Source organism: Epilithonimonas hungarica (assembly GCF_900102265.1).
Lineage (GTDB): Bacteria > Bacteroidota > Bacteroidia > Flavobacteriales > Weeksellaceae > Epilithonimonas > Epilithonimonas hungarica.
In genome coordinates this window covers 461,371-576,713 of sequence record NZ_FNBH01000002.1, presented here as the reverse complement: position 1 = coordinate 576,713, position 115,343 = coordinate 461,371, and the positions used below count along the sequence as shown (strand labels likewise).

The following is a 115,343-nucleotide window of genomic DNA, read 5'->3' as shown; positions in this document are numbered from 1 at the left end:
GTTTCTCCAGAATGGAAATCAGTAGTTAAAAAATGGAATCTTTTTGACAGCCTGAAAAACAGGTTAGCGATTGATTTTGAAACTTATGAAAAATTGCACCGTAAACAATTGGATTTTTCTGTAAATCTGGATTATAAAGGATTCGGATTGACGAGAGTTGAAAAAGAAAGCCCGGTTCTGAAAGGCGCAAGGTATTATTCTTATCAAAAATAAAATTGATTAAGCAATAGGTACATAATTCTTTATTTAAAAGGAATAAAATAGAAAATGCAGACTATTGACTATTTATACTTTACATAGAACTTAGTTAATATTAAATCTTATGTGTCTATGTGGTTTAAAATAAAATCGAAGACGAGCAAATAAATCATTTGCTCGTCTTCTTTTTGAAAATATCTATAACTAACTATTTAACTCAAATTAATTTTTTGTTCTGAAAGATTTTAGGCGTTACACCTTCCATTTGTTTGAAAACCCGGATGAAATAATTCGTATCCGAAAATCCTGTACTGAAAGCAGTCTCACTTACCGAACTATTATGAATCAACATTTCTTTCGCTCTCTTGATTCTTTCCTGAATGATAAATTCATTTGGTGAAATCCCCAATTCTTCCTTGAACATCTTGAAGAAATTCGATTTGCTGACATAAGCCATTTTTGCAATCGCATCAATCGATAATTTCTGATGAAGATTTTTCTTGATATAATCTGCAACAAAACCAATTCTTGATTTATTTTTCAAAGTGTTTTTCTCTACCAGATTTCTTGCTTGTGTCTGCATCAGCCTTATCAAGAGTTCCTTTAAAGCAAAATCAGCAATCACGTCTTTATAAGAATTATCATCCATCGCAATTCTCATAATATTATTGGTTGCAGAAGCCAAAGCCTTACTATTTAGCAGATAAAATTCTTCCAAAGAAATATTCCATTGTGAAGAATCGTCCACTTTTTTCGTATTGAAATTCAAATGGTCAAGCGATTCCTGCACAAATTCAGGATTCAAGGTCAAAGAAATGCACTGCGAAGCGTCTTTATCGGCATCAGGAAAATCAATGACCATTGTTTCGCCGGGCGCAACCAAAACACTTTCTCCAGGGAGATATTCGAAGTAATTGCTTTTATCCTGGAGCTTCATCCATTTTTTTCCTCTCAACATTCCCGTAAACGCCAGATGTTCAAAGTGCAATTTCACGTCATATGCACTCTGATGCGTCTCATAGATACTGAATTCACAATTATTTAAACTGAACTTGGTCTGATTTTCCACCAATGTGTTCAGTTTATTTTCCTGTGTCAGATTAGGTTTGTTAAGCTGAAAATGATTTAGATTCATTGCTCAAGATTTTTATAACATCTTGTTTCTCAAATATAACAAATTTAAAATTATGGCCAAACATAATTTTTTCTTAATGAAATGATAAAGAATCTTAAAAGTAGGATTTTACTATTTTTTTGGAGAATTGTGCTATTCTGTTTGTTTAATGTCTGGTTAACTTAGCCTTAATCAAATGTTAACTGATTATTAATAAAAGCAAATATTATTATGAGCACAACACTAGCACAACAAAACTCGACCACTTTAGCTTGGCCGGAATTCAAAGCTAAATATGATAATTACATCGGTGGAAAATTTGTACCATCCGCTGGCGGACAATATTTCGATGTGGTTTCTCCGATTAACGGAAAAGTATTCACACAGGCTGCACATTCTAACAAAGAAGATTTGGAAAATGCTGTGAATGCGGCATCAGAAGCTTTCAAAACATGGAAAGATACTTCTCCAACAGAACGCAGTATTATCCTGAACAAAATTGCAGACAGGATTGAGGAAAATCTGGAATACATCGCAACTGTAGAAACAATTGACAACGGAAAAGCGGTAAGAGAAACTTTAGCTGCGGATATTCCTTTGGCGATTGACCATTTCAGATATTTCGCTTCTGTGATTAGGGCTGAGGAAGGTTCTCACAACGAGTTGGATAAAGACACCGTTTCATTAATAGTTCATGAACCGCTTGGCGTCATTGCGCAAATCATCCCCTGGAATTTCCCAATCCTGATGGCTGTTTGGAAACTGGCTCCGGCTTTGGCGGCAGGTAACTGCGTCGTTCTGAAACCGGCAGAAAGTACACCAATTTCAATTATGGTTTTGATGGAACTGATTGGAGACTTGCTTCCAGCAGGGGTTGTAAACATCGTAAATGGTTTCGGAGCAGAATTAGGAAGAGCTTTGGTAACCAATCCAAAAGTCAACAAAGCGGCTTTCACGGGTTCTACAGCTACAGGCCGTTTGGTGATGCAATATGCGACGGAAAATATCATTCCTGTGACATTGGAATTAGGAGGTAAATCGCCTAACATTTTCTTTAATTCAGTGATGGATGCAGACGATGAATTCTTGGACAAAGCAATCGAAGGAGCGGTTCTTTTTGCATTGAATCAAGGAGAGATCTGTACTTGTCCTTCAAGATTATTAGTTCAGGAAGACATTGCGGATGCTTTTATTGCTAAAGTAATCGAAAGAACCGAGGCAATTAAAGTCGGAAATCCATTGGACAAAACAGTGATGATGGGAGCACAGGCTTCTAAGATCCAAAAAGATAAGATCGAAGGTTACCTGAAGCTCGGTAAAGAAGAAGGGGCAGAAGTATTGACAGGTGGAGAAGCTAACCACATCGAAGGATTGGAAGACGGTTACTACATCAAACCAACTATTTTCAAAGGAAATAACAGAATGAGAATCTTCCAAGAAGAGATTTTCGGACCTGTGGTGGCGTTCACGACTTTCAAAGACGAAGCGGAAGCTCTGGAAATTGCGAATGATACGATTTATGGTCTAGGAGCTGGCGTTTGGACGAGAGATGCACATCAGTTGTATCAGATTCCGCGCCACGTGCAGGCTGGTAGAGTTTGGGTAAATCAATACCATGCATATCCTGCTGGAGCACCTTTCGGAGGTTACAAGCAATCCGGAGTTGGGAGAGAAAATCACAAAATGATGCTCGACCATTATCGTCAGACAAAAAATATGCTGATATCCTATAACAAAAATAAACTAGGATTCTTCTAACTGATTTAAATTTATTTTTCTCGCAGATTTTACAGATTTAGCAAATTAATAGATTATATAATCAGCTTGATTTGTTTAATCTGCGAGAAACTATAAAAATAGTTGTGTTTTTAATGGCGTGCCCGTTGCCTTGGCTTGGTCCGAGGCTACGGTCGGGCTTTTCAGGGCTACACTTCGTTTCGGTACTCCGCTTCGCTCCGCACTCTCGCCTGCGGCGAGACCCTTACAATCCCACACGCAGATGGCACATTAGGCAGACATTGGAACATCAAATAACAATAAAAACAAATAATATTAACCATATAAAAAGTAAATTATGATTCCAAAAACAATGAAAGCGGCAGTTGTACAAGGTTATGGCGAGCCATTGAAAATTATGGAAGTTCCGGTAAAAACTCCCGGACGTTATGAAGTATTAGTAAAAGTAATTGCCTGTGGCGTCTGTCACACCGACTTGCACGCTGTGGATGGAGATTGGCCGGCGAAACCCAAAATGCCTCTGATTCCGGGACACGAAGGTGTAGGAATAGTTGTGGCTTGTGGACCGGAAGCGATGGTGAAGGAAGGCGATGCAGTTGGAGTTCCTTGGTTGTATTCGGCTTGTGGATGCTGCGATTATTGTATCACGGGATGGGAAACCTTGTGTGAAGCTCAGAAAAACGGAGGTTACAGCGTAGATGGCGGATTTGCAGAATATGTGATCGCGGATTCCAGATATGTTGGACATTTGAAAGATAATGTCAACTTCTTAGAAATAGCTCCGATTCTTTGCGCTGGCGTAACCGTTTATAAAGGACTGAAAGAAACCGAAACAAAACCAGGCGAATGGGTTGCCATTTCTGGAATCGGTGGATTGGGTCACGTTGCCGTTCAGTATGCAAAAGCAATGGGGATGCACGTTGCAGCGATAGATGTCTCAGATGATAAATTGAAATTGGCTAAAAAACTAGGTGCAGATTTGGTTGTGAATGCAAAAGAAACCGACCCGGGACAATATCTTCACAAAGAAGTTGGAGGAATGCACGGTGCATTGATTACCGCTGTTTCTCCAATTGCTTTCAAACAAGGAATTGATGTTCTTAGAAGAAAAGGGACTATTGCACTCAATGGTCTACCGCCAGGTTCTTTCCCATTACCGATTTTCGAAACAGTTCTTAAGAGAATTACCGTGAGAGGTTCTATTGTTGGAACCAGAAAAGATTTACAAGAAGCGCTTGATTTTGCCAATGAAGGTTTGGTAAAAGCAACGGTAACTTCTGCAAAACTGGAAGATATCAATGAAGTATTTGACAAGATGAAGGCTGGACAAATCGATGGACGTATCGTTCTGGATATAGCTGGACAAAATTAATTTATTGTTATTTTGAGTTTTTAAACCCGGCAGATTTCGTTTGTCGGGTTTTTGTTAACTTTAATGAAATTAAGTGTTTAAAGACTTCGACTCCGTTCAGTCTGACAATATTGATAAAAATTTAGTATTAGCGATGTCATCCTGAGCGAAGTCGAAGGATTTTGTTATAAGTTTAATTTTAAAAGAAAAATATGGAAACCAAAGATAAAATAGCAAGACTTTCCGTAACCGAAAAAGCATTGGAAGTGATTTGGGAACTGGAAAAGAAAAACGGCGAACTGATGTTCTACCAGGCTGGTGGCTGTTGCGAAGGGACACAGCCACAATGTTTCGAGAAAGGTGGTTATTTCCCAAGGATGAACGACGCCATGATTGGAACCATCAATGGTCACGAATTCTGGATAGACCGCGACTTGTTCGAGTATTGGAAATATTCCCATTTTACGCTGGACGTCCTGGATGGCTGGGGGCCTGGTGGATTTTCTTTGGAAACGTCTTTGGGAAAAACCTTCAAAGTTCATTATAGATTGTTCACACCGGAAGAGCTGGAAAATCTGGAACCAGTCAAGAGAAGTGAGTAAACAGCGAATTGCTAACTAGCCCCGATGGAAACGGCATCCTTTTTTGTTTTCTTGATTCTCGCTTCAATCAAATGGCAAACGTTGTGAAAACAAAAAAGATATAGTGGACAGCGGGATTAAGCTCCTAAAAAAATTAAACAACTTCGGTTTTCACAAACTTGGAGACCATCATACTTGCGAGAATGTTGCCGACGGAATTAAGAACAGTTGCCAAAGGGTCAACCAAAGTCCCGATAATGATAACAGCAGGAACAACATCGGGCGGGATTTTGTAAACCGAAATCATCAGCATCTCCCCAATGTAACCGCCATTTGGGATTCCGCCAGCGACGGCACTTACGAAAACGGTGATTCCCAAAGCCATTATAAGATTCATTGGTTCGAAGAAGTTCCAGCCGAGCAATTGAAATGCGACATAGATCTTGATAATCGATGAAATAGACGAGCCGTTCTTATGGATCGTAGTTCCAATCGGGATTACGACATTGGTGATAGAAGCAGGGACGCCCATTCTTTTTGCAGATTCGATGGCGACTGGCATTGTCGCCAAACTACTGCATGTACTGATTGCGGTTGCAGTAGGTAAAAGACTTTCTTTCCAAAAAGCTTTCACACCTTTTCCTGATTTCCAGATGAAGGCATAAAGACTAAAAAATACGATAAAATAAATAGTTCCGGCAATATAATACAACCCCAAAGGTTTCGCATAAAATCCAAAAAGCTGAGGCCCGATTGTTCCGACTTGGTAAGCGAAATAAGCACCTAATCCAATTGGAGCGACTTTCATTATCAATAATAAAAGCTGTTTCATCACTTCGTTTCCTGATAGGATGAAATTTTGGAATTCTTTGCCTTTTTTTTCCGATTTTCTAATGGATATTCCGACCAAAAATGAAAAGACCAAAAGTGCAAGCATATTTTGTCTCGAAAACAAATGGTAGAACTCGCTGACAGTGAAAAATCCAACGATCTGGTCGTTGATATTCGCCGTATTCTGAAGGTTTTCTGATATGGTTTCGGTGATGTTTTTCGGTGTTTCGGTTGGGAAAAGGTAAACCATTATGATACAAAATGTTGCAGAAATCAAAATGAAACTCAGGAAAGTCAAGGCCATTATTCCGATGATCTTACCCAGTTGATTTTGCTGTTCGATGCCGGAAATGGCTGAAACAATGGCAAAAAACACCAAAGGAATAACTGTTACAAACAGCAGATTAAGGAAAATATCGCCAATCGGTTTCAGATAGGTCACAAAATCCGGGACGAAAATTCCGACAAGGCTTCCGATGAAAATTCCGATGAGAAGCAGGATAATGTTGCTGTAGTTGTTCCAGAAAGATGATTTCATTCCCAAGTTTTAATCAAAGATAAAATAAAACCACGTAGTCACATAGAGATAGATCAATTTTTAGAAGGTAAAATAGCAATCAGAGTCTCTATTCAATCTGAAAAAACTATGTGTCTATGTGGTTGAAAATATAAAATATTTCCGAGATTTGTCTTTATGAAAACAGCAGTTCTGATCACTATCGGTGACGAGATCCTTTCGGGAAATACCGTTGATACCAATTCCAATTTTATCGCAACACAACTCAAAGAAATCGGGATAAAAGTGCTTTCTATTTTTACAATTCCGGACGAGGAACAAGCGATTGTTTCAACTTTAGGGAAAGCTTTTGAAATGGCTGATGTTGTTTTTACAACAGGTGGATTGGGGCCAACGAAAGATGATATTACCAAAAAGGCTTATGCAAAATTCTTCGAAGATGAAATGATCTTCTCAGACGCAATCTATGAACACCTCAGAGCTTATCTGGAAAAAAGAAACCGACTTTGGATTTTGGAGCATAACAAAGACCAGGCGATGGTTTTGTCGAAGGCAAAGATTTTCCTCAACTATTTTGGAACAGCGCCTTGTATGATTCTGGAGAAAAATGGAACATATTGTTTTAGTTTGCCAGGCGTTCCTTACGAAGTAAAACCTTTAGTAAAAGACCAGATCATACCTTTTCTGAAAGAAAAATTATCACTTGACCATATCGTAACCAGAATAGTTTCAGTCGTTGATATTCCGGAAAGTATTTTGTCAGAAACCATTGAAGAATGGGAATTGGCTTTGCCGGAACATATCAGTTTGTCTTATTTACCTGTTGGAACGAGGGTAAAATTAAGATTGACTGCTTCTGGAAGTTCACAGGAATTACTGAATGCAGAACTGGAGAACGAAATCATAAAATTATTTCCTCTGATCGGAGAAAATATCATCGCTACGCAGGAAGATAAGATAGAGAAGATCCTTAGCGAGTTACTGACTGATAAAAAACTGACAATTTCGGTTGCAGAAAGTTGTACCGGGGGAGAATTAGCACATCTGATTACTTCGGTTGCAGGAAGTTCCAATTATTTCTTGGGAGGTGTTGTGACTTACGCGACACAGAAGAAAATCGAGCTTTTGAATGTCAATCCAAAAACAATTGAAGAATTCACAGTTGTGAGTGAAGAAGTCGCTTCTGAAATGGCGATTGGTTGTCAAAAATTATTTAAAACAGATATTTCGGTTTCTACAACAGGCGTGGCTGGTCCGGGAAAAGGGGAGGATGGAAAAGATGTGGGAACGGTTTTTTATTCGATTAGAATCGAAAATGAAGAAGTGGCCTCAAAACTATTTCTGCCACATCTGGAAAGACTAGATTTTATGCATTTTGTTTCTCAGAAAGTAATCCAAGACATCGTTTCATTATTGATTAAAAAATAAAAAAGACAGCTCTTAAGCTGTCTTTCTAACTTCTAGTATCTAAAGTATAATTTCTATTTCAAGATTTCTCTCAGGAACATCAAGGTATGATTCCATGCGCGTTTTGCCATTACTTCGTTATAATCCGGTGCTTCAGGATTGGTAAAAGTATGCGTTGTGTTGGCATAAGTTATGATTTGCCAATCGGCCTTGCTATCGTTCATTTCTTTTATGAAAGCATCATAATGTAGCTGCGGAACACTTCTGTCGTTTGCCGGATGCTCTACCAAAACCTTAGTTGTAATTGGGTCATTCGGTCTCTCAGGATCTTTATATAGACCGCCGTGGATGGAAATAACACCTACAACAGGTAAGTTTCCTCTTGCAGCTTCCAAAGCTCCTGTACCACCAAAACAATAGCCGATTACCGCAATTTTATCAACGTTGGCGCCAGCTTTTTTTAATTCCTCCAAAGCCAGAGAAATTCTTTTCTGATAAAGAGCGAAATCTTTTTTGTAAGTATTTGCAAGTCTGGCAGCATTTTCGTTGCCTGCCGGGAGATTGCCTTCACCATAAATATCAGCTATAAAAGCAATATAACCTTGTTTCTGCAATTCGAGAGCGGCATTCTTAGCTTCGTTGTCGATGCCTTTCCAGGCAGGAAGAATCAAAACGCCGGGAAGTTTTTTTCCTGCATTGGACGTTACCATCCCAAGAAGTTTTTGCTCGCCGTCCTTATAAGAAACTGTTTTCAGTTTTTGAGCAGATGCGATCTGGATTCCTAAAAATAATGTTAATAAAGCAATTGAAATTTTCATAAAGAATGTTTCTATTTATTAGTATTAGATTTTACTGTTTTGAATATATTCATCAAAAATACAAAAATACTGAAAACAACGAGCTGTAAACCGACATAATGCCATCCACCAAGTTCCCAACATTTCAAGCCTATAAAAGTTCCGATTGCACCGCCGGCAAAATAAGAGGTCATATAAATCGTGTTGATTCTGCTGTTTGCTTTTTGGTCTAACCTGTAAATCAAAGCAACATTTGTCACTTGAATGGATTGAACGCCAACGTCAATGAAGATCACTGCTAAAATAATGGATAACAGATAATCCGGGAACAGGAAAATAATAACCGAGCCGGCTAACAAAATAATACTTGCGATTAGCTGCGTTTTGCTCGACTCTCCTTTGTCAGAAGCTTTTCCAATCATTGGTGCAACCAAAGCACCGGCAATTCCCAACATTCCAAAAAGCCCGATGGTGTCAGAACTATAATTGTAAGGTTTTTCAACTAAAAGAAATGTCAAGGTTGTCCAGAATGAGCAAAAGATGGAGAAAGCAATTCCGCCCATCAATGCTAATAATCTCAGTTGAGGGAATCGTTTTAACTGATAAAATGAGGATGAAATTAATTTAAAATAAGATTCTTTGAAAGTCGGCTTGACGCTCGGTAATTTGAAATAAACAAATGCCAATGAAAAAATCGTAAATCCGGCTGAGATGTAATATACCATTTTCCAATTGCTCCATTCGGAAATATAACCGCTGAAAACTCTTGCCATCAAAATCCCGACAAGAATTCCTGTAAAGATGATTCCAACATTCTTACCTTTCTCATTCCCTGATAATTCCGCTGCCATTGGTAAAATAACCTGCGCTGCAACCGCAGTCAAACCCAACAGTAAGCTAAATAAGAAAATGAAATAATAATTGGAAACCATTCCTATTCCTGCCAAAATACAGAATAAAATGGCTAGTAAAACCAATATCAATTTTTTGCGGTTGACCTTATCGCCCAAAGGAACCAGGGTCAATAATCCCGCACCATAACCGACTTGCCCCAAACCGACCATGATTCCCATTTTACTTTCGGAAACTTTAAATGTTTCCGCGATCTGATGCAGAATGGGCTGTGCATAGTAGATATTTGAAACACAAATTCCTGCTACAACGGCCATTCCCAGAACCTGAGTTTTGCTCAATTTCGATTGTTCTTCTATCATTGGTTATTTTGAAGCTTGATTAAGGATTTCCAGATCTTCCGAATCCAATTCTAATTTCGGCGCATCGAAAATCGTCTGCAATTGTCTTTCGCTGGTTGCACTTACGATTGGTGCAGTGATCAAAGGATTGGCTAACAGCCAAGCTAAAGCAACCGTTGCAGGCTGAGATTGATGTTTCTCGGAAACTTTGTCAAGTGTACTCAAAACTGCTTTTCCTTTATCATTAAAATATTTCTTGATTCCACCACCTCTTGTTGTTGTTCAAAATCGGCTTCTGTTCTGTATTTTCCGGTTAAAAATCCTGCAGCCAAAGACCAATAGGGAAATGCACTTAATCCAAATTTTTCAACCAATGGCGCATATTCTGTTTCGAATTTTTCTCTTTCCACCAAATTGTAATGAGGCTGTAAAGCAACATATTTTGGAAAGTTATTTTTCTCAGCGACTTCAAAAGATTCAATCAATCTTTCCGGCGAAACATTAGATGCTGCAATATATCTTACTTTTCCCGCTCTTACGATTTCGTCATAAGCTGATAAAGTTTCCTCCACAGGCGTTTTGTTATCATCAAAATGGGTATAATACAAATCGATATGGTCTGTTCCAAGACGTTTCAGAGATTCATCCACAGATTTAAGAATGTGTTTTTTACTGATGTCAAAACCGTGTTCTTTCGTTTCCGAGCCTACTTTTGTAGCCAGAACAATGTCTTGTCGGTTCTTTTTCTCTTTCATCCATTTTCCGATGATTTCTTCAGACTGTCCGCCTTTTCCGTTTACCCACCAAGAATAGGTGTCGGCTGTATCAATAAAATTGAATCCTCCTTCTGCGAATTTGTTCAAGATATTGAATGATTCTTTCTCGTCCAAAGTCCATCCAAAAACATTTCCTCCAAAATTGATTGGAGCGATTTCTAAGTCTGTATTTTTAATATTTACTTTTTTCATTTTGATAATTTATTGTTTTAAAAATTCTTTGACAGGTTTTATGAATTGATCAAAAACCTCGATATGCGGAAGATGCCCTACATTTTCTATTTCTACCAATTTTGAACCTTTTATTTTTTGCAGAGTAGCTTTTCCTAATAAGTCATATCGTCCCATTGTTTCAGCTATTTTTGGATCTTTTACATTGGTTTTTCCAATTGCTGTTCTGTCTCTTGTTCCAATAATTAATAACGTTGGAACATTCAGGTTTTGGAATTCATAAACCACGGGTTGCGTGAAAATCATATCCGAAGTCTTGGCATTTACCAAAGCGACTTTAGGATAGTCTGGCGCTTTTGTCCATCCTGTCAAAAGATAGACCCATTCGTCATATTCAGGCTTCCATTTATTGTCGTAGTAGAATCCATTTTGATATTTTTTTGTGGATTCGTAGTTGGCTTTCAGTTCGGTTTCATAATTTTTATCGATGGAAATGTAAGGCGCAACCAGTTTCCAATCTTCCAGTCCGATTGGATTTTCAAGAATTAATTTTTCAACCGTTTCAGGATACATTAATGTGAATCTTGTCGCAACCATTCCGCCCATCGAATGTCCCAGAAGATAAATTTTATCTAATTTTAATTCATCTAAAATTGCTTTGGTATTTTGAGCCAATTGCTGAAAACTGAATTGATATTCTGTCGGTTTTGATGACTTTCCAAACCCGATTTGGTCAGGAACAATAACTCTGAATCCTTCTTTTTTCAAAGCTTCAATCGTCGTTTTCCAATAAGCTCCATTGAAGTTTTTCCCGTGAAGCAGAACAACTGTTTTTCCGTTTGGCTTTTCTGGTTTTACGTCCATATAAGCCATTTTCAAGTCCTGATTCTGACTTTTGAAATTCAGAAAGTGAACTTCGTAGGGATATTGATAATTCGTCAGCATAATATCCAGAATCGGACGTCCTTCCTGAGCGGATAAATTAATTGATAAGAATAAAAGGGCTAAATATTTTAAAAATTTCATAAGATTTTAAATTTAATGATTGGATTCCGGTTTGTACTTCTGCCAAAACCAAACCAATCCACCCAAATAGGCAGAATGTAGCAACTGCGCTTCAATTGCGCTCCAGTTTTCAATAGATGAGCTTCCTAATATTAAAATGCTCATCAAAACCAATCCTGTAAACAAAGTATATTTGGTTTGAAATCCGATTAATAGTGACAGCCCAATCAGCAATTCTACAATTGGCAAAATGTAACTGAAAGGTACAATCATGAAGCTTGGAATTGCAGATTTTTCCATTGATGTTACCATCCAATTACTGAATATTTCCAGTTTCGGAAGTCTTACGAATCCGTGACCGAATAAGGAAATGGCGATTGGTAATCTAAGAAAGAAGAAAATCGTTTTGAAGTCTTTCATAATTTATATTTCTAAGTTTATTTTAATTCAAATTCATTAAATCAATTGCGTCGGGCTTTAGCCCGATGTCAAAAATTATCATTATCAGGCTTTAGCCAAAATTTTAATTAACTTTCGGCTAAAACCAACTCCGCTTTTCTTTTTAAAATGAGTTGAAGCCTATTCCTATCGATATTAGTTACTGAACTAACTTACTTCAAATGACTGTAAAAATCCGGCGCTGGATTCAGACTTTTATTTTTCCATTGATGCCAGTATGGATAAGTTGGCGGAACTTCACTTGCTTTGTCCAGTTTTTCAACTTGTTCACGAGTCAAATTCCAGCCGACAGCTTCCAGATTTTGCCTTAATTGTTCCTCATTTCTCGCACCAATAATAATGCTGGAAACTGTTGGACGTTGCAAGAGCCAATTAAGCGCAACTTGAGCCACGGTTTTTCCAACTTCTCCTGCGACTTCTTCCAAAGCATTGACGGTATTGTAAAAAATTTCTTCCTGAACAACAGCTTCCGGCACAGGACTTCCGCCTTGGGCGATTCTTCCGTCCTGGGGAATCGGTTTGTTTCTTCCGTGTTTTCCGCTCAATCTTCCCGAAGCCAATGGCGACCAAACGATTGCGCCGACATTTTGGTCTAATCCGAGTGGCATCAATTCCCATTCGTAATCGCGGTTTGCTAAGGAATAATAGACCTGATGGGCGACATATTTGTTCCATCCATATTTTTCCGAAATTCCAATAGACTTCATCAGATGCCAACCTGAAAAGTTGGAGGCCGCGATATATCTTACTTTTCCGCTCGTTACCAATTCATCCAAAACTTTCAATGTTTCTTCAATAGGCGTATTTCCATCAAAGCCGTGCATATGATAAACATCGATGTAATCTGTTCCCAAACGTTTCAGACTGCCTTCAATTTGTTTTAAAATATGATGTCGGGAGGAACCTTGATTATTCGGTCCTTCGCCAAAAGTAAAAGTTGATTTTGTTGATAAAATCAATTGGTCACGGGAAATTCCTTCAATCGCTTTTCCTAAAACTTCTTCTGATTTTCCATCAGAATAGATGTCCGCCGTATCAAATAAATTAACGCCTGCATCCAAACAAATATTGATGAGGTTTTTGGCTTCGTCAACCTGCGTATTTCCCCAGGCTTTGAAGAAATCGCCTTCGCCACCGAAAGTTGCCGTTCCAAAACTGAGGACAGGAACTCTCAATCCTGATTTTCCTAAAAATCTATATTCCATTTTTCTTTTTTTAATTAAATTTCATTCATTGTTTAAAAAGCATTTACCAAATCATCAATTGTTTTAATTTCTTCTCTTGAGAGATCGATTTCGATTGCTTTTGCATTCTGGACCGCTTGTTCTGCATTTCTGGCTCCGGCTAAAGCAATCGTAATTCCTGGTCTTTCAATTGTCCAACGCAAAACCAATTGTCCTAAAGTTGCATTGTGTTTCTCGGCAATCGGTTTGATTTTATCTAAAAGCTGATTTGTTTTTTCAATAAATTCAGGCTGGAAATGCTTGTGACTTGCACGATGGTCACCTTCCTGAAATTGATATCCGTTATGAATTTTCCCAGTCAGCAAACCTCTTTCCAAAGGACTGTAGGCCAAAATCGATTTGTTATTTTTGATGCAATAAGGAACGGTTTCTTTCTCAATTCCACGATTCACCATACTGAACGGAATCTGATTGGAAACCAAATTCAAGGTTTTTTCCGCTTCCGCCAGTTGTTGGGCATCATAATTGCAAACACCGGCAAAACGAACTTTTCCTTGTTCAATCAATTTTGAAACTGCTTCGAAGGTTTCATCGATTGGCGTTGTAGAATCCGGCCAATGGATTTGGTAAAGATCGATGTAATCTGTTCCCAGACGTTTCAAACTTTGTTCACATTCGTACATGATGCTGTCTTTCCCGGCATATTTGTAAACGTCGATATCTTGCCCATCATTATTTTTGCTGTGCATCGCAAAATCGCCTTTGGCCAAATCCCAACGCATCCCGAATTTGGTCAAAATCTGAACTTTATCACGAGAAATTTCCTTAATCGCTTCGCCGACAATTTCTTCACTTGTTCCTTGTCCGTAGATTGGAGCAGTATCGATGGAGGTCACGCCGACATCATAAGATGCTTTTATTGCTTCGATGGCTTCGTTTCTGTCTGTGCTTCCCCACATCCAACCGCCTGCAGCCCAAGCTCCGAAAGTGATTGCCGAAACTTCTAAATCGCTGTTTCCTAATTTTCTATATTCCATTTTGTTGATTGATTTTATAATTGAATTTGAGTTGAACTTATCAAGTTTTACAAATTTCGTTTTTTGAGTTGTAAAATCGGATGTAATATTTTGATATATTATTGTAAATTTGTGATATGAAGAGAAAGCAGTTTAATCCTTTGGAAATCGATTCTTTTGATGTAGAAGAATATCCTTTGCCACGTCACAGCCACACTTATTATGAGTTGGTCTATATCTTCAAAGGTTGTGGTAGCCATCATCTCAATCATTTGGTAATGCCTTATAAAGCTGGAGATTTGTTTCTGATCTCTCCTGATGATGAACATTATTTCGATATTAAGAAGCAGACTAAATTTGCTTTTATCAAATTCAATGACAGTTTTTTTGAAAGTAATAAACATCTTGCACCGGACACTTTGATGACCGCTTCCCCAATTGATATTATGCGGAATCCGATGCTGAAAGAGATGAAACTTTGCTTCGATGAACCCTGCAAAACGATTCTCAGGAAAACCGTGGAGAATATTATCGATTATGATAAGATCTGCGATGTGACGACTTCGCCGATTATGTTTTTCCAAGTTTTGTCATTATTTGGATTGATTCGTGAAGCTTCTGCTAAACTGAATGTCAGAATCGATAACGGTGTCCCGAGTCAGGAAGATTTGATTTCGTACATTCATCAGAATATCTATCGTCCGGAAATGATTAGAATCAAGACGATTGCATCACATTTTAATATTTCGCCGACATATTTCAGTGCTTATTTCAAACGGAATTTCGAAATGTCTTACCGTAACTACATCAACAATTACCGATTGGCACTCATAGAAAAACGGATAGAATCCGGACAGAATACGATAAAGCAGATTGCTTATGAGTTCGGGTTTACAGATGAAAGCCACCTTTCACATTACTTCAAAAATAAGAAAAGTAAAACGCTGGGTTCTTACAAAGTAAGAAGCAAGAATTTAACTCAAAGTCTGGATGCAGAACTCACGAATGTTCCATAATTCGTCCAAAGAATAAGGAATTCCAGGATATTCTGAAAGCCAGTTTTTCAAATAGTTTTTATGAAATTCTATTTTGAATTGGTTGATTTGATGAGGCTGGATTTCTGTTTCTTCCAGAAGGTCATTGATAAAATCATTTTCAGAGGAATTCTTTTTTGTGAAATCAAGAATCTAATTTTTGAATTTCAGATAATTATGCGCTTCCGGAATATAATCGAGATTGTAAGTTTCTAAAACTGATTTTATTTTAGGCGTATTATTTCCATCCATCTTGAAAATTCCGAGAATCAGTTTAAAATCAGGTTGATTATTTTCTTCTGCCAATGTTTTCAGAAGAGCGTGTTTTGTGCTGCAAGTTCCACATTCATCAATGAAAACTGTAGCGAGATTGTCTTTGTTGAGGTTTCTTCGGTAAGGTAAGTTTTTGATAAATTCTGAAGCCGAGTGAAAGTCAGAACAATTGTTTTTTAGAAATAGTTGCGAGATTTCTTGGTCGGAATTAATTTTAAAATTGATTGAATCCATAAACTATAGAAATAGGTTATTCAATTGCGTCGGGCTTCAGCCCGATGTTTAGTAATTTTTGAAAAAAGGCTTTAGCCAAATGTTATGTGAGTTTTGGCTAAAGCCTAATTGATATTTTATATTGAGAATGGGCTAAAGCCCAATCCTATTTATTTTTTTTAGACTTCATCGCCCTAATTTTTTTGACAGAATCATCTTTCAACAATTTTTGATATTCCTCCGACTCAGCAGGAATCAATTGAACTTTCGAATCCTGATTATGAAAAATCCCGAATCCATTTTTCTTGGCTAAAGGCGAAGTCCGCAGACAAGCCTGTCCTTTTGAGAAAAAGTTTTGTTTCTCTTCTTCCAATTCTGAAGGCGAAATATTATTGCGTTCCGCAAAAATATCGAATAGCAATTCGTCGGAAGTATATTTCAGAGGATGTTTGGAAAGTTTCTCGTATTGATAATTGGCAATCGTCTTTTTATCTTTTTTCACAACCGGAATCACCGATGCAGAAACCGGAGAATCTTCTGCGATTTCTATTAAAGTGTTGGTGTAATTGGTGGTGTGGGTTTTCATATTTAAAAATTCAACCACAAAAGGCACAAAAGCAAATCATAGTTACTAATTCAAAAAAATTTAAAAAGGATAGACTGTCCATCACTTCATAAGACTTTAAACAACTGAAAGGATCGTGATTCTTTTATGCCTTTTGTGGTTAATGCAAGTTATGCAGTTACTTTATTTTCAATATTCCCTTTCGCCTTCACCAACCACAACCCCACAAACGTCAAAAACCCGTTCAAAATAATCAGCTCTACACCAATTCTGTAATCCGTGTTATTCGTTACCAGATAATTAATGATGTAAGTTACAATCGGCGCCAAAATCGTCACGGCCAAAATCGAATATTTCTTTGTGATTTGATATTTGGTCAAGATTCCGAAAGCAAATAATCCCAACAATGGGCCATAAGTATAACCCGCAACTTCCATTATCAGATAAACAATCGATTTGTCATTGATCGCTTTGAAAACCATTATCAATGCAAAGAAAATCACGGTGAAAGTCAAATGAACTTTCATTCTCAAGCGTTTCTTTTGTTTCTCGGTTTTTTGCTGGTCTTCGTTCAGATTCAGCAAATCCACGCAGTAAGAACTCGTCACCGCCGTTAAAGCACCATCAGCAGAAGGGAACAGAGCGGAAATCAAACCGATGATAAAAATCACAGAAATTGCCATCGGAAAATAATTGAGGGATAACGCCGGGAAAAGGTCGTCGCCCATAATATTGGTCACATTACCCGCCGCATCTTTGAAGCCGAAAGTATTAGTAATGACTTCTTTTCCGTCAACCATATTTGTGACTTGGGAATAATCTGCACCATTTTGTATCGCAAAAAGATAAAGTAATCCACCCAAAAATAAGAACGCCAAATTCACAAAAAGCAAAGTTCCGGCAAACGTCAGCATATTCTTTTTCGAGTTTTTCAGGTTGTCCACCGAGATGTTTTTCTGCATCATTTCTTGGTCAAGACCAGTCATCGCAATCGTGATGAACATCCCGCCCAGAATGGTTTTCAGAAAAAAAGTCTTGGAATTGATGTCAGTATTGATGAAATGTGTGTACTGTTTCTGCTCCAAAATCGAGTAAGCTTCGCCGAAAGACAAATTCAGATTTGATAAAATATAAACGATGCACGCAATCAAACTCAAAATCATAAACGACGTCTGCAACGTATCCGTAATCACAATCGTTTTCACGCCACCTTCAAAAGTGTAAAGCAAAATCATCAAAAGCAACACGAAAGCCGTTACCCAAAAAGGAACACCAAGATTCTCAAGCAGAAAAATCTGAAGAATATTCACGACTAAGTACAACCTCGCCGTCGCCCCAATCGCTCTCGAAATAATGAAAAATAAAGACCCAATTTTATGCGCCTCCACATTGAATCTTCGACCCAGATAAGTATAAATCGAAGTCAGATTCATCCGGTAATAAAGCGGAAGCAGAACCCCGGCCACAATAAAATAACCGATGAAAAACCCAATCACCATCATATAATATTCGAAACCGCCAAACGCATAATCGCCCGCCGTCATCTTCCCAACTGTCCCCGGAACCGAGATAAACGTCACACCCGAAAGCGACGTCCCGATCATCCCAAACGCCACCAGCCACCATTTGCTTTTCTTGTTTCCAATGAAAAAAGACTGGTTGTCCGAGTTACGGCTTGTAAAATAAGAGATGACCAAAAGCCCTATAAAATAGGCAAAAACGAATAATAATAAAACAGTTCCCGGATTCATTGTTCAAATTTGAGTTGAACAAAAATAGTTTTTTTATTGGTTTGTGAGGAAATTAATTATTGATTTAGTTCTAGCTGTAAACGGAAAGATTTTGTTGAAGAAATAAGGTTTTTTAAAGAAGACGAAGAATCGACAGGTTGATTTAAAAAGCGATTTATAAATCATGAACTTCATCAAAACTTCAATTTGTTGATACTTTGGCAACTTGCTCTTCGAAAAATCTTTGCGATTAAATAACTTGTTTTTAGATCTAATAGAATTGCGAAATCAGAATTAGAAAAATTATCTGTTCGGAATCATCTTCTTCACAACGATATAAAGAAGAACGGCCGATATTGCCAGAATAGCAAAAGAACCATACCACAAACTATCGAACCCAAATTGACTCACTACATAAGTTCCCAGAAACGGTGTGATGATAAACGAAAAAGAAAATGCAATTCCGTTCACACCCATATAAGCGCCCTTGTTACCACGTTCCGAACGAAGTGCTGTCACTGTTGACATAAATGGAAGAGCCCAGATTTCTGCGATACAAAGCACCGTCATCGAAATGATCAACCAAAGAATGTTGCTTCCAAGTACCAACATCAAATAGGATAATCCGGCTAATACCGCTCCCAGAAATAAAATTTGAGGAATCTTCAACGTTCTTTCAGCAATACTTACCAAAGGCATTTCCAACAATACAATGATAAATCCGCTATAACCTAAAATAAATCCAATCGTACTTTGACTTAGCTTTCCAACTTCTTTATAAAACAACGGGATCGTATTGAAAAACTGGAAAAAACAAATCGCGAAAACAGTACACAAGAAACTGTACAATAAAAACGGATAGTCTTTGTAAGGTGATTTTCCTGTTTTTTTGATTACTTCAAACGTTTCTGATTTCTTTTTCTCCCGGAAGATCTTATTTCTTTTCCGGAAAAATATCACGTAGATAACTCCGGCAAGGACTGCGCCGATGAAATTAACGATAAACAGAAAATCGTAAGAAATCCCTGATAAGATTCCACCCAAAGCCGGACCAATTGAAAAACCGAGATTGATTGCCATTCTGTTGAGGGAAAAAGCCTTCGTTAGGTTTTCGGGTCTTGCATATTTGGTGATTGCCACAGAATTCGCAGGACGAAAGGTATCGCTTATTGTACTTTGAAGAAATATCAGAACAGCCATCATTTCCACGCTTGGAAAAAACGGAATGATTAAAAATATCGGTGCGCTGAGAAACAAACTCCAGGTCTGAATATAATATTCCCCGAATTTATCTGTCAAATAACCACCCAACCAGGAACCGAGCACAGAACCGATGCCATAAAAACTTAAAACTATTCCTGCATTTTCTAGAGAAAATTTTAAATGGTCTGTCATATAAACTCCCAAAAACGGCAAAACCATCGAACCGGAACGGTTGATGAGCATTACAATGGACAGCATCCAGGCTTCTCTGGAAAGTCCTTTGAAAGTGTTGATATAAGAGTTGAAAAGTTTCACAGGAATAATTAAAGTGCAAAAATATTGTTTTGTCTTCTACATTCAGAATGATTTTGAAAATAAATGAAAAAGGGCTTATCAAATCGATAAGCCCTTTTAAAATTTAATAGTTAGTTTTTAGGAATTGTTTTCTTTATTTCAGCTAATGTTGCTGTGTTTGGCAATCCTTGTACTTGTTTTTTTGTGCTGGTCTGCTTTTTATTGGTAATAGCTCTTCCGGGGATACTTGCCTTAATTTCATAAATGTCCGAAGTCCCAGGAATCGTTTTACCAGAAGGAGCTGAGGCTCTATTCTGAGTTTTTGATTTTTGAAGTCCTTGTTCCGAGGCTAGACCAGTTCTCTCAACTTTCTTTTCAGAAGCTTTGTCTTTATAAGCTTTGGCATTGGCTTCCATCACTTCTTTAGGGATTTCTTGTTTTTCCTCTGTGGTTTTTTTTTCTTGAGCCATTGCAAAAGATGTTCCTGCAATCATTAATATGGTGATATATAAATTTTTCATTTTAATATGGATTATAGATTATTTGATACTTACTAAAACATTGATTTTGCCGATGTCATTTCCATCATAGGATTGCAAGGCTTTTCCCAGAACTTGTCCTACTTTTAGCTTGTTGATATCGGCTTTCATCGCTACACCAGGTATAGAAGAGGTTACTAATAAATCTCCTCTTTTGATTGTGCCGCCTTCTTGGCAAACTTTTGTAGGAATTACTCCGATTACTCCCATTGGAACTTTGTCAGAAATATCAGTATCAATATTTTCTTCAGTTAAAAGAACGCCGGGTTTTGTTGCATAAACACCAGCAACTAAGTTTGAGTATGGTTTCGATGATTTTTCAACTGTCCTGTCAGAATCAGTTGAAATTACCAAAATATCTCCTGTTTCGTATTGCGAAATATGACCTTCTACATCAAATGCTTCAGCAATGTCAGCACCACTATTTTGAGTTCCTCCGTTGAAAAATCCTCTTCCCGCTTTGTTGATTCTAACCACGTTGGCACCTGCACTCTGGAATGTGGCGAGGTTTCCAGACGCGCCAGTATGATTGATTAGGAGGGTATTTCCAGTCCCGTTAGATGAAATCTGTACAGTAGCTTGTCCGTTGGAGGCATTAAAATTGGCAAATCTTCCCGCTCGTCCTGTCCCGAAATTGGGTGTCCAACCATATATTGCGCTACCATTTCCATCTACGGTTGCCTCTACACCATCACCATTTCCTCCTGCATTTGCGGTAATTCCATTACCTGCTCCTTCTGTGAGTGCTAGAAGTGCTGGTCCGTTACCAGAAGGGTTGCTTGCATAAAATAGACCAGCATACCCACCTGTCCCGGAGGATCTACCATAGACTCCGGCTGTGCCAAAATTGGCAAAGATAGAATTGACTTCACCCATAACTGCAGGAGATGTACCTTGTGTGTTATCCACCAAAAAATTACCGGCAGCTCCATTTCCAATAGTCTTTACATTGACCACACTATTATCATTGTCTTCATTGAAATTTTCAAATCTGGCGGCTCGACCTGTTCCAAATGAAGGAACCCAGCCATATACTGCAGTTCCTGCACCATCTACATTGGCTTCCATAGCATTGCCGTCTTTACCTGCGTTGGCAGTAATGGCATTACCATTACCATCTGTTAATGCAATTAAAGCAGCGCCATTTCCTGCCGGATTGGAAGCATAAAATAAACCAGCTCTACCACCAGTTCCAGATGATACTCCGAAAACACCTGCAGCTCCAAAATTTCCAAAAATAGTATTGACTTCTGCTCTTACTGCTGCACCTACACTGTTTGTATTGTCTAAAAGAAAAGAAGACGCATTGCCCAAAGTATTATCAGGGATATTACCATTGGAATTACTTTCAACTTCTAAGATATTGGCTTCTGTATTAACTTTATTAAAGTTCTCAAATCTTCCGGCTCTACCTGTACTGTTATTAATTCCAACTTGTCCATAAACTCCAATACCTGTATTAGATGTATTAGTAGCAACAAATCCACGAACACCATAACCTCCACCGTCATTACGTCCTACAACTGCACCTGCAATATCACTAGTTGTCAGTCCCACAACGGCTTCACCTGCACCATTATTACGACCAATTACTCCGGCTGCTGTTTGTGCTGCCGTAGCAGCGTCAATTCCGGATCCTCCGGTACTGGAAGCATCGACTCCGTTTCCGTTTCCAGTTGTACTAATACTGATAACATCTCCGCTACCAACTGTAGATGCATTCAAAACATTATTGTTATTGGCATTATTAAATATGGAAATACTTGCAGGAATTCCGTTTGTGCTGGTTGCCGTAAGACCTGTGCCAGAATTGCTATTGGCATAGACTCCTGTTCCACTGGCTGATGAATTTCCATAAACTCCAAGACCATTTGGTGTCACACCATATACGCCCCAACCAGATCCGGCCTGAGATCCCCAAACACCAATTCCTAGACCGCCCGTACCATTATTGATACCTTTTACTGCTGAAGAAAAACCGCCTGGAGCTGTGTTTGTAACTTCTCCTCTTATAGCAGAGATACTGGATGTCGTAGTAGAGTTTTGTCCTACAATAGAGCTTCCGTCTCCGTTATTGGCTAAAGTAAAAAGATCAGAAGCATTGGTTAAGGTATTAGTATATGGTAACGTAAAACTACTGCCACCTCCACCAGCAGATTTTGCATACAAGGCATAGGGAACGCTTAATAATTGGCTTGTGCCAGTTATGGTATAGTTCGTCCCGCCCGCTGGATCGGTCTCTGTTTTAAGATAGTAAGAATTCCCGCCCCAGTTGATCGTGTTGAATGTACCACTGAGAACCGTTCCTGATCCAATTTCCAGACTTACCAGTCCATTAACGTTGGTAGTTCCTGTGATTCTTTCCGAATAGACCGCAGCTCCTGCTGCAGAACCTTGCAGTACACTTACTCTTACGGCAATATTCTGATTGGTCAAAAGTTGCCCGGAAGTGTTTCTAATAATTGCCTGATAGCTCATTTTTTCTGGAGCCTGAGCAGAAACCAGATAAGTTCCTAAGGCAAGTGCTGCAATTAATACAATTTTTTTCATAAGATTATTTTTTAATGATTTTAAATGATTTGATGATCTGGTTTTTCTGGAAGACCTGGATGATGTAAACAGAAGATGGTAAGAGAGAAAGGTCTAACTCGGATCTTTGTTGGCTGAGGTTTCCTTTCTTGATTAATTTTCCTTGAGAATCAAATAAGACATAATTGGAATCTTGATAATTCTTATCACTGAAATCGACAAATAGCAAGTCTTTCACTGGATTGGGATACAAAAGGATATTTCGTTCTTTAGAATCTAAATCTTCTACAGCAAGGGTCAAGATCTCATAGGAATGCTGTACACCTTCCATTACCTGAGCATTGGTTCCCTTCTGCTTGTAATCTATTTGTCCAACAGTGTAAGAAGCACTTCCGCCGCTTCCGCTGGCTGTTGTTCCTGTCGAGGCGATTGCTTTCTGGGCTTTCAATAATCCAAAAGGAGAAATGGATACAATTAAAAGCTGAATTAATAATTTACTTTCCATACAGTTAATTTTTTCTTTGACCAAAGGTAGAATTAGGACAAGCCGATAAAAAGATGAAATAGATGAACGACAATTTTAATAGACCAATGACATTTGTAGAAAAATTATCGTAGCTTTAAAGTAGTTTTTTATAAAATCCTATTAATGAGTAAAATATGGATTTTTTTGATGTTGAATTTGACCTTGTTTCTATTTTCGCAGAAACAACCTGATCTTTTGCAATATAAGACGACAGAAGACAAGATCAAGGCTTGGGATTCTTATTGCAATTTATTGACTGAAACCGAGAATTACCCCTTATTAATCCAAGAAGCTGATATTGGAATTGGTCTTGCAAAAAAAAATGCTAAATACTTATCAAAATTCTATTTCTATAAAGGTTATGGCTACGAGTATACCAATAACCAATATGAAAAAGCAACGGTTTATTTTGAAAAATCATTAGAGCTGGCGAAAGGTAAATATCTGGAGCAGGAGGTTTTAGCTTTGATGAGGCTCAATTATATGTATTATTCTATAAAGGAATATAAGAAAGGGGAAGAACTCATTGATTATGTCAAAAAAATTGTTGATACCATCAAACCCAAAAATCTTAAAGCAACATTATTAGGAAGTATTGGCGAGTATTATCTGGATAGATCTGAATTTGAAAATTTCATTAATTATAAGCTGAAGGCTATCGATTATTTATTGCTGGATAAAGAAAAAAAAGAGACCAGCAATAATATTGGCATCTCATACCTGCAGATCGCAGATGCCTATAATGATATGAAGCAATATGAAAAAGCAGTAGAATACACCAATTACGCCGTTCCATATCTTAAAAGATCAGACGGGATTGCTTTTTTATATAATACTTATATCGAAGCTTATACGCATTTGGGAAATATAGATCTGGCGAAAAAATACTATCAAGAGTTGTATCAAATTGGATACAATAATCAGATGCTTTTTCTTAATGTAAGCTACGCAAACCGGAATATGTCAGAATTTTATTTGGAAAAAAATAGGCTGGAGCTGGCAGATGATTATGCAGATAAAGCTTTATTTTTTGCTACAAAATCAAATGATGAAGAAATCCTGATGGAAGCCAATACAGTAAAAGGAAAAGTGCTTGTCGGGCAAGGGAAATATTCCGAAGCTATTAAAACTCTTACTAAAGCGCTGAATTTTGCATATATCTATGACAAGCGGTTTTTTGCAGAAATTAATAAAAAACTATCCGAAAGCTATGCGGCTCAAAAACATTGGGAGAAAGCTTACAAATATTACAAAGCTTACAGCCAGACCAATGACTCTCTTTCTGTAGAATCTGGGAAACAAAGCCTTGCTAACGCAGAAGCAAAGTTTCAGAACAAAAGCAAGCAGCAGGAAATAAAATCGTTGGTCAGTGAAAATACAATCCATGAACTGACAATTAAAAATTCAAAAAAACAACGGATTTATCTTATTTCAGGATTGGTTGCTATTGCCATTATTGGAAGTTTAGTTTATTATCAGAGTCGAAATAGGAAAAAAATCAATCAAAAATTAATGGTGCTTAATTCTGAACTTGACAAAGCCAACAAAACCAAAATGCAATTTTTCGGAATTTTGAATCACGATCTTCGGAGCCCTGTGATCTCATTGATCAATTTTCTCCATCTCCAAAAAGAAGCACCGGAAATGATGGATAAAGAAACAAAAGAGCGTCTCGAGTTGCAAACGACAACAGCAACGGAGCAACTTTTGGAACAGATGGAAGACCTTCTGCTTTGGAGTAAAGGCCAAATGGAAAATTTTGTCCCTTCGTTCAGACATTATAAAATAGAAGAGATATTTTCTGATACCAAAAAAGAATTTGTCTGGGTGGAGAATATTGATGTTTCATTTCATTTTCCGGAAAATATGATTGTCTTTACGGATAAAGAATATATGAAAACGATTATCCGAAATTTGATCAATAACAGCATAAAAGTTTTACAGGATAGATCCAAGGCTCACATTATTTGTAAGGCCTGGGAAGAAAATAATGAAAGTTTTATCGAGATCTCTGATAATGGCGGGGGAGCTAATATTGAAAAATTCAAAGCTCTGTATGATGATCATATCAGCATCGGGATCAAAAAAGGTTTGGGGCTACACGTGATCCGGGATCTCTGCAAATCGATAAAATGCAATATCGAGGTCAAAAGTGATCTGATCCTTGGTGAGACTTATGTACTTCTAAGAATCAAAAAAACTTAGGTTTTCTTTGTAAGCTCTGCCGATCGGTAGATTGATATGATTATTGATAACAACCTCGTAGCTGTTTTTTCTTGTAATAAGGTGCCTAGGAACAGCATAGCTTTTATGTATACGGATAAAGTTTGAAAAATGATTTTCCTTTAAGATTTGACCAATGGAAGATAGAACACAGTGCTTTTTCTGTGCCGTTATCAGCCGGGTGTAATCTTTCAGAGCTTCCAGATAGATAATATCAGATATCTTTATCTGAACAATATTGTGACCTTCTTTTATTTTTAAGTATTGAGTGCCGGTGAGAATGTCAAAATATTCAGATTTTTCCCGCAGGGTGAAAAAATCAATAAGCTTATTGATAGAATAGTCGAAACGTTCTTTTTTCAAAGGTTTTGAAATGAAGTCTAAAGTATCAAGTTCAAAAGTTTCGATCGCATATTCTGGATGAGAACTGATGAATATGCAAGCAGGAATTGTTTGATAAGTTTTTCTAATTTCTATTCCAGACATTTCCGGTAGATCGATATCAAGAAAAAGCAGATCTATCGAATCATCAAGAAAAAGTTTTGCATTTTCAGCAGAATCAACAGCCGCCACAAGTTCCAGAATATTTTGTTGCTTGATCAGATGCTGGAGCATCAGCCTATCTATCTCCTGGTCTTCTATTACGATACATTTGATTTTTTTCATACCATTTGATGTTTATCAAAGTTAGAAAAAAATCCATATAAAAACCCAACCTGTTTAATGGTTGGGTTCAATATTAAATATTTTTGAAAATAATTTATTGTAGTTTGAAGCCTCTTGTTGTGATTCTTCCGTAGCTGTCCACGTATTTTACCTGAACATTTCCTTTGTAACCATTCAGGATCTTTTCAACATCTTTTTGAGAATTGACCGGTTTTCCGTTGATTTCCATTACGATATAATTATCAACGACACCAATTTTGTCCATCTCTCCACCTTCGGTAACATTTTTGGCTAGAACACCACTTTCCAATCCGTAGTCTGTTTTTACTCTGTCGCTAAGAGGCTCAAACTCGGAACCGATCTTCTCGGTTACGGTCAAGTCATCTTTGCTTCTGGAAGATGTTCCGCCTTTCTGGTCTTTTAAAGTAACAGTTACATTGTTGACCTTACCGTTTCGGGTATAAGTTACATTTACCTTATCGCCAGGTCTTCTGCTTCCGATAGCGAAAGACAGGTCGGCAAAGCTTCCAATATCGGTATTATCGATCTTCGTTACGATATCACCAGTTTTGATCCCTGCATCTTCAGCACCACTTTTATCAGTGACTTCCGTTACATAAACGCCATCTCCAACTTTTAGGTTGGCTTTATTCTTTTGGTTGTAAGCCGCAACTTGCATATCATTGGACAGGTCCAAACTTCCGATTCCCAAGAATCCTCTTTGTACCAATCCGAATTTTTTGATATCCTCAACAATTTTTCTTGCCAAGTTAGAAGGAACCGCAAATCCGTAACCTTCATAATAACCAGTTTTTGATTGGATTGCTGTATTAATACCAATAAGGTCACCATTAACGTTTACCAAAGCACCACCACTATTTCCAGGGTTGATCGCCGCATCGGTTTGGATGAAACTTTCAATAGGTGTCCTGGATTGTTGACTAAGGATGTCGATGCTTCTTCCTTTTGCAGAAATGATTCCCGCAGTTACTGTTGAATTAAGTCCAAGCGGATTTCCTACAGCCAGGACCCATTGTCCAACTTCCGTCAGGTCCGAGTTGGCAAAATTAAGATAAGGCAATCCTTTTTCCTCGATTTTTAAAAGTGAAATATCTGTGTTCGGATCAGTACCAATTAAAGTTGCTATATAAGATTTTTTATTACTTAATACGACTTCCAGTTTATTCGCTCCGGCTACTACGTGGTTATTTGAAATAATGTAACCGTCTGGCGAAATAATTACCCCGGAACCTAATCCTGAAGGCATATTTTTAGGCGGTTGCTGTTGTCTTTGCTGACCGCCTCCAAAAGGACTGTTGCCAGGTCCGAAAAAGAAATCAAACATGTCGTTGTCAGGCATTCTTTGAGTTGCTCTGTCCTGATAATTTTTGATAGTTACCACAGCCGGAACCGTAGCTTTGGACGCTTTTACGAAATCATCGCCAACTGCTGTTCCCATTCCTACAAATGCGGATTTTTTGGAAGCTGTTGTGAAATATGAGAAATCTTCTCCATTATTTTCTGAGCTGAAATATTGACTAGCCCCGAAAACCGTTGCTCCGGAAATAACACCGGTCAATGCAAAAGGCATCAGTTTTTTTAATGTATTCTTCATTTTAATATTCATTTCTTTTTTTGAGATTATCGTTACACAAATTTAATGCTAAATTAGTCTGAACTAAAAACTTAGTGTTACACTTTTAACGAAGTTTAACCAATTTTAAAAATTTCTTAATAAAATCACTTTTCAATTACGTCAAATTGGCAGATGCTATTAGCATTAATTCAAATTGTTATCGTAATTATTGGTTTAATGTTCAAAATTTCTTTAGTATTTTAATAACATAAAATTTTCTCAATTGATGTAAAATCTTGTCTCTGTAACTTTTGGCAGAACTTTTGTTTTTAGACTTACAAAATAAATCATATGAAAAACACCATAAAAGTTGCTTTGGGATTTGCTGCAGGCGGCGCATTAATTTTAATGAACGAATTGAGAAAGAAGAAAAAAAGGCAGTCCAACAGCTTCATCGCACCAGACGGAAACAGATACCAAAAAGATGAAATGTACAGAAATGCTGAAGGCGAAATATTCAAAAATGGAAGAAAATTGCACTTTGAAACACCAAAGCTTTTAGTTGAAGCCAATAATAAGATAGATTCTAATCTTAATAAAAATGCTCACCTAAATAACCAAAATCCAATTGACAGAAATGTGAACTACCACAAACGAGGCGTAAGGCATCATTAGAATTGATCAATCACAAAAAATAAATTATGGAAACAGAAAATATCGTCGAAAGACTTACAAAATACGAATACGATAACAGTATTGTTTATACAGGATTCAGGTCTGTAGGAGAAGCAAGAAAATTTGCGGAAGAAAGAAATGGAAAATTGGTTGAGGTCGGGTTTCTGGACGGGAACGATAATCCAGTTGAGGACGATTCTCAAAATCTAATTGCTGAGAATAAATATTATAAAGCTTTTGCTGGCCCAGATTATAAAATTCTGCATTCTTCGGATGAAGGTTTTCAGGAGATCGCAGATAAATTAAAAGAGAGACAGACGGAGATCACAGAAAAAAGTCCGGATGAAAAATATTTTTCTGACGCCGATTGGCAGATCAAGGAAGATGCAGTAATTGTTCTCTTCAAAGGAGAAATAGAAAATATCACATCACGTGAACGTTCAAAATATCTGATGCATACCAAAGTTTATGAACTGGCGGTAAGCGTCCCAAAATCAAAAGATTAAAAAAATGGCAACTAAAAAATATTCTGATAAAGCTCAAGAGAAAGTTGGAAAAGTGATGGAGGAGTTCAAAGAAGGAAAACTGAAATCCAGTTCCGGAGATAAGGTCACCAACAGAAAGCAAGCAATTGCAATAGGAATTTCCGAAGCGAAAGAAGCAGGCTTGAAGGTTCCAAAGCAAAAGAAATCAAAATAATTGAATACGGTTTTTACAGCCGGATTTTTGGTTTTATTAATTCTCGATCAGAAAAACTCTTCATTTGGAATGATTTGGATTTTATTAATAACTTTGCGGACTTATGTCAGATGTAATTTCACAACCGAAAACCGTTGCTTTTCATACACTTGGCTGCAAACTGAATTTTGCAGAAACCTCCACTATTGCCAGACAATTGACAGATGCGGGTTATCAGAAAGTTAATTTTGATGAACCTGCGAAAGTTTATATTATCAATACTTGTTCTGTTACAGAAAATGCAGACAAGGAATGCAAACTTCACGTCAAACGCGCAACAAAGGCCAATCCGGAAGGTCTGGTTGCGATTATCGGTTGTTATGCCCAATTGAAACCGGAAGAGATTTCGGGAATTGAAGGTGTAGATCTGGTTTTGGGAGCTAAGGAAAAATTCAATATCCTAAGTTACCTTGATGATTTGGAGAAATCTAAAAGTTATGCTCAAATCCATTCTTGTGAAATAGATGAGGCGGATTTCTTTGTCGGTTCATATTCTATCGGAGATAGGACCAGGGCTTTCTTGAAAGTCCAAGATGGTTGCGATTACAAATGTACCTATTGCACGATTCCTTTAGCAAGAGGGATTTCCCGCTCTGACACCATCGATAATGTAGTTGTAAATGCCAAAGAAATTGCAGCAAGAGATATTAAAGAGATTGTTTTGACAGGTGTTAATATCGGAGATTATGGAAAAGGTGAATTTGGTAATAAAAAACATGAACATACTTTTTTGGATTTAATTTCTGAATTAGATAAAGTAGAAGGCATTGAAAGAATCAGGATCTCTTCCATCGAACCAAATCTTCTGAAAGATGAAAGCATCGAGTTGGTTTCCAAAAGCAGAAGTTTTGTTCCGCATTTTCATATTCCGCTTCAATCCGGAAGTGATGAATTGCTGAAAAAAATGAAACGTCGTTATTTAACGAAACTTTATTATGATCGAGTTAATAAAATCCGGGAAGTAATGCCGGATGCTGCGATTGGTGTGGATGTGATTGTTGGATTCCCCGGAGAAACAGAAGAGTTATTTATGGAAACTTATAATTTTCTAAACGATCTGCCGATTAGTTATCTGCACGTTTTCACTTACTCCGAAAGAGAAAATACAGAGGCAGCCGATATGCAAGGAGCAGTTCCAATCCCCGAAAGGAAAAGAAGAAACAAAATGCTGAGAATCCTTTCCGAGAAAAAGAAAATGGAATTCTACAGAACACAATTAGGGAAAGAATTACCAGTTCTTTGGGAGCATGAGAACAAAAATGGAATGATGTATGGTTTTACGGAGAATTATGTGAGAGTTTCAAAACCATTTGATAAAAGATCAGTTAATCAAATTGAAAATATTATTCTTGACAAAATCTTGGAAGAAGGTTGTGTATCTGTTAAAGAAACCCAATTCGAAGATTTTCTGGCAAGGATTTAGAGGTCAGAAAGTTTATTATAAAAAGAATGGGTTTCAATATTGAAACCCATTCTTTTTTATTTGGATGGAACACAAAATTTATTTTTCACTGTCCAATCTGGTTCTGGTATTATAAAGCTGGAAATTAAAAACAAAACTTCTGTTTGCGTAGACAGTTCCATAGATTGTGTTATCTCTGGCATAAGCTGCTCTTGATGGAACAATAATAACACCCTGCATATTATAATCTGTTGACGGGTCTAGATTATCAAAAGATTTAAAATGTTTCAATCCTTCCTGTAAACCCTCGATTTCATAAAAATCTCTTCCAACGGTTGTATTGTTAGCCTTGTTATAGGCATCCAGGACAGATTGTTTTACATAAAAATAAGCTGGGTCTGTGCTTGGGACGCCGGATGTTGTAACATTATTGATAAAAGTCGATTCACTGCTATATGCAATTTTATCATCGGTTTTCGTTGCGATGTAAGTTTTTGTTACCTGCATTATACTGATCACATCTGTTGGAGCAATTTCCTTACCTGGGTTTGGTTGAAAAGTTTCTGCTCTTTTTATATAGATCACGCCAGATGGCAAAGTCTCATGAGGATAGGAAGATAATTTAGGATAATTATCATCAGTGGTCACAGTATCATCAAATGCTGTAATGACACCCTTATCATTGAAGTAATTAGATTCCATGAACTTTATTGCTGCAGCATCGTCATACGCATTCTGATCGGCAATAGGAACCACTACGATTTCCTCCTCGTCATTATCTTTCTTACAGCTTTGTAGTGCAACTACACATAGAGCTATTCCTAAAAGTATTTTCTTCATTTTTTTATTTAATGTTAAATTGCAATTAATTTTAACGTGACAAAAGTATAAAAAATTATGAGAATAGATAAATTTTTGTGGAGTGTAAGATTTTATAAAACCAGAACCATTGCTGCTGAGGAGATCAAAAAAAATAGAGTCGGTATTGGGGAGAATGCTGTAAAGTCTTCTAAGGAAGTGAAGGCCGGAGATATTATAAAGGTCAGAAAGAACCAGATCGATTATAAAATCAAAGTCATTGATATTCCCAAAAGTAGAGTGGGTGCCAAACTAGTAGCTCTATATGTTGTCGACATGACCGAGAAAGAACAATACGAAATTCTTAAAATGAGAAAATCTTCGCAAGATTATTACAGACAGAAAGGTATCGGAAGACCTACCAAAAAAGATAGGAGAGATATGGATGATTATTCTTCCAGCGATTCTTCAGAGGATATGGATAGTGATGACTGGGATGTGTTTTTTAAAGAAGAAGAGGATTAAATTTTTAAAGCTTCTATGATCTCATCGGAAATGTTGCTGGGTTCCTTGTAATCTGTATCTATTGTAAAATGGGCTTGGGAATAAAAAGGATTTCTTTCAAAAAGATGCTTTGCAATGAACTCAGGAATATCCGAATCTTCTAATTTTGAGATCAAGGGTCTGGTGTGTTTCTGTAAAAGTACACGATCTGTGAGGGTTTTTACAGAAGCCCTTAAAAAAATACTTTTTGATTTTATATTGATGAGGTCCATGTTGTCGTAATAGACAGGAGTTCCTCCGCCAAGGCTTAATATGATGTTTTCTTTTGAGTTCAGAATATCTTCTAAAATTCTTTTTTCCTCTTTACGAAAGAAGATTTCTCCTCTGGTTTTGAAGATTTCCGGAATAGTCAGCTGATGTTCTTCAGAAATTTTTTGGTCGAGGTCAATTAATTGAAAATTTATTTTTTTGCTCAAGTTTTTGGAAATGTGAGATTTACCACTACCCATGTATCCCAACAGAGAAATTATCATATTTTTATTTTAAACAAAGTTCTTAAAAAATTTTGAGATTTTAAAAAAAGCTATATCTTTGCACCACTTTAAAACGAAATAGTAATATTGAAGTTTTAAATGTGGCCGACCTGGTAGCTCAGCTGGTAGAGCAATACACTTTTAATGTATGGGTCCTGGGTTCGAATCCCAGCCAGGTCACAAGCAAAAAATCCGTAGAGATACGGTTTTTTTTTGCCTGCGTGGTGAAATTGGTAGACACGCCATCTTGAGGGGGTGGTTTCCTAAGGATGTGCTGGTTCGAGTCCAGTCGCAGGCACTGCAAAAATTATTTTAATTATTGATTCCGATTATTAATTAAAGTGGCCGACCTGGTAGCTCAGCTGGTAGAGCAATACACTTTTAATGTATGGGTCCTGGGTTCGAATCCCAGCCAGGTCACAATTTACGCAAGTAAATTTTTTTCATATTAATATTTTGTGATTTGGTGTAGAAGCTTCTTGTAAAAGAAGCTTCTTTTTTTGTTCAAATCCAATCCTTAATCCAGATGAAGGTTGTCAATCAATCTTACCTTTCCAACATTCACAACGATAAAAGCACGATAGTTTCTGCCGTTAGATGAGACGGCGGATTCTTTCAAAGTTTCTTCGTCAGCAATTAAGAAATATTCCAATTCCATATTTTCTTTAGAGAAGATTTCCTCAACTCTATTTTTGATGTCGTTGATAGGAATTGATTTAAACCAACTGTTCACATGATTCAAAGTTCTGTATATAATAGTAGAAGCATGTCTTTCGTCCTCAGAAAGCCGCATGTTTCTAGAGCTCATTGCGAGTCCGCCTTCTTCTCTGTGGATTTTCACACCATGGATTTTGATTTTCAAATCAAGAACTTCGACTAATTTTTCGATAATCTTAAGCTGTTGGAAATCTTTTTCTCCAAAATAGGCATTATCTGGCTGTACTTGTCTGAAGAATTCCTCTACAACAGTCCCTACACCATCAAAATGGCCAAGTCTTGCAGCGCCTTCCATCTCGTTTTCTATGCCTCCGAAGTCGTAATGCTTTCTTTCCATTCCATTTGGATAGATATCCTCAACTCCTGGAATGTAGACAGCATCTACAAGTTTGGAGTCTCCTAATTTTTTAATGTCTTCCTCAATGGTTCTTGGGTATTTTTCAAGATCTTCCGGATTATTGAACTGTGTGGGATTTACAAAGATGGAAGATATTACAATGTCATTATGCTTCTGGGCCTCTTGATAAAGTGAAATGTGTCCTGCATGTAAGGCGCCCATTGTAGGTGCGAAGCCTATTTTTTTCTTTTTTTCTTTTAATTCGGCGATATATTTTGAGAAAGAATTCTTATCGTAAAAGGTTTGCATTGTTTTCCTTGTTTTATCAGGCAAAGTTAACGGTTTTAATTACGATGTGGAAATAATTGAAATGTTTCAATTTTTTTCCGGATGTTTCATTTCTAAGTATTGGTAATTTGTCAGGTTGAATTTTTCAATTATCAATATTTGAGTGAAAATTAACATTTTTTAGTCTGTAACTTGTTGGTATATAGTTGTTTTTTAGGTTGAATATTAATGTTGTTTAAAATAAATGATTTGATCTAATTTTTCGTAATTTTGCAAAATGAAGAATTTATACTTCGTTTTAAAGTAAATTTTATGCCTAATCAAAAGATTTTATACGTTACTACAGAAATGTACCCCTATCAGGAAGATACCAATATGGGAAGCTTGGTACACAAAATGGCACTGAAAATGCATGGTAGCGGTAACGATGTCAGAGTTTTTATGCCTAGATTTGGGCAAATCAGCGAGCGAAAATTTCAATTACATGAAGTGATCAGACTTTCTGGGATGAATATCATTATCAATGATCTTGATCAGCCTTTGATCATAAAGGTAGCTTCGTTGCCGGGCGAGCGTCTGCAAGTTTATTTTATAGACAACGAAGAATATTTTAAAAGAAAACAGTTTTATTTTGATGATGAAGGAAAGGCTTTTGAAGATAATAACGAGAGAGCGATCTTCTTTGCCCGCGGCGTTATCGAAACAATCAAGAAACTGAATTGGGTTCCGGATGTGATCCATTTGAATGGATGGATGTCTTCTCTTATACCAATTTACTTGAAAACATATTACAAAGACGATACATATTTTAAAGATACAAAAATTGTTCTTTCTGTCTATAATGAAGATGACATAGAACTAAATGAAAACACAAAAGAAATTTTGGGGTTTGATAATATTTCCGGATTACAGTCGTTAGATAAGCCAAGCTTTCTTAGTTTCGTGAATGATAGTATGGATTATGTAGATGTGATCGTGAAGGGGAATGAGTTCTTGGAAGATAAATTGGAGGAAGCATATGAAAAATCGAATGCTGAGAAATCTGATTATTTGAATGCTGATTCTATAGCAAATGTATATTAAATACTAGGTGTTTAAAATGATAAAAATAAAAAAAATAATGAAGCTGGTCCCATTATTAGTAATGGGAATTGTTGTACTTAATTCTTGTGAAGGGGAATTAGATGACCTCGGATCTCAGCTTGTAGAAGGGTCTGATGCTTATGATAAAATCTTTGGAGTAACTGCTTACAACGTCAATAATGGTGACGTCCAAAAAGTAGTTACATCCCAATATGATAGTGTAAGGATTGGAGCATTTAGAGAGGATGTTTTTGGAGGACAAAAAGTGTCATACATCACTCAGTTGAGATTAAATACTTATGATCCGGATTTTGGAAAAAATCCTGTTATTGATTCTGTAGTTCTTACATTGAAACCAAGATACGAGTCTGCAACGGATTCTATCACTACTACTACAAATGAAGATTACGTTTATCCAGACGGGCAAGTAGCTGCTAAAAAAGTGGTAACAACTTATCCTGTTAGAAAATATGGGAAATACAAGATCAATGGTGAAAAAACGCCTTTTACTATAAAAGTTCATGAAGTTACGGATTTCTTAGGTGGTGCTTCTGATTCTATCCTGACGAATAAAGCATTTGCTTTAAGTTCAGAAATAGGTTCAAAATCATTTAATGGAACAGTTAACTCTGTTGTGGTCACAAAGGATTCTGATGCTTCTGAATTGCTTAATAGAGCTGTATCTTTCAGAATGGAATTGAAAAAAGAATTCTTTCAAGATAAAATTATTGCCAAACAAGGTAATCAGGTGCTTAAAGATGCAGCATCATTTATAAGATATTTCCGAGGAATCAGTATTTCTGTAGAGCAAAATGACGGATATCTTTTCTCGATGGCTCCAAATGATACAGGAATTACTATCTATTATAAGAATGATGTAACCGCAACAGACGGAACCGTTACAAGAACAAAACAAGAAACTACTCTTAACCTTGGGGCGTCAAATGTTCATTTAAGTCAAGTGATTTATGACAGAAACAGCGATAGCCCATATGCCAAAGCAATGTTAACTGCTGTGAAGTATGAGGATCTTAAGAAAAATCCCGGCTTGGCAGTTAACCCTGCAGACAAATTGTATTTACAAGGTATGGGAGGAAGCGGTATAGGAATTAGAATACCACAAGGTACAATTGATGCACTAAAACAAAAATTTCAAAACGAAAAAATAGCAATTGTTTCTGCTAAGATACGTTTATATAATAATGCTGATGAGTGGAACAATAAATTTAGAAAACCATCTAGTTTATTGGTTCAGGAGATGATAAAAGATACAGTTCGTTTTCTTCCGGATATGACGTCCTTGGCTTCTGCTGGATATAGTCTTGTGAAAACGGCCAATCTTTCTACAAAAGACGCTTATTATGATATAGGGATTACGGCTTCTTTGAAAAATATTGTGGAGAAAAATAATAATGCTCATGATTTTGTAATTAACGTAGGCAGTTATCTTTCTGATCCATCGACTGGAACATTGTTGGGACAAACGTACAATGATAGACCGTATAATCCTTTCAGAATTGCATTAACGGGAATAAATACTAATAATATAGGTCAAGAGCTATTACCGGATTCTAAAAATGTTCAGCTTAGAATAATATATACAAAAAAATAAAAACCAATTAGATATGTGTGGAATCGTCGGATATACAGGTTTTAGAGATGCGTATGAAATTGTTATCAATGGATTACGTCGTTTAGAGTACAGAGGCTATGATAGTGCGGGTATTATTTTAGAAACTGAAAACGGAAATTTAGAAGTTAAAAAAACCAAAGGTAAGGTAGATGACCTTGTGGCAATTTCAAAAGGTTTGAAAACTACTTCCAAAGTAGGAATGGGTCATACAAGATGGGCCACACACGGTGTTCCAAGCGACAATAATTCCCACCCACACCTTTCTAACAATAATAAAATAGCAATAGTTCATAATGGTATCATTGAAAATTATGATACTATAAAAACAATGCTGATCAATAAAGATTACGAGTTTAAATCCGAAACAGATACCGAAGTTTTGGTCAACCTTATCCAATATTTCTTGGACAAGGAAATCAACCTTAGCTTTCCAGAAGCAGTAAGATATGCTTTGAATGAAGTCTATGGGGCATATGCAGTCTCTGTAATGCATGATGATTTTCCTGGGCAATTGGTTGTAGCAAGATTAGGCTCTCCATTGGCAATTGGTATTGGAGATGATGAATATTTTGTCGCTTCTGATGCATCCCCATTTGTAGAGTTCACAAAAGAGGCGGTTTATTTAGAAGAAGGCCATATGGCTACTATTTCTCTCGAATCTGGAATTGATATTAGAACCATAAAAGAGAATGCCAAGATAGAACCTGCAATACAAGAACTAAGGCTTAATCTTGAGCAAATAGAAAAAGGAGGATACGAGCATTTTATGCTGAAAGAGATTTTTGAGCAATCAAAATCTGTTTTGGATACTATGAGAGGTAGATTATTGGTAGATGAAGGTGTGATAAAAATGGCCGGTATTTGGGATCATTTGGAAAGATTGACCAATGCTGAAAGAATTATTATTATCGCTTGTGGAACTTCTTGGCATGCCGGATTAATTGGGGAATATCTTATAGAAGAATTTGCTAGAGTTCCGGTTGAAGTAGAGTATGCGTCAGAGTTTCGATATAGAAACCCGATTATAACTTCCAAAGATGTTGTAATAGCTATTTCTCAATCTGGGGAAACAGCAGATACAATGGCTGCTATAAAATTGGCTAAGGAAAAAGGTGCTTTTGTTTATGGTATCTGCAACGTTGTAGATTCGTCTATTGCAAGAGTTACAGATGCTGGTTCTTATACACACGCCGGCCCAGAAATAGGAGTGGCTTCTACCAAAGCATTTACGGCGCAACTTACCATCCTTTCTTTGATAGCAATCAAATTGGGTAACCATAATGGTAACTTGGGTAAAGCTGATTTCATGAGATTGATTACTGAGCTGGATGCAATACCTAAAAAGATAGAAGAGGTTTTAAATTCTGTGGATTCAGTAGTTAAAGATATCGCTTCTAAATTTGTGAATGCAACTAATTTCTTGTATTTAGGAAGAGGATATAATTTTCCAACAGCTTTGGAAGGTGCTCTAAAACTTAAAGAGATATCGTATATCCACGCAGAAGGTTATCCTGCCGCAGAAATGAAACATGGTCCGATCGCATTGATCGATGAGAATATGCCAATAGTTATAATTGCTCCTAAAATTGGACATTATGATAAAATTGTAAGCAATGTTCAAGAGATCAAGGCAAGAAAAGGAAAAGTTATCGCAATCATCAATAAAGGTGATACCCAGGTAGCTTCTATGGCGGATCATATTATTGAGATCCCGGAAACATCTGAATGTTTCTCCCCAATATTAGCGTCTATTCCATTACAATTATTGGCATATTATATTGCTGTGGAAAGAGGGGCTAATGTAGATCAGCCAAGAAACCTTGCTAAATCAGTAACTGTAGAATAATTTCATGCTTTATGAAATATTCTTTAACAAATTACGTTTTGAATAAAAATTGATAATTATTCATAAAAAAAATTATATATTTACCGCTTAATTTCTTTAAAATAGGATGAAAAGGATATTACTTATATTATTATCAACTTCAGTTATAATTTCTTGTTCCAATGGGGGCGGAAAAGGTATAACTGGTAATCCCGGTATCAAGGGAGAATTGATTCCAAGAGGGTCTTCGAAATCGTTTGTTGCAGAAAGACCATATGGAATGGTTCCAATCCCAGGTGGTTCTTTTGTGATGGGTATGGCGGATCAGGATTTCTCCAATACTCCAGAAAAAGCAATGCCAAAAACTGTGACGGTATCTGCCTTTTTTATGGATGAGACCGAGATTACGAATGCAGAATATAGATTATTCATCAATGCAGTCAGAGACTCTATTGCGAGAGGTTTATTAGCAGAAGCCGCTGGTGAAGGTGGTGGAGATGGTGAAGGAGGTAATGGTGGCTCTATTGCAGATTATGCCTATGCAGGTAAAAAAACTGGGGAAGAAGCGACCCCATACCAAAAATTCTTAGAGTCTCAAGGAGGTAGAGAAGGTGGCTATGATGAATCTAAAAAATTGGATAAGAAAGTCCCACTTACGTATAATACATCAGCCTATCCAGATGAGAAATATGCCGAAGTATTGGAATCAATGTATCTGCCTGCAGAAAAGAGAATCAATAACGAAAGGATTATTGATTGGTCAAAGATCAAATACGCTTACCAATGGGAGGATGTAGCTTCTGCTGTAAAAGATAAGGACAGAGGTTCACAATATCTTAAAAAAGAAAGTATTGCCGTTTATCCTGATACTACCGTTTGGGTAAAAGATTTCAAATATGCCTATAATGAACCGTTATTTGGACAGTATTTTTGGCATAGTGCGTACAAGGAATATCCTGTTGTAGGGGTTACTTGGGATCAAGCGAGAGCTTTTTGTGATTTCAGGACCAAAATGAAGGCAGATTACAACAATAGTATTAAAAAGAAAAAGCAAAAACCTATGAGATTCCGTCTTCCTACTGAGTCAGAGTGGGAATATGCTGCTAAAGGGGGAATCCAGAATGCCACTTATCCTTGGGGAGGGCCGTACCTGCAGGATGACAGAGGATGTTATTTGGCTAACTTCAAACCTAAAAGAGGTAACTATATAGAAGACGAAAAAACGGGGAACTACACATATACAGCACCTGTGAAAAAATTCTCTAAAAACGGATACGGATTATATGATATGGCAGGAAACGTTTCTGAATGGACAGAATCACCATTCAATAACTCTGCTTATGAATTCTCATCTTCTTTGAATCCAAGTCTTTCTGCTAACGCGGCAAATGACGTTAAAAAAACTGTAAGAGGTGGATCATGGAAAGATGTAGGATATCTATTGATGACAGGTTATAGGGATTGGGAAAGAAAAGATTCTGCAAGAAGCTATATCGGATTCAGAACAATTCAAGATATTCCTTCAGGGTCAGGTAGATTTTCAAGAAAAACTAAATAATAATTAACTAACTATTACTAACTAAAAATTCAAAAAAATGTTTAAAACTAAAGATTCAATCACGAATTTTATCTATTCGTTTGGTGCTGCTATCGTAATCTTGGGAGCTTTATTTAAAATGACGCACTGGCATGTTGGTCCTATTACTGGTAACGTTGCACTTGCTGCAGGTTTGATTACAGAGGCGTTAATTTTCTTATTCTTCGCATTCGATCCACCAAAGTCAGAAGAGAACTATGCTTGGGAGAATGTTTATCCGGAATTATTGGACGAAACTGCTGAGAGACAACCTAGAAAAGCTGTTAATAAAGTAGAGAACAAAGAATTGGAAATATCATTGTCTGATAAGCTTGACAAAATGTTAGCTGATGCTAAATTGGATGTTAGCTTATTCGAAAGACTTAGAGGTGGAATTGACAAATTCTCTTCTTCAGTTGATCAGATCAACCAAACAGTAGATGTTTCTGCTTCTACACACAAATATAATGAGCAGTTGAATCTTGCTGCTTCTCACTTGGAAAGCATGAATGCCTTATATGCGCTTCAATTGGAGCATGGACAAAAACAATCAGAATTCAGTAAAAAATATGTTGAAGATATTCAGAAATCTGCAGCACAATCAGAAAAATTCAATGAGGAATTACTAGGTTTGACATCTAATCTTAATAATCTTAATAGAGTTTATGGTGGTATGCTTAGCGCAATGAAGTCTTAATAACTATCATTTTAATTATTGTTTAACGATTAAATTATTTTATTAAAATGGCAGGAGGTAAACAGACACCACGTCAGAAGATGATCAACCTGATGTATTTGGTTTTCATTGCAATGCTTGCGATGCAGATCGATCAGGAAATCATCAGATCATATAAAGATACCAATCAATCCCTAATGGATACCAGATTGATTGTAGAGAAGAAAAATGATGACATCTTTGAGAAAACTTTAGCTGCTAAAGCTCAAACTTCTCCAGAAAGTTATCAGTCTCTTTTTGATCAATATAAAACCTTAAAAGGGAAAACCAATGATTTGGTAACTTATATTGATGGCTTAAAAACAACAATGGGTACTGCTGCAGAATATAATTCTGATGCTGAGATTGAAGAGAGTTTTGCTTCTCTTAATAATACCGAGCCGGCAACTAACCTTTTCTTTAAAGATGGAGATGAAAAAAACATTAGCGATAAATCTAATGAATTAAAGGCAAAAATTGACGATCTAAGAAATTTTATTACTTCAACTTTTGGTAATAATGCACAATTGAAGTCCGTTGCTGATAGAGCTCAGAGACATTTGGTTGCTGAGTTTGCAAAAGACGACAAAAGAAGCAAAAAAGGATGGTTTCAATATAAGTTCTATAATCAACCATTGATTGCTGCTTTATCTAATCTTGAAGTTATACAATCTGAAGCAAGAAACCTTCAGTCTGATGCATTGACTTCTATGCTTCAGGAAAAAGTGGATGCAGATATTAAGTTTGATGCTTATGAAGCTTTGGTTTCAGGGCCTAGCTCTGTAATGAAAGGTGAGCCTGCTGAGATTAAAATTGCTATTGGTACTTTTGCAAGCTCTGTTCCTGGTTTGGCTATTACTGGTGCTAAAGTTGTCAATGGGCAAGGTATCATTACGCCTGCCACAGGTGCTGTGGGAGCGCAGGAGTTTAAAGGTCAAATTTCATTTACGGATAAAAATGGAAAGGTGCATTCACTTCCATACGCCCATACTCTAAATGTAGTTTCTGGAGCAGAAGCACTTAAAGAACAAAATGGTGCGATTTTACAAGCAGACAAAATGATGGTATTGTATAGAGGTCTTCAGAACCCAGTTTCTGGGGCAATCCTTGGAGCTGATCTTAGTGCTACCACTTTATCTGCACCTGGGGCATCAGTTAGCGGAGGAAAAGGAAAATGGATGGTTACACCTGGAGCTGGAAGTACTGTTAAATTAACAATTTCTGGAAAAGCACCAAGTGGAAAAGTTATTTCTCAAGGTTTTGATTTCAGAATCAAGAATATTCCTCCACCAAAAGGACAGATCAGAGGGGCTAGTTATACATCCATGCCTGCTGCTTCGATTTCTAAGCAGACGCTTTCTGCAACATTGCCTGATTTCGATTTTCCAGTTAGTTTTGATGTTGTAAGTTTCAAAGTTAAAGTTGCTGGTAAACCTGCTATGTCAATCAATGGAAGTTCATTAGGTCAAGCAGAATCATTGACAAAAGGATTAAGAAGTGGTGACATTGTCACGATTTTTGATATTCAAGCAAAAGCTAACGGCTTAAATGGAGTAGTACTCCCTAATATAGGAAACGTTATTATCAACGTTCTATAAAAATTTAAAATTAAAAGTTGATTGATTTTATACTATTCAATATTTATTTATGAAAAAGATTATATATAGTTTAATTTGTCTTTCCTCTACCATTGCTTATGCTCAGAACAGCATACTCAATGCCAGTTCTCCACAGACATTCCGTGAAGAACGCGAGATCAAGAAAGATAGTATTGCTTCACCTCTTAAATATGGTTTTATCGAGGATAAGGATATATTGAGAAGTATGGTTGTATGGGAAATTATTGATATGAATGATAAGATCAATCAGCCTTTTTACCATAACTCAGACGGCCTTGTTTCTCAGAACAAATCATTGTATCAAGTTTTGCTTGATGCTGTGAACAATGGTAAGATCAAAGAGGTCTATTCCGGCGACGATTTTACAGCAAGGTTAACTCCTGAGCAAATCGTGACTGCGACTTCTGCTGTGCAAGTAGCGGATTACTTTTCTCAAACACTTAACGAGAACAAGATCGAAGATGGAACTGCAAATAATTTAAAAAAATATTTCAATTCGATTATTAATTCCACGGATGCTGATATTAGCGCTCTGAAAGCTTTTTATGGAACTCGTCTGGAAGATATACTTCTTGTAAATGATGGTAGCACTCCAACTGCTACTGAGGAAACACCTGTTGAGACTACAACTACAACCAAAAAAGGTAAGAAGAAGAAAGTAACAAAAAAAACAGCTGCTAAGCCAGTTAGCATTCCTCCAGGTACAGTTTTGGTCAAATTAGACGGTAGCTGGTATAAAATCAATAGAAATGATATCTCAGCAAATGTTGATAAGATTGTAACAGGAACTGAAAAGGTTAAGGCTTTGAAACTGATGGGAATGTGGTATGTTGATAAAAGAGATTCTCAACTTAGATACAGATTGTTAGGAATTGCTGCTATGGGTGAAGATCCAAATGCTGCTAAACTTAGAGCATCTCAGGCACAAGCTCTGGCAGAAGCTGGACAACCTGTTGATAATTCTACAATGAGTGGCAGTGCTGCAGATCTGATTGATCTTTTCTGGATCTACTATCCGGATGCTCGTCAGGTTTTGACTACCAATTTCATTTTCAATGCTAAAAACTCTACATCTGACATTACATTCGATGATGTATTGAACCAAAGACGTTTTTCATCAATTATTTATAAATCTGATAACGGTCTTGGAAAAGGAGGAAGCGGAGTTATTGATGAATATATTCCGAATGATGCCGATGGACAGATAGAAGAAAGCGATAGAATCAAAGCACAGATTCTGCAAATGGAAAACGATATGTGGAATTACTAATATTTCTCATAGTCTAAATAAAAAAACCTAAGTATCTTTACTTAGGTTTTTTATTTTTATGGAACAGGTAGATTACATTATCATTGGGGCAGGTTATGCAGGAATCTTTTTTGCACATCAATTATTAAAGGAAAATAAATCCTTTAAGATTTTCTATGATGACAATATTTCTGCTTCCCAAATCTCCGCTGGTGTTTGTAACCCTGTTATTCTGAAGAGATTTACAACGTTCTGGAAGTCACAGGAACAAATAGATTATCTTGATGTTATCTTTGATGAAATCGAAAAATATCAGTCCAAAAAATATTTGATTGATGAAAACGTTGTCCGAATTTTTCATAACGATTCTGAGAAAATTCAATGGAAGAAAAATTCTGAAAAAGAAAACTTACAATCTTTTCTTAACAATGACTTTATCAAACTTGATAGTGTAGAAAATCCTTTCGAAACCGGAAAAGTCAACCATTCTTCAAGATTGAATGTTACTGAATTCTTCCAAGATATGCTCAATTATTTTGAAGAGAATAATTATTTGATCAAAGAAAAATTTGATTATGATTTGATTAATACTGAGAATAATTCCTACAAATATCTTTCATTTAAAAACCTTGTTTTCTGCGAAGGTGTTGCAAGTAATCACAATCCTTATTTCAAAGAAATTCCCATCAAACCGAATAAAGGGCATTGTTTAAAACTTAAACTTAAAGATAAACCAGAACCTTATATTATCAAGAAAAAACATTTCTTATTCAACCTTAAAGATGATGAATATTATTACGGTGGCACTTACGACCGTTTTGATATGACGGATGACATCAATCAGGAATCTTTTGAAGAATTAGGAAATGGACTTCAAGAATTGTATAAAAAAGATTTTGAAATCAAAGACGTTAATTTTGCTTTTCGAGCAACGGTTATTGATAGAAGACCAATTTTAGGTAGGCATAAGGAACATCAGAACTTTTATATTTTTAATGGACTTGGAGCGAGAGGCGTTTACAACGGGAGCTATTTTTCAAAAGTCCTTTTCGATTATTTAGAAAATGACATTAAACTTGATGCTGAAATTGATGTGAAAAGATTTTACTGATCTAATTAACAAAATTTAAATTATACTAATTTGGTCAGAGTTGAATGAATTGTTAAATTTGTATTTCGGATAATATCTAATGATGAAGAACGAACTAAAAGAAACTTACCAAAAACTGATTGATGAAAATATTGAATCAAAATCAATAGAAGAAGTTCTGGAGATTCTGACGACTATTTTTCCCGACGAAGTTTGCTTTTCCACAAGCTTTAGTTTCGAAGACCAAGTGATTACGGATTATGTCAAAAACTCAGGAATCAAAGTCTTCACTTTAGACACAGGCCGTCTGTTCGAAGATACTTACAATACTTGGAATTTAACCAAATCCAAATACCAGCTTCCGATCAAAGCTTATTATCCGGATCCAGAAGAATTAGAGCCATTCATTCAGGACAATGGTCCGGATTCATTTTACAGGTCCGTAGAGAATAGGAAAACTTGTTGCGACATCAGAAAAGTTCATCCTTTGAAAAGAGCTTTGAAAGGTAACAAAATATGGATTACGGGATTGAGGGCCGAACATTCTGTTGCAAGAGAAAACCTTTCTCAATTCGAATGGGACGAGTCCAACCAAATCATAAAATATCATCCAATCCTCTTCTGGACAACGGGACAAGTGAAAGATTACATCAAAAAAAATAATATTCCTTACAATATTTTGCACGACAAAGGTTTCGTCAGCATTGGTTGCGCACCTTGTACACGTGCAATCCAGCCGGGCGAAGATTTTCGTGCCGGTCGATGGTGGTGGGAGGATGCCAGCAAAAAAGAATGTGGTCTCCACGTTCACAAATAATAATTAATTAAAATTAAAATGTCAAAATATCATTTGGATTATCTGGAACAGTTAGAATCCGAAGCCATTCATATTTTCAGGGAAGTTGCGGGTCAGTTTGAACGACCGGCTTTGCTTTTCAGTGGTGGAAAAGACAGCATTACGTTGGTGCATTTGGCGCTGAAAGCTTTTCGTCCGGGGAAATTCCCGTTTCCTTTGGTTCATATCGATACTGGTCATAATTTTCCCGAAGTTCTCGAATTTCGTGACCAATTAGCTGAGCAAATTGACGAAAAACTGATTATAAGAAAAGTAGAAGATACCATCAAAGAAAAAGGCTTAACTGAACCAAAAGGTAAATTACCAAGCAGAAATGCTTTGCAGACTTTCACACTTTTGGACACCGTTGAAGAATTCGAATTCGATTGCTGTATCGGCGGAGGAAGACGTGACGAGGAAAAAGCCAGAGCTAAAGAAAGAATTTTCTCCGTTCGTGATGATTTCGGACAATGGGACCCGAAACTTCAACGTCCCGAACTTTGGAACACTTACAACGGAAAAATCCACAAAGGAGAACAGGTAAGAGCATTTCCAATCAGTAACTGGACAGAATTAGACGTTTGGAATTATATTTTGAAAGAGAATATTCAGTTACCATCAATCTATTTTTCACACGAGAGAGAAGTTCTCAATCTGGACAATCAATTCATCGCAATGAACGAGTTCGTGAATCTAGAAGAAGACGATATTGTGACAAAAGAAAAAGTACGATACAGAACGGTTGGCGATATGACTTGCACCGCAGCGGTTTTATCCGAGGCTGATAATCTGGAACAAGTGATTGCAGAGATTATCACCACAAAAACCAGCGAACGTGGCGAAACCAGAATAGACGACCGAACTTCGGAAGCCGCAATGGAAGACAGAAAGAAGGCCGGATACTTTTAATATTAATGATAAATGATCAATGATTGCATTTCCAAAATCATTTATCAATTATCAAATATCAATTATCAAAACAATGGACATATTAAGATTTATAACTGCAGGAAGCGTAGATGACGGAAAAAGTACACTGATAGGCAGATTATTATACGATAGCAAAAATATTCTCATAGACCAATTAGAAGCCGTTGAACGCGCAAGTAAATTCAAAAATGACGGAACCATTGATTTGGCTTTGCTGACAGACGGTTTGAGGGCCGAACGTGAGCAGGGAATTACAATTGACGTTGCTTACAAATATTTCTCCACTCCGAAACGTAAATTCATCATTGCTGATGCGCCGGGTCACGTCCAATATACTAGAAATATGATTACTGGAGCCAGCAACGCTGCTTTAATCATTATTCTGATTGATGCCAGAAACGGAATCATAGAACAGACCAAAAGACATTCAATCATTGCATCATTACTTAACATTCCGAATGTGGTTGTCGCGATTAACAAGTTGGATCTAGTTGGTTATTCAGAAGAGATTTTCAATAATATTAAAGAAGAATATTCAAAAATAGCAGAACAGCTGTCTTTGAATAATGTCGTTTATATCCCGATCTCAGCTTTAGACGGTGATAATATCGTTGACAAATCCGAAAACCTGAATTGGTATCAAGGAAAAACGTTACTAGATTATTTGGAAACTGTTGAGCTGGAAAACACGATCAATCTGAATAAAGCTAGATTTCCTGTTCAATATGTAATTCGTCCTCAGACAGAAGAACTTCACGATTATCGTGGATATGCAGGAAAAATCACCAGCGGAATTTACAAAGTTGGAGATTCGGTGACGATTTTACCTTCCGGAACTGAAAGTAAAATTTCTGCAATAGAAGTCGCCCAAAAACAAGTTGAAGAAGCATTTGCACCTCAAAGTGTGGTTTTACATTTAGAAAATGATGTGGATATTAGCCGAGGCGATTTAATTGTAAAATCAGATGACCTTCCAAAAACCGAACAGGAATTAGAAGTTCTGGTTTGCTGGATGGGAGATAAACCTTTGAAATCGGGTTCAAAATATCTGATTCAAAATAACACAACCCAAGTCAAAGGAATCATAAAAGACATCGAATATAAATTGGATGTCAATACTTTAGAGAAACAGGAAGTTGAGCAGGTCTCACTTAATGAAATTGTAAAACTGAAACTCAAAACTGCAAAACCTTTGGCTTATGATTCTTACAAAGATTTAGCTTCCAATGGCGGAATTATCTTTATCGATGAGACGAGTTTTGTAACAGTTGGTGCAGGATTGATTCAGTAATTTTAAATAAACAGACTGTGACATCAAAAATTTCACTTCCGGTTTTCATCAACGCATCGACTAACAAGATCCTGATCGTCGGCGGTGGAAAATTAGCTTCGGAACAGCTTAATGATTTGATGCAGAATATTCCGGATGCTAATATCAGCGTTCTCGCAAAGAGACTTTCTGATGATATCAAAAACCTGTTGTTGGAAAATACATCGGTCAAGATTATCAATGAAGATTTTGATGATTCTTATTTGGAGATTGCAGACTTGTTCATTGTGGCTACAGAAGATCCTGTTCAAGACCAGCTGATAATTAATAAAATCAAAGAAAGAAAGAACTTATATTTTGCTCCAAGTCTTCCTTCTGAAAATGATTTTTTCTTTCGAGGGAATAACGATAAACAAGAGAGAAAATCTCTTTTCATTATTAACGGGGAAAAAAAATGGCGCAGAATTGCAACCATATTTTTCTGGGCATTCGTTGTTCTGTTAATAGGAAATATTGTATCATTTTACATAGGATTCGAAGATTTTAAAGTCGCTTATCAATACCTGAATCATAATACGGATGAACGATTTTTCTGGTTATTCTTGGTTGGATTTTTGGCCCAGTTAATTGACGGTGCTTTGGGAATGGGTTACGGTGTAACTTGTACTGCGGCACTTTTGTACATAGGAATTCCGCTGCCGGCAATCAGCAGTAGTATTCATACTGCAGAAATGTTTTCAAGCGGCGCTTCGGGCTTCAGTCATTACAAATTTGGGAATATCAATAAGAAATTATTCAAAAATATATTGATTCCAGGCGTTATTGGAGCAGTTTTAGGAGCGTTGTTGTTATCATATTTTGGAGAAAAATATGCTGGAATTATTAAACCTTTTTTAGCACTTTATACTTTCGTTCTCGGGATCAGGATCTTACTCAATGCTTTCAAGAAAAATAAAAATCGTAAAAAAACCAAAAGAGTAGGCTGGCTTGCAGGAGCTGGCGGGTTTTTGGATTCATTTGGTGGTGGAGGTTGGGGACCGCTGGTAACTTCAACATTGATCTCGAAAGGAAAAACACCGCGTTATGTGATCGGAACAGTCAGTTTAACAGAATTCTTTGTGACATTTGCGAGTGCATTGACATTCTTCTCAGTTATCGGAATCAGCCATTGGCAGTTGATTGCCGGATTGATTTTAGGTGGCATTCTCGCAGCGCCAATTGCAGCGAGACTTGCCGGGAAATTGCCTCTGAAAGCAATGTTCATCGGAGTTGGATTGATGGTAATTATCTGGAGTCTTAATGTTCTTTTGAAAACATTTCATATCATATAGATAATTTGGGCAAACCCCTCGCCAACGCTTTCCAGCCGCTTGGGTCGGGCTATCCGTTGCAATCTTTTTCTTTTCCTTATATGAAAGAAAAGAAAAAGGATTTCCACTACTATCCCTTTTGCAGGTTAGTAACAATCAATTATTTTACACTTTATAAGAACGTCAGCAACAAAGCAATCAAAATCCCAATTACAGTAAAAACCATTCCTCTTTTGAAGACTTTAGATTTTGGCGGAAACATCCAAAAACTGGATAATACAAAGAAAAATAAACAAACGCCGAAAAATGTATTGAGCGGAGAAAGGGTCTGTTCCGATTTTGCTTTGTGAAGTTTCGTCATTTTGTCCCATACAAACGGCAGTTCTTTTTTTGTGTAATCTGCTTTTCCGGTTAGAGAATTATAAGTGCCTTCTTTGAAATAAAAAATACCATTCTGAGTTTTGGTCACCTCAAAGTTTTTGATTTTCGTCTCTTCACCAATTTGTTTCTCGGTCAGATTTTTCTCAAAAACTTTCTCATAATGATTTTCTTTTTTCAAAAAATCGGTGTCACGGTAAATCAAAATCACACCGCTTATTGCATAGACAGCCATTATTCCCGCCATCAGATATCCAAGATATCTGTGAACGATTCTCATAAAACTTCTTGTGTCCTTTACCTTATCCATAACCTAAAAATCATAACTAATCCTGAAGTTCCAGCCAACGCATTTCGAATTTCTCCAATTTTTCGGAAAGCGTTTCCAATTCGGCAGAAAGTTTTGAGATTTTATCGTAATCTGCTTCATTATTCAGTTGCTCCAGAATTTTGCTTCTTTGCTCTTCCAATTTTGGCATTTCTTTCTCGATAGTTTCCAGCTCGTGCTGTTCCTTGAAAGATAATTTCTTTTTTGGTTGTTGGTTACTGGTTGTTGGTTGCTGGCTTGTAACACTAAGCGGAGTCGAAATGTTTTCTGATTTCTTATTTACAGCTTCGGTTTTTTCTACTTTCTGACTTCTGTCTTCCGACTTCTGACTTTCTCGATATTCAGAGAAATTCCCAACAAACTCCTTGATTTTTCCTTCGCCTTCAAAAGCCAGAACGTGGTCCACAATTCTGTCCATAAAATAACGGTCGTGAGAAACGATGATCAAACTGCCTTGAAAATTCTGAAGAAAATTCTCAAGAACCGTCAAAGTTGGCAAATCCAAATCATTCGTAGGCTCATCAAAAATCAGGAAATTCGGATTCTGATAAAGAATATACATCAGGTGTAAACGACGCTTTTCTCCCCCAGAAAGTTTCGAAATTGGCGAGTATTGCGTTTGGTCATCGAACAAGAATAATCTCAAAAACTGAGATGCTGATATTGTTTTTCCATTCGCTAAAGGGAAATTTTCGCCAATCTCCTTGATGAAATCAATGACCCTTTCGTTTTCTTTATATTGAAGTCCTTTCTGAGCAAAATATCCGAATTTAATCGTTTCTCCAGTTTCAATTTCCCCCGAATCTTTCGGTTCAAAACCTTGAATGATATTCAGTAAAGTAGATTTTCCGGCTCCGTTTTTCCCAACGATTCCCACTTTTTCGCCTCTTTGAAATTGATAGGAGAAATCTTTGAACAAAACTTTGTTACCAAAACTTTTATTGATATTTCTAAGCTCAAGAATCTTATTTCCCAGTCTTTTCATTTCAAAATCCAGTTCCAGAGCTTGTTTTCTCGTATCGGTTTTCGCTACTTTTTCAGTTTCGTAGAAATCATCTTGTCTGGATTTTGATTTCGTAGTTCTCGCTTTTGGTTGTCGTCGCATCCATTCCAATTCCTTTCTGTAAAGGTTTTGCGCTTTATCAATCGTTGAGTTCAGGTTATCCTCACGAATCATTTTATTCTCAAGATAAGTAGCGTAACTTCCATTGTGGAGATAGAGATTTCCGTCTTCCATTTCCCATATTTTGTCACAAACAGCATCCAGGAAATAACGGTCGTGGGTCACAAGAAGCAAGGTGATTTTTGCTTTACTCAGATAATTTTCCAGCCATTCCACCATTTCCACATCCAAATGATTGGTCGGCTCATCCATGATCAACAACGTATGGCGATGTTCTGCCCGGGTTTCTGTCAATAGTTTTGCTAAAGCAATTCTTTTGATTTGTCCACCGGAAAGTGTTCCCATTTTTGCCGATAGATCTGTGATCTTTAGCTGAGAAAGAATCTGTTCCATCTCATTTTCCAAATCCCAGGCTTTATGGATTTCCATTTCTGCCAAAGCCGTTTCCATATCATCCGGGTTTTCCGAGGTCAAAGCGTGGTGATACTTCTTCAAAGCCAAAATCGGTGCAGAATCCAAAGTCATCATAAACTCGTCCACAGAGAGTTTCGGGTCAAAATCAATTTCCTGGTCAAATAAAACTACCTGAATATCCTTGTTGATAACCACATCTCCGCTGTCAGCAATTTCCTTCCCCATCAGGATTTTTAGTAACGTTGATTTTCCACTTCCGTTTTTGGCAACGATGGCAATTTTGTCGCCTTCGTTCACGTGGAAGGTAATATTTTTGAACAAAACTTTGACACCGTAAGATTTGCTAAGATTTTCTGCAGAAACGTAATTCATTAGTTATAAATGATGATTGATAATTTGAACGATTTGCAAAAATAAGAAATTGAAACTCGATAATCCTGCTACTATTGATTAATATTCAGAAAACTTTAACTAAAAGATTAGTCGATTTAACCTTTCTTTGAGAGAATCAGAATGGAAAATTTCAGAATTTTGCTCTCAAATTAGTAAGTATGAAAAAATTCAACATTATTTTTGCTTTATTCGTATTTGTAGCGTCTCAGGCACAACTTATTTCTGGAACTGTTTTATCAAAAGATGATAACCAACCCGTTCCTTATGCCAAAATCGGAATCATTAATAGCAATTACGGAGTTCAGGCCGATGAAAATGGAAAATTCCAAATTCAATTGGAGAAGGTCAGCAAAGACAAAGAGCTGATTGTTGTAGTTGGAGGATACAAACAGTTCAGAAGTACGGTGGAAGACTTCGTCAAGAGCAATCCTCACAACATCTATTTGTATGAAAAAGTGACCAATATTCAGGAAGTTGTCATTACACCTCAAAATTATAAAGAGAAAAACCTGGGTATCAACAGCAAGTCAAAATCGATGATGTTCACACCTAATATGGAAAAGGGAAATTCTGTTGTGGAAGAAACAGCAGTAGAATTTAGTTCTAGCAAAAGATTGAAAATCAATAAAATCAATATGAATTTTTCCAGATTCGAATCGACTACGCCCATCAAAGTTCGTTACACGGTTTACGATGAAAAAGATGGAAAACCAAATAATCTGATTTTGGAAGATGATATTATCGCAACAATTAGTAAAGACAATTTACAAGACTGGACTTTTTCTATAGATGTAAGCAGAGAAAATATTTGGTTACAAGGAAAGTTCTTTGTCGGGATTCAATTTATTGGACAGTCTGATGGCAAAGTGGCTTTGAGTGGTGCCATGTTCAGGTCTGGTTATTATCGTTCATTTTATGGAAATTGGGAGAAGATTGGTATTGCTGCACCGGCAATTAATATTGATGTGAAGGTGAGAAAATAATTCGACTTATTATTAAATTTGATAATCAATCACATCAAGATGAAAAAAATATTAGCCTTGATCATTCTGCTTGTTTTTACAGTTTCTTTTGCTCAAGTTTTTGATTTTGGAAAAAATCCGAAAGCTGGAAAAATCCTTCATTTGAAAGATGCAGATATTTACTACGAAATTTATGGAAAGGGCGAACCATTGTTTTTACTTCACGGAAATGGAGGAAGCATTGATGCTTTTTCGAAGGAAATTCCGGAATTATCTAAACATTTTAAAGTTATTGCAATGGATACACGAGCTCAAGGGAAAAGTACGGATACTTCAGCAGATCCTTTGACTTATATTAAGTTTGCTGATGATGTAAAAGCCATTGCAGATGAATTGAAATTGAAAAAAATCAATATTCTTGGCTGGAGTGACGGCGGAAATACAGGACTCGAATTTGCTATCAAATATCCAAAAATGGCAAGTAAAATCATCACAAGCGGAGCCAATGTTTTTCCAAATGGAGTAGGTGAAAATGAAGTGGAGAACATGAAAAGGGATGCCGAAAAAATGCGTGCTGAAAACAAACCGGAACGTGATATCAGATTACTTCAGTTGATGATTGATGAACCAAAAATCACCAAAGAACAACTCAATAACATCAAAGCAAAAGTCTTTGCAGTAGCTGGGGAAAATGATTTGATTCTTCGTTCTCATACAGAATACATCGCAAAAGAGATCCCCAACGCTAAACTGAAAATCTATCAAGGTGCATCACACGGTGTTCCGATAGAAAGAGCAGAAGAGTTGAGTAATGATGTGATTGATTTTATAAAGGATTAATCAATCGTCAGCATTTTCAACGACCAAAGATTCCCATTATAAATATCCAGATCAACTTTTGAATTGATCCCATAAACGATTCCGTTTTCTGAGAATTGCCAAAATTGCCATTCATCATCAGGAGAAGGCGTTGGAACATCATTATAATTCGCCAGCCAAAGCGGATAATCATCCAACTCGCCTTTCAGATAATCTTTGTAGTAATGATAATAAGTGTAAATAATCGGTTTTTCGCCGTAAGTATCTTCCATTATTTTTATCCAGACTTTGAGGTCAGAAACCAGTTGTTCTTTTGTTTTTTTTCTGGGATTTTTCTCGATGTCGAGAATTGGTGGAAGATCACCTGATTCTAACTTGGCAACAGAAAGAAAAGAATTGGCCTGCATCACAGGGTCTTCATCCGGACGATAAAAATGATACGCACCGCGAATTAAGTTGTGTTGTTTTGCCGTTTCCCAAAAATGGTCAAAATTCTTATCCAATTTTCGGTTTCCCATACTTGCTCTCAGAACTACAAATTTCAAAGGAATGGTTCTGTTGCCGATGCTCAAACTATCCCATTGGATGTCTTCTTTTCTTTGATAATGAGAAATATCGAAACCAAAAGTCTGATTGGAATAAAGCCCGATTATTTTTTCAATTCGTTGAGATTCGGTTTCAGTATTTGATAGTTTCTTATGCTCAAAGTGTTTTCCTAAATAATAGGTGAAATAATAATTGATCTTCTGTCTTAGATAAAAACCAGTTCCCAGTAAAGAAATGCAAAGTATAATCAACAGGATCCAACGCTTCTTGAGATACGCTTGCTTTCTTTTCTGATGGATTTTTCTTTGAGTAGTCCGGTTTGTCTTGGCCATAAGTTTTGCAAAAATATTATTTTTATCTATTTGAAATGTCGAAGAAAATTTATTTTTAAAAATTAAAAGATTAATGAATATTTTTGGCTTACTTTATGCTAATATTGTAACATTAATTTTAAAATATAAAAAACGATGAAAAAGAGACTATTATCATTAGCAGCAGTTCTATTTGTAGCAGTTGTAATGAACGCTCAAACTGTAAAAGAAGAAGTTAAAAAAGATTCAAAAGCTGTAGGAACTGCTGTGGAAAAAGGAGCTAAAGCAACAGGAGAAGGTGTAAAAGATGCTGCGAAATGGACAGGGAAAACCGCTGAAAAAGGAGCAAAAGCCACTGCTGAAGGTGTAAAAGACGGAGCGAAGTGGACAGGGAAAAAGGTTAAGAAAGGCGCAAAAGCTACAAAAAAAGGAGTGAAGGACGGTGCAAAATGGACTGGGAAAACAGCAAAAAAAGGAGCCGATGCAGTTAGTGATACTTACAAAGACGTGAAAGACGATATCAAAAAGAAAGATTAATTTCTCTTGAATCAATAGAAACAACTTCAAATCCAGAAGTTGTTTCTATTTTTTTGTAACAAAAACAACAAGAGGTGAACTAACGGAAAAGTATTATTCTGTGAATTTCACTATATTCGTTCATATAAAATAAAAAATTAAAATGAAAAAATTGATTTTGACATTTGCTCTTTCTGTTGCGACAGTAGCAAATATTTCTGCTCAAACAGCAAAGCAAGTGATTGATAATTATATTACTGCGCTTGGAGGAAAACAAAAACTGGAGTCTGTAAAAACGCTTTCTATGAAAAATACCATCAGCGTGATGGGAATGGAAATGGAAGGGAAAACTGTAAAAAAAGACAACAAATTCAAATCTACCCAAAGTATGATGGGACAGGAGATGTCTCAGGTTTTTGACGGGGAAAAAGGTTTTGCAAACCAAATGGGACAAAAGGTGGATTTCCCAGCTGACCAAGTAGCAAAATTAAAGGATGCAAAAATAATGGATGCGCTTGGAATGAATCCTGAAAAAATTAAGACTGTTGAGAAAAAACAGATCGATGGCAAAGATTATATTGTTCTTTCTTCTGATGACAGCAAATATTATTTTGATGCAAAAACCAATTTGCTTTACAAAACCGAAGGCGATAAAGGAACAATGACCATTTCCAAATATGCTGACGTGGACGGAATCAAATTCGTGGAAGAAATGTCCATCGATGCGGCTGGACAGCAAGTTCAGGTGAAGAATTCTGAAATCAAAATCAATCAGCCTGTTTCTGATGACGAATTCAAATAAGTCAATTTGAAATAAAATATAAAAGGATTCAAATAATTTTGAATCCTTTTTTTGTGAAATATTTCACGATTTGAAATCTCAAATCTCAAGTATTATATTCTTTCTCCCACTCTTCGGCAGCTTCACAAAGTGTATTGTAAAAATCTTCGCCGTATTTTCGGATAAGCGGTTCTTTAAGGAATTGATAAATTCTGACCTGCAATTCTTTTCCCAGAGTACAGGCATCATTACAGATTTCCCATTCGTGATAGTTCAAGGCAACAAAAGTTTTGTACTCATTCACACGGATTGGATAAAGGTGACAGGAGATGGGTTTTTTCCAATCAACCACACCGTCTTCATAAGCTTTTTCGATGCCGCATTTTGTTGTTCCTTTTTCATCAAAAATCACATAAGCACATTCGCTTCCGTTCACCAAAGTCGTTACATAACCGCCGTCATAAGGGTCGACCACCCAAGTTCCCTGTTCTTCGATGGCCTTTACACCTTCTGGTCTCAGGTAAGATTTTATTTTCGGGAAAATTTCGTCCAATATTGGCAGTTCGTCTTTGTCAAGAGGTGCTCCTGTATCGCCGTCAACACAACATACACCTTTGCATTTGGTAAGATTGCAGACAAAACTTTCTGCGAAAACATCTTCTGAAATTAATTTATCATCTATCTGAATCATTCGACATCCATTTTAAATTTTATACAAAATTAACGATTTTAAAGATCGCAAGCGTAAAGACAATTATCCAAAGTCCAACTTCCTGCATCCAATATTGGGGTAAGAAACGCAGCATTCTGCTGATAATGATGCTTGAAGGCAGCGCGAGAAGCAACAGATATTCGTAGTTGGTTCCCATATAGAAAATAATCGTGATCAATTGAGCAAGAGAAAATACAAGGACAAAAGTGTATTTGTACCGGCTTATTGGACTTTTCTCGTTGTAATGTTTGAAATGGTCAGAAAGTGAGTAGAGCAGCATCAGTGCGATCGGACTTAATATATACAACGGATAATAAGAATCCAATGCCTCGAATTTACCATAAAAAGGTAAATAAGTTTTGTCCCAAGTCGTGTAATGGATGAGATACATCAATCCGAAATAACTCAGTACGATCAAAATAACGCCAAATAATAATCTGAAAAGATTAAGTCCGATTCTTCCCGAAGTTCCTATAATATGGAAAATTACAAAAACGCCCATTGGCCAGCTTGACGGAAAAACCAGATAATTGAAAGCTAGGATAGAACCTACCAGCGTAAAGGAACTTTTTCTCAATTGGTCGTTTTGGCTGGTTAAGATCAATAATAGAATAGAGCTCATCAGAAAAGTGAATGCCAATCCCAAATCGATGGTTCCATCATAAAATGAAGCCACAAAAATTGTGTAAAGAAAGAGCGGAAGATGCGAAAACTGATTAAGCGCAATCGCATTGAATAAAAAATATCCCAAACTGATTCCCGTAAATGTAATTATGGCTGGAAATACATCTATGTATTTGAAATCTAATAGGTTAAGTGATAAAAATATCAGAAACAAAAAACCGATGTAAACTGGAACCGAAAAAATATTGCTTTCTTTAGAAAGTAATCGAAACATTTTTTATAAATTTGTGCAAAGTTAATTTAAAAAAAGAAAAATATGACATCTTTCTGGTTAGCATTAAGTGCAGCATTCAAATGGTCTTTTGGTTTCTTCGACCTTACTGCTAATGTTTTGAATTGGATTTTATTCCTTGTAGCTTCTGGATTTTTTACATATTGGTGCTATATTTTGGTAGTCACATTAGGAGCACAAAAAGATAAAGATTACCATTCCCCAACAGAAGGAAAGCATCCTTACTACGACCCAAAAATTTACAAAAACGAAGGTTAAATAAATTGATTATATTTATAAAAAACCCGTCTTGTTATTGCAACGAGACGGGTTCTTTTATTTTTGATCTTTTGCCTTGAGCTTTGGTCTTTTAGAATTATTCCTCATCGTGACAAGGGACAACCAAAACGGGAATTTTTGATTTTCGGGTAATTTCTTTGGTCAAACTACCGATGAAAACATCATAAACACCGCTTCTTCCGTGGGAACCAACTACAATATAATCAGCATTTTTTTCGTCAGAATATTCTAAAATTGTATCGCCAGCGACACCCTGTTTTAGAATGTGAGTACAGTTTACACCTTGAGAGGTCACTCTTTGCTCAAGTCTGTTGAGTTCTTTCAATTCGTATTTGATTTCGTTTTCTTCCACTTCCGGAAAATACTGGAAGCCCATATCTCCAATCACAAAACCAATATCTGTAGCAGCAACGTGAATTAGTGCAATCTCGGCATTTACATCTTTTGCAAAACCAACAGCATAATCTACCAATTTGTCAGAGCTGTCAGAGAAATCTACGGGTAAAATAATTTTTTTCATAATCTCAAGGTTTATAGTATTTCTATTTGTAGAAAAGCAAAAACTCAGCCATTTTCACATTTCTAGGTATGATATAAATTTCAATGAAAAGTTACTGAATTTTCAGAGAAAACAATTTTTTATCTTCGAGAGATGCTTCCAGCAAATCATTCTCAGAAACTTTTCCAACACCTTTGGGCGTTCCGGTGAAAATCAAATCGCCGACTCTCAATGTGAAATATTGTGACACAAATGCAATAATGTCATCAAAACTGAAGATCATATCTTTTGTATTTCCGTTTTGGACTTGCTCGTTATTTTTTACCAGAGAAAAATTCAGATCCTGTAAATCATAATTTACCTTAGAAACAAAATCCGAAACCACGGCCGAACCATCAAAGCCTTTTGCCAACTCCCAAGGCAAGCCTTTATCCTTTAATTTGGACTGCAAATCTCTTGCTGTAAAATCAATCCCAAGACCAATCTCGTCATAATGTTTTCCTGCATTTTCTTTTTGGATATATTTTCCGCCTTTTGAGATTTTCAGAACAACTTCCAATTCATAATGGACATCATCAGAGAATTCCGGAATGTAAAAATCAGAACCCTTTTTCAAGATAGCGGTATCAGGTTTCATAAAGATTACCGGATCTTCAGGAACTTCATTTCCCAGTTCTTTGGCGTGTTCGCTGTAATTCCTTCCTATGCAGATTATTTTCATTAGTAATTAAATTAAATATTTATGAAATTAGAATCGAGACTTCAACTGGATTTTAGTAAATATTTTCTTGGTATAAAGTGGAAAATCCGCACTTTGAAGCCAGCCGTAGTAACCCAAATCTTTTTGGAAAACATCTTTCACTTTTTGACCTTTATATTTACCAAAAGCAAAAATCTCTTGTTCGTTTTCATCAAAATGAATCATTCCTGCCAAGTCCGCAAATTTGTTCTGCGTAGAAAAATCACTTAACTCAGCAATTTCGTTTGGAACATCATCATATTTTCCGACTTGTGCGTCCAGAACTTCGAAAGTTGCCATTACATCAGCCTCTGCAGAATGTGCATTCTCCAACATTTTTCCGCAATAGAATTGATAAGCGGCGCCAAGATTTCTAGGTTCCTTTTTGAAGAAGATATTTTGGGCATCTACAAAACGATGTTTGCCAAGGTCAAAATCTACATCCGCTCTTAACATTTCCTCGGCCAAAACAGGAATGTCGAATCTGTTGGAATTGAAACCTCCCAAATCAGAATCCTTGATCATTGCCATTACTTTCGGAGCAATTTCTCGGAAGGTTGGTGCTTCTGCAACATCTTCGTCATAGATTCCGTGGATTGCAGAAGATTCTTTTGGAATGGGCATTTCCGGATTTACGCGCCAGGTTTTGCTTTCTCGCGAAGCATCTGGATTGACTTTTAGAATACAAATTTCTACAATTCTGTCTTTTCCGATGTTGGTTCCGGTCGTTTCCAAATCGAAAACGCAAAGAGGTTTATGGAGTTTTAGGTTCATTTTTTTATAATTGATTTTATTTTGCCGGATATCGGAAGACCGATGTCCGATGTTTTTAATAATATGTTTTTTTATTGTTTTCGACTTGAAGATCTTCCATCTTCAGACTACTTAAGTTGTTTTTGGAATATTAATGAAATTAAGATGTAATATATGATCATTAACGGAATTCCTGTTGTTTTGAAAATTAATAAGATCAAAATCCCGCCAATCAATAATGCTAATTTTGGATAATTGTCTTTTAATTGTTTCGACTTGAATTTCATTGCAATCATTTTGATTGGGCTTACCAAAAGCCAAGATGAAATTACCGTGAAAATCAGTAAATAAATTTCGTTTTCAAATAAAAAACTGAAATTTCCCGATTCTTTATAGACATAGAATAATCCAAAGATTAATATCGTATTACTCGGTGTATTAAGTCCTTTGAAGTAATATTTCTGGTCATCATCCAAATTAAAAATTGCTAATCTAAGACAAGAGAAAAGTGTAATCAGAAAACCAAAATATTTGACTTCAAAAGGTAGTTCGATTCCGAAAAATTGGTTGCCATAAGGTTCCAGCATTTTCATCATCGCAACACCCGGCAAAAAACCAAAACTTACCATATCCGCCAAAGAATCCAGCTGTCCGCCAAGATTACTGCTGGAACCCAATGCTCTCGCAACAAAACCGTCAAAGAAATCAAGAACCAAAGAAATAATAATACAAATCGCTGTCGTTTGATAATCGCCGGAAAATAAATGAACAATCCCAACACAACCAGAAAAAAGATTTCCTAAAGTAAATGCGTTGGCGAGGTTGTTTTTGATGAAATTCATATCACAAAAATAGTAAAAACTAATACAAGGAAAGTTTTAATTTTGCAAAATGAAGAATTTAAGAGGGCAGGAATTATTTGCCTTGATTTACAGACTTTTTCTGGTGTTTTTCTTTTACCAGATGGCGAGATTGCTGTTTTGGTTATTCAATAAAGACCTTATAAAAGTTGACAGACTATCAGAATATTTCAATTTATCTTATTACGGAACTGCGTTTGATACGACTGCAATCTTGTATGTGAATGCGGTTTTTATTTTGCTAAGCATCATTCCGTTGGTAATTAATACAAAAAACGGTTATCAGAAATTTCTTTTCTATTGGTACTTTATCACGAATGGAATTGCATACTCGCTCAACTTTGGTGATATGATTTACTATCGATTCAGTCAGGCAAGATTAACGTCTGCTGCGATTGAAGTTGGTAAACACGAGAATAATCTTGGAGGAATATTTTGGAATGCGGTTTTACAGCATCCGTTTGTTGTTGTTTGGTTTATTGTGGTTTTGTTTCTTTGGATTTTTCTTTATAAAAAAGTTAAAATCAATGATGAGAAACCTAAGAATGTTATAGTCTATTTTATTTCATCAATTATAAGTTTGTGCGTGGTTACGACTTTGGTTGTTGGCGGAATCAGAGGTGATTTCAAACATTCTACAAGACCAATTAATCTAGTTGATGCCAATAAACACGTTAGCAATCCACTTCAGGCAAATATTGTTCTGAATAGCGTTTTTTCATTTTTCAGGACAATTGGAACTAATAATTTCAAGCTTGTTCATTTTGTGGATGAGAAATTCATTGATCAAGAAATTAAACCTTATAAATTATACAATCGAGAAGTTGGCTCAAAACCAAATGTTGTGATTTTCATTATGGAAAGTTTCGGGAAAGAATATTCCGGAGCGTTTAACAAGCAAAATAATATTAAGGATTTTGTTTCTTACACACCATTTTTGGATAGTTTGGGTAATCAAAGTCTTATTTTCATTAATGCTTTTGCCAACGGACGACAATCTATCCACGGAATGAGTTCTGTTCTGGCAGGAATCCCAAGTTTGACGGATGCTTTTACGAGTTCGCCTTATTCCAATCAAAAAATCCAATCTATTGTTTCGGTTTGTAATGATTTGGGCTATGATACGAGTTTCTATCACGGTGCACCGAATGGTTCTATGGGATTTCAAGGATTTGGAAATATCTTAGGCTTCAAACATTATTTTGGAAAAACCGAGTATAATAATGATAATGATTTTGATGGAATCTGGGCAATTTGGGACGAACCATTTTTTCAATATTTTGCAAAAAATATGGGCAAGAAGCAACCTTTTATGTCAACCCTGTTTTCAGCATCTTCTCACGACCCGTTTAAAATTCCTGAGAAATATAATGGGAAATTTAAAAAAGGAACATTGCAGATTCACGAACCAATTCAATACACGGATCATTCATTAAAAAAATTCTTTGAAACAGCGAGTAAGCAACCTTGGTATCATAATACAATTTTTGTAATTACGGCTGACCACACCAATCAAATCAATTATCCCGAATATCAAAAAGCGATGAACCGATTTGCGATTCCATTATTGTTTTTCTCTCCCAATCCAAAATATAACTTAAAAGGTGTTGATGATAGATTCGCTCAACAGATTGATATTTATCCAACTTTGGCAGATTTGCTTGGATATAATAAAAAGATTAGAAGTTGGGGTAGAAGTTTGCTGTCTGATAAGAATGAGGATTATATGATTGTCAATTCCGATGCAATTAATGAGCAGATGATTATTGGAAATTACATTTATATATTTAATGGAAAAGAAGTGACGGGGATTTACGACAAATCAGATTTAGCATTATCCAAAAATATTTTGAGTAAAAATTTGAATCCTAAACAAAAATTAGGAATCGAAAAAACAAAAGCTTGGTATCAGGATTATATGGATAGAGTCATCAATAGAAAACTGAGGTGAAGTAAGTGTTTAAAACAGGAAAAATCTTGTAAGTGGCGTTATTTATGCTTTGGATAGCAAATAATTATTGTTTGTTTAAAATAAATTTATATTTTTAACAATGTTAATTTAACGTTAACAAGAAAAGCCTATCAAAACAAAACAACTTAAAATAAAAGACAATGAAAAAATTAATCTTATCATTTGCCTTATCATTCATCGGAGTTCTGTCATTCGCTCAAATCGAGGGGAAATGGAAAACTATTGACGACGAAACCGGAAAACCAAAATCTATAGTAGAAATTTCTAAAGACTCTAAAGGGAAATATGTAGGTAAAATCGTTCAGTTATTGATTAAACCGGAAAACGTAAACTGCGTAAAATGCAAAGATGACAGAAAAAACAAACCTCTTATGGGATTAGAAATCATCCGAGGACTTTCAAAAGATGGTAACGAGTTTTCTGGAGGAACAATTACCAATCCAAAAGATGGAAAATCTTATAAAACCGAGATCGTAAGAGAAGGTGACGAGTTGAAAGTAAAAGCTCTGATTCTGGGAATCGCAGTGAAAACACAGACTTGGCATAAAGTTGATTAGGCGAAAATTATGATAAATAGCAGGCTTCCTTTTGGGAGCCTTTTTTTGTTATGCGAATAATAAAAAAATTAATACTTTTGTATTTCGAAATTTTAAACGAACATTTTCAAGTGAAACGCATTGCGTTGCATCTGACAAAAAAATAATTAATATTACAGATGAAAGAACATACATTTCGTGAAGTAATTGCTCAAGCTATGAGCGAAGAAATGCGTAAAGACGAGTCCATTTTTCTTGTAGGAGAAGAAGTTGCAGAATATAATGGAGCTTACAAAGCTTCCAAAGGAATGTTAGATGAGTTTGGTGCAAAAAGAATCATAGATGCGCCTATTGCAGAGCTTGGCTTTACAGGTATTTCTGTAGGAGCTGCAATGAACGGGAATCGTCCTATCGTAGAATTTATGACTTTCAACTTCTCTATGGTGGCTATTGACCAGATTATCAACAATGCTGCGAAAATCTACCAAATGAGTGGCGGACAGTGGAACTGCCCAATCGTTTTCCGTGGTCCAACAGGGTCTGCAGGTCAGTTGGGAGCAACGCACTCTCAGGCTTTCGAAAGCTGGTATGCGAACTGTCCAGGTCTTAAAGTAATTGTTCCTTCCAATCCTTACGATGCGAAAGGACTTTTGAAGTCTGCAATCCAAGATAACGATCCAGTGATCTTTATGGAATCTGAGCAGATGTATGGTGATAAAATGGAAATTCCAGAAGAAGAGTATTATATCCCAATCGGAAAAGCAGATATCAAAAAAGAAGGAAAAGATGTAACATTGGTTTCTTTCGGTAAGATTATGAAAGTAGCTTTGCAGGCTGCGGAAGATTTAGAAAAAGAAGGTATTTCTGTAGAAGTTATCGATCTTAGAACAATCCGTCCTTTGGATTACGATACAATTCTCGAGTCTGTAAAGAAAACCAACAGATTGGTGATTTTGGAAGAATCTTGGCCATTCGCTTCTATTTCTACTGAGATTACTTATATGGTTCAGCAGAAAGCATTCGATTATTTGGATGCGCCAATCAAGAGAATCACTACGCCGGATGCATCAGCACCATATTCAGCACCATTGTTTGCAGAATGGTTCCCGAAAGTGGACAAGGTGAAAGAAGAGATTAAAAACGCTTTGTACATCAAAGCATAAGATACAAAAAGACTCCCGATTTATTCGGGAGTTTTTATTTGATAGTATTTTTAGGAGCTGTTTCCCGCTTTCCGTTGCAATCTTTTTTGCCGACGATTTCCATTAAGTAGAGCCTGAAGACAATGCAAAAAAGGATTTCCACTGCAATCGGGGCTAGGGGATTTGTCATCCATTCAATATTCAATATTAAAACACAATATTGTCATTCCGTAGGAAATTCAACAGTATAGATTCCTACGGAATGACAAACTTACTTTTTGATTATGTCTTTGCTGAGCAAAAGAGCTTGCGAACCTTAAAAATATTTTCAATAATATCAAAAAATCTCAACGGTCTTTGCGTCAGAAATATTTAGATGAAGAAACTTCTTGATAATTTTAAAAATAACACTACGAAAATTTGTAGATTAATAAATTATTCCTATTTTTGCACCTCAAAATGAGATGTAAATTATGTTAATAATACCAGTAAAAGACGGAGAGTCTATCGATAGAGCTTTAAAAAAGTACAAAAGAAAATTTGATAAAACTAGAGTTGTAAGAGAACTTAGATCTAGACAACAATTTATTAAGCCTTCTGTAACTTTGAGACAAGCTAAACTTAAAGCAGCTCACAAACAAAGAAACTTGAGCAAAGAAGAACAAGCTTAAGTTCTTTTTTAGCAAAACATAATAAAAATCACTTCCGAATTTCTATATTTGGAAGTGATTTTGCATTTATATACCCATGATAGAAAGATTTCTAGATTATATTGCCGTAGAAAAGAGATATTCTCCGCATACTTTGACCAACTACAAAAAAGACCTTTTGGATTTTTCCGCCTTTGTGTTAAAGAGTGAGGCTTCCGAAGACATTGTTCATGTGCATAAAAAGGTGATCAAGAACTTTATTGTAGAACTGGGTAGTTCTGGGCTTAGTAAAAGGAGTATCAATAGAAAGTTGTCCTCGCTTCGTAGTTTCTATCTTTTTATGCTTAGACTGCAAGAGATAGAAGTTTCACCTATGGAAACAATAGATTCACTTAAGTTCTATGCAGAGAAACGAATTCCTTTCTCTGTGGAAGAGATGGATGAGATGAAAACTGAGATCGAAGAAAAAGGGAAGATGACATTGTTGGAAAAACTGATCATAGAGACATTATATCAGACAGGAATCAGAAAATCGGAATTGTGTAATCTTTTGTTCGAAAATGTGGATTTTTCAAAAAAAGAAATGCTGGTGATTGGTAAAGGTAATAAAGCCAGAGTTATTCCATTGTCTGATGAATTGTTGTCAGATTATCAAACATATCTTAATATGAGATTGGCCGACACGGAAAACCAACATTATTTTTTCGTTAATAAAAAGGGAAAAAAACTAGGTGAAAAGTTTGTGTATCTAGTCGTTAATAAGTACTTTAGTAATGTTACTTCCAAGCAGAAAAGGAGTCCGCATATCTTGAGGCATACTTTTGCAACACATGTTCTGAACCAAGGTGCAGAAATATCAAAAGTTCAAAAAATATTGGGACATGCCAGTTTGGCAAGTACACAAGTTTATACGAGTGCTAATATAGAAAAGCTGAAAGAAGTTTATAAAAGTGCACATCCAAGAGAAGCTAATAAAAAAAATGATATGAAGTGAAAATTTACATTTTTATTGTTTAACCATTTAAAACAGACGTTATGAAGATTACAATTCAGACAGTAGGTGTTACACCTCATGAACCATTGAAAGAGAGAATTGAAAAAAAATTGAGCAAACTTGAAACATTTTATGATAAGATCGTAGAGTCCGCAGTCTATCTTAAGGTAGAAAATACATCAGACAAATTAAATAAAACTACGGAGTTGGTTGTGAAGATTCCAGGTAATGATATTGTGGTGAAGAAGACTTGTGCAAGTTTTGAGGAAAGTTTGGACGAATGTGTTGAAACGGCTAAAAAACTGTTAATCAAGAAAAAAGAATTAGCTTAGAAAAATAATTAAAATTTTTTCGTAAAATATTTGTAGATTTCAAAAAAGTGTCTCATATTTGCACTCGCAAAACGGAAACAACCGCAACGCAGAAAAGAAAGCTCTTTTGAAATCTATTTGCCTCCATAGCTCAGTTGGCCAGAGCACGTGATTTGTAATCTCGGGGTCGTGGGTTCGAATCCCTCTGGAGGCTCATTTATAAAAAAATACTGGGGAGATACCAGAGCGGTCAAATGGGGCTGACTGTAACTCAGCTGCTTCGGCTACGTAGGTTCGAATCCTGCTCTCCCCACTTTTTTATAATTAATTTTGCAGATTGAAAATTTATTTTTAAATTTGCACACGTTTACCAACAATTTAGGAAACAAATTGCGAAAGTAGCTCAGTTGGTAGAGCGTCAGCCTTCCAAGCTGAATGTCGCGGGTTCGACCCCCGTCTTTCGCTCAAAATCACAGACCTTACGGAATGTGATTTTTTTTTAAGCCGACTTAGCTCAGGGGTAGAGTGCTTCCTTGGTAAGGAAGAGGTCACGGGTTCAAATCCCGTAGTTGGCTCTGAAGATCTCGAATCATTTTCGGGATTTTTTTTGGAAACTTTTTACATTATATTGGTGTAAATTTGTATTCCGGTCTGAGATAGGAATAGTGAATTATTTCAAATTATTTCAAATTGAAAATCATATTATTAATTTTTATGTAAAATAATTTTTGATATTTAAAAATTCATTATATTTGCAGACCGAAAAAAAATAGTTAAATAAATTAAATATTAAAATCATGGCAAAGGAAACGTTTAATCGTTCAAAACCACACTTGAACATTGGTACTATTGGTCACGTTGACCATGGTAAAACAACTCTTACGGCTGCTATTTCTGCTGTATTAGCTAGCAAAGGTCTTGCTGAGAAAAAAGACTTCTCTGCAATTGACTCAGCTCCAGAAGAAAAAGAAAGAGGTATTACTATCAATACTGCTCACATCGAGTACGAAACTGAAAAAAGACACTACGCTCACGTTGACTGTCCAGGTCACGCGGATTACGTAAAGAACATGGTAACTGGTGCTGCTCAAATGGATGGTGCTATCGTTGTATGTGCTGCTACTGACGGACCTATGCCTCAAACTAGAGAGCATATCCTACTTTGCCGTCAGGTAAACGTACCTAGAATTGTTGTTTTCATGAACAAAGTTGACATGGTGGATGATCCAGAATTGTTAGAGCTTGTTGAAATGGAACTTAGAGATCTATTGTCTACTTACGATTTCGACGGAGATAACTCTCCAGTAATCCAAGGTTCTGCACTAGGAGCTCTTACAGCTGCTACAGCTGCTACTGTTGATACTGAAGATAAATGGTTCAAATCAGTTGAGGAATTGATGGATGCTGTTGATACTTGGATCGAGCAACCACCAAGAGATACTGATAAGCCTTTCTTGATGCCAATCGAAGACGTATTCTCTATTACAGGTAGAGGTACTGTAGCAACTGGTAGAATCGAGGCTGGTGTTATCAACACTGGTGATCCAGTTGATATCGTAGGTATGGGTGACGAGAAATTAACTTCTACTATTACGGGAGTTGAGATGTTCAGAAAGATCCTAGATAGAGGTGAAGCTGGAGATAACGTAGGTCTATTGTTGAGAGGTATTGAAAAAACTGACATCAAGAGAGGTATGGTTATCGCTAAGAAAGATTCAGTTAAGCCACACAAAAAATTCAAGGCTTCTGTTTATATCCTTTCTAAAGAAGAAGGTGGACGTCACACTCCATTCCACAACAAATACCGTCCTCAGTTCTACGTAAGAACTACTGACGTTACAGGTGAGATCTTCTTACCAGAAGGTGTAGAAATGGTAATGCCTGGTGATAACTTAGAAATTACTGTAGAATTGCTACAACCAATCGCTCTTAACGTAGGTCTTAGATTTGCGATCAGAGAAGGAGGTAGAACTGTAGGTTCTGGCCAGGTTACTGAAATCTTAGATTAATCATCTTAATATAATTAAAGTTCCGTAGGGAAACTTACGGAACTTTTAATCTACGGGCATCGTCCAATGGTAGGATACCGGTCTCCAACACCGTTGATCTGGGTTCGAATCCTAGTGCCCGTGCAAAATTAAAATATGAGCTCATTAGTTAATTTTTTAAAAGGTTCTTATACAGAATTTAAAGATAAAGTGGAGTGGCCGAAATGGCCAGACTTGCAGTCTTCTACAATTGTTGTAGCTGTGACTACGGTTATCCTTGCTTTATTTACATTTGGAGTAGATTCTTTGTTCAGTGTTACTATCAAGAATCTTATTGCTACGTTTATTAATCTATTTAACTAATCCAAAATTACTTTCCTCATGAGCGAATCGAAATGGTATGTGCTGAAAGCTATTAGCGGACAGGAAAATAAAGTAAAGAATTATATTGAGAACGAGATCCAACGCTTAGGTATGGATGCTTATGTTACTCAAGTAGTAATTCCTATGGAAAAAGTTATCCAGATAAGAAATGGTAAAAAAGTTCCAAAAGAAAAACCTTATTATCCAGGTTACCTGATGGTAGAAGCTGATCTTGTAGGAGAAGTTCCTCACGTTATCAAAAATATTCCGGGAGTAATTTCTTTCTTGAGCCTTACAAAAGGTGGAGAGCCTGTTCCAATGAGAAAGTCTGAGGTTAACAGAATGCTCGGAAGAATGGATGAGCTTTCTGAATTTGCTACAGACGTTGAGATTCCTTTTATTGTTGGAGAAAATGTAAAAGTGATCGACGGTCCTTTCAATGGATTCAACGGAACCATAGAAAAGATCTTGGAAGACAAGAAAAAAGTTGAAGTTTCTGTTCTTATTTTTGGTAGAAAAACCCCAATGGAACTTAGCTTCATGCAAGTTGAAAAAGTATAGATCTCATATTTATAAAATGCAGAGGCCTAAGATTATTTCTTAGGCCTTTTTTATTTTATCAACTCATTATTGAATTCAGTTGGCGTTTTTCCAACATATTTTTTGAATGCCCTATTAAAGTAGGATATATTATTGTAACCAGTACTGTAACAACTTTCTGAAACGCTTTTTCCTTGTAAAATAAGATGACAGGCTTTTTCAATTCTATATTGATTAACAAATTCTGTGAAAGTTATTTTCATTGTTTTTTTGAAAAAGTTACAAAATGAAGGTAAAGTAAGATTCACGATATTCGCAACATCATTCACATCGATCTCTTTCTGATAATTTTTCTCAACAAATGTGAATATGGACTGCAACCGCTCTTTATTCTTTGAAATAATGGTGTGCGGCATTGCTTCCTTATTTAACAAAACATAATCCTCTTCTTCAGAAAGTTCAACTAAAAGATTTATTAATAAAAGATATCTTTTGGAGTTTTCAGTTTCCATCATTTCACGAAGTTTTGGTAGTATTTTTTCTTTGGTAGGATTACTGAATAAAACACCAAACTTTGCAACAGATAATAATTTTCTGAGAGCTGATAATTCACCAACTTCTTTTGGCAATTGAATGATCTCTTCCCGAAACTGCAAAACGATTTCTTCGTGTGGGTCTGAAGAATTAAGACCAAACCCGGAATGAGGAGTATTAGAACCAATCAAAACCAGGTCTCCATCTCGGAAACTACTTTTATGATAGCCAACATGTCTAGTTCCGCTTCCCGAAACTACACAAACCAGTTCCAATTCCGGATGATAATGATATTCCCAGCGAAATTCCTTGACAGGAAAGTTCATGTGCAGAGTTCGAAAAGATGAGTTTTCATCGGGCTTAACATTTTCGTAACTTACTTTCATCTGATTAATACATAATTTTATCAAATATATTATTTTATATTAATGTAGTGTCATTAATAATGTATAGTGTTAAATTAATGTAAACAGTTTGTAGATAATTTTGTAATCGATGAGAAACTTAAATATCAAAGCGGTCCTTTTTCTGAACTATTTTCTTTTTGCCATTCTGCTGAATTCGGTGGGAACGGTAATTCTTCAGGTTCAGCAGAATTTTGGAATTTCAAAATCCGAGGCAAGTATTCTGGAAGGCTTCAAAGATCTGCCAATTGCAATCTGTTCTTTTCTTTTGGCGTCTTTTCTTCCTAAGATCGGGCTAAAGAAGTCGATGCTGATCGCACTGGCCCTTGTAAGTGTAATGTGCTTTCTAATGCCGTTCGCTAATGCGTTTTGGTATTTCAAAATACTATTTTGCGTTGTGGGGATTTCATTCGCATTGATTAAGATTTCTGTATTTACATCCATTGGACTCATTACTAACAATGATAGAGAACATTCCAGCATAATGGGATTTTTAGAAGGGTTCTTTATGATAGGGGTTTTGGTAGGAAATGTTCTTTTCAGCCTTTTCATAGATGACAATGATCCGCAATCAAAAAGCTGGCTCAATACCTATTGGGTTTTAGGATTATTGTCTGCTGTTTCTTTTCTGATTCTCTTATTTTCCAAACTGGATGAAAGTGAAGCTAAAATTGAAAATACAAGTTTGAAAGGTGATATCAAAAATAGTGTCGGCTTATTTAAACTTAGGAAGGTTTTGTTCTTCATTGTTTGTGCATTTTTATTTGTACTTGTTGAACAAAGTTTCCAAACCTGGACACCTACTTTCTATAAAGAAATTCTTCATCTTCCCACAAGTATGGCCGTGCAGGCCGGAGCTGTTTTGGCTGGGGCATTTGCACTGGGAAGATTTCTTTCGGGTTTTTTTTCCAAAAAATATAAATGGATATATGTTGTTTCGTTTTGCGTTATCTGTTTCGCAGTAAGTGTCTTTTTGGTTTTACCATTAACACACAACATTCATCTTGATGAAAATGTAACTTGGCTTAATGCGCCTTTGGCAGTTTATATTTTTCCATTGATGGGCGTATTCTTGGCACCGATCTATCCAAGCATCAACTCGGTGATTCTTGCATCGATCCCGAAATATTTACAAAGTTCCATGTCTGGTCTTATCGTGGTTTTCTCAGCAATCGGAGGAACACTCGGCTCAATGATAACAGGGTTTGTATTTCAGGAAACTGGTGGGCAGCAGGCTTTTTATCTATCATTCATTCCATTATCACTATTACTGATCTTTGTGATAATGATGAACAAACAACTTAAGAAATAATGAAGAATTATACTGACATAAAAGATTTTTACAACTTATTCGAAACTGTTCAAAAAGCTGAGATTTTCGAAGACCAAAAAACAATGGTTGATGCAATTCCACTGTTTTCAATTGATGAAATCGAGAAAAAATATGAAGAAGAGAAAAATCATTCCGATTTTGATTTGAAGGAATTTGTATTACAAAATTTCTTTTTGGAACAATTGTCAGAAAATGAAAATGATAGTTTAAGAAATAAACTTCCTATTAAAGAACATATTAAGAAACTTTGGAATCGACTTACAAAAACAGCTTATGAAGAAAGAGGAACTCTTTTAGGACTTCCTAAACCATACATTGTTCCAGGAGGTAGATTCATTGAGTTTTTTTATTGGGACAGTTATTTTGTGATGTTAGGATTACAGGTTTCTGGTAATATCGAAATGATGAAGAACATTGTTGAGAACTGTTCTTACTTAATAATGAACTATGGCTTTGTTCCAAATGCCAGCAGAAGCTATTTCCTAAGTCGTTCACAGCCGCCTTACTTTTCTTTGATGCTGGATCTGATATACGAAAGCACAAATGATGAAAAGATCTACTCTCAATATTTCGAAACATTGGAAAAAGAATATCAGTTTTGGATGTCGGGAATTGAAGATCTGGAAAAAGGGAAAGCTGTCAAACGTGTTTTGAAAACCAATGAAGGCGATATTCTGAATCGTTACTATGATAATGAAAATCTACCTCGTCCGGAAAGTTATTTAATTGATGTCAAAGATTTTGAAACTTCGAACAATCAAGAATTTTACAGAAATGTAAGGGCGGCTTGTGAATCTGGTTGGGATTTCTCCAGCAGATGGTTTGAAGATGGAGAGAATATCGGAACAATCTACACTTTGGAATTAGCTCAAGTTGATGTGAATTGTCTTCTCTGGCACCTTGAAACAACACTTGCAAAGGCTTCACGTCTTAATGAAAAATTTGACTTCGAAGAAAAATATCAGTCATTAGCAGATAAACGTAAGTCAAATATTGATAAATATTTCTGGGACGAGGAATCCAAAATTTATAGAGACTACAATTTTATCAAAAACAAAAAAACACAATCCGAACATATAGCTTCATTGTATCCATTGTTTATAAAGCTTTCTGGCAATCAACAAGCTGAAGAAATGAGCCAAAGGATTTCTGAAAAATTCCTTCACTCCGGAGGTCTTGTCACTACTACAAAACAAACCGGACAACAATGGGACTTTCCTAATGCCTGGGCTCCAAATCAATGGATAGGTTATGTCGCTATGAAGAATTATGGTTTTGATGATCTGGCCGAACAGATTAAAAATAACTGGAGCAAAAATGTGGAACGTGTTTACAACAATACAGGAAAACTGATGGAAAAGTATAATGCCGTGGATGTGAAAAGTATTGCAGGCGGAGGAGAATATCCAAATCAAGATGGATTTGGGTGGACCAATGGGGTTTATTTGAAAATGAACAATTAACCTTAAATAATTATATGATATGAAAAGAAATTCGATTTTTTTGATGGTAGGCGTAGCCTCGCTCTACTTTCAAAATGTTTATGGACAACAAACTGAGAACGATTCCATAAAATCAAACAATATCGAACAAGTCGTAATTACGGGAAATTCTAGACCAAAAGCTAAACTAGAATCTGCAACTGCAATTTCTACTTTTACAGCAAAAGAGATTCAGAAACAAAATCCAATTAGTGCAGCGGCATTATTACAAAGAGTTCCTGGTTTTGCAGTGGAAACATCTGGTGGAGAAGTAGGGAACAACCTTTTTGCAAGAGGTATTCCTTCTGCCGGAGCTTACGAGTTTACACAGATTCAGGAAGACGGATTACCAGTTTTTGAAGATGGGGCATTACAATTTGCAAATGCTGACAACTTTTTCCGAGTAGATAATACGACAGCAAGATTAGAAGCACTGAGAGGAGGAACCGGTTCTATTTTCGCAACCAATTCTCCGGGTGGTTTGATCAACTTTATTTCAAAAGAAGGAACTAATGATTTTAAAGGTGTAGCAAAGCTTGAAACGAGTACTTATGGATTGATGAGAACTGACCTTAATCTTGGAGGAGCATTAATCAAAGATAAATTATTCTTCAACGTTGGAGGTTTTTACAGAACAGATGATGGTATCAGAAAAACAGGTTTCAAAGCTAACAATGGTGGTCAGATCCGAATGAATTTGAAATATGTCTTTGATAAAGGTTATGCAAAAGTGTATTACAAAAAACTGGATGACAGAAATGCTTTCTATCTGCCAATTCCTTTGACCAATGATTTGAAAGAGTTTCCAGGTTTCAATGCTAATTACGGGACTTATACTTACAATACAATCGGTCAGTTGAATATTCCGCAAGCCGGTGGTGGTTTCTTTAAAAGAGATTTAACGAATGGAATCAATCCGAAAATGGATGTTATAGGGGCAGAATTCAAATATGATCTCGGGAATAATTTAAGCTTAATCAATAAAACGAGATATACCAATATCAATTTGAATTACACAGGAATCTTTCCTGCTGGAACACCAAAAACTGCGGCAGATTTTGCTTCCAATAATGGTATTTCAGGAAATAGCTTTCAATATTCTTTAGTGGGAAATGGACAATTGGTGAATCCTCAATATGTTCAGGAATTAGGATTCTGGGCAATTGATAAGCAGATGGATAATTTCATCAATGATTTGCAATTCAATTATAAATTAGATAAAGGAAATATCACTGCAGGTTTTTATAAGTCCAATTGGAAATCAAAACAATACTGGAATTGGAGTAATATATTGACAACTGCTACAGATAAACCACAACTTCTTAATCTTGTGGATACTTCTCTTAGTCCTAATGACGTAGGTTACTCCAAAACATATAATGGTGTTACAGATATGTCATTCTTGCTTAGAGATTCCCAAACGGAAGGAAGTCTGAATGCTTTATATCTAAACCTAGATTATTCTTTGACAGATAAGTTAAGTTTCAATGGAGGAATCCGTTACAGTAATGATACTTACAGAGGTTATAAAGTAAACACTACAACGTCTAATCTTAATAATTCTGGATTAACAGCCTTCTACATTACCTCTGGAAATACTACAACTAATTATGGTTTTAGTTCTACAACCGCTGATGACAATATGAGTGTTTTGGGTAATCAATATACTTATTGGAGATATGATGTAGATAAAGTATCATATACAGGTTCTTTGAATTATAAAATCGATTCTCAAAATGCCGTTTACGGGAGATTTTCTCACGGTTTCAGATCACCAAATGAAGAAGCGTATTATAACAATATTGATGATCTAAGTGCACTTAAACCGGCATTAACAAATCAAATAGAGTTAGGTTACAAATATTATTCAAGAACATTTGATATTGGGGTGATTCCGTTCTACTCAACGCTTAAAAATCTTTCATTCACTGATATCCTTTCTAATGGAAGGTCTGAAAACAAATTTGCGGATACGAAAAATTTAGGAGTAGAGATAGAAGGTTTTGCAAGATTGTTTAGTAATATTTTAGAAGTTACTTTTAACGGAACAATCCAAAGTCCGAAATATAAAAACTTCAAAGGAACAAATGAAGATGGGACAACCTTTGACTATGATGGCAATTTTGTAAGAAGAATTCCGAAATTATATTTCAATATTTCTCCTGCGGTTAATATTACCAAAGAGTGGAGAACTTATGTAAGCTATAATTATTACGGCAAACGTTTCCAGAATGAAGCTAATGATGAGAGCTATTCTTTACCGGCTTTCAGTGAATTTGGAGCAGGAACTTCTTATCAGTTAGGGAAAATTCGTTTCGCGATTGATGCTACTAATATTTTTAACACTATCGGGATTACAGAAGGTGACCCAAGATCAACTGTAGATTCTGGTTCTAATGTTAGAATGGCTAGACCAATTATGGGTGCAGCTGCAAGAGCATCAATAACTTTGGAGTTCTAATATTTTAGTTATTTTCTTAGAGTAATATCCATTCAGATTTTTGAGTGGATATTTTTTTGTAAAATATATAAAATCAGCAGATTCTATTTGCAGATTAAAAAATAATTAATACTTTTGCAAACCGAAATATAGGTCTTCTTTTATGCGAAGTGACTTATATTGAATAATTAATGCTTCCACATTCAATTATTTATTAATCAAATCAAAACATTAAAATGGCTAAAAAAGTCTTTAAAATGGTAAAACTTCAGGTGAAAGGTGGCGCTGCCAACCCTTCTCCACCAGTAGGTCCGGCATTGGGTTCTGCAGGTGTGAACATCATGGAGTTTTGTAAACAATTCAACGGTAGAACTCAGGATAAACCTGGTCAAGTTCTTCCTGTAGTTATTACGGTGTATGAAGACAAGTCTTTTGAATTCATCATCAAAACACCTCCAGTTGCGATCCAATTATTGGAAGCTGCAAAATTGAAAAGTGGTTCTGGAGAACCTAACAGAAACAAAGTAGGTGCTGTATCTTGGGCTCAGGTTCAGAAAATCGCAGAGGACAAAATGGGAGACCTTAACTGTTTCACAGTAGAGCCTGCAATTTCTATGGTTGCTGGTACTGCTAGATCTATGGGATTGAGAGTAACAGGAACTAAACCAACTAACGCTTAAAACTTAAAGAAATGGCAAAATTGACAAAAAAGCAAAAAGAAGCTTTAAGCAAAGTGGAAAAAAATAAAATTTACAATCTTGACGAAGCGTCTGCTTTGGTAAAAGAAGTAAATTTTGCAAAATTTGACGCATCTGTAGATATCGCTGTTAGATTAGGTGTAGATCCAAGAAAAGCAAACCAAATGGTAAGAGGTGTTGTATCTCTTCCTCACGGTACTGGTAAAGATATCAAAGTTTTGGCTTTGGTAACTCCGGATAAAGAAGCAGAAGCTAAAGAAGCCGGTGCGGACTATGTAGGTCTTGATGATTATTTAGCTCAAATCAAAAATGGTTGGACAGATGTGGACGTTATCGTTACTATGCCAGCTGTAATGGGTAAATTAGGACCATTGGGTAGAATTTTAGGACCAAGAGGTCTTATGCCAAACCCGAAATCTGGTACTGTAACTATGGAGATCGGAAAAGCGGTAGCTGAGGTTAAAGCTGGTAAGATCGATTTCAAAGTAGATAAATATGGTATTATCCACGCAGGAATTGGTAAAGTATCTTTCGATGCTGCTAAACTTAAAGAAAATGCTCAAGAATTGATCTCTACATTGATCAAGTTGAAGCCAACTGCTGCTAAAGGAACTTATGTAAAAAGCATCTATCTGTCTTCTACAATGAGTCCTGGAATCGCAATTGATACTAAATCTGTTAACTAATAATAATCCTTAAGACAATGACAAAAGACCAAAAAGTTGTAGCAATACAAGAGATCAAAGACTTGCTTCAGGATGCAAAAGTAGTTTATGTAGCAGATCTTGAAGGATTGAATGCTTCTAAATCATCTGATTTCAGAAGACAAGCTTTCAAACAAAATATCAAAGTAAAAGTTGTGAAGAACACATTGCTTCAAAAAGCAATGGAACAGATCGAAGGTGTAGATTATTCTGAGATGTTCGAAACTTTCAAAGGGAACTCTGCGATTATGATTGCTGAAACGGCTAACGCTCCGGCAAAATTGATCAAAGATTTCAGAAAGAAAGAAGAGAAACCAGCTCTTAAATCGGCTTTCGTTCAAGAAACTTTCTATGTTGGTGACGAGAACCTAGACGCGTTAGTAAGCATCAAGTCTAGAGAAGAAATGATCGGTGAGATCATCGGATTGCTTCAATCTCCAATTCAAAGAGTTGTTTCTGCTCTTCAAAACAAATCTGAAACTGTAGAAGCTAAAGCTGAAGAAGCTGCTCCTGCCGTTGAAGAAACCCCTGCTGTTGAGGAAGCTCCAGAAGCTCCAGCTGCAGAAAGCACTGACGAAACGCCAGCTGCTGAATAATTACACTCAAAAAAATAGATAAACAATCAACAAAAAACATTACAACAATGTCAGATTTAAAAAATTTAGCTGAAACGCTAGTAAACTTAACAGTAAAAGACGTAAACGAATTAGCTACTATCCTTAAGGATGAGTACGGAATTGAGCCAGCTGCTGCAGCAGTAGTAGTTGCTGCAGGTGGTGCAGGTGAAGCTGCTGAAGAAAAAACAGAATTCGATGTAATTCTTAAATCAGCTGGAGCTTCTAAATTAGCTGTTGTTAAATTGGTAAAAGATTTAACTGGTGCTGGTCTTAAAGAAGCTAAAGATATCGTAGACGGTGCTCCTGCTCCAATCAAGCAAGGTGTGTCTAAAGACGAGGCAGAAGCTCTTAAGAAACAACTTGAAGAAGCTGGTGCTGAAGTAGAATTGAAATAATTTCAGTCTTTCTGAAAATAATAAGTCATCTCAATTTGAGATGACTTTTTTTGTGTTGAATGATTAGTCCTAAAATAGGTTGACAAGTTTTTCAATTAAGATACTAATCCGGAAGATATTGATTCGTAACGATATTCCCGTACACCTGTTTTACCGCTGTTTTTTTCGTCATATTGGGTGGGTTTTGATGACTGCAGATTTATTGTTGTTTTTTTAATTCGATCGATATAGAAAAAATCCAGAACGATATTTTTGAGGTATGGATTTGGATTAATAGAATGTATGCATTGTAGTTATTCCCAAAAAAAATCACTGAAAAGCCTTCGCTCCACTGCCATTTTCACCAAAGAGGCGACATTTTTTGCTCCGAATTTCTGTAATAAGCTTTTGCGATGGGTATTGGCTGTCGGCAAGCTGATGAAGAGCCGTTCGGCAATTTCTGGATTGGTGAATCCGTCACAAATTAAGCTGAGAACTTCTTTTTCCCGCTTTGTGATGATAGGATTTGAGGTTTCGGTATTCTGAAGCGATTCCGCAGCTTCCATACAGAGATAACTTTCCCCATTCATTACCGATGCAATAGCATCTGTAAGTTCTTCTTTGGAAGCATTTTTCAAAAGATAGCCCGAAGCCCCGTTTTTGAGCATATCCCGAATGACGGACTGCTGATTGTAAGTGCTTAATCCTAAAATCTTGATTCTCGGATACTGCTTTTTTACTTTTCTGCAAAGGTCGATTCCGCTTTCATCGGGCAAGCTGATGTCCATAAGGATTACGTCCGGGCGGTATTTTTCTAGAAAATCCATACACGAGGAAGCACTCATAGAATGTCCCAGCCAATTGATATTTTCTTCGTCCTGCAATATGGAGCGAATACCTTCGATTACCATAAAATGGTCGTCTACAATAAGAATATTGATATTATTCATCATACGGGGATTTCTATTAATACCGATGTTCCTTTTCCGATGCCTGAGTTCAAATCGATTTTTCCTTTTACAAATTGTACCCGGTTACGGATATTTTTCCAGCCGATTCCTTCCGAGCTTGACAGCATTGCTTTGTCAAATCCTTTGCCGTCGTCTTCAACGGTGATATGGAGCATTTTTTCTTCATCCGAAAAATGTGCCTGAACGAGCAGATGCTTCGCTCCAGAATGCTTCAGTGCATTATTGGCAAGCTCCTGAACAACCCGGTAGCCTGTAACAGAGATGTCCTGGGAAAACTGCTGGTGTTCCATATCGATAGACTGATAGCTTGTTTCCAGGGAAGTGGTACGCCCCAGCTCGGTGCAAAATTCCCGCAAAGCATTATCCAATCCGTATTTCAGCAAATTTTCGGGCAGCATATTGTGAGCGACACGCCGCATTTCCCGAATGCTGTTATCAAGCTGATGAATGCTTCTTTCAAACGCTTCCGCATTTTCAGAAGTCATAATAAGATTTTCTTTCATAGCACTAAATGAGTGTTTTACACCGCTGAGCATTCCGCCCAAACCGTCGTGCAAATCTTTGGCAAGACGGGAACGTTCCTGCTCCTCGCCCCGGAGAACCGCTTCTGTTGCGGCAAGCTGCTTTTCGGTTTCAAGCTCGGTGATTTTTTGCACCTGTAGCTTTTTTTTGTGGCTGTAATTTCGGTAGGATAAAAATAAAATAAGGAGCAGGGCCACAGCACTTCCGATTAAGATATAATTGAGAATATTTTTTTGCCGGATTTGTGCATTCTGCAATCTGATTTGGTTTTCTTTCTTTTCGGTTTCGTATTTTTTATCCAGATTGATGATTTTATTTCGGATTTCGTCACCGAATAACTTCTGCTCAATAATGCCTGCACTGTCTAAATATTTTTCGGCAGTTTCAACATCGTGTTTGGCAAACAGAATACTGGATTTCAAATTCATAGAAGACATTATTTCTTTCTTCAAATCCAGATTTTTTGCGAGCTTTAAAGCTTTATCTATGAACAATTCCGCTTTGTCAAATTCTTTTTCCTGTATATAGCACATCGCCAATCCGCGGTTGGAAATAGTTTCGCCTTCTTTGTTTTCCACATCGATACTTATTGTCAGCGCTTTTTCGTAACAGGATTTTGATTTTTCTATTTCAAAACGGTGAAAATAAGTATTTCCCAGTCCTAATAAAGTTGTCAGTTCGCCTTGTCTAAAACCTATTTCCTGTGAAATTTCCAGTGCTTCCTGATATGCTTTTAAAGACTGTTCCTCTTGTTTTGCATTGCTATAATTATTGGAGAGATTAATCAGGGCACTTGCCAATTCCTGTTTTTTACCTTGTTTCCGAAAATAGTCTGTAGCAGCTTTTCCATAGGAAATTCCTTTTTCGGACATATTTAGTTTGCAATAGACATTTTGAAGTAAATCCTGCATTCTTGCTTTAAAATAATCCTCTTTTATCTCTTCAAAAAGAGTTAAAGCTTTTTGATATTCTGCAAGAGTACTTTCCATATTATTCCTGTAGTTGTAGCTGTTACCGAGATTTGCTGTGGCTTTAGCCAGAATGAGCTTGTCGCCCAAATCTTTTGCTATTTCTACTCCTTGCTTGTTCAATGTGAAGGCACTGTCCAATTCTCCTTTGATATTCAGTATCGCGGTATAATTGGAAATATATTTTAAGATTCCTTTTTTATAATTCAGTTTTTTACTGAGTTTTCCTGCCTGTCGGTAGTATTTTCCTGCATTTTCGGTGTCTTCATATTCTACGGAATTTCCGAGATTGATATACAGGAGTACTTTGCTGGTGTCTTCTTTTGCCTTGGGAAGCAGGCGGAGCAAGCTATCCCTGTTCATCTCCTGGGCAGACAAAAGCGAGGACAGCAGCAGAAATAGGAAAAGTCTTCTCATAAAGCAAAATTATACATTTTATCCCACCGAAAACATCGTCCAAAAAGATGATTTTTAAAGGATTATGAAAAAATCATCTTTTTGGACGATTGCCCAATGTTCGTATTATCGCAAACTTTGCTTCATCAAATTTTTAAAATAAATGCTGCTATGAAAAACAGAACTATACTTAGATTCTTCATCTTAGGCTCGTGGTTGCTTACGATGACGGTTTTCGGGCAAAACATTACCACCGTGGGTTTGGGGTATAATTTTACGTATGCTACCGACATCACGCAGGATTTGGACGGAAATATCTATGTGTGCGATGCCACAGATGAGCTCATAATGAAAATTAACGGTGCCAACAAAACCACCGTAATCTCTGCCGGAAAAGGGAAGCCCGGAGCAATAGCTTTGGATAACGACGGCAATTTGTACGTTGCCTATATTGCGGGAATCAACTCGGGCAAAATATTTAAAATGACAACCGATGGCGGCAACCCGACATTGTTTGCCAATCCCAATACATCCATTACCAATTTGGAGTTCCTGGGGATTTATATCTGGTACACCGCACCAGCTCTTAGCAATAAAATAGGAAGAATCAGCCTGTCTGACGGCACTATTGGTACGGTAAATATGCCTTATAACGTGGCGAATGCAAGCGATTTCACCTTTGACAATACAGGTAACAGCTATTTTGTTTTTCCCAATTACAATAATGTGGTAAAAATAGACAACATTTTTTCCACTTATACCATATCGGATAATTCGGGAACTAGCATCACCTGTGTAGATTTTCGTCCATTTCTCGGATTGGTCATAGGAGGTATGTCGGATATTGTCATAATGAGTGTTGACGGACACGTAATTACACACTGGTCACTTCCCGTTTACAATCCCGGACAATCGTTTTTACCGATGTCGGTAGAAGCAAGAGCACAGAATAATGCCAGCTTTGTCTTCTATGATACAGATGCCAAATACAGAGTGTATAACTTCAAATACCCCGACAATACTTACGCTGTGAGAGGAAGCCGGTTTGATTCGCCGGCAAGCATTACGATAGATTCCGGACACAACATCTACATCAGCGACCACGATATTTCTACGGGCTACAATTCGATAAAGAAAATCGTTCCGAACAATGCCTATTTCGGAGGTTACCAGATATCCAACATTTGGAATACCACAAACACGCTTGCCGGGATAGCATACAACAGCAATGCCGATTACATCTACTACGGAGATGCAACTGATAACGTCATCAAATTTGTGAACACTTCCGGAAACACTTATGGAAATTATATTACAAATCTTGCCAATCCTTATATGATGAAGACATACGGTCAGACTGACTATTACACCCAAAGAAACTACTCTTATCTTGTCGGACGAAAATTAAATTTCCCTTTCGGATATACCTACAACTACTTGGGCGTATTGAATGATTCGAAAGGATTTGATTTCGATACCGCCGGAAATGCATACGTGGCAGATTATGCTTCCAATGTTATTATCAAAATCAATCTCTCGACAGGAGCTAGCACTGCTTTGGGAAATATCGGCAATAATTTCAACAAGCCAAGCAGCGTAGCCGTGGATAATGTGCATAATGTGATGTACATCGCCGATACCGGAAATAATGCAATTAAAAGAATGGATATGAATGGCAACAACATCACAACAATCGGCAGCGGATTTTTCAAACCCGAAGGTGTCTATCTGAATAGTTCTGCAGACAAACTCTATGTGGCGGACACAGGGAATAACGTTGTGAAAATTATTGATTTAATAGATCCAAATTTGTCCGTTTCCGAAATGTCCGAAACATCGAATCTTCAAATTTTTCCTAATCCGGCATCCGATTTTGTCCAAATTTCCTCAAAAGAAAAAATAAAAACGTTGGCACTTTTTGACCTTTCGGGGAAACAGGTCATGGACGAAAGCAATTCGGGAAACAAAATTTCATTAGAACGGTATCCGAAAGGAATGTATTTACTGAAAATTATTTTTGAAGACGGAAAAATCGAAATCCGAAAAATTGTGAAAAAATAAACGCTTTGTGGTTGGATTTCAACAGTATGCTATACAATATTTTTACAGCAGATTATCCGCTGAAAAGGGCAACTTGGTCGGTCTGTTGGCGCCAAAACCAAAAACTTGGGGAAAAAAACAACATTTAAACTTTAAAAATAACATATTATGAAAAAAACATTAACAATTTTAGCTTTTATTGCTTCATATCTTGTTTACAGCCAAGGAATACAAGCCTTAGATGGGTCTAATATTTTTTATCGTTATGCAACTGTTTACGATTGGGATTGCTGTTTGCTAGGTCCGGGATATAATGATGGCCAACCTTATAATTATCCTGTTGACGGTCATTTTAAAGTAATGTATGACGATTTTGGAAATGGTACGGTTGTAGAATCAACTGGGAGTTATGCATCTATTAATCCGGTCGGTTCATCTTATAATTCCAGTTTTGGGACATCTTCATATCCAGATTATAAAAGTCTTATTGTCAATAGCCAGTGTTGCAATGAATTTGGCGATAAAATTTATGTTAAATTGAGTGAACAGATAACATTATCTACGGAAAATAATAATAAAAAATCTTTTAAAATTTATCCAAATCCCATCACAGATATCATCAAAATTCAAAACCCTGAAAATCTTAAAATCATTAAAGCAGAAATATTTGATATGAACGGAAAATTAATCGATAACTTCAAAATTGAAAATGATAGAATTAACGTGGAAAGCTTACTAAAAGGCATCTACTTCCTGAAAATATCATCGGTAAAAGGTACGGAAAATTTAAAATTTATTAAAAAATAAGTTTCCTGAAATTGCTATTAACACTGAATTAAAAATAGCTACCTATAAGGCAAGGTAGTTTAGTCAATATATTATTTGAACATAAATTATTGAATTTCAAATTGATTATCAATTATTACTTAAAGAAAAAGCCGTTTCAAAAAATGAAATGGCTCTTTCTGTTTTTTCACTACTCATTTAACAAAAGTTTAAGACCATAAACATTTGTCAAATAATTTTAAAATCCGTACATTTGCAATTCTTTTGGCGCTAATAATTTATATACAGTAAAAACAATTTTCATACTCTTTCATTTTCATGAAGGGGGATTTTCTGTTTATAAATAGATAATGTCTGAAAGAAATAAAAATATTTTGCACTACGCCGTGAAAAGATATACCGGTGTTGCAGTTAGATGTTGAAAGACAAGAGAAACAAGCAAAAGAAACATACATAACGGCGCCAAAGTTATATATTCCTTTAATCTTTTTTACTTTTTTCTTGACTCTTGATTATCTGATATTTTTTGAATCAAAATATTTTTTAACCCTTTTTCTTATAATTTTATGAGTAAAACACAGGCCGCTCCTAAAGTTCAAGGTACAGAGAGAATCAACTTTTCATCAGCGAAAGGTAGAATCGAAACACCTGACTTTTTGGACATCCAAATCCAGTCTTTCAAGGAGTTTTTCCAGTTAGACACGCTTCCTGAGCAACGTTTGAATGAATCACTTTACAAAACGTTCCAGGAAAATTTCCCAATTACAGATTCTAGAAACCAGTTCGTTTTGGAATTTCTGGATTATCTGGTAGATTCTCCACGTTATTCTATCGATGAGTGCGTAGAGAGAGGTTTAACGTATAACGTACCTCTAAAAGCTAGACTAAAATTATACTGTACAGATCCGGAACATGAAGATTTTCAGACTGTTGTGCAGGATGTGTATTTAGGTCCGGTTCCTTATATGACGCCTTCCGGGTCATTCATCATCAATGGTGCGGAACGTGTTATTGTAACTCAGTTACACAGATCTCCGGGTGTATTCTTCGGACAGACCTACCATGCAAACGGAACTAAACTTTATTATTCGAGAATTATCCCTTTCAAAGGATCTTGGATGGAGTTCACTACGGACATCAACAACGTAATGTATGCGTATATTGACCGTAAGAAAAAATTACCTTTAACTACACTATTAAGAGCTATCGGTTATGAATCTGATAAAGAAATTCTTCAGATCTTCGACCTTGCAGAGGAAGTGAAAGTTTCTAAAGCCGCACTTAAAAAAGTAGAAGGAAGAACTTTGGCTGCGAGAGTTTTGAACACTTGGTTCGAGGACTTCGTGGACGAAGATACAGGTGAGGTAGTTTCTATTGAAAGAAACGAGATCATCTTGGATAGAGAAACTATTCTTGAAAAAGAACATCTAGATGTTATTTTAGATTCTGGAGTTAAGTCAATCTTGATTCACAAAGAAAATTCTAACGAGTTCTCTATCATCCAGAATACTTTACAAAAAGATCCAACCAACTCAGAAAAAGAGGCGGTGGAATATATTTATCGTCAGTTAAGAAACGCCGATGCTCCGGATGAGGAAACTGCAAGAGGAATTATTGAGAAATTATTCTTTTCAGAACAGAGATACTCTCTTGGAGAAGTTGGTCGTTACAGATTGAACAAAAAACTAGGTCTTAACATTTCGGAAGAAAATCAAGTTCTTACAAAAGAAGATATCATCTCGATTGTAAAACACTTGATCGAATTGGTTAACTCTAAGGCTGAGGTTGATGATATCGATCACTTGTCAAACAGAAGGATCAAGACTGTTGGAGAGCAATTGTCTGGACAATTCGGCGTAGGTCTTTCTAGAATTGCCAGAACAATCAAAGAAAGAATGAACGTTAGAGATAACGAGATCTTTACACCGGTTGATTTGGTTAATGCTAAGACTTTGACGTCTGTTATTAATTCATTCTTTGGTACCAACCAGCTTTCTCAGTTCATGGATCAAACCAACCCATTGTCAGAGATCACGCACAAGCGTAGACTTTCTGCACTAGGACCTGGTGGTTTATCAAGAGAAAGAGCAGGTTTCGAGGTTCGTGACGTTCACCATACTCACTATGGTCGTATCTGTCCAATCGAAACTCCGGAAGGACCAAACATTGGTTTGATCTCTTCTTTGGGTATGTATGCGAAGATCAACACTTTAGGTTTTATTGAGACACCTTACAGAAAAGTAGAAAACGGAAAAGTAGACCTTAATGCTGCGCCTGTTTATCTAAATGCTGAGGACGAGGAAAATCAAGTTATTGCTCAGGCAAACGTTGCCTTGAGTGATGAAGGTCACTTCGAGACGGATAGAATTATTGCCCGTTTGGATGGTGATTACCCAGTAGTTGAGCCTCAACAAGTCGATCTTATCGACGTTGCACCAAACCAGATCTCTGGTATTTCTGCTTCATTGATCCCGTTCCTGGAGCATGATGATGCGAACCGTGCATTGATGGGGTCTAACATGATGCGCCAGGCAGTTCCTTTATTGAAGCCTCAGGCACCAGTTGTTGGTACAGGTCTGGAAAAACAAGTTGCGAGAGATTCTAGAATTTTGATCAATGCAGAAGGAACTGGAGTTGTAGAATATGTGGACGCTGAGAAAATAGTTATTAAGTACGAAAGAAGCGAGGAGGATGATCTAGTTAACTTCGATTCTGCTACTAAAACTTATAAACTGACTAAGTTCAGAAAAACCAACCAGAGTACAACTATTACACTAAGACCAAACGTAAGAGTAGGTGATACAGTGGAAAAAGGTCAGGTTCTTTGTGATGGTTATGCAACTGAGAACGGGGAATTGGCTCTTGGTAGAAACTTGGTAGTGGCGTTCATGCCTTGGAAAGGTTATAACTTCGAGGATGCGATCGTAATTAATGAAAAAGTGGTTCGTGAGGACTGGTTTACTTCGATCCACGTTGATGAATATTCTCTGGAAGTTCGTGATACCAAATTAGGTATGGAAGAATTGACAGCAGATATTCCTAACGTTTCTGAAGAAGCTACAAAAGATCTTGATGAAAACGGGATGATCCGTATCGGTGCAGAAGTGAAGCCTGGTGATATCCTTATCGGAAAGATCACTCCAAAAGGGGAATCTGATCCAACTCCGGAAGAAAAACTTCTTAGAGCGATCTTCGGGGATAAAGCTGGTGATGTAAAAGATGCTTCATTGAAAGCAGATTCTTCTCTTAGAGGAGTTGTTATCAACAAAAAATTGTTCTCTAGAAATATCAAGGACAAAAAGAAAAGAAGCGAAGAGAAAATCAAACTTGAGGAAATCGAAAATACTTACAAAAATAAGTTCGATGATCTGAGAAACACTTTGATTGACAAATTGAATACCTTGGTTTCTGGTAAAACTTCTCAGGGTGTGAAAAATGACCTTGAAGAGGAAGTAATCAGCAAAGGAACCAAATTCACTTTGAAATTGCTTCAGTCTGTAGAAGATTATGTGAACATCAGCGGTGCAGATTGGACCGTAGATGCAGACAAAAATGAATGGATCAAACAATTGATTCACAATTATAAAATCAAATACAATGATCTTTCGGGAGTTAAAAACCGTGAGAAATTTGCATTGTCTATCGGAGACGAGTTACCAGCAGGTATTATCAAATTAGCTAAAGTTTACATCGCTAAGAAACGTAAACTGAATGTAGGTGATAAAATGGCAGGTCGTCACGGTAACAAAGGTATCGTTTCAAGAATCGTTCGTGAAGAAGATATGCCATTCTTGGAGGATGGAACACCAGTAGATATCGTATTGAATCCGCTTGGGGTACCTTCCCGTATGAATATTGGTCAGATCTACGAAACTGTTCTTGGATGGGCAGGTACAAAACTGGGATTGAAGTTTGCAACACCGATCTTTGATGGTGCAAGTCTTGAGCAAATCACAGAATATACTGATCAGGCAGGTCTTCCGAAATTTGGTAGCACACACTTATACGACGGTGGAACTGGGGAGAGATTTACGCAGCCTGCAACTGTAGGTGTGATCTACATGTTGAAACTTGGACACATGGTAGATGACAAAATGCACGCACGTTCTATCGGACCTTACTCATTGATCACGCAACAGCCGTTAGGTGGTAAAGCACAATTCGGAGGTCAGAGATTCGGAGAGATGGAGGTTTGGGCTCTTGAAGCATTTGGAGCGTCTAACATCCTGAGAGAGATCTTGACTGTGAAGTCGGATGACGTGATTGGTAGAGCAAAAACTTATGAAGCGATTGCAAAAGGAGAAGCAATGCCAGAACCTGGTATTCCGGAATCTTTCAACGTATTACTTCACGAGTTACAAGGTCTTGGACTTGATGTAAGACTTGAAGAGTAATTTTAAATTTTAAATTATTTTGAATCTCACAATTCAAAGCATTAATCTAAAATCTAAACTCTAAAATTTAAATTCTAACAAATGTCAAATAAAAATAAAACTAGTCGATTTAATAAAATCACTATTGGTTTAGCTTCACCGGAATCTATTCTTCAGGAATCGAGAGGGGAAGTTCTAAAACCAGAAACGATCAACTATCGTACACACAAACCGGAAAGAGACGGATTGTTCTGCGAGAAGATCTTCGGACCTGTAAAAGACTACGAGTGTGCTTGTGGAAAATACAAAAGAATCCGTTACAAAGGAATTGTTTGTGATCGTTGTGGAGTAGAAGTTACCGAGAAAAAAGTGCGTAGAGAGAGAATCGGACATATTGGTTTGGTTGTTCCTGTGGCGCATATCTGGTATTTCCGTTCTTTACCAAACAAAATTGGTTATCTATTAGGTATTCCTTCCAAGAAATTGGATATGATCATCTATTACGAGAGATATGTTGTGATCCAGCAAGGTATCGCTAAGAAAGCAGATGGTTCAGATTTCGATGACAAAGAATTCCTTACAGAAGAAGAATATCTGGATGTTCTGGAAACACTTCCTATTGAGAACCAATATCTAGATGACTCTGATCCGAACAAATTCGTAGCGAAAATGGGAGCAGAAGCTGTTGAAGAATTGTTGAAGAGAATCGACCTTGATTCTCTGTCATTCGATCTTAGACACAAAGCTCACAATGAGTCTTCTAAACAAAGAAGAACAGAAGCGCTTAAGAGGCTTAACGTTGTAGAGGCACTTAGAGCAGCTAATACAAGAATGATCAACAAACCGGAATGGATGATTATGCGTGTTCTTCCTATCATACCACCAGAACTAAGACCATTGGTACCGTTGGATGGAGGACGTTTTGCAACTTCCGATCTGAATGACCTTTACAGAAGGGTAATTATCAGAAACAACCGTCTTAAGAGACTATTGGAGATCAAAGCTCCTGAAGTGATCTTGAGAAACGAGAAGCGTATGCTTCAGGAATCAGTAGATTCATTATTCGATAATACAAGAAAATCTTCTGCTGTTAAGTCGGAATCAAATAGACCATTGAAATCCCTTTCTGATTCATTGAAAGGTAAGCAAGGTCGTTTCCGTCAGAACTTATTAGGAAAAAGGGTAGATTACTCGGCTCGTTCGGTTATTGTTGTAGGTCCTAGCTTACAATTGCACGAGTGTGGTCTTCCAAAAGATATGGCTGCAGAGCTTTACAAACCGTTTATCATTAGAAAACTAATTGAAAGAGGAATTGTAAAAACTGTAAAATCAGCTAAAAGAATCATCGATAGAAAAGAACCTGTAGTTTATGATATCCTGGAAGGTGTTATGAAAGGTCATCCTGTTCTTTTGAACAGAGCACCTACGCTTCACAGATTGGGTATCCAGGCGTTCCAGCCTAAGATGATCGAAGGCAAGGCGATCCAGCTTCACCCATTGGTAACAACGGCTTTCAACGCCGATTTCGATGGGGATCAGATGGCGGTACACTTGCCATTAGGTCCAGAAGCTATTTTGGAAGCTCAGCTATTGATGTTAGGTTCTCAGAATATCCTGAACCCGGCGAATGGCTCTCCTATTACCGTACCTTCTCAGGACATGGTTTTGGGTCTATACTTTATGACCAAAGAAGCTCATTCTACTGAAGAGAAAAAAATCAAAGGCGAAGGTCTTGCATTCTATTCTCCGGAAGAAGTAGAGATCGCTTACGCGGAAGGACAGGTTTCCCTTAATGCAAAAGTAAGATGTCGTCTTCCTGTAAAAGAAAATGGAGGAATCGTAACTAAATTGTTGAATACAACGGTTGGTAGAATTTTGTTCAATCAGATCGTGCCAAAAGAATCAGGGTACATTGATGAGTTATTGACTAAGAAATCTCTTAGAAATGTAATTGGTCAGATCTTGGAGGATACAGATTTCCCTACGACTGTTAAGTTCTTGGATGATATGAAGAATCTCGGATATGCTAACGCTTTCAAAGGAGGTCTTTCATTTAGTCTTGGAGATATCGTGATCCCGGCTGAGAAAAAAGCAATGATCGCACAATCTATCGAAACGGTAGATGAGATCAAGGCTAACTACAACATGGGTCTTATTACAGATACAGAACGTTATAATCAGGTAATTGACGTTTGGACAAACACCAACGCCGGATTGACTGAAATGATCATGAGCAGAATGAAGACCGATCAAGGTGGTTTCAACTCTGTATATATGATGCTTGATTCTGGAGCGAGGGGTTCTAAGGAACAGATCCGTCAGTTATCAGGAATGAGAGGTTTGATGGCAAAACCGCAAAAAGCAGGTTCTGTAGGAGCGGAAATCATCGAAAACCCGATTCTTGCAAACTTTAAAGAAGGTCTTTCCATCTTAGAATACTTTATCTCTACCCACGGTGCTCGTAAAGGTCTTGCGGATACCGCTCTTAAAACTGCCGATGCTGGTTACTTGACCAGAAGATTGGTAGATGTTGCACAAGATGTAATTATTACTCAAGAAGATTGTGGAACACTTAGAGGAACAGAAGTTACTGCGCTTAAGAAAAATGATGATATCGTAGAAAAAATTGCTGAGAGAATTCTTGGTAGAGTTTCTCTTCACAATATCTATCATCCGGAAACAGATGAGTTATTAGCTAATGCTGATGAACTAATTGTAGAAGCGGTTGCTAAGAAAATTGAAGAAGCAGGAATAGAAGCTGTAGAAGTTCGTTCTCCATTAACTTGTGAATCCAAAAAAGGTATCTGTGCGAAATGCTACGGACGTAATCTTGCCACAGGTAAAGGAATCCATATGGGAGAAGCTGTGGGTGTAATTGCAGCACAATCAATTGGTGAGCCAGGAACTCAGTTGACACTGAGAACTTTCCACCAAGGAGGTACCGCTGGTAACATTTCAGAAAATCCAAGTATCGTTGCAAAACGTGATGGTATTGTTGAAATGGACGAAGTTAGAACTATTAAATCTGAAGGTGAAGAAGGACAATCAGCAGATATCGTTGTTTCTCGTTCTACCGAATTCCGTTTGGTTGCAGATAACGAAGCCAGAACACCAATTATGATTGCCAACGTCCCTTATGGTTCCGAGTTATTTGTAAAACCAGGTGATAAGGTTAAAAAAGGAGATCTTATTGCGAAATGGGATGCCTATAATGCGGTTATCATTGCAGAAACTTCTGGTAAGGTAGAGTATGAGGATATTATCCAGGGTATTTCTTTCGTATTGGAAATTGATGAGCAGACAGGTTTCGAAGAGAAAGTTATCTCAGAATCCAGAAATAAAAAAGCGGTACCAACATTAAAAGTTGTGGATGCAAAAGGCGTAGAGCAAAAAGCATATAACTTACCTGTAGGAGCCCACTTGATGGTAAACGATGGTGAAAAGATCAAGGCTGGTAAAGTCCTTATCAAGATTCCGAGAAAATCTGCAAAAGCAGGGGATATCACCGGAGGTCTTCCAAGAGTTACCGAACTGTTCGAAGCTAGAAATCCTTCTAATCCTGCTGTAGTTACAGAGATCGATGGAGTAGTTTCTTACGGTAAGATCAAAAGAGGTAACCGTGAATTGATCGTTGAAGCTAAAACTGGCGAGATCAAGAAGTATTTGGTAAAATTATCAAATCAGATCTTGGTTCAGGAAAATGACTTCGTTTATGCTGGAGGGCCACTTTCTGATGGCTCTATCACGCCAGACGATATCTTAAGGATCAAAGGTCCAACTGCGGTTCAGGAATATCTGGTAAATGAGATTCAGGAAGTTTACCGTCTTCAGGGTGTGAAGATCGATGATAAGCACTTCGAGATCATTGTTCGTCAGATGATGACAAAAGTATCGATTGTTGATGGAGGAGATACTCAGTTCCTGGAGGGAGCTTTGGAGCACAAATTCGATTTCTTGGAAGAGAACAACAGAGTTTTCGGACTTAAGGTTGTTACAGAGCCGGGAGATTCTAAAGTATTCAAAGCAGGACAGATGATCACTGCCAGAGAACTAAGAGACGAGAATTCGAAACTTAAGAGAGAAGATCAGGCTTTGGTACAAGTTAGAGAAGCTCTTCCTGCAACTGCAACTCCTGTATTACAAGGTATTACAAGAGCAGCATTACAAACCAAGTCATTCATGTCTGCGGCATCGTTCCAGGAAACAACGAAAGTTCTTAATGAAGCAGCTGTTTCCGGAAAAATCGATTTCTTGAGCGGTCTGAAAGAGAATGTGATCGTAGGACACAGAATTCCTGCGGGTACAGGTCTTAAAGACTATCAAAACGTGATCGTGGGTTCTAGAAAGGAATTCGAAGATATTAACTAAAAAAAGTAATTATAGATTATGAATTTAAATTTTAAATGATTTATATTCGTAATCTATAATTTTAACAAAATAATTAAACAAAGAAAATGGACAATAATCAAAACCAAGATCCAAACAACATTAACATCGAACTTAATGAAGTTGTAGCAGCAGGAGTTTATGTGAACTTAGCTTTAGTAAATCATTCACCTTCAGAATTCGTATTGGATTTCATCCAATTGATGCCGGGTGTACAACAAGCGAAAGTAAGATCTAGAGTTATTGTAGCTCCTCTTCACGCAAAAAGAGTTCTAGCTGCACTTCAGCAAAATGTTGCCAACTATGAGCAGCAGTTTGGTGAGATCAAAGAAGTTGAACCTTTCGTATTAGGAGGTAACAACGTTCAGGCTTAAGATATTTCTCTTAACATACCGATCCCGATTCTTCACCGAGTCGGGATTTTTTATTTTAGGATTAATGTTTTCTTAATCCTGTATTCTTTCATTAACAAAACAATGATATATCCGTTTTTTGGTAATTAGAAGAAAACTAATAACGATAGATTAAATTTATTAAAACTGAGGAAGAGGTGCTATTTTGTGTCCTCTTTTTTTGCGAGATTTTGATATAATTTTACTTCTTTTAAGCTAAAAAATGACCTCTTGCAGGTTCGATAAACAGGGCGTTTGCAGAGGTGCTCAAAAACGTACGTACCTTTTCATGAAAACGTACGTATCTTTTTACTAAAACACACGTGCGTTTTTAGTAAAACATACGGAGCTTTTTTAGGATAGGCTTTAGTTATGCCTTAATTTGACTCTAGAAATCCTTAAAACAAAAAGAGAGAATATCAACAGATATCCTCTCTTTTTTATGATCAAATAATTAAAATTAATTCTTCAGACTTTTCATATCGATGACGAATCTGTATTTGACATCACTTTTTAGCATTCTTTCATAAGCATTGTTGATGTCCTGGATATTGATGATTTCGATGTCAGAAACAATGTTCTTTTCTCCACAGAAATCCAGCATCTCCTGAGTTTCTTTGATACCGCCGATCAATGAACCGGCAACAGACCGTCTCTTGTAGATCATCGGTCTCGTACTTACAGCATCGTTCCCGAATTCTCCGATGAACCCAACAAGAACCAATGTCCCATTCACGGTCAATGTATTCATATAAGGATTGATGTCGTGCTCGTAAGGGACTGTATCGATGATCAGATCGAACTTATTGGAAACCGATTTCATTTGGTCTTCGTCGGTGGAAATAATGACGTGGTCTGTTCCCAAAGCCTTGGCATCCTCAGTTTTCCCAGGTGTTCTAGAGAATAAAGTCACCTCTGCGCCCAGACCTTTTGCCAGCTTAATAGCCATATGGCCTAAACCGCCCAAACCGACAACTGCGACTTTAGAGTTTTCTGTTACATTCCAATGTTTAAGAGGTGACCAAGTCGTGATTCCGGCGCAAAGAAGTGGTGCAGCAGCAGCCATATCCAGGTTTTCCGGAAGGCTCAAAACAAAATGCTCATCTACAACCACAGACTCCGAGTAACCTCCAAACGTCCTGGTATCTTCGAAGTATTTGTCTTTTCCGTTGTAAGTTCCTGTGAATCCCTTTTCACAGAATTGCTCCAAGTCTTGTTCGCAGCTATGGCAAGTTCTGCATGAGTCCACCATACAACCCACGGCAACCAGATCTCCGATTTTGAATTTGGTAACATCTGTCCCGACTTGCAATACTTTCCCCACAATCTCGTGACCGGGAACTACAGGATAAACAGATCCGCCCCAATCGTTTCTTGCCGTATGAAGATCCGAGTGGCAAACGCCGCAATAATAGATGTCAATTTCTATGTCTTTCGGTTGGATTTCTCTTCTTTCTATGGTGATTAGTTCCAAATCATTCTCTGGAGCATCTGTTCCGTAGGCTTTTACTTTGTGTGTGTGCATTATTTTAAATATTTTTACTTAAATTTTTATTAATTATCTATTCTTTCTATTTGATGAAGAAACTGCTTTACCGGGTTTATCCTGCACTTATCAATGTCTATACCGTTTTTATGTTGTATTTGCTGTTTTTTGCAACATTCCGTGATGATCTGGCAGATTTTTTAACAATTGAATATGTTCCGTTTAAAACAATTATCAGATATTTAACTACTGTATTGCCCTATCGCCCTTTCGAATTCACATTTAATATGATTGGGAATATCGTTATGTTTATTCCTTATGGCTTTCTAGGGATTCTCTATCCCAAACTCAATAGATTGGGATGGCTCTTGTTGGCATTCATTGTTGTGATTAATATCATCGAGTTTTCACAGTTTTATTTTAAGAGAGGTTTTGCGGACGTCGATGATGTTATTCTTAATACTTTAGGTGTTGTTATTGGATTTTTGATTTACAAAAAATGTTTTTTTATCAAGGGCAAATAACTTTCATCTCTGTTCTTCTGTTGATCTGATGCTGTTGTTCGGTACAATCTACACTGTTACTGCATTTGTTTAGAAGTTGCGTTTCTCCATAACCAATTGGTTTCAGTCTAGATTTGTTGATACCTTTCGATACCAGATAATCTACCGCAGCATTTGCACGATTTTGAGAAAGCGTTATGTTGTAATCATCAGACGCTCGGGAATCTGTATGAGATGCCAATTCAACTTTCACACTTGGATTATCTTTCATGAACTGGACCATTTTGTTAAGCTCTGCTTTTGCATCTTCCCGGATAAAATATTTGTCCAGATCGTAATGGATGTTTTTCAAATTGATTGGCTTTCCACAAGTAGTTTCTTCCATACAAACTTGTAGGTTAAGGAAAAAAGTATTGGTTCTGTCAACATTTTTAGAGGTCACAGTTTCTGTTTGTGAGAAGTAGTTACCCTTTTTTCCATAGATGTTGTAGGTCGTATTCTTATCTGCTTTGAAATAAAATTTTCCGTTGATATCTGTTTTTATTTCGTGATAGATCTCTGTTTCATTATTTTTGACCAGAACAGTTACATCTCTCAAAGGATTTTTAGAATTACAGATGTTCACTTGACCTTTTACAAAGAAAGTTTCTGAATCTGTAGAGATTTCTTTTTTAAGCATTGAGTTTTTCACAAACTCTGTTTTATTAGTTTTTGCTGAGGTCAGCTCTATGTTATAAAGATTTCCTTTGATATCATAATTGTCGGGTTTGATGTTCTTGAAAAAAGCCACACCTTGAGAATTGGTTTTGGCAAAGTGTGTTCTTTTCCCATTTTTAAAAAGTTCTATAAAAGTATCAGGCAGGATCAATCCTGTTTCCTTATCTCTCGCCACAACAGACAATCCATAATTTGGGCTTGCTTCTTTTGTCGGAATTCTAAACGTCAATCCGGCAAAAACACCAGCCGAATGGATCTCATGGTCAAGACTATTATTTCTAATATCCGAATTATTTGGATTGATGTTGTATTGATTTCCAGATTCTGTAAAAGGAATATACCCGGAAACGGAATTATTACTGATTTTGTCTTTCGCTTTGAAATGCTGGATATAATAGCCGCCAACATTCAGCCCAACATATTCTGAAAAAAACCAATTCAACTCAACTTGCCCTTTTCCGGTCAGAACATTTTTCTCATTATAACCATTGTGATAGTTGAGATTGTAAGGGGTTGATGTCAATGATGTTTCTCCACCCTTGATATTGGAAATTCCTCCTTTCAATTTGAAAGCTAAACTCAGATCATCATTAATGATATATCGGAAATTTGGTCCAATTCCAAAGAAATACCGCTGAATATTATTTTGAGTTAAATTAACATTGGTAAGGGGAGTCGTTTCATGTAGATTCTCTGTCGGATAAGTATTTTTCGAAGTATTCTTCAAGTAATCGAAATCAATTCCCAGACCTATCCAATTGAAATAAAAGTCAACAGATGTCCCCAGACTCAGATTGTATTTGTAATCGATGTATTTCGTCTGATTATCATAAGAAGGAAAATCCAGTCCTCCTCGCAAAGACATATTTAATTGATTATCATCATAAAGAGAGTTTCTGAATTGTGAGTTAAAGATCTGAAAGAGAATCACAAAAAGTAAAGTGACCAGTTTTCTCATAATTTAATTTTCTTGGCTATGACAAATTTACAGAAATAAGGATTACAAATAAAAAATGCCGGATGAACCGGCATTATATATTAAATTGAATTTTTACTGTTTGATGATTTGAGCAATCTTTTGGGTATTATCATCCAATGTATATTTCATCAGATATTTTCCAGGACGCAGTTTGTCAAGTCTTAGTTCTGCATTGTTATTATTGATCGTATATTCTGCAACCTGAACTCCCAAAATTGAGAAGAATGCTACAGTTTTAATTTTTGCAGAATTATCCTTTGATTTCAAGATCAAAACATCCTTAGTAGGGTTAGGGAACGCAACCAAAACACCATCATCGGTCTTTTGTCCTGCAATTGCACGAGTAGACTGTGCCTTCATTTCTCCCGAAAATCCAACTGAAACTACCGTAAATATTATAAAGAATAGAAATTTTTTCATTCGCTTTAGCGTGTACTTAAACAATTACAACAAATATATTTTAAATAAAATTAATATGCAATAGTCTATCCGTAAAAGTATAATTAAATTTGCACAAATAATTTTATCAAAATGATTTCAAGAAACAGAAGACTAAGAACCAACGATTCTATAAGAGGTCTTGTTCGTGAAACCAACCTTACAACAAACGACCTGGTGTTACCAATGTTTGTTATGGAAGGTAATAACAAAAAAGAAGCCATTTCTTCAATGCCTGGCGTTTTTCGTCAAAGTTTAGACCTGACGGTGCAAACTGTCAAAGAAAACTACGATTTGGGAATCAAGGCTGTCAATCTCTATATGAAAGTTTCCGATAACCTGAAAGATAACACAGGAAAAGAAGCCTGGAATCCGAATGGATTGATGCAAAATACTATAAAAGCTATCAAAGATGCAGTTCCCGGAGTTGTAGTAATGCCAGATGTTGCATTGGATCCATACTCGATGTATGGCCATGACGGGATCATTAAAAATGGCAAGATTGATAATGATTCTACAGTTGAAGCACTTGTGAAAATGGGAATTTCCCATGCAGAAGCAGGAGCTGACATTTTGGCACCAAGTGATATGATGGATGGCCGTGTTTTGGCTATGAGAGAAGGATTGGAAGAAAATGGATTTACAGATGTCGGGATTTTATCTTACGCCGCCAAATATGCAAGTGCTTTTTACGGACCTTTCAGAAGTGCTTTGGACAGTGCACCAGTTGATGTGCAGGAGATTCCGGCAGACAAGAAGACCTATCAGATGGATTTTCACAATTCCCGAGAGGCGATTGACGAAGCATTGAGAGATGTGGAAGAAGGTGCAGATATCATTATGATAAAACCGGGCATGCCTTATTTGGACATCGTTTCCAAAATCCGTGAACTCATCACGCAGCCCATTGCAGTTTATCAGGTGAGTGGCGAATACGCCATGTTGAAAGCCGCTGCGCAAAACGGATGGCTGGACAATGATAAAGTTCTTTTGGAAAGCTTGACTTGTATCAAACGTGCAGGCGCAGATATGATTTTCACTTACGCTGCACCAGAAGTTGCCAAACTTTTGAATAGATGAAATTTTTAGGAGCTATTTCCCGCTTTCCGTTGCGATCTTTTGCTTTTTCATAGGTGAAAAAAAAGCAAAAGGATTTCCACTGCAATCGGGGCTATGGATTTTGTCTGCTAAACAACTTTTGTCAAGAATTGAACTAGCATAAGTTTAAAACATTTAGTTTGTCATTCCGTAGGAATCTAAACGGACTTTGTAGAGATTCCTACGGAATGACAATATTAATCTGCTTTATCTGCGAGAATTTAAACAATCTACAAATCTTCCTCATCCAAACCTTGAGGGAGATTTTTTTTGTTCTTAATACCAAGATTTTTCAATTTCTGAGTCTGAACAATCAGATTGTCATTTCCCGAGCTCAATTGTTTGAAAGCATCATTATAAGAATTCTTAGCTTGGTCAATATTCTTTCCAATACGTTCCATATTTTCAACAAATCCCACAAACTTATCATAGAGTTTTGCGCCTCTGTCTGCAATTTCCATGGCATTTCGGTTTTGATGTTCGCGTTTCCAAAGGTCTTGGATCAGCTTGAGAGAGGTTATCAGATTAGTTGGACTTAGCAATAGAATTCTTTTGTCATAGGCAAAATTCCAAAGATTGGGTTCTGTCTGCAGAGCAGCAATGTAAGCTGCTTCACTTGGTATGAACATCATCACAAAATCCAGACTTTTATCAAAATCATCATAAGCTTTCTGACTCAATTGATTGATGTGATTTTTCACAGATTGAAGATGTAGATTTTGTTTTTGAGTGAAAAGTTCAGGATCAGTTTCATCTGTCATTTCCACAAAAGCAGTAAGAGAAACTTTACTATCGATGATGACGTTTCTGTTATCAGGATATTTCACAACCGCATCCGGGCGCATTTTTTTTCCGGAAAATTCTGAGAAAATAGCTTTGTTGTTTTCATCTCTTAGTTCGTGTTCCAGAAAATATTCCTGATTTTTTCTCAATCCTGATTTTTCCAGAATACTTTCCAGGATCATCTCTCCCCAGTTTCCCTGCGTTTTGCTTTCGCCTTTTAGAGCACGGGTCAATTGTTTGGCATCTTCGGAGATCTGCTGGTTCAGGTCTTTCAGTTCACGAACTTTTTCGCCAAGAGAGAAACGTTCTTTGGCTTCTTTATCGTAAGTTTCGTTCACCGTATTTTTCAGCTCATTGATCTTTTCCTGAAAAGGCTCCAGAATTAATTTTAGCTGATTTTGATTGAGTTGAGAGAATTTCTCTGACTTTTCTTCCAAGATCTGATTGGCCGTTTTCTCAAATTGTAAACGGGTCGTTTCCTGAATTTTCAAAAATTCTTCTTTCTGATTTTCGAGTTGGTCTTGTAAGTTTTTGTAATGGGCATTTAGCTCGGCGTTTGTGAAAAGTAGCTCTTCTTTACTTCTTTGGATTGAAGAGATTTCATTGGTCAGATCATTATTTGAAAGTTTTAATTCATCAATTTTTTGTTGGTAATTGTTCTCATTTTCCTGAGAACGGATGAGTTTTTCATTCAGAACATCAATGTTTTTCTTGCTTACATACAACGATTTCATCAAAAGGAAAACTAAAAATCCTCCGATGATCATTCCAACAAATGCATAAATAACTTCCATTTTATTCTTATTAATTTTTTACAATTTTAAAATAACTTTCGTCTATAAAATTGAGGTTTTCCGTAATAGGGAATTACTTTTCACTTTCCAATTTTGCTTTGGATTCTGCTAATCCGTTTTTCTCATTTTCAGAAAGTTTTGGATATTGCAGGTTCATTTCATCCAGTTTATCAATAATAATTTGAATCGCGGCAACTCTGGAAAACCATTTTTGGTCAGCGGGAATTACAAACCAAGGAGCAGAAGCGGTAGAAGTTTCGTTAATGACTTGCTCGTATGCTTTCATATAATCATCCCAAAAACCTCTTTCTGTAATATCTCCCGAAGAAAATTTCCAATTTTTATCACCCTCATTGATTCTGTCTAGGAAACGTTGCTTTTGTTCTTCTTTGGAAACGTTCAGGAATATCTTGATGATTTTTGTTCCGTTATTTGCCAAATGTTTTTCAAAATTTCGGATGCTTTCGTAACGGTTTTCCCAGAATTTTTTATCGAATTGTTTTACATCTTTCCAAACCTTTTCGCTAAGATTGTACTCAGGATGGACCTTACAGACCAACACGCTTTCGTAATGTGAACGGTTAAAAATCCCAATTTTTCCTTTTTCGGGGAGTGCATGGTATTGTCTCCAAAGAAAATCGTGAGAATATTCTTTAGAACTTGGTGTTTTGAAACTTGTTACTTCACAACCTTGGGGATTCACACCACCAAAAACATGTTCTATCAAACTGTCTTTTCCAGCGGCATCCATTGCCTGAAGAATGATGAGCAAAGACTGGCTTCCATCAGCATACAATTTCTCTTGTAGAACACGTAGTTTTTCGTTTTCTATCTCCAGGAGTTGCTTGGCTTCATCCTTATTGATGTTACCTTTGTAGCTTGTATTATGTTTTTTTATCTCGAATTTTGAATTTTCTTTTATCAAGAAGTCGTCAGAAAAGTTATATCCCATAAGAATTTGATTTAGTGTAAAAATAAAAAACCGCTCCTTAAAAAGAAACGGTTTTATAAAATTTATAGAAATTTATTATTTAGCAGCTTCCACTTTTTGAACGGCAGCTTTTTTTGCGGCTCTTTTAGCTTGTGCAGCAGGCTGAGCAGCTACAGCCGTCGCTGTTGCAACTGGTGCTACAGAAAGTTTAGCTTCTTGATTAACTCCTTGCAGATCCTCAACATTTCCTTTGATATAAAGAACTGATCTGTTGTTTGCAGGATCGTTGGAATAAACTTCAATTAATTTGTTGAAAGCTCCCTTGATGCCAGTGTTGTATCCAACTTTGATCTGGGCAGATTTTCCAGGTAGGATCGGGTCTTTGCTCCATTCTGGAGTCGTACATCCGCAAGAAGGTTTTACTTCGCTGATGATAAGAGGCTTGTCACCAGTATTTTTCACTGTGAAAAATCTGTGTCCGTCAGAACCAGCTTTTACATTTCCATAGTCGAAAGTTGTTTTGTCGAATGATATTGTTTGAGCAGATGCGAATGCGATAGCTCCTGTCATAAATAATCCAGCAAGAATCTTTTTCATATTTTTTTTGTTTTAATTAAATTTTAAAGAACAAAGTTATAAATAATTTAAATATGTGATGTTAATTTTTTCACATTATCTTATTTTTGCAAGTTACAAGCCAAAAATAATTTTAAAATGCAGATTGCAGACAAATACAATCCACAGGAAACTGAACAAAAATGGTATGACTTCTGGTTAGAAAACAAATTTTTCCACTCGACTCCAGATAACAGGCCTCCTTATACAATTGTAATTCCGCCACCTAACGTGACGGGAATCCTTCATATGGGACATATGTTGAATAATACGATTCAGGATGTATTGGTCAGAAGAGCAAGGATGCAGGGTTTCAACGCTTGTTGGGTTCCCGGGACAGATCACGCTTCTATTGCAACAGAAGCAAAAGTTGTTGCCAAATTGAAATCTGAAGGTATCAATAAATCTGATATTACCCGTGAAGAATTCCTAAAACATGCCTGGGACTGGACTGATAAATATGGTGGAACAATCTTGGAACAATTGAAAAAACTAGGTTGTTCCTGCGATTGGGACAGAACAAGATTTACTTTGGAAGATAAAATGTCCCAGCAGGTTATCAAGTCTTTTGTTGATCTGTACAACAAAGGTTTGATCTACAGAGGCTACAGGATGGTGAATTGGGATCCTGAGGCGAAAACCAATATTTCTGATGAGGAAGTAATTTTTAAAGAACAAAACGGAAAATTATATTTTCTAAAATATAAGATTGAGGGTTCGGAAGATTTCCTTTCGGTTGCTACAACACGTCCTGAAACTATTTTTGGGGATACAGCCGTTTGTATCAATCCAAATGACGAGAGATATGCTCATTTGAAAGGTAAAAACGTAATCGTGCCAATTGTCGATAGGATCATTCCTATTATCGAGGACGACTATGTTGATATCGAATTTGGAACTGGTGCTTTGAAAATTACGCCGGCTCATGATGTTAATGACTACGAGATCGGACAAAAACATAATCTTCAGATGATTGATGCTTTGGATGATGACGGTAACCTGAACGATTACGGTTTACATTATGCCGGAAAAAACAGATTCGATGTAAGAAAGCAGATTGCAAAAGAATTAGAAGAAAAAGATCTTTTGTTGAAGGCAGAAGATTACATGAACAAAGTAGGAACTTCTGAAAGAACAGGTGCTGTTATCGAACCTAAGGTTTCTGTTCAGTGGTTCTTAAAAATGTCAGAAATTGCAAAACCTGCTTTGGATGTTGTGATGGATGATGAGGTGAAATTTTATCCTGAAAAATTTAAAAATACTTACAAGCATTGGATGGAAAACATCCGTGACTGGAATATTTCCCGTCAGCTGTGGTGGGGACAGCAGATTCCTGCTTATTATTATGGTGACGGAGAAAATGATTTTGTAGTTGCTGAAAATATTGAAGATGCGGTAAAATTAGCGCAAGAAAAAACTTCCAACTTCCAACTTCAAGCTTCTGATCTGAAACAAGACCAAGATGCTCTTGATACTTGGTTCTCATCCTGGTTGTGGCCAATGTCTGTTTTCGATGGGTTGAATGAGCCGGAAAATAAGGACATCAATTACTATTATCCAACTTCAGATCTGGTTACAGGTCCGGACATTATCTTCTTCTGGGTTGCCAGAATGATCATGGCGGGATTGGAATTCAGAGGGAAAGTTCCTTTCAAAAATGTTTATTTCACAGGAATTGTGCGAGATAAGCAAAGAAGAAAAATGTCTAAACAATTAGGCAATTCCCCGGACCCGATAGATCTTATTGAAAAATATGGTGCAGATGGCGTTCGTGTAGGAAGCTTGTTGAGCGCACCTGCAGGAAACGATCTGTTATTTGATGAAGATCTGATGTTGCAGGGCAGAAACTTTGCTACAAAAATCTGGAATGCTTTCCGATTGATCAATATGTGGAATCACGAAGACAAGCCTCTGAATGATTCTGACAAACAATCTATCGAATGGTTTGACAACAAATTAAATAAAACGATTGTAGAGATCAATGACCAGTTCGAAAAATTCAGAATTTCTGACGCTTTGCATTTGATCTATAAATTGATCTGGGACGATTTCTGCGGATGGTATTTGGAAGCTATCAAACCTAATTTTGGTGAAGGAATTTCTAAAGAGGTTTATACAAAAACCATTTATTTCTTCGAAGAATTAATGAAGTTGCTTCATCCATTTATGCCTTTCTTGACGGAGGAATTATGGCAGGCTATTTCTGAAAGAAGCACAGATGAAGCTTTGGTAATTGCTCAGCAGAAAAAAGCAGATGCATTTAGCGAAAATATCATCAAGAACTTTGAAACTTCAGAAGAATTGATTTCCGGAGTGAGAAATTACCGTCAAACAAAGGGAATTTCGCCAAGAGAGGCTGTTGAGGTTTTTACTAATGCTACAGAATTTCCGAATGAAGCGGTTGTAAGAAAATTGGCTAACGTTTCTGAAATCCATTTTGGAACAAAAACAGATAAGCCAAGCTTCACATTCTTAGTTGGTTCTGCAGAAATTTCAATTCCTTTAAGCGAAAATTTGGATCTAGCCGAGGAAAAAGCAAAAACTGAAGAAGAGTTAAAATATTTGAAAGGATTTTTGATTTCTGTAGATAAAAAATTATCGAACGAAAAATTTGTAGCTAACGCAAAACCAGAGATTGTAGAAGTTGAGCGTAAAAAACAAAAAGATGCTCAAGACAAAATTGCTTTGCTGGAAGAGAAATTAAAAACGCTTTAGCCAAAAGATATCAACTGACAACTATCAACTAAGTGATGACTCACATAGAAAACATAAAAAAATTATTCTCCCGGGACTTCGTAGAAAATCCTTTATTGGAAACCTACGAAGTCGGGGAAATCCATATTTCATCAGGACAAATTGTGGCAAGCGATGTTTTGATTATGCCTGATAAATACGCCTTCAATCAAGAGTTTCCGAAAGGTGATTTTACGGTTTTGATTCACAAAGAAAGGGAGTCCAATTGTGTGGCTTATGCTGAAATCGTTTTCGATAAAGATCAATTGGCTGAAAACTGGACTTTGGCTTTATGTGATGACCAAGATCTGAAAGATTTAAAAGAAGGTGAAATCTTTGGTTATCCTGTAGAATCTGGAATGGGAAGTTTTATGGACAAGGATGCTCAGACCGCTTTGAATAATCTGGAACAAGAGCTTTTCCATAAAAAAGGAGCTGATTTTATGGGAATCTATGAAGAGTTTTTTCATTCCCATTTTTTTGATGAAAATGGCGCAATTGACCAATTTGCGTTTCTGAAACCTTACGATAATAAAAGTGAAAATATTGTCGCTTTCGAAACAGGTTATGGTGAAGGTTTTTATGCAACATATATCGGTTATTCCAAAGACAATCAAGTGGTTAAATTAATTTCTGAGTTTATAGAAATCGGAATGGATTAAATTGTTACATTAGCGGAAATGAAATCCTAAATAACAATTTCATTTGACTTTTAAACAATTAATATTACCAATGAAACTAAGTAATATCAAACCTCAGATTGTAGTTGTAGGAAGCTCATCAATCGACCTGGTTCTCAAAACATCTAAAATACCGACTGCAAATAATACTGTTCTGGCAGATAGCCTGAAAAGCTTTCTTGGAGGAAAAGGGGCAAACCAGGCGATTGCAACATCACGTTTAGGCGCCCATACTTCTTTGATAAGTCGTGTAGGAATGGATCCCTATGGACAGCAGGTTCTTAGAAATCTGGATGATGAAGATGTAAATGTGGCTTATGTTGTGGAAGACGATGACGAAGACACAGGAACGGCTTATGTAAACGCTTCTGATGAAGGAAACGCCATCACGGTTGTTCCCGCAGCTAATTATAATCTGTCTCCAAAAGACATCAACGAAGCAGAGAAATATCTTTTGACAGCAGATCTGATTTTAACTCAGCTAGAGATTCCTTTGAAAACTGTTGAATATCTTTTCAAAAAAGCAAAAAGTCTTGGAAAGAAAATCGGGATCTATGCAGCTCCTGCAAATCGATTGTCAGATGAAATTATAGAATATGCAAGCTTCATAGTTGCAAAAAGTACAGATTTGGAAGTAATTTTCGGAGAAGGCAACCACGAAGAGATCATGAAACACCTTCCCAACAAATTATTTGTGAGAGATGGTGCCAACAGTACCAGCTATTTTGACGGTTCTGAGATGAAATATTTCCGGAATGACCCTAAAAGTCAATCGCATAATATGGGGTTGGGAGATGCTTTTACATCAGGATTTTCCATCGCATTGCTTCACGGGAATTCTATCGAAGATTGTGTACAGTTTGGGAACGAAGTTGCACTTAAAGCTGCTGATTACAGAGGTTCTCAGAAAGGTTTGCCTTATCTTAAGGATTTTCAGAATTAATATTTCCAGCATATCGAAATATCAATTTCAACGGTTTGATTTTTTTACTTTTATAAAATGATTCCATTAAAATCATTTTTAATGCAAAGTATTAATATCATAACCGAGGATAATTACAGTTTGTCTGTTCATATTTTTGAACCTCAAAATCCTAACAGAAAGATTTTGTTGATCAATTCTGCGACAGGTGTCAAACAGCAGATCTACTTTTCGTTTGCCCAGTTTTTTTCTGAGCATGGTTTTACTGTTGTTACTTACGATTATCGTGGAATAGGACTTTCAAAGCCTGATAAAATGAAAGGCTTCGAAGCATCGATGAGAATTTGGGGGACGAGAGATTACAAAGCTGTGACGAATTATATAAAAGCAAACTTTCAAGATTATCAGAAATTTTGTTTAGGACATTCGGTTGGTGCTTTGATTTTAGGAATGAATCAGGATTCCGAGATGTTTGAAGAATTTATATTTGTAGGAACTCAGAATGCTTTCGTCGGAAATCTAAAATTCAGAACAAAGATTGAAGCTTATCTTGGCTTCGGAGTTGCACAGCCTTTATCAACAAAATTATTAGGCTATTTTCCTGCGGATTGGTTTGGTTTAGGCGAAAGTTTACCTTCGGGAAGTGCATTTGATTGGAGAACTTTGATTCTCAATAAAAAATCAACAAATAAGCTATTAGAAAAATCGGAGGATTATTCTAAAAATTTGACCCAGAAAGTTTTTGTAGTAAGGGCAGAAGATGATGCTTGGCTCACAGAAAAAGGTGTGAAATCCCTTTTAGAAGACACTTATCCAGATCTGAAACCCACTTACAGACTAATAAAAACATCGGAGTCAGAAAAAAATGAAATAGGACATATTAATTTTTTCAGAAGCTATAACAAAAGACTCTGGAATATTATTTTAAAGGAATTAATCTAAACTTAAATATTTGTGAACTTTGCCAAGTTTTACACCTTTGCGAACTTAAAATATTTTCAATAATTATAAAAAATCTTAGCGCTCTTTGCGTTCAAAAAATATGGAATTGATCAACAAAACAATAGAATTAGTAAAACAAAAATTAGAAGGAACAGAGTCTGGTCACGATTGGTTCCATATCGAGCGTGTTTGGAAACTGAGTCTGAAAATTCAGGAAAAAGAAGGTGGTGACAAATTGATCATTGAGCTAGCTGCATTGTTACACGACATTGCTGACCCAAAATTCCATAACGGCGACGAAACTCTGGCTTCTAAAATTGTCAACGACTTTCTTACAGAACAAAATGTAGATTCGGAAGTCATTCAAAAAGTTATTTTCATCATCGAAAATATGTCGTTCAAAAACCGGAATGACGCTCCTGAAAATCTGCCGTTGGAACTCAAAATCGTTCAGGATGCGGATAGATTGGATGCAATTGGTGCTATCGGAATTGCCAGAACTTTCAATTTCGGAGGCTACAAAAACAATTTGATGTATCACCCCGATATCGAACCAAAACTTAATCAAACGAAAGAAGAATATAAAAAATCCAACGGAACCACAATTAATCATTTCTATGAAAAATTATTGCTTCTCAAGGATTTGCTCAATACAAAAACGGCTAGGGAAATTGCAGAACACAGACATCAGTTTATGCTTCAGTTCCTCGATGAATTCTACAAAGAATGGAATGTCACGTTCTAATTGACGAGAAACCATTATCTTTGTTTCAATGATAATCATCCTAATCCTCATATTTCTCATAATCGCTCTTTTTCTTTCCGGTTTTCGGACAGGAAAATGGAGTCTGTGGAACAAGGCGGTCCGGACGATCATCACCATTTCTGCAGCGGCTTATTTCACGTTTTGGTTTGTGGAGAGAAGTGTGTCTCAGTTTTTAGAAAACTCTTTGGCAGTGCAGGTTATCAACTATTTGCCCCAGCCTATTGACTTTTATATCATCAGGATTCAGGACGGAGAAAAAGAAACTAAATACCTTTCAAAACACGTTGGCCAGATCCGACCGGAATATTTCCGGATAGAATACCTCAATATGCAGAAATCCAGCGAGTTTTGGGTCGTTGGCTATATTGGAAAAAACAAACTGGTTTATTTCTCGCAGGTTGCAGTTCCCAACAAAAATGAGGACAAGATCATCGAGGTCAAGAATTATATCAACCACAGTCTCAAACTATCGGCTGTTGCAACAGAAAAAATCGGTGAACTCAAATACGATAACATCAAGCTCAGTATTTGGGTGACATTGGATCTACTGCTTATTTTCCTCAACGCCGTTTTACTTTTCCGAAGTAGCAAGAAAAATTAATATAATATTTTGGGCGCCTTTATCCGCCCTCCGTTCCCGCTTTTTTCTTTTTATTCAAAAAAGAAAAAGAGCTCCACTCAGGTCGGGGCGCGAGCAATTCTCTGTTTTTGAATTACTTTCAAAAATTAAATTTCATTATTTATAAAATTTACTGCAAAAATTTATAAAAAGTATAAAAATAAGTATTGGTTTTATTTTCAACTTTGTACATTTAGACTCGCAATAATTGGTACAATTAATGCACCCCAATATTCAATAAAATCAGAGAAGAATGGATTTGACAAAACACATTGATTCTGCGCACCAATCATTCCAAGATTGGAGAAAAACTCCTTTTGAAGAAAGACAAAAGCTACTTTTGAAACTGGCAGATGTTCTGGATAAGAACAAACAAACTTATGCAGAAATCATAACCACAGAAATGCATAAGCCGATTTCCCAATCAATTGCCGAGATAGAGAAAAGTGCCGGAATGATTCGGTTTTATGCCAATGCAGAAAATGTATTGAAACCCGAAAAAATCACAACAGAATTCAATGTAAGCGAAGTCCATTACGATGCACTGGGAATTATCCTTGGCGTAATGCCTTGGAATTTTCCGTTTTGGCAGGTTTTGAGATTTGCGGTTCCAGCAATTCTAGCAGGGAATGTTATATTGCTGAAACACGCATCTATCTGTTTCGAAAGTGGTGATGAAATAGAGAAAGCTTTTGCAGAAGCAGGCTTCCCGAAATATATTTTCCAAAATCTAAGAATCGGACATAACGAAATCAAAGATATTCTTGAAAATCCTTTGGTGAGAGGTGTAAGTTTGACAGGAAGCGAAAAAGCAGGAAGTGAAGTTGCTTCTCTTGCAGGGAAAAATATCAAGAAATCAGTTCTGGAATTAGGCGGAAGTGATGCGTTTATTGTTTTAGAAGATTCTGATTATGAGAAAGCAGCGATTGACGGACCTGCCGGAAAACTTCAAAATACAGGTCAGGTTTGTAATGCTGCTAAACGTTTCATCGTTCATCAAGATATAGAGAAAGAATTTGTTCCAAAATTTGTAGAAGAATACAATTCTTATCAACCTGCTGACCCTTTTAAAAAAGAAACCAAATTGGGAAAAATGGCAAGGCCGGATTTGGCGGATGAATTAGAAGATCAATATAAAAAAGCATTGAAACATGGAGCAGAAGTGGTTCTGGCTTTGGAGCGTATTTCTGAGAATGAATTTCGTCCGGGAATTATTCGGGTAAAAGAAGGTAATCCAATCCTTCAGGAAGAATTATTCGGACCTTTGGCAATTCTGATGATTGGAAAAGATGACGATGAAATCTTGAAATTAGCGAATGATATTCCGTTTGGATTAGGCAATGCTGTTTGGACGAAAGATAAAAAACGTGCTCAGTTTTTCATTGATAATCTGGAATCCGGAACGGTCTCCATTAACAAGTCAACGAGTTCTGACGCAAGACTTCCTTTCGGTGGCGCTAAATCTTCCGGTTATGGTGTTGAGTTGTCTTTGATGGCAATCAAAGAATTTACGCAGGTGAAAACGGTTGTGGGGAATATCTAAAATAAAAGATCTCGTATTAATTTGAAAAATTGTAAAATTCTATTTCAAAATTATCCTGCCAGAAATCTATTAGGAAATTACGATCGTTGGGAATGATTTTGACCGATTTGACATTCTTATATTTTAGACGATCTGTTTTATATAAATTATAATAATCTTTTGTGTCTTCTACCAGTGGAGATATTAAGTAATCAGTTTCAACCATTCCGCTTATTAGTTTATATTTTTTTTCTGAGTTATTATTTTCTTTGGTGATGATATACAGTTTATCGGACCTGAAAAATCTTGTTATAAATTTCCCCAAAAATGTCGGTTCTATTTTTATTCTGCAGAATAAGAGACCGGTATGGTCCGGGATTTTTATTTCCTGATTAAGTCTCCCAGATTGCTTTTGTATAAGATCCAGTTTGATATCTCTATTTTGTTCATATCTTTTTTTTAAGATGAGATAATCATTTTCGAATTTTATTGGTTTGTAATTTGAAAGTATGAGAGGCCAGCTATTGCCATCTTCGGTTGATGGTAATCTACCGTCGATCGTTTCAACTTTAAAAAATAAATTGTCTGGACTTTTATCCGATAATAAATGATCTCTATTGGCATATAAAAGTTCTTTTGTATATGCGGTATAACTTTGGAACACAGGTCTTGGGTTCCAGATATTTTTAGATGCAAGGAGATAACTCTGCTCAAAATTATAAATATCACTACTTCCGGATAAAATAGGTAGTTGTATTTGCTTATTGATGTCATCCAACTTTTTTTGATATTCAGTTTTTAATTTTTTATGTTGTGACCTGAGTTTTATTCCGTCGTATATTTTCACAAAATTACCTTTGATAGAACTGCTAAATGAAGTATTGTTATACAACTTGTAGGAAGTGAAAGAAGTAATCGTACACAAACAAAATATAATAAAAGATGATCTTGTTTTTGAAAACAGATAAATAAAAAAAGCAACAAAAATTAATATGGAGAAAGATATTTTTGTATGCTCATCCTGCCTTACAAATCCACTCTTGAAACTTAAAAATATGATGAAAATTGAAACGATCGATAAGATAAAAGAATGAGGCTTATGTTTTAAAAACAACAATTGCACAATGATAATTATTCCTAAAGACCAGAATAGAATAACTTCAGATAGAGAATGTTCGGTACTTGACATTCCTTCAGAAAATCCAGATATCAACGGTATGTTCGAAATAAAATATGAAAGTAGGTTCGCTGGCTTTTGATCTGAGATGGTCCAGAAAAATATTAACCCGGAAAATATGATTATTGATATAGTTATTATTTCCTTTGCCCTTTTAGATGATATGAGTATAAAAAATATAATAGGAAGAATTACTAGATAAGGAATAATAAAGGAACATTTTATTAATACGATCAACCCAATTGGAAAGTATAATATAAAGTCATGTAATAAGGATCGTTCGGTATTATTAATATCAGATCTGATAAAATCAAAGAAAAGCATAAAAGGGGCGAGGTAGAAGATGAAATCCCTATAATTGGTATTGGATATTAAAAAGAATATGGCAAAGAATAAAAAAATGATTGTCACTTTTTCTTTTCGTAGTAAATTATAGATAAGGTATCCGAAACTAATACTTAGAAATGATGAACATATCATATTGATGCTGTCCAACTTTGGATGAAAATAGTGTGTACAGATCCCGATATAAGGTCCATACGTGAATATTATATTTTTACCTAATTCTAATTTTTCTGAAATGGCTACATTCATAGCATGTTGCCAAGAAGGATCTAACCCCACACCTGGCATTATGGGCTCAATGGGTATTAGAAATAGGCAAATGCTCAAAAAAATAAGAAAGAAAAGGATTTTTTTAATATAATTATGCGTATTGTCCCTATTGATCAACATTCAATTACTAATTTTAGCTAAGGTAAACATATCTAATTAACTTAGCTAAAATTTACTGATAGAAAACATGAAGATTCTCCAGGCAACAATCAAATTATAAATATCATTGTAATTTTGTAGTGTCTTTGTTTGCCAACGACATCAAAGAGTCTGCTTTTGCTTTTTTCTCCCGCTCAACTTGCTGAATGACAATGTCCCGGTTTTCCTGTTCTTTCATGATCTCTGCAAGTTGAGGTTCGATGATTTTGTTCATTTCATCTTCAGATATATTGTTAGCTTCGGGAGAATCCAGCAGTTTTTTCCATGGTCTTCTTTTTCCCCAAGGATAATCACCATAAACGATCAATGGCGTTCCTTTGGCTCTGGTAGTTGCTCCACCTTTATTAAGGATCCAAGTGTCCACCCAGGTGTACATCCATTTGGCGTCTTCTTCCAGCATTCTGAGGCACGAGTGCGAAGCCGGATACCCGGGCATTGCATATTGATGCCAACCGATGCCGTCAAAATTTGCAACATTTACATTCCAACGGAGTTTCCATTCGTCGCTAACGGTAGAAATCGCCACTTCTTTTTTCCAATTGGCGAACATTAACCCTTTTTTAGTAGGTGTTGCTTTCTTACCCATACTTGTAGGACCCCATTTGATAAGGTTTCCGTTTTCATAAACGCCGAAAGCCTGAATCGGATAAGAAAAGAAAACGAATTTTCTCACATTTTCAAGAGTTGTAACATGACCGGGAAATGGTGAATATATTAGGAAATCGTCCTCTATCTTTGCCGGAACAACCAATGTGTCGGCCGCTCCGATGTTGGCTCTGTCAAGACGATTAAGAGCAAGAATTGTATAAAGGGCCTTTCCCGTAAACTCTTTCTTGTTTTTTTGTGAAACTGAGTCGGTGTTTTTGTAAACCCAGGGATAGAATCCAAAATCTTTTCTCGGGATGACAACATCCGGTATTTTTGGTTTTTCTTCTTTTATTGAGTCTTCCTCTTTTTTGTCGTCAGGAGACAAAATATCTGTTATCGGATTGTCATTTTTATCTGATGAAGGAACAGATTCGTCCTTTTTACATTGAACAAGAAACAGCGAAATGATGATGAATAAAGGAAATGTGTTTTTAATTAATTTGATGTTCATAGTTTTTCTTTCTGCGTCAATAAGTTACAAAAAGAATACCAACTAATAAATTATACATAGTGAAATATTAATTTTTACTAATGATGTCTTTGATAATTTGCTGGGCGTGGATCCTGGAGTTTTCTATGAACCAAAGATGCGTGTCTTTTCCACCACAAACTACACCAGCTAGATAAATTCCGTCAACGTTGGTTTCCATTGTGTCGGGATTATAATGAGGGTTTTGACATTCGCCCTTTAAATGGATTCCAATGCTTTTCAGGAATTCAAAGTCAGGAAGATAGCCTGTCATTGCGAGGACAAAATCATTTTCTATTTCTTGAGTTTTGCCTTTATTGGTTTTGAAAATAACAGAATGGGACTTCACTTCCAAAAGTTGTGCTCCGAAAAAAGCTTTGATGCTTCCTTCTTTGATTCTGTTTTCGATATCTGGTTTTACCCAATATTTTACGCTTTTAGAAATTTCATTATTTCGGATGATCATCGTTACATTTCCACCTTTTCGGTAGATTTCCAAGGCGGCATCAACAGAAGAATTACTGGAGCCGATAACCACGACATTCTGGAAAGCATAAGGGTAGGGTTCCGTATAATAATGTTTTACCTTTGGTAGATCTTCTCCTGGAATTTCCATCAGATTAGGAATATCATAAAAACCTGTGGCAATGATTACATTTTTGGCAAAATAGATCTGCTTGCTGGTTTCAACCTGAAAGAAAGTAGATTTCTGAATATTGATAACCTTTTCGTAAGATCTTATATTGATTTGCTTTTGGCGGGCAATTCCCTGGTAATATTCCAGTGCGTCTTGTCTTCCGGGTTTTGGTCTTGTAGTGATAAATGGAATTTCGTCAATTTCCAATCGGTCTGCCGTTGAGAAAAAAGTCATATACAAAGGATAGTTGTACAGGCTGTTCGCCACCGTTCCTTTTTCAATAATGATATATTTCAGGTTATTTTTTTTTGCTTCCAAAGCACAGGCCAATCCAATAGGACCGCCACCAACAATAAGAACATCATATAACTCCATCTCACAAATTTACAAAGAAAATCGGCTAAATTTCTGCATCTTCCCAGTTTTCGAACTTCGAAACATTTTGTAACAGTCTGCGATTTTGATTTTTCAGATCTTCCAGTTGATTGAGAAGCCTATGGATGATTTCGATGCCCGGAAGATTAATATCAAGGTCGTAATGCCAATTTGCGAAACGTTCAAGATGAGGTAGTTCTTCATAAATAATATACCGGATGCGGTTATCGGTCTCGGGGTGCAATAATTCCAAATCGATGAGCTGGTCAAGAAAGGAATGATCTATTTTATATATTCGGATGATTTCTTCTATGGAGATTCTTTCGTTCATTGCTAAGAATTTTTGAGTTGTTGAAAAAGGTCTTTTTGTTTTTCAGTAAGGTTGGTTGGGATTTTTATGTTGTATGTTACGTACAGGTCACCAGATTCACCTTCTTTTTTATAGACCGGAAATCCTTTTCCTTTTAGTCTTACCGTTGTTCCATTTTGAGTTTCTGGTTTCACTTTCAGATTAACAGAACCGTCAAGTGTCCGGATGTTAACATCGCCGCCTAAAACAGCTGTGTAAAGGTCTAGATCGACAGATGTTCTCAAATTATCACCTTCGCGTTTAAAATCCTTATCTTCCGAAATATTGAAAGTAATGTAAAGGTCACCATTCGGTCCACCATTTATTCCTGGATTGCCATGACCCTTCAGTTTGATCTGCTGACCATCATAAATGCCGGCAGGTATTGTGATCCTTACTTTTTTACCATTGATATCGAAAGTCTGCTGGTGCGTTTTCGCAGCGTCTTTCAAACCGAGATTCAATTCAGCTGAAACATCCTGACCTTTGAATTTTCCGCTCGCACTTCCTCTAGAGTTCTTTCCAAATCCACTACCACCTCCTCCAAACATCGACTGGAAAAAATCCGAAAAATCTTCGCCTTCACCAAAATCCGCTCCTGAAGATCCGCTGCCGAAGTTTCCGGAATATTGTTGTTGCTGTCTCTGCTGTTGCCGCGCACGTTCGTACTCTTCGCCGTGTTTCCAATTTTCGCCATATTTGTCATACTTTGCACGGTTTTCCGGATTGCTCAGAACCTCATTTGCCTCATTGATTTCCTTGAATTTTTTCTCCGCTTCCTTATCGCTCGGATTCATATCCGGATGATACTTCCGCGCAAGCCTTCTGTAAGCTTTTTTGATGTCATCTGTGGATGCGTTTTTCTCAAGCCCAAGAATTTTGTAATAATCTATAAACGCCATATTATCAATTGGTTTTTATCTGGATTTAGATGTTCTAAGTTAGCGATTTGTTTGCCAAAATACAAATTATCAAAGCTGATTTTTAGGTGCGTCACGTTTCGGTATCGGCTCACTTTCCAACCCGCTTTCCGCTATATCTTTTTGCTAACGTTTTCAAGCCAACGCCAAAAAGGGATTCCGTTGCAATCGGGGCTAAATCGACGATCTGTACTTCTTTTCACTTTTTCTATTTCTGTTCCACCCAGATCAATTTGGAAGTATCATAACCAATGGATTCTGCTTTCTCAAGAAATCGGGTTTTAATAGTTTCCGGGATTGTTTTTTCACGAGACAGAATCCAGAGATAATCCAGATTCTTTCCTGCAACCAAAGCATATTTGTAGTCAACCAGATCGATGACATTATAACCGGCCCAAAATGGTTTGAAGAAAGAAACTTTCAGTCTTGCCTCGCTTTCAGAGTTTACAGATCTTGCTTCGCCAATGCTTTGTTTCCACTCTTTTTTCACATAATCATAGCCTTTATTATCAACTTTTATAGTTCCGTCAGGATTCTTGGAATAAGTGGCTGTGACCTGATTCATATTCTTTTCAAATTTGAAATCGAATCTTGCGATCTCATACCATTTTCCCAGATATTTCTCTGAATCAAAATTCTGAATTGCGGTTGCTTTTTCAGGAATTCCAACAGAACAGGATTTAAATATTAAGATTGCCAAAACTCCAACTGAAATTGGTATTGCTATTTTTAGAAATGAATTTTTCATAATAATTTATTTTCCTCATCAATTCAAAAATAATTCCATACGATTTATTTATAAATAATAGAATCAAAATGATAATTAATTCAATAATTTGTTAAAGAATTTGACTATTTTTACAGAAATAAAAGCTGAAAAATCAATAATTAATGAAACGAAAATTACTTTCTATATTTTCACTTGTAGTTTTTAGCCACGCTTTCGCACAATCAGACAAGTTCTATGCAACGACGGATTCTGAAAGCGCAAAAGAACTAAAAGAAAAATTCCCTGAAGAAATTGAAATTGTAGGTGCTGCCGGAAATCAATCTGCTATTTTTCTGACCAAAAAAGCAGCTGAGTTTCTTCATCATAATGTCATCACACATGGTCCTGGTTATGTTTACAAATCTTCCAAGGAAGAAGCGTTATCAGCAATTAACAGATCTAAAAGATCAAATAGAGTTTTATCATTTACGATTGACCAAAATGCTGCTGTCAATTCCGCTATTGCAAAAGTAAGTGCCGATAATATCAAGGCTCATATCCAGGTTTTGGAAAATTACGGAACGCGTTATCACACGACAGCGAAAGCGCAAACCGCTGTTCAGGATCTGAAAACAAAATGGCAAGCTTTGATCACTGCTTCTGGAAGAACGGATGTAT

At 36.6% G+C, this 115,343-nt stretch carries 106 protein-coding genes and 8 tRNA genes (2 of these 114 only partly in view); 68 read left to right on the top strand and 46 right to left on the bottom strand.

Going from position 1 to position 115,343, the window contains the following annotated elements; genetic code table 11:
- On the top strand, positions 1 to 213 hold the end of the coding sequence (locus tag BLT30_RS09845; protein ID WP_089873378.1) for a hydroxymethylglutaryl-CoA synthase family protein. The gene continues 1,119 nt to the left of window position 1, outside the view; 213 of the gene's 1,332 nt are visible here — the last part of the coding sequence; its start codon lies beyond the left edge, outside the window; its stop codon occupies positions 211 to 213.
- Between the two features lie 202 nt (positions 214 to 415).
- Here BLT30_RS09845 and BLT30_RS09840 read toward each other — a convergent pair whose 3' ends face one another.
- The gene (locus BLT30_RS09840; protein ID WP_089873377.1) at positions 416 to 1,333 is read right to left on the bottom strand and encodes a helix-turn-helix domain-containing protein; all 918 of its coding nucleotides are present in this window, start codon (positions 1,331 to 1,333) and stop codon (positions 416 to 418) included.
- A gap of 210 nt (positions 1,334 to 1,543) precedes the next feature.
- Here BLT30_RS09840 and BLT30_RS09835 point away from each other — a divergent pair, with 210 nt between their 5' ends.
- From BLT30_RS09835 to BLT30_RS09825, 3 genes are all read left to right on the top strand, one after another.
- Positions 1,544 to 3,070 carry an aldehyde dehydrogenase family protein gene (locus BLT30_RS09835; RefSeq protein WP_089873376.1) on the top strand — a complete coding sequence of 509 codons (1,527 nt, stop codon included), beginning with the start codon at positions 1,544 to 1,546 and terminating at the stop codon, positions 3,068 to 3,070.
- A 316-nt stretch (positions 3,071 to 3,386) separates the two neighbouring features.
- A complete protein-coding gene (adhP, locus tag BLT30_RS09830; protein ID WP_089873375.1) occupies positions 3,387 to 4,421 on the top strand; it encodes an alcohol dehydrogenase AdhP in 1,035 nt (344 codons plus the stop codon).
- 191 nt (positions 4,422 to 4,612) lie between these two features.
- Positions 4,613 to 5,002 carry a DUF779 domain-containing protein gene (locus tag BLT30_RS09825; protein ID WP_089873374.1) on the top strand — a complete coding sequence of 130 codons (390 nt, stop codon included), beginning with the start codon at positions 4,613 to 4,615 and terminating at the stop codon, positions 5,000 to 5,002.
- 133 nt (positions 5,003 to 5,135) lie between these two features.
- Here BLT30_RS09825 and BLT30_RS09820 read toward each other — a convergent pair whose 3' ends face one another.
- The gene (locus tag BLT30_RS09820) at positions 5,136 to 6,350 is read right to left on the bottom strand and encodes a dicarboxylate/amino acid:cation symporter (protein ID WP_089873373.1); all 1,215 of its coding nucleotides are present in this window, start codon (positions 6,348 to 6,350) and stop codon (positions 5,136 to 5,138) included.
- 156 nt (positions 6,351 to 6,506) lie between these two features.
- Between BLT30_RS09820 and BLT30_RS09815 the strand changes: the two genes are divergently transcribed.
- Complete coding sequence (locus tag BLT30_RS09815; protein ID WP_089873372.1) at positions 6,507 to 7,757, top strand: CinA family nicotinamide mononucleotide deamidase-related protein; 1,251 nt, start codon at positions 6,507 to 6,509, stop codon at positions 7,755 to 7,757.
- 53 nt (positions 7,758 to 7,810) lie between these two features.
- On the opposite strand, the gene BLT30_RS09810 is transcribed toward BLT30_RS09815, so the two are convergent.
- The 8 genes from BLT30_RS09810 to BLT30_RS09780 all read right to left on the bottom strand — a co-directional run bounded on the left by BLT30_RS09810 (position 7,811) and on the right by BLT30_RS09780 (position 14,358).
- Positions 7,811 to 8,554, bottom strand: a complete 744-nt coding sequence (locus BLT30_RS09810) for a dienelactone hydrolase family protein (RefSeq protein ID WP_089873371.1) — start codon at positions 8,552 to 8,554, stop codon at positions 7,811 to 7,813.
- 11 nt (positions 8,555 to 8,565) lie between these two features.
- Entirely contained in the window at positions 8,566 to 9,747 is a 1,182-nt protein-coding gene (locus BLT30_RS09805) for an MFS transporter (protein ID WP_245707153.1), read from the bottom strand.
- A gap of 3 nt (positions 9,748 to 9,750) precedes the next feature.
- Positions 9,751 to 9,951 (bottom strand): aldo/keto reductase, encoded by a 201-nt coding sequence (locus BLT30_RS18450; RefSeq protein ID WP_317040527.1) that lies wholly within the window; start codon positions 9,949 to 9,951, stop codon positions 9,751 to 9,753.
- Entirely contained in the window at positions 9,948 to 10,694 is a 747-nt protein-coding gene (locus tag BLT30_RS09800; RefSeq protein WP_317040526.1) for an aldo/keto reductase, read from the bottom strand. The genes BLT30_RS18450 and BLT30_RS09800 overlap by 4 nt, the downstream gene beginning before the upstream one ends.
- Before the next feature lie 9 nt (positions 10,695 to 10,703).
- Positions 10,704 to 11,699, bottom strand: a complete 996-nt coding sequence (locus BLT30_RS09795; protein WP_089873370.1) for an alpha/beta fold hydrolase — start codon at positions 11,697 to 11,699, stop codon at positions 10,704 to 10,706.
- A gap of 12 nt (positions 11,700 to 11,711) precedes the next feature.
- Positions 11,712 to 12,098 carry a DoxX family membrane protein gene (locus BLT30_RS09790; protein ID WP_089873369.1) on the bottom strand — a complete coding sequence of 129 codons (387 nt, stop codon included), beginning with the start codon at positions 12,096 to 12,098 and terminating at the stop codon, positions 11,712 to 11,714.
- A gap of 191 nt (positions 12,099 to 12,289) precedes the next feature.
- Positions 12,290 to 13,342 carry an aldo/keto reductase gene (locus BLT30_RS09785; protein ID WP_089873368.1) on the bottom strand — a complete coding sequence of 351 codons (1,053 nt, stop codon included), beginning with the start codon at positions 13,340 to 13,342 and terminating at the stop codon, positions 12,290 to 12,292.
- A 32-nt stretch (positions 13,343 to 13,374) separates the two neighbouring features.
- On the bottom strand, positions 13,375 to 14,358 hold the full coding sequence (locus BLT30_RS09780; protein WP_089873367.1) for an aldo/keto reductase: 984 nt from the start codon (positions 14,356 to 14,358) through the stop codon (positions 13,375 to 13,377).
- A gap of 116 nt (positions 14,359 to 14,474) precedes the next feature.
- Here BLT30_RS09780 and BLT30_RS09775 point away from each other — a divergent pair, with 116 nt between their 5' ends.
- A complete protein-coding gene (locus BLT30_RS09775; protein WP_089873366.1) occupies positions 14,475 to 15,353 on the top strand; it encodes an AraC family transcriptional regulator in 879 nt (292 codons plus the stop codon).
- 171 nt (positions 15,354 to 15,524) lie between these two features.
- Here BLT30_RS09775 and BLT30_RS18355 read toward each other — a convergent pair whose 3' ends face one another.
- The 7 genes from BLT30_RS18355 to BLT30_RS09740 form a co-directional block, all read right to left on the bottom strand.
- Positions 15,525 to 15,878 (bottom strand): hypothetical protein, encoded by a 354-nt coding sequence (locus tag BLT30_RS18355; RefSeq protein ID WP_245707152.1) that lies wholly within the window; start codon positions 15,876 to 15,878, stop codon positions 15,525 to 15,527.
- Between the two features lie 145 nt (positions 15,879 to 16,023).
- Entirely contained in the window at positions 16,024 to 16,443 is a 420-nt protein-coding gene (locus BLT30_RS09765; RefSeq protein ID WP_089873365.1) for a DUF6157 family protein, read from the bottom strand.
- A gap of 149 nt (positions 16,444 to 16,592) precedes the next feature.
- A complete protein-coding gene (locus tag BLT30_RS09760) occupies positions 16,593 to 18,173 on the bottom strand; it encodes a sodium:solute symporter (RefSeq protein ID WP_089873364.1) in 1,581 nt (526 codons plus the stop codon).
- 282 nt (positions 18,174 to 18,455) lie between these two features.
- The gene (locus tag BLT30_RS09755) at positions 18,456 to 19,613 is read right to left on the bottom strand and encodes an MDR family MFS transporter (protein WP_089873738.1); all 1,158 of its coding nucleotides are present in this window, start codon (positions 19,611 to 19,613) and stop codon (positions 18,456 to 18,458) included.
- 167 nt (positions 19,614 to 19,780) lie between these two features.
- Complete coding sequence (locus BLT30_RS09750) at positions 19,781 to 20,170, bottom strand: hypothetical protein (protein ID WP_139166618.1); 390 nt, start codon at positions 20,168 to 20,170, stop codon at positions 19,781 to 19,783.
- Positions 20,171 to 20,188: 18 nt separating this feature from the next.
- Positions 20,189 to 22,738 (bottom strand): beta strand repeat-containing protein, encoded by a 2,550-nt coding sequence (locus tag BLT30_RS09745; protein WP_089873362.1) that lies wholly within the window; start codon positions 22,736 to 22,738, stop codon positions 20,189 to 20,191.
- A gap of 4 nt (positions 22,739 to 22,742) precedes the next feature.
- Positions 22,743 to 23,222 carry a T9SS type A sorting domain-containing protein gene (locus tag BLT30_RS09740; protein WP_089873361.1) on the bottom strand — a complete coding sequence of 160 codons (480 nt, stop codon included), beginning with the start codon at positions 23,220 to 23,222 and terminating at the stop codon, positions 22,743 to 22,745.
- 144 nt (positions 23,223 to 23,366) lie between these two features.
- Here BLT30_RS09740 and BLT30_RS09735 point away from each other — a divergent pair, with 144 nt between their 5' ends.
- Positions 23,367 to 25,448 (top strand): tetratricopeptide repeat-containing sensor histidine kinase, encoded by a 2,082-nt coding sequence (locus BLT30_RS09735; RefSeq protein WP_089873360.1) that lies wholly within the window; start codon positions 23,367 to 23,369, stop codon positions 25,446 to 25,448.
- Here the strand turns inward: BLT30_RS09735 and BLT30_RS09730 are convergent.
- Together BLT30_RS09730 and BLT30_RS09725 are read right to left on the bottom strand one after the other, a co-directional pair.
- Positions 25,428 to 26,132, bottom strand: a complete 705-nt coding sequence (locus BLT30_RS09730; protein ID WP_089873359.1) for a LytR/AlgR family response regulator transcription factor — start codon at positions 26,130 to 26,132, stop codon at positions 25,428 to 25,430. The genes BLT30_RS09735 and BLT30_RS09730 overlap by 21 nt on opposite strands.
- A 94-nt stretch (positions 26,133 to 26,226) precedes the next feature.
- The gene (locus BLT30_RS09725) at positions 26,227 to 27,747 is read right to left on the bottom strand and encodes a trypsin-like peptidase domain-containing protein (RefSeq protein WP_089873737.1); all 1,521 of its coding nucleotides are present in this window, start codon (positions 27,745 to 27,747) and stop codon (positions 26,227 to 26,229) included.
- Positions 27,748 to 28,059: 312 nt separating this feature from the next.
- Between BLT30_RS09725 and BLT30_RS09720 the strand changes: the two genes are divergently transcribed.
- From BLT30_RS09720 to mtaB, 4 genes are all read left to right on the top strand, one after another.
- Complete coding sequence (locus BLT30_RS09720; RefSeq protein WP_089873358.1) at positions 28,060 to 28,383, top strand: hypothetical protein; 324 nt, start codon at positions 28,060 to 28,062, stop codon at positions 28,381 to 28,383.
- A 26-nt stretch (positions 28,384 to 28,409) separates the two neighbouring features.
- Positions 28,410 to 28,889: a hypothetical protein gene (locus tag BLT30_RS09715; RefSeq protein WP_089873357.1), complete on the top strand. Its 480-nt coding sequence runs from the start codon at positions 28,410 to 28,412 to the stop codon at positions 28,887 to 28,889.
- A 4-nt stretch (positions 28,890 to 28,893) separates the two neighbouring features.
- Positions 28,894 to 29,082, top strand: a complete 189-nt coding sequence (locus BLT30_RS09710) for a DUF6496 domain-containing protein (protein ID WP_089873356.1) — start codon at positions 28,894 to 28,896, stop codon at positions 29,080 to 29,082.
- A gap of 103 nt (positions 29,083 to 29,185) precedes the next feature.
- Positions 29,186 to 30,544 carry a tRNA (N(6)-L-threonylcarbamoyladenosine(37)-C(2))-methylthiotransferase MtaB gene (gene mtaB, locus BLT30_RS09705; protein WP_089873355.1) on the top strand — a complete coding sequence of 453 codons (1,359 nt, stop codon included), beginning with the start codon at positions 29,186 to 29,188 and terminating at the stop codon, positions 30,542 to 30,544.
- Between the two features lie 78 nt (positions 30,545 to 30,622).
- Here mtaB and BLT30_RS09700 read toward each other — a convergent pair whose 3' ends face one another.
- Positions 30,623 to 31,363, bottom strand: coding sequence for a hypothetical protein (locus BLT30_RS09700; protein ID WP_089873354.1), 741 nt, complete (start codon positions 31,361 to 31,363; stop codon positions 30,623 to 30,625).
- 57 nt (positions 31,364 to 31,420) lie between these two features.
- Between BLT30_RS09700 and BLT30_RS09695 the strand changes: the two genes are divergently transcribed.
- Complete coding sequence (locus BLT30_RS09695) at positions 31,421 to 31,846, top strand: RNA-binding S4 domain-containing protein (protein WP_089873353.1); 426 nt, start codon at positions 31,421 to 31,423, stop codon at positions 31,844 to 31,846.
- Here the strand turns inward: BLT30_RS09695 and BLT30_RS09690 are convergent.
- Positions 31,843 to 32,358, bottom strand: a complete 516-nt coding sequence (locus BLT30_RS09690; RefSeq protein ID WP_089873352.1) for a shikimate kinase — start codon at positions 32,356 to 32,358, stop codon at positions 31,843 to 31,845. The two genes, BLT30_RS09695 and BLT30_RS09690, sit on opposite strands and share 4 nt — an antisense overlap.
- A 107-nt stretch (positions 32,359 to 32,465) precedes the next feature.
- On the opposite strand from BLT30_RS09690, the gene BLT30_RS09685 reads away from it, so the two are divergent.
- The 3 genes from BLT30_RS09685 (at position 32,466) to BLT30_RS09675 (ending at position 32,778) form a co-directional block, all read left to right on the top strand.
- Positions 32,466 to 32,538, top strand: a tRNA-Lys gene (locus BLT30_RS09685).
- A gap of 35 nt (positions 32,539 to 32,573) precedes the next feature.
- Positions 32,574 to 32,656 (top strand) — tRNA-Leu (locus BLT30_RS09680).
- 49 nt (positions 32,657 to 32,705) lie between these two features.
- A tRNA-Lys gene (locus BLT30_RS09675) sits at positions 32,706 to 32,778 on the top strand.
- Between the two features lie 97 nt (positions 32,779 to 32,875).
- Here BLT30_RS09675 and panC read toward each other — a convergent pair.
- A complete protein-coding gene (gene panC, locus BLT30_RS09670; RefSeq protein ID WP_089873351.1) occupies positions 32,876 to 33,721 on the bottom strand; it encodes a pantoate--beta-alanine ligase in 846 nt (281 codons plus the stop codon).
- 291 nt (positions 33,722 to 34,012) lie between these two features.
- Between panC and BLT30_RS09665 the strand changes: the two genes are divergently transcribed.
- From BLT30_RS09665 to BLT30_RS09610, 12 genes are all read left to right on the top strand, one after another.
- Complete coding sequence (locus BLT30_RS09665) at positions 34,013 to 34,783, top strand: glycogen/starch synthase (protein WP_089873350.1); 771 nt, start codon at positions 34,013 to 34,015, stop codon at positions 34,781 to 34,783.
- A gap of 16 nt (positions 34,784 to 34,799) precedes the next feature.
- Positions 34,800 to 36,395: a DUF4270 domain-containing protein gene (locus BLT30_RS09660; protein ID WP_089873349.1), complete on the top strand. Its 1,596-nt coding sequence runs from the start codon at positions 34,800 to 34,802 to the stop codon at positions 36,393 to 36,395.
- Positions 36,396 to 36,408: 13 nt separating this feature from the next.
- Complete coding sequence (gene glmS, locus BLT30_RS09655; protein WP_089873348.1) at positions 36,409 to 38,262, top strand: glutamine--fructose-6-phosphate transaminase (isomerizing); 1,854 nt, start codon at positions 36,409 to 36,411, stop codon at positions 38,260 to 38,262.
- A 106-nt stretch (positions 38,263 to 38,368) separates the two neighbouring features.
- Positions 38,369 to 39,799 carry a T9SS ring complex lipoprotein PorK/GldK gene (gene porK / locus BLT30_RS09650; RefSeq protein ID WP_089873347.1) on the top strand — a complete coding sequence of 477 codons (1,431 nt, stop codon included), beginning with the start codon at positions 38,369 to 38,371 and terminating at the stop codon, positions 39,797 to 39,799.
- A gap of 37 nt (positions 39,800 to 39,836) precedes the next feature.
- Positions 39,837 to 40,514 (top strand): type IX secretion system motor protein PorL/GldL, encoded by a 678-nt coding sequence (gene porL, locus BLT30_RS09645; RefSeq protein ID WP_089873346.1) that lies wholly within the window; start codon positions 39,837 to 39,839, stop codon positions 40,512 to 40,514.
- Between the two features lie 47 nt (positions 40,515 to 40,561).
- Positions 40,562 to 42,130 (top strand): type IX secretion system motor protein PorM/GldM, encoded by a 1,569-nt coding sequence (porM, locus tag BLT30_RS09640; RefSeq protein ID WP_089873345.1) that lies wholly within the window; start codon positions 40,562 to 40,564, stop codon positions 42,128 to 42,130.
- Positions 42,131 to 42,179: 49 nt separating this feature from the next.
- Positions 42,180 to 43,421, top strand: coding sequence for a type IX secretion system ring subunit PorN/GldN (porN, locus tag BLT30_RS09635; RefSeq protein ID WP_221405581.1), 1,242 nt, complete (start codon positions 42,180 to 42,182; stop codon positions 43,419 to 43,421).
- Positions 43,422 to 43,479: 58 nt separating this feature from the next.
- Positions 43,480 to 44,511: an NAD(P)/FAD-dependent oxidoreductase gene (locus tag BLT30_RS09630; protein ID WP_089873344.1), complete on the top strand. Its 1,032-nt coding sequence runs from the start codon at positions 43,480 to 43,482 to the stop codon at positions 44,509 to 44,511.
- Positions 44,512 to 44,593: 82 nt separating this feature from the next.
- Positions 44,594 to 45,307, top strand: coding sequence for a phosphoadenylyl-sulfate reductase (locus BLT30_RS09625; RefSeq protein WP_089873735.1), 714 nt, complete (start codon positions 44,594 to 44,596; stop codon positions 45,305 to 45,307).
- An 18-nt stretch (positions 45,308 to 45,325) separates the two neighbouring features.
- Complete coding sequence (cysD, locus tag BLT30_RS09620; protein WP_089873343.1) at positions 45,326 to 46,234, top strand: sulfate adenylyltransferase subunit CysD; 909 nt, start codon at positions 45,326 to 45,328, stop codon at positions 46,232 to 46,234.
- A 73-nt stretch (positions 46,235 to 46,307) separates the two neighbouring features.
- Positions 46,308 to 47,546 carry a sulfate adenylyltransferase subunit 1 gene (locus tag BLT30_RS09615; RefSeq protein ID WP_089873734.1) on the top strand — a complete coding sequence of 413 codons (1,239 nt, stop codon included), beginning with the start codon at positions 46,308 to 46,310 and terminating at the stop codon, positions 47,544 to 47,546.
- 17 nt (positions 47,547 to 47,563) lie between these two features.
- Entirely contained in the window at positions 47,564 to 48,856 is a 1,293-nt protein-coding gene (locus BLT30_RS09610) for a TSUP family transporter (RefSeq protein WP_089873342.1), read from the top strand.
- Between the two features lie 151 nt (positions 48,857 to 49,007).
- Here the strand turns inward: BLT30_RS09610 and BLT30_RS09605 are convergent, their stop codons facing one another.
- Together BLT30_RS09605 and BLT30_RS09600 are read right to left on the bottom strand one after the other, a co-directional pair.
- Entirely contained in the window at positions 49,008 to 49,523 is a 516-nt protein-coding gene (locus tag BLT30_RS09605; RefSeq protein WP_089873341.1) for a hypothetical protein, read from the bottom strand.
- Positions 49,524 to 49,539: 16 nt separating this feature from the next.
- Positions 49,540 to 51,450 carry an ABC-F family ATP-binding cassette domain-containing protein gene (locus BLT30_RS09600; RefSeq protein WP_089873340.1) on the bottom strand — a complete coding sequence of 637 codons (1,911 nt, stop codon included), beginning with the start codon at positions 51,448 to 51,450 and terminating at the stop codon, positions 49,540 to 49,542.
- A gap of 179 nt (positions 51,451 to 51,629) precedes the next feature.
- Between BLT30_RS09600 and BLT30_RS09595 the strand changes: the two genes are divergently transcribed.
- Positions 51,630 to 52,454: a carboxypeptidase-like regulatory domain-containing protein gene (locus BLT30_RS09595; RefSeq protein ID WP_089873339.1), complete on the top strand. Its 825-nt coding sequence runs from the start codon at positions 51,630 to 51,632 to the stop codon at positions 52,452 to 52,454.
- 39 nt (positions 52,455 to 52,493) lie between these two features.
- Positions 52,494 to 53,273, top strand: a complete 780-nt coding sequence (locus tag BLT30_RS09590; RefSeq protein WP_089873338.1) for an alpha/beta fold hydrolase — start codon at positions 52,494 to 52,496, stop codon at positions 53,271 to 53,273.
- Here BLT30_RS09590 and BLT30_RS09585 read toward each other — a convergent pair.
- The gene (locus BLT30_RS09585) at positions 53,270 to 54,130 is read right to left on the bottom strand and encodes a GH25 family lysozyme (protein ID WP_089873337.1); all 861 of its coding nucleotides are present in this window, start codon (positions 54,128 to 54,130) and stop codon (positions 53,270 to 53,272) included. The genes BLT30_RS09590 and BLT30_RS09585 overlap by 4 nt on opposite strands.
- 135 nt (positions 54,131 to 54,265) lie before the next feature.
- On the opposite strand from BLT30_RS09585, the gene BLT30_RS09580 reads away from it, so the two are divergent.
- Positions 54,266 to 54,646 carry a hypothetical protein gene (locus BLT30_RS09580; protein WP_139166616.1) on the top strand — a complete coding sequence of 127 codons (381 nt, stop codon included), beginning with the start codon at positions 54,266 to 54,268 and terminating at the stop codon, positions 54,644 to 54,646.
- Between the two features lie 142 nt (positions 54,647 to 54,788).
- Positions 54,789 to 55,427: a LolA family protein gene (locus BLT30_RS09575; RefSeq protein WP_089873335.1), complete on the top strand. Its 639-nt coding sequence runs from the start codon at positions 54,789 to 54,791 to the stop codon at positions 55,425 to 55,427.
- Positions 55,428 to 55,512: 85 nt separating this feature from the next.
- Here the strand turns inward: BLT30_RS09575 and BLT30_RS09570 are convergent, their stop codons facing one another.
- Both BLT30_RS09570 and BLT30_RS09565 read right to left on the bottom strand, forming a co-directional pair.
- A complete protein-coding gene (locus BLT30_RS09570) occupies positions 55,513 to 56,097 on the bottom strand; it encodes a DUF3109 family protein (protein WP_089873334.1) in 585 nt (194 codons plus the stop codon).
- Between the two features lie 19 nt (positions 56,098 to 56,116).
- A complete protein-coding gene (locus tag BLT30_RS09565) occupies positions 56,117 to 57,016 on the bottom strand; it encodes a DUF6427 family protein (protein ID WP_089873333.1) in 900 nt (299 codons plus the stop codon).
- A 42-nt stretch (positions 57,017 to 57,058) separates the two neighbouring features.
- On the opposite strand from BLT30_RS09565, the gene BLT30_RS09560 reads away from it, so the two are divergent.
- Positions 57,059 to 57,292 (top strand): hypothetical protein, encoded by a 234-nt coding sequence (locus BLT30_RS09560; RefSeq protein ID WP_089873332.1) that lies wholly within the window; start codon positions 57,059 to 57,061, stop codon positions 57,290 to 57,292.
- A 97-nt stretch (positions 57,293 to 57,389) separates the two neighbouring features.
- On the opposite strand, the gene BLT30_RS09555 is transcribed toward BLT30_RS09560, so the two are convergent.
- The 4 genes from BLT30_RS09555 to BLT30_RS09540 all read right to left on the bottom strand — a co-directional run bounded on the left by BLT30_RS09555 (position 57,390) and on the right by BLT30_RS09540 (position 60,146).
- Complete coding sequence (locus tag BLT30_RS09555) at positions 57,390 to 57,833, bottom strand: universal stress protein (protein WP_089873331.1); 444 nt, start codon at positions 57,831 to 57,833, stop codon at positions 57,390 to 57,392.
- Positions 57,834 to 57,924: 91 nt separating this feature from the next.
- The gene (locus BLT30_RS09550; RefSeq protein WP_089873330.1) at positions 57,925 to 58,533 is read right to left on the bottom strand and encodes a fumarylacetoacetate hydrolase family protein; all 609 of its coding nucleotides are present in this window, start codon (positions 58,531 to 58,533) and stop codon (positions 57,925 to 57,927) included.
- Positions 58,534 to 58,560: 27 nt separating this feature from the next.
- A complete protein-coding gene (locus BLT30_RS09545; RefSeq protein WP_089873329.1) occupies positions 58,561 to 59,325 on the bottom strand; it encodes a 3'-5' exonuclease in 765 nt (254 codons plus the stop codon).
- 107 nt (positions 59,326 to 59,432) lie between these two features.
- On the bottom strand, positions 59,433 to 60,146 hold the full coding sequence (locus tag BLT30_RS09540) for a CDP-alcohol phosphatidyltransferase family protein (protein WP_089873328.1): 714 nt from the start codon (positions 60,144 to 60,146) through the stop codon (positions 59,433 to 59,435).
- A 49-nt stretch (positions 60,147 to 60,195) separates the two neighbouring features.
- On the opposite strand from BLT30_RS09540, the gene BLT30_RS09535 reads away from it, so the two are divergent.
- The 14 genes from BLT30_RS09535 to nusG all read left to right on the top strand — a co-directional run bounded on the left by BLT30_RS09535 (position 60,196) and on the right by nusG (position 68,681).
- On the top strand, positions 60,196 to 62,115 hold the full coding sequence (locus BLT30_RS09535; RefSeq protein ID WP_089873327.1) for an LTA synthase family protein: 1,920 nt from the start codon (positions 60,196 to 60,198) through the stop codon (positions 62,113 to 62,115).
- Positions 62,116 to 62,276: 161 nt separating this feature from the next.
- Positions 62,277 to 62,693 carry a DUF2147 domain-containing protein gene (locus tag BLT30_RS09530; RefSeq protein ID WP_089873326.1) on the top strand — a complete coding sequence of 139 codons (417 nt, stop codon included), beginning with the start codon at positions 62,277 to 62,279 and terminating at the stop codon, positions 62,691 to 62,693.
- A 158-nt stretch (positions 62,694 to 62,851) separates the two neighbouring features.
- Complete coding sequence (locus tag BLT30_RS09525; protein WP_089873325.1) at positions 62,852 to 63,835, top strand: pyruvate dehydrogenase complex E1 component subunit beta; 984 nt, start codon at positions 62,852 to 62,854, stop codon at positions 63,833 to 63,835.
- Positions 63,836 to 64,287: 452 nt separating this feature from the next.
- A complete protein-coding gene (rpsU, locus tag BLT30_RS09520; RefSeq protein ID WP_027384137.1) occupies positions 64,288 to 64,485 on the top strand; it encodes a 30S ribosomal protein S21 in 198 nt (65 codons plus the stop codon).
- Positions 64,486 to 64,561: 76 nt separating this feature from the next.
- Positions 64,562 to 65,458: a tyrosine-type recombinase/integrase gene (locus BLT30_RS09515; RefSeq protein WP_089873324.1), complete on the top strand. Its 897-nt coding sequence runs from the start codon at positions 64,562 to 64,564 to the stop codon at positions 65,456 to 65,458.
- Between the two features lie 41 nt (positions 65,459 to 65,499).
- The gene (locus BLT30_RS09510) at positions 65,500 to 65,790 is read left to right on the top strand and encodes an HPF/RaiA family ribosome-associated protein (protein WP_089873323.1); all 291 of its coding nucleotides are present in this window, start codon (positions 65,500 to 65,502) and stop codon (positions 65,788 to 65,790) included.
- Between the two features lie 119 nt (positions 65,791 to 65,909).
- Positions 65,910 to 65,983, top strand: a tRNA-Thr gene (locus tag BLT30_RS09505).
- 18 nt (positions 65,984 to 66,001) lie between these two features.
- Positions 66,002 to 66,082, top strand: a tRNA-Tyr gene (locus BLT30_RS09500).
- Positions 66,083 to 66,161: 79 nt separating this feature from the next.
- A tRNA-Gly gene (locus BLT30_RS09495) sits at positions 66,162 to 66,234 on the top strand.
- Positions 66,235 to 66,272: 38 nt separating this feature from the next.
- A tRNA-Thr gene (locus BLT30_RS09490) sits at positions 66,273 to 66,344 on the top strand.
- A 222-nt stretch (positions 66,345 to 66,566) separates the two neighbouring features.
- Entirely contained in the window at positions 66,567 to 67,778 is a 1,212-nt protein-coding gene (gene tuf / locus BLT30_RS09485; protein ID WP_027384134.1) for an elongation factor Tu, read from the top strand.
- Positions 67,779 to 67,830: 52 nt separating this feature from the next.
- Positions 67,831 to 67,901 (top strand) — tRNA-Trp (locus tag BLT30_RS09480).
- A 12-nt stretch (positions 67,902 to 67,913) separates the two neighbouring features.
- On the top strand, positions 67,914 to 68,120 hold the full coding sequence (gene secE, locus BLT30_RS09475) for a preprotein translocase subunit SecE (protein WP_027384133.1): 207 nt from the start codon (positions 67,914 to 67,916) through the stop codon (positions 68,118 to 68,120).
- A gap of 18 nt (positions 68,121 to 68,138) precedes the next feature.
- A complete protein-coding gene (nusG, locus tag BLT30_RS09470) occupies positions 68,139 to 68,681 on the top strand; it encodes a transcription termination/antitermination protein NusG (RefSeq protein WP_089873322.1) in 543 nt (180 codons plus the stop codon).
- A 50-nt stretch (positions 68,682 to 68,731) separates the two neighbouring features.
- Here nusG and BLT30_RS09465 read toward each other — a convergent pair whose 3' ends face one another.
- Positions 68,732 to 69,580 carry an AraC family transcriptional regulator gene (locus BLT30_RS09465; protein WP_089873321.1) on the bottom strand — a complete coding sequence of 283 codons (849 nt, stop codon included), beginning with the start codon at positions 69,578 to 69,580 and terminating at the stop codon, positions 68,732 to 68,734.
- Positions 69,581 to 69,689: 109 nt separating this feature from the next.
- Between BLT30_RS09465 and BLT30_RS09460 the strand changes: the two genes are divergently transcribed.
- The 7 genes from BLT30_RS09460 to rplL all read left to right on the top strand — a co-directional run bounded on the left by BLT30_RS09460 (position 69,690) and on the right by rplL (position 77,266).
- Positions 69,690 to 70,910, top strand: coding sequence for an MFS transporter (locus tag BLT30_RS09460; RefSeq protein WP_089873320.1), 1,221 nt, complete (start codon positions 69,690 to 69,692; stop codon positions 70,908 to 70,910).
- Entirely contained in the window at positions 70,910 to 72,394 is a 1,485-nt protein-coding gene (locus BLT30_RS09455; protein ID WP_089873319.1) for a trehalase family glycosidase, read from the top strand. Before BLT30_RS09460 ends, BLT30_RS09455 begins: the two co-directional genes overlap by 1 nt.
- 19 nt (positions 72,395 to 72,413) lie before the next feature.
- A complete protein-coding gene (locus BLT30_RS09450) occupies positions 72,414 to 74,873 on the top strand; it encodes a TonB-dependent receptor (protein ID WP_089873318.1) in 2,460 nt (819 codons plus the stop codon).
- Between the two features lie 215 nt (positions 74,874 to 75,088).
- A complete protein-coding gene (gene rplK / locus BLT30_RS09445; RefSeq protein WP_027384127.1) occupies positions 75,089 to 75,532 on the top strand; it encodes a 50S ribosomal protein L11 in 444 nt (147 codons plus the stop codon).
- A gap of 11 nt (positions 75,533 to 75,543) precedes the next feature.
- Positions 75,544 to 76,236 (top strand): 50S ribosomal protein L1, encoded by a 693-nt coding sequence (rplA, locus tag BLT30_RS09440; RefSeq protein WP_028121267.1) that lies wholly within the window; start codon positions 75,544 to 75,546, stop codon positions 76,234 to 76,236.
- A gap of 17 nt (positions 76,237 to 76,253) precedes the next feature.
- A complete protein-coding gene (gene rplJ / locus BLT30_RS09435; RefSeq protein ID WP_089873317.1) occupies positions 76,254 to 76,850 on the top strand; it encodes a 50S ribosomal protein L10 in 597 nt (198 codons plus the stop codon).
- 47 nt (positions 76,851 to 76,897) lie between these two features.
- Entirely contained in the window at positions 76,898 to 77,266 is a 369-nt protein-coding gene (gene rplL, locus BLT30_RS09430) for a 50S ribosomal protein L7/L12 (protein ID WP_027384124.1), read from the top strand.
- A 293-nt stretch (positions 77,267 to 77,559) separates the two neighbouring features.
- Here the strand turns inward: rplL and BLT30_RS09425 are convergent, their stop codons facing one another.
- Positions 77,560 to 78,198 (bottom strand): response regulator, encoded by a 639-nt coding sequence (locus tag BLT30_RS09425; protein WP_221405580.1) that lies wholly within the window; start codon positions 78,196 to 78,198, stop codon positions 77,560 to 77,562.
- Positions 78,195 to 80,123, bottom strand: a complete 1,929-nt coding sequence (locus BLT30_RS09420; RefSeq protein ID WP_089873316.1) for a tetratricopeptide repeat-containing sensor histidine kinase — start codon at positions 80,121 to 80,123, stop codon at positions 78,195 to 78,197. Before BLT30_RS09420 ends, BLT30_RS09425 begins: the two co-directional genes overlap by 4 nt.
- 150 nt (positions 80,124 to 80,273) lie before the next feature.
- Here BLT30_RS09420 and BLT30_RS09415 point away from each other — a divergent pair, with 150 nt between their 5' ends.
- The 5 genes from BLT30_RS09415 to BLT30_RS09395 all read left to right on the top strand — a co-directional run bounded on the left by BLT30_RS09415 (position 80,274) and on the right by BLT30_RS09395 (position 92,061).
- A complete protein-coding gene (locus BLT30_RS09415) occupies positions 80,274 to 82,163 on the top strand; it encodes a T9SS type A sorting domain-containing protein (RefSeq protein WP_175487169.1) in 1,890 nt (629 codons plus the stop codon).
- 147 nt (positions 82,164 to 82,310) lie between these two features.
- Positions 82,311 to 82,949, top strand: a complete 639-nt coding sequence (locus BLT30_RS09410; protein WP_089873314.1) for a T9SS type A sorting domain-containing protein — start codon at positions 82,311 to 82,313, stop codon at positions 82,947 to 82,949.
- A gap of 545 nt (positions 82,950 to 83,494) precedes the next feature.
- Positions 83,495 to 87,322: a DNA-directed RNA polymerase subunit beta gene (rpoB, locus tag BLT30_RS09405; protein WP_089873312.1), complete on the top strand. Its 3,828-nt coding sequence runs from the start codon at positions 83,495 to 83,497 to the stop codon at positions 87,320 to 87,322.
- A gap of 81 nt (positions 87,323 to 87,403) precedes the next feature.
- A complete protein-coding gene (gene rpoC / locus BLT30_RS09400; RefSeq protein ID WP_089873311.1) occupies positions 87,404 to 91,669 on the top strand; it encodes a DNA-directed RNA polymerase subunit beta' in 4,266 nt (1,421 codons plus the stop codon).
- 86 nt (positions 91,670 to 91,755) lie between these two features.
- Positions 91,756 to 92,061: a DUF3467 domain-containing protein gene (locus BLT30_RS09395; protein ID WP_027384121.1), complete on the top strand. Its 306-nt coding sequence runs from the start codon at positions 91,756 to 91,758 to the stop codon at positions 92,059 to 92,061.
- A 478-nt stretch (positions 92,062 to 92,539) separates the two neighbouring features.
- Here the strand turns inward: BLT30_RS09395 and BLT30_RS09390 are convergent, their stop codons facing one another.
- On the bottom strand, positions 92,540 to 93,604 hold the full coding sequence (locus BLT30_RS09390; protein ID WP_089873310.1) for an NAD(P)-dependent alcohol dehydrogenase: 1,065 nt from the start codon (positions 93,602 to 93,604) through the stop codon (positions 92,540 to 92,542).
- A gap of 53 nt (positions 93,605 to 93,657) precedes the next feature.
- Here BLT30_RS09390 and BLT30_RS09385 point away from each other — a divergent pair, with 53 nt between their 5' ends.
- Complete coding sequence (locus BLT30_RS09385; RefSeq protein WP_089873309.1) at positions 93,658 to 94,089, top strand: VanZ family protein; 432 nt, start codon at positions 93,658 to 93,660, stop codon at positions 94,087 to 94,089.
- Here BLT30_RS09385 and BLT30_RS09380 read toward each other — a convergent pair.
- Both BLT30_RS09380 and BLT30_RS09375 read right to left on the bottom strand, forming a co-directional pair.
- The gene (locus BLT30_RS09380) at positions 94,076 to 95,743 is read right to left on the bottom strand and encodes an OmpA family protein (protein ID WP_089873308.1); all 1,668 of its coding nucleotides are present in this window, start codon (positions 95,741 to 95,743) and stop codon (positions 94,076 to 94,078) included. The genes BLT30_RS09385 and BLT30_RS09380 overlap by 14 nt on opposite strands.
- A 93-nt stretch (positions 95,744 to 95,836) precedes the next feature.
- Positions 95,837 to 96,184, bottom strand: a complete 348-nt coding sequence (locus tag BLT30_RS09375; protein ID WP_089873307.1) for a T9SS type A sorting domain-containing protein — start codon at positions 96,182 to 96,184, stop codon at positions 95,837 to 95,839.
- Between the two features lie 105 nt (positions 96,185 to 96,289).
- Between BLT30_RS09375 and hemB the strand changes: the two genes are divergently transcribed.
- Positions 96,290 to 97,282 carry a porphobilinogen synthase gene (hemB, locus tag BLT30_RS09370; protein WP_089873305.1) on the top strand — a complete coding sequence of 331 codons (993 nt, stop codon included), beginning with the start codon at positions 96,290 to 96,292 and terminating at the stop codon, positions 97,280 to 97,282.
- 248 nt (positions 97,283 to 97,530) lie between these two features.
- Here hemB and rmuC read toward each other — a convergent pair whose 3' ends face one another.
- From rmuC to BLT30_RS09355, 3 genes are all read right to left on the bottom strand, one after another.
- Positions 97,531 to 98,877 (bottom strand): DNA recombination protein RmuC, encoded by a 1,347-nt coding sequence (gene rmuC, locus BLT30_RS09365; RefSeq protein ID WP_089873304.1) that lies wholly within the window; start codon positions 98,875 to 98,877, stop codon positions 97,531 to 97,533.
- A gap of 73 nt (positions 98,878 to 98,950) precedes the next feature.
- On the bottom strand, positions 98,951 to 99,829 hold the full coding sequence (locus BLT30_RS09360; protein WP_089873303.1) for a polyphosphate kinase 2 family protein: 879 nt from the start codon (positions 99,827 to 99,829) through the stop codon (positions 98,951 to 98,953).
- 75 nt (positions 99,830 to 99,904) lie between these two features.
- Positions 99,905 to 100,405 carry a DUF1573 domain-containing protein gene (locus tag BLT30_RS09355; protein WP_089873301.1) on the bottom strand — a complete coding sequence of 167 codons (501 nt, stop codon included), beginning with the start codon at positions 100,403 to 100,405 and terminating at the stop codon, positions 99,905 to 99,907.
- A gap of 117 nt (positions 100,406 to 100,522) precedes the next feature.
- Here BLT30_RS09355 and BLT30_RS09350 point away from each other — a divergent pair, with 117 nt between their 5' ends.
- The 7 genes from BLT30_RS09350 to BLT30_RS09320 all read left to right on the top strand — a co-directional run bounded on the left by BLT30_RS09350 (position 100,523) and on the right by BLT30_RS09320 (position 108,628).
- Complete coding sequence (locus tag BLT30_RS09350; protein ID WP_089873300.1) at positions 100,523 to 103,138, top strand: valine--tRNA ligase; 2,616 nt, start codon at positions 100,523 to 100,525, stop codon at positions 103,136 to 103,138.
- A 35-nt stretch (positions 103,139 to 103,173) separates the two neighbouring features.
- Positions 103,174 to 103,818 carry a DUF4241 domain-containing protein gene (locus BLT30_RS09345; RefSeq protein ID WP_089873299.1) on the top strand — a complete coding sequence of 215 codons (645 nt, stop codon included), beginning with the start codon at positions 103,174 to 103,176 and terminating at the stop codon, positions 103,816 to 103,818.
- 70 nt (positions 103,819 to 103,888) lie between these two features.
- Positions 103,889 to 104,779 carry a ribokinase gene (locus BLT30_RS09340; RefSeq protein ID WP_089873298.1) on the top strand — a complete coding sequence of 297 codons (891 nt, stop codon included), beginning with the start codon at positions 103,889 to 103,891 and terminating at the stop codon, positions 104,777 to 104,779.
- An 81-nt stretch (positions 104,780 to 104,860) separates the two neighbouring features.
- Positions 104,861 to 105,700 (top strand): alpha/beta hydrolase family protein, encoded by an 840-nt coding sequence (locus tag BLT30_RS09335; protein WP_089873732.1) that lies wholly within the window; start codon positions 104,861 to 104,863, stop codon positions 105,698 to 105,700.
- A gap of 100 nt (positions 105,701 to 105,800) precedes the next feature.
- Positions 105,801 to 106,445 carry an HD domain-containing protein gene (locus tag BLT30_RS09330; protein WP_089873297.1) on the top strand — a complete coding sequence of 215 codons (645 nt, stop codon included), beginning with the start codon at positions 105,801 to 105,803 and terminating at the stop codon, positions 106,443 to 106,445.
- Positions 106,446 to 106,473: 28 nt separating this feature from the next.
- Entirely contained in the window at positions 106,474 to 107,067 is a 594-nt protein-coding gene (locus BLT30_RS09325) for a hypothetical protein (protein ID WP_245707151.1), read from the top strand.
- 271 nt (positions 107,068 to 107,338) lie between these two features.
- Complete coding sequence (locus tag BLT30_RS09320; RefSeq protein WP_089873296.1) at positions 107,339 to 108,628, top strand: aldehyde dehydrogenase family protein; 1,290 nt, start codon at positions 107,339 to 107,341, stop codon at positions 108,626 to 108,628.
- A 16-nt stretch (positions 108,629 to 108,644) separates the two neighbouring features.
- On the opposite strand, the gene BLT30_RS09315 is transcribed toward BLT30_RS09320, so the two are convergent.
- From BLT30_RS09315 to BLT30_RS09290, 6 genes are all read right to left on the bottom strand, one after another.
- Positions 108,645 to 109,454 carry a hypothetical protein gene (locus BLT30_RS09315; protein WP_139166614.1) on the bottom strand — a complete coding sequence of 270 codons (810 nt, stop codon included), beginning with the start codon at positions 109,452 to 109,454 and terminating at the stop codon, positions 108,645 to 108,647.
- Positions 109,455 to 110,622: 1,168 nt separating this feature from the next.
- A complete protein-coding gene (locus tag BLT30_RS09310; protein ID WP_245707150.1) occupies positions 110,623 to 111,657 on the bottom strand; it encodes a L,D-transpeptidase in 1,035 nt (344 codons plus the stop codon).
- A gap of 67 nt (positions 111,658 to 111,724) precedes the next feature.
- Entirely contained in the window at positions 111,725 to 112,687 is a 963-nt protein-coding gene (locus BLT30_RS09305) for a YpdA family putative bacillithiol disulfide reductase (protein ID WP_089873294.1), read from the bottom strand.
- Positions 112,688 to 112,712: 25 nt separating this feature from the next.
- Positions 112,713 to 113,018, bottom strand: a complete 306-nt coding sequence (locus BLT30_RS09300; protein ID WP_089873293.1) for a chaperone modulator CbpM — start codon at positions 113,016 to 113,018, stop codon at positions 112,713 to 112,715.
- A 2-nt stretch (positions 113,019 to 113,020) separates the two neighbouring features.
- Positions 113,021 to 113,938, bottom strand: coding sequence for a DnaJ C-terminal domain-containing protein (locus tag BLT30_RS09295; RefSeq protein WP_089873292.1), 918 nt, complete (start codon positions 113,936 to 113,938; stop codon positions 113,021 to 113,023).
- A 226-nt stretch (positions 113,939 to 114,164) separates the two neighbouring features.
- Positions 114,165 to 114,704, bottom strand: coding sequence for a lipocalin family protein (locus BLT30_RS09290; protein ID WP_089873291.1), 540 nt, complete (start codon positions 114,702 to 114,704; stop codon positions 114,165 to 114,167).
- Between the two features lie 143 nt (positions 114,705 to 114,847).
- Here BLT30_RS09290 and BLT30_RS09285 point away from each other — a divergent pair, with 143 nt between their 5' ends.
- A protein-coding gene (locus BLT30_RS09285) for a M20/M25/M40 family metallo-hydrolase (RefSeq protein WP_089873290.1) crosses the window boundary here: on the top strand, positions 114,848 to 115,343 show its beginning. Its footprint extends 938 nt past the window's final position; the window shows 496 of its 1,434 coding nt (coding positions 1-496); the start codon lies at positions 114,848 to 114,850; the stop codon falls past the right edge of the window.

Excerpts from the sequence above, each read along its gene's own strand:
- BLT30_RS09615 (WP_089873734.1), top strand. The coding sequence starts at position 46,308 with ATGGACATATTAAGATTTATAACTGCAGGAAGCGTAGATGACGGAAAA.
- BLT30_RS09765 (WP_089873365.1), bottom strand. The coding sequence starts at position 16,443 with ATGAAAACCCACACCACCAATTACACCAACACTTTAATAGAAATCGCA.
- BLT30_RS09815 (WP_089873372.1), top strand. The coding sequence starts at position 6,507 with ATGAAAACAGCAGTTCTGATCACTATCGGTGACGAGATCCTTTCGGGA.
- BLT30_RS09720 (WP_089873358.1), top strand. The coding sequence starts at position 28,060 with ATGAAAAACACCATAAAAGTTGCTTTGGGATTTGCTGCAGGCGGCGCA.
- BLT30_RS09325 (WP_245707151.1), top strand. The coding sequence starts at position 106,474 with ATGATAATCATCCTAATCCTCATATTTCTCATAATCGCTCTTTTTCTT.
- BLT30_RS09425 (WP_221405580.1), bottom strand. The coding sequence starts at position 78,198 with ATGATGAATAATATCAATATTCTTATTGTAGACGACCATTTTATGGTA.
- BLT30_RS09415 (WP_175487169.1), top strand. The coding sequence starts at position 80,274 with ATGAAAAACAGAACTATACTTAGATTCTTCATCTTAGGCTCGTGGTTG.
- BLT30_RS09790 (WP_089873369.1), bottom strand. The coding sequence starts at position 12,098 with ATGAAAGACTTCAAAACGATTTTCTTCTTTCTTAGATTACCAATCGCC.
- rplL (WP_027384124.1), top strand. The coding sequence starts at position 76,898 with ATGTCAGATTTAAAAAATTTAGCTGAAACGCTAGTAAACTTAACAGTA.
- BLT30_RS09820 (WP_089873373.1), bottom strand. The coding sequence starts at position 6,350 with ATGAAATCATCTTTCTGGAACAACTACAGCAACATTATCCTGCTTCTC.
- BLT30_RS09735 (WP_089873360.1), top strand. The coding sequence starts at position 23,367 with ATGAGTAAAATATGGATTTTTTTGATGTTGAATTTGACCTTGTTTCTA.
- BLT30_RS09750 (WP_139166618.1), bottom strand. The coding sequence starts at position 20,170 with ATGAAAAATTTATATATCACCATATTAATGATTGCAGGAACATCTTTT.
- BLT30_RS09455 (WP_089873319.1), top strand. The coding sequence starts at position 70,910 with ATGAAGAATTATACTGACATAAAAGATTTTTACAACTTATTCGAAACT.
- BLT30_RS09560 (WP_089873332.1), top strand. The coding sequence starts at position 57,059 with ATGACATCTTTCTGGTTAGCATTAAGTGCAGCATTCAAATGGTCTTTT.
- BLT30_RS09330 (WP_089873297.1), top strand. The coding sequence starts at position 105,801 with ATGGAATTGATCAACAAAACAATAGAATTAGTAAAACAAAAATTAGAA.
- BLT30_RS09725 (WP_089873737.1), bottom strand. The coding sequence starts at position 27,747 with ATGAAGAATACATTAAAAAAACTGATGCCTTTTGCATTGACCGGTGTT.
- porN (WP_221405581.1), top strand. The coding sequence starts at position 42,180 with ATGAAAAAGATTATATATAGTTTAATTTGTCTTTCCTCTACCATTGCT.
- BLT30_RS09715 (WP_089873357.1), top strand. The coding sequence starts at position 28,410 with ATGGAAACAGAAAATATCGTCGAAAGACTTACAAAATACGAATACGAT.
- rpoB (WP_089873312.1), top strand. The coding sequence starts at position 83,495 with ATGAGTAAAACACAGGCCGCTCCTAAAGTTCAAGGTACAGAGAGAATC.
- BLT30_RS09540 (WP_089873328.1), bottom strand. The coding sequence starts at position 60,146 with ATGAATTTCATCAAAAACAACCTCGCCAACGCATTTACTTTAGGAAAT.
- BLT30_RS09580 (WP_139166616.1), top strand. The coding sequence starts at position 54,266 with ATGAAAAAGAGACTATTATCATTAGCAGCAGTTCTATTTGTAGCAGTT.
- BLT30_RS09310 (WP_245707150.1), bottom strand. The coding sequence starts at position 111,657 with ATGAACATCAAATTAATTAAAAACACATTTCCTTTATTCATCATCATT.
- BLT30_RS09760 (WP_089873364.1), bottom strand. The coding sequence starts at position 18,173 with ATGAATCCGGGAACTGTTTTATTATTATTCGTTTTTGCCTATTTTATA.
- rplJ (WP_089873317.1), top strand. The coding sequence starts at position 76,254 with ATGACAAAAGACCAAAAAGTTGTAGCAATACAAGAGATCAAAGACTTG.
- BLT30_RS09625 (WP_089873735.1), top strand. The coding sequence starts at position 44,594 with ATGAAGAACGAACTAAAAGAAACTTACCAAAAACTGATTGATGAAAAT.
- BLT30_RS09360 (WP_089873303.1), bottom strand. The coding sequence starts at position 99,829 with ATGGGATATAACTTTTCTGACGACTTCTTGATAAAAGAAAATTCAAAA.
- BLT30_RS18355 (WP_245707152.1), bottom strand. The coding sequence starts at position 15,878 with ATGGATTCAATCAATTTTAAAATTAATTCCGACCAAGAAATCTCGCAA.
- BLT30_RS09800 (WP_317040526.1), bottom strand. The coding sequence starts at position 10,694 with ATGAAAAAAGTAAATATTAAAAATACAGACTTAGAAATCGCTCCAATC.
- porL (WP_089873346.1), top strand. The coding sequence starts at position 39,837 with ATGTTTAAAACTAAAGATTCAATCACGAATTTTATCTATTCGTTTGGT.
- BLT30_RS09305 (WP_089873294.1), bottom strand. The coding sequence starts at position 112,687 with ATGGAGTTATATGATGTTCTTATTGTTGGTGGCGGTCCTATTGGATTG.
- BLT30_RS09710 (WP_089873356.1), top strand. The coding sequence starts at position 28,894 with ATGGCAACTAAAAAATATTCTGATAAAGCTCAAGAGAAAGTTGGAAAA.
- BLT30_RS09570 (WP_089873334.1), bottom strand. The coding sequence starts at position 56,097 with ATGATTCAGATAGATGATAAATTAATTTCAGAAGATGTTTTCGCAGAA.
- BLT30_RS09420 (WP_089873316.1), bottom strand. The coding sequence starts at position 80,123 with ATGAGAAGACTTTTCCTATTTCTGCTGCTGTCCTCGCTTTTGTCTGCC.
- BLT30_RS09665 (WP_089873350.1), top strand. The coding sequence starts at position 34,013 with ATGCCTAATCAAAAGATTTTATACGTTACTACAGAAATGTACCCCTAT.
- porK (WP_089873347.1), top strand. The coding sequence starts at position 38,369 with ATGAAAAGGATATTACTTATATTATTATCAACTTCAGTTATAATTTCT.
- BLT30_RS09600 (WP_089873340.1), bottom strand. The coding sequence starts at position 51,450 with ATGAATTACGTTTCTGCAGAAAATCTTAGCAAATCTTACGGTGTCAAA.
- BLT30_RS09350 (WP_089873300.1), top strand. The coding sequence starts at position 100,523 with ATGCAGATTGCAGACAAATACAATCCACAGGAAACTGAACAAAAATGG.
- BLT30_RS09515 (WP_089873324.1), top strand. The coding sequence starts at position 64,562 with ATGATAGAAAGATTTCTAGATTATATTGCCGTAGAAAAGAGATATTCT.
- BLT30_RS09755 (WP_089873738.1), bottom strand. The coding sequence starts at position 19,613 with ATGCTGTCCATTGTAATGCTCATCAACCGTTCCGGTTCGATGGTTTTG.
- BLT30_RS09345 (WP_089873299.1), top strand. The coding sequence starts at position 103,174 with ATGACTCACATAGAAAACATAAAAAAATTATTCTCCCGGGACTTCGTA.
- BLT30_RS09395 (WP_027384121.1), top strand. The coding sequence starts at position 91,756 with ATGGACAATAATCAAAACCAAGATCCAAACAACATTAACATCGAACTT.
- BLT30_RS09300 (WP_089873293.1), bottom strand. The coding sequence starts at position 113,018 with ATGAACGAAAGAATCTCCATAGAAGAAATCATCCGAATATATAAAATA.
- BLT30_RS09450 (WP_089873318.1), top strand. The coding sequence starts at position 72,414 with ATGAAAAGAAATTCGATTTTTTTGATGGTAGGCGTAGCCTCGCTCTAC.
- adhP (WP_089873375.1), top strand. The coding sequence starts at position 3,387 with ATGATTCCAAAAACAATGAAAGCGGCAGTTGTACAAGGTTATGGCGAG.
- mtaB (WP_089873355.1), top strand. The coding sequence starts at position 29,186 with ATGTCAGATGTAATTTCACAACCGAAAACCGTTGCTTTTCATACACTT.
- BLT30_RS09320 (WP_089873296.1), top strand. The coding sequence starts at position 107,339 with ATGGATTTGACAAAACACATTGATTCTGCGCACCAATCATTCCAAGAT.
- BLT30_RS09390 (WP_089873310.1), bottom strand. The coding sequence starts at position 93,604 with ATGCACACACACAAAGTAAAAGCCTACGGAACAGATGCTCCAGAGAAT.
- BLT30_RS09550 (WP_089873330.1), bottom strand. The coding sequence starts at position 58,533 with ATGAAAATAATCTGCATAGGAAGGAATTACAGCGAACACGCCAAAGAA.
- BLT30_RS09585 (WP_089873337.1), bottom strand. The coding sequence starts at position 54,130 with ATGGCCAAGACAAACCGGACTACTCAAAGAAAAATCCATCAGAAAAGA.
- BLT30_RS09575 (WP_089873335.1), top strand. The coding sequence starts at position 54,789 with ATGAAAAAATTGATTTTGACATTTGCTCTTTCTGTTGCGACAGTAGCA.
- BLT30_RS09660 (WP_089873349.1), top strand. The coding sequence starts at position 34,800 with ATGATAAAAATAAAAAAAATAATGAAGCTGGTCCCATTATTAGTAATG.
- BLT30_RS09630 (WP_089873344.1), top strand. The coding sequence starts at position 43,480 with ATGGAACAGGTAGATTACATTATCATTGGGGCAGGTTATGCAGGAATC.
- BLT30_RS09525 (WP_089873325.1), top strand. The coding sequence starts at position 62,852 with ATGAAAGAACATACATTTCGTGAAGTAATTGCTCAAGCTATGAGCGAA.
- BLT30_RS09780 (WP_089873367.1), bottom strand. The coding sequence starts at position 14,358 with ATGGAATATAGAAAATTAGGAAACAGCGATTTAGAAGTTTCGGCAATC.
- BLT30_RS09700 (WP_089873354.1), bottom strand. The coding sequence starts at position 31,363 with ATGAAGAAAATACTTTTAGGAATAGCTCTATGTGTAGTTGCACTACAA.
- BLT30_RS09375 (WP_089873307.1), bottom strand. The coding sequence starts at position 96,184 with ATGAAAAAATTTCTATTCTTTATAATATTTACGGTAGTTTCAGTTGGA.
- BLT30_RS09730 (WP_089873359.1), bottom strand. The coding sequence starts at position 26,132 with ATGAAAAAAATCAAATGTATCGTAATAGAAGACCAGGAGATAGATAGG.
- BLT30_RS09410 (WP_089873314.1), top strand. The coding sequence starts at position 82,311 with ATGAAAAAAACATTAACAATTTTAGCTTTTATTGCTTCATATCTTGTT.
- tuf (WP_027384134.1), top strand. The coding sequence starts at position 66,567 with ATGGCAAAGGAAACGTTTAATCGTTCAAAACCACACTTGAACATTGGT.
- BLT30_RS09510 (WP_089873323.1), top strand. The coding sequence starts at position 65,500 with ATGAAGATTACAATTCAGACAGTAGGTGTTACACCTCATGAACCATTG.
- BLT30_RS09380 (WP_089873308.1), bottom strand. The coding sequence starts at position 95,743 with ATGAGAAAACTGGTCACTTTACTTTTTGTGATTCTCTTTCAGATCTTT.
- BLT30_RS09335 (WP_089873732.1), top strand. The coding sequence starts at position 104,861 with ATGCAAAGTATTAATATCATAACCGAGGATAATTACAGTTTGTCTGTT.
- rplA (WP_028121267.1), top strand. The coding sequence starts at position 75,544 with ATGGCAAAATTGACAAAAAAGCAAAAAGAAGCTTTAAGCAAAGTGGAA.
- BLT30_RS09295 (WP_089873292.1), bottom strand. The coding sequence starts at position 113,938 with ATGGCGTTTATAGATTATTACAAAATTCTTGGGCTTGAGAAAAACGCA.
- BLT30_RS09785 (WP_089873368.1), bottom strand. The coding sequence starts at position 13,342 with ATGGAATATAGATTTTTAGGAAAATCAGGATTGAGAGTTCCTGTCCTC.
- BLT30_RS09385 (WP_089873309.1), top strand. The coding sequence starts at position 93,658 with ATGAAGAAACTGCTTTACCGGGTTTATCCTGCACTTATCAATGTCTAT.
- BLT30_RS09355 (WP_089873301.1), bottom strand. The coding sequence starts at position 100,405 with ATGAAAAAGATTCTTGCTGGATTATTTATGACAGGAGCTATCGCATTC.
- panC (WP_089873351.1), bottom strand. The coding sequence starts at position 33,721 with ATGCAAACCTTTTACGATAAGAATTCTTTCTCAAAATATATCGCCGAA.
- rpoC (WP_089873311.1), top strand. The coding sequence starts at position 87,404 with ATGTCAAATAAAAATAAAACTAGTCGATTTAATAAAATCACTATTGGT.
- BLT30_RS09825 (WP_089873374.1), top strand. The coding sequence starts at position 4,613 with ATGGAAACCAAAGATAAAATAGCAAGACTTTCCGTAACCGAAAAAGCA.
- BLT30_RS09465 (WP_089873321.1), bottom strand. The coding sequence starts at position 69,580 with ATGAAAGTAAGTTACGAAAATGTTAAGCCCGATGAAAACTCATCTTTT.
- BLT30_RS09805 (WP_245707153.1), bottom strand. The coding sequence starts at position 9,747 with ATGATAGAAGAACAATCGAAATTGAGCAAAACTCAGGTTCTGGGAATG.
- glmS (WP_089873348.1), top strand. The coding sequence starts at position 36,409 with ATGTGTGGAATCGTCGGATATACAGGTTTTAGAGATGCGTATGAAATT.
- BLT30_RS09835 (WP_089873376.1), top strand. The coding sequence starts at position 1,544 with ATGAGCACAACACTAGCACAACAAAACTCGACCACTTTAGCTTGGCCG.
- nusG (WP_089873322.1), top strand. The coding sequence starts at position 68,139 with ATGAGCGAATCGAAATGGTATGTGCTGAAAGCTATTAGCGGACAGGAA.
- BLT30_RS09745 (WP_089873362.1), bottom strand. The coding sequence starts at position 22,738 with ATGAAAAAAATTGTATTAATTGCAGCACTTGCCTTAGGAACTTATCTG.
- BLT30_RS09795 (WP_089873370.1), bottom strand. The coding sequence starts at position 11,699 with ATGAAATTTTTAAAATATTTAGCCCTTTTATTCTTATCAATTAATTTA.
- BLT30_RS09810 (WP_089873371.1), bottom strand. The coding sequence starts at position 8,554 with ATGAAAATTTCAATTGCTTTATTAACATTATTTTTAGGAATCCAGATC.
- BLT30_RS09605 (WP_089873341.1), bottom strand. The coding sequence starts at position 49,523 with ATGGATAAGGTAAAGGACACAAGAAGTTTTATGAGAATCGTTCACAGA.
- BLT30_RS09535 (WP_089873327.1), top strand. The coding sequence starts at position 60,196 with ATGAAGAATTTAAGAGGGCAGGAATTATTTGCCTTGATTTACAGACTT.
- rplK (WP_027384127.1), top strand. The coding sequence starts at position 75,089 with ATGGCTAAAAAAGTCTTTAAAATGGTAAAACTTCAGGTGAAAGGTGGC.
- BLT30_RS09340 (WP_089873298.1), top strand. The coding sequence starts at position 103,889 with ATGAAACTAAGTAATATCAAACCTCAGATTGTAGTTGTAGGAAGCTCA.
- cysD (WP_089873343.1), top strand. The coding sequence starts at position 45,326 with ATGTCAAAATATCATTTGGATTATCTGGAACAGTTAGAATCCGAAGCC.
- BLT30_RS09775 (WP_089873366.1), top strand. The coding sequence starts at position 14,475 with ATGAAGAGAAAGCAGTTTAATCCTTTGGAAATCGATTCTTTTGATGTA.
- BLT30_RS09290 (WP_089873291.1), bottom strand. The coding sequence starts at position 114,704 with ATGAAAAATTCATTTCTAAAAATAGCAATACCAATTTCAGTTGGAGTT.
- secE (WP_027384133.1), top strand. The coding sequence starts at position 67,914 with ATGAGCTCATTAGTTAATTTTTTAAAAGGTTCTTATACAGAATTTAAA.
- rpsU (WP_027384137.1), top strand. The coding sequence starts at position 64,288 with ATGTTAATAATACCAGTAAAAGACGGAGAGTCTATCGATAGAGCTTTA.
- BLT30_RS09690 (WP_089873352.1), bottom strand. The coding sequence starts at position 32,358 with ATGATAATTTCTCTGTTGGGATACATGGGTAGTGGTAAATCTCACATT.
- BLT30_RS09840 (WP_089873377.1), bottom strand. The coding sequence starts at position 1,333 with ATGAATCTAAATCATTTTCAGCTTAACAAACCTAATCTGACACAGGAA.
- BLT30_RS09545 (WP_089873329.1), bottom strand. The coding sequence starts at position 59,325 with ATGAACCTAAAACTCCATAAACCTCTTTGCGTTTTCGATTTGGAAACG.
- BLT30_RS09555 (WP_089873331.1), bottom strand. The coding sequence starts at position 57,833 with ATGAAAAAAATTATTTTACCCGTAGATTTCTCTGACAGCTCTGACAAA.
- rmuC (WP_089873304.1), bottom strand. The coding sequence starts at position 98,877 with ATGGAAGTTATTTATGCATTTGTTGGAATGATCATCGGAGGATTTTTA.
- porM (WP_089873345.1), top strand. The coding sequence starts at position 40,562 with ATGGCAGGAGGTAAACAGACACCACGTCAGAAGATGATCAACCTGATG.
- BLT30_RS09530 (WP_089873326.1), top strand. The coding sequence starts at position 62,277 with ATGAAAAAATTAATCTTATCATTTGCCTTATCATTCATCGGAGTTCTG.
- BLT30_RS09590 (WP_089873338.1), top strand. The coding sequence starts at position 52,494 with ATGAAAAAAATATTAGCCTTGATCATTCTGCTTGTTTTTACAGTTTCT.
- BLT30_RS09695 (WP_089873353.1), top strand. The coding sequence starts at position 31,421 with ATGAGAATAGATAAATTTTTGTGGAGTGTAAGATTTTATAAAACCAGA.
- BLT30_RS09460 (WP_089873320.1), top strand. The coding sequence starts at position 69,690 with ATGAGAAACTTAAATATCAAAGCGGTCCTTTTTCTGAACTATTTTCTT.
- BLT30_RS09595 (WP_089873339.1), top strand. The coding sequence starts at position 51,630 with ATGAAAAAATTCAACATTATTTTTGCTTTATTCGTATTTGTAGCGTCT.
- BLT30_RS09740 (WP_089873361.1), bottom strand. The coding sequence starts at position 23,222 with ATGGAAAGTAAATTATTAATTCAGCTTTTAATTGTATCCATTTCTCCT.
- BLT30_RS09565 (WP_089873333.1), bottom strand. The coding sequence starts at position 57,016 with ATGTTTCGATTACTTTCTAAAGAAAGCAATATTTTTTCGGTTCCAGTT.